Annotated in this window: 94 protein-coding genes, 1 pseudogene and 1 riboswitch (2 of these 96 only partly in view); of the genes and pseudogenes, 38 read left to right on the top strand and 57 right to left on the bottom strand. The window is 46.8% G+C overall.

Annotated elements, in window-relative coordinates; genetic code table 11:
* The 4 genes in view from ACMVP2_RS12955 to ACMVP2_RS12940 are tightly spaced (at most 47 nt apart) and all read right to left on the bottom strand, a layout consistent with a single transcriptional unit that may run on beyond the window.
* Positions 1-2,255, bottom strand: the 5' portion of a protein-coding gene (locus tag ACMVP2_RS12955; protein WP_416867997.1) for a hypothetical protein. 2,845 nt of this gene lie to the left of the window's left edge; only the first 2,255 of its 5,100 coding nucleotides appear in the window; the start codon lies at positions 2,253-2,255; the stop codon falls past the left edge of the window.
* A gap of 47 nt (positions 2,256-2,302) precedes the next feature.
* A complete protein-coding gene (locus ACMVP2_RS12950; RefSeq protein ID WP_416867996.1) occupies positions 2,303-4,360 on the bottom strand; it encodes a PQQ-binding-like beta-propeller repeat protein in 2,058 nt (685 codons plus the stop codon).
* Positions 4,357-6,300 (bottom strand): hypothetical protein, encoded by a 1,944-nt coding sequence (locus ACMVP2_RS12945; RefSeq protein ID WP_416867995.1) that lies wholly within the window; start codon positions 6,298-6,300, stop codon positions 4,357-4,359. Before ACMVP2_RS12945 ends, ACMVP2_RS12950 begins: the two co-directional genes overlap by 4 nt.
* Positions 6,297-7,736 (bottom strand): PorP/SprF family type IX secretion system membrane protein, encoded by a 1,440-nt coding sequence (locus ACMVP2_RS12940; protein ID WP_416867994.1) that lies wholly within the window; start codon positions 7,734-7,736, stop codon positions 6,297-6,299. Before ACMVP2_RS12940 ends, ACMVP2_RS12945 begins: the two co-directional genes overlap by 4 nt.
* A 204-nt stretch (positions 7,737-7,940) precedes the next feature.
* Here ACMVP2_RS12940 and ACMVP2_RS12935 point away from each other — a divergent pair, with 204 nt between their 5' ends.
* From ACMVP2_RS12935 to ACMVP2_RS12920, 4 genes are all read left to right on the top strand, one after another.
* Entirely contained in the window at positions 7,941-9,938 is a 1,998-nt protein-coding gene (locus tag ACMVP2_RS12935; protein WP_416867993.1) for a fibronectin type III domain-containing protein, read from the top strand.
* Positions 9,935-16,726, top strand: coding sequence for a PKD domain-containing protein (locus ACMVP2_RS12930; RefSeq protein ID WP_416867992.1), 6,792 nt, complete (start codon positions 9,935-9,937; stop codon positions 16,724-16,726). The genes ACMVP2_RS12935 and ACMVP2_RS12930 overlap by 4 nt, the downstream gene beginning before the upstream one ends.
* A gap of 128 nt (positions 16,727-16,854) precedes the next feature.
* Complete coding sequence (locus ACMVP2_RS12925) at positions 16,855-21,435, top strand: PKD domain-containing protein (protein WP_416867991.1); 4,581 nt, start codon at positions 16,855-16,857, stop codon at positions 21,433-21,435.
* 119 nt (positions 21,436-21,554) lie between these two features.
* Entirely contained in the window at positions 21,555-22,142 is a 588-nt protein-coding gene (locus ACMVP2_RS12920) for a hypothetical protein (RefSeq protein ID WP_416867990.1), read from the top strand.
* Between the two features lie 198 nt (positions 22,143-22,340).
* Here ACMVP2_RS12920 and ACMVP2_RS12915 read toward each other — a convergent pair whose 3' ends face one another.
* Entirely contained in the window at positions 22,341-23,681 is a 1,341-nt protein-coding gene (locus ACMVP2_RS12915) for an IS4 family transposase (protein ID WP_416864363.1), read from the bottom strand.
* A 135-nt stretch (positions 23,682-23,816) separates the two neighbouring features.
* Here ACMVP2_RS12915 and ACMVP2_RS12910 point away from each other — a divergent pair, with 135 nt between their 5' ends.
* On the top strand, positions 23,817-24,845 hold the full coding sequence (locus ACMVP2_RS12910) for a hypothetical protein (protein ID WP_416867989.1): 1,029 nt from the start codon (positions 23,817-23,819) through the stop codon (positions 24,843-24,845).
* A 307-nt stretch (positions 24,846-25,152) separates the two neighbouring features.
* Here ACMVP2_RS12910 and ACMVP2_RS12905 read toward each other — a convergent pair whose 3' ends face one another.
* Complete coding sequence (locus tag ACMVP2_RS12905; protein WP_416867988.1) at positions 25,153-26,058, bottom strand: putative phage abortive infection protein; 906 nt, start codon at positions 26,056-26,058, stop codon at positions 25,153-25,155.
* A 131-nt stretch (positions 26,059-26,189) separates the two neighbouring features.
* On the opposite strand from ACMVP2_RS12905, the gene ACMVP2_RS12900 reads away from it, so the two are divergent.
* From ACMVP2_RS12900 to ACMVP2_RS12885, 4 genes are all read left to right on the top strand, one after another.
* Positions 26,190-27,857: a hypothetical protein gene (locus tag ACMVP2_RS12900; protein WP_416867987.1), complete on the top strand. Its 1,668-nt coding sequence runs from the start codon at positions 26,190-26,192 to the stop codon at positions 27,855-27,857.
* Positions 27,858-28,046: 189 nt separating this feature from the next.
* Complete coding sequence (rfbA, locus tag ACMVP2_RS12895) at positions 28,047-28,907, top strand: glucose-1-phosphate thymidylyltransferase RfbA (RefSeq protein ID WP_416867986.1); 861 nt, start codon at positions 28,047-28,049, stop codon at positions 28,905-28,907.
* Positions 28,904-29,461, top strand: coding sequence for a dTDP-4-dehydrorhamnose 3,5-epimerase (gene rfbC, locus ACMVP2_RS12890; RefSeq protein ID WP_416867985.1), 558 nt, complete (start codon positions 28,904-28,906; stop codon positions 29,459-29,461). Before rfbA ends, rfbC begins: the two co-directional genes overlap by 4 nt.
* Before the next feature lie 10 nt (positions 29,462-29,471).
* Entirely contained in the window at positions 29,472-30,419 is a 948-nt protein-coding gene (locus ACMVP2_RS12885; RefSeq protein WP_350117770.1) for a UDP-glucuronic acid decarboxylase family protein, read from the top strand.
* Positions 30,420-30,456: 37 nt separating this feature from the next.
* Here ACMVP2_RS12885 and ACMVP2_RS12880 read toward each other — a convergent pair whose 3' ends face one another.
* On the bottom strand, positions 30,457-30,993 hold the full coding sequence (locus tag ACMVP2_RS12880) for a hypothetical protein (RefSeq protein WP_416867984.1): 537 nt from the start codon (positions 30,991-30,993) through the stop codon (positions 30,457-30,459).
* Positions 30,994-31,063: 70 nt separating this feature from the next.
* Entirely contained in the window at positions 31,064-32,005 is a 942-nt protein-coding gene (locus ACMVP2_RS12875; RefSeq protein WP_416867983.1) for an MBL fold metallo-hydrolase, read from the bottom strand.
* Between the two features lie 18 nt (positions 32,006-32,023).
* On the opposite strand from ACMVP2_RS12875, the gene ACMVP2_RS12870 reads away from it, so the two are divergent.
* On the top strand, positions 32,024-32,515 hold the full coding sequence (locus tag ACMVP2_RS12870; protein WP_416867982.1) for a PaaI family thioesterase: 492 nt from the start codon (positions 32,024-32,026) through the stop codon (positions 32,513-32,515).
* On the opposite strand, the gene ACMVP2_RS12865 is transcribed toward ACMVP2_RS12870, so the two are convergent.
* From ACMVP2_RS12865 to ACMVP2_RS12855, 3 genes are all read right to left on the bottom strand, one after another.
* On the bottom strand, positions 32,516-33,985 hold the full coding sequence (locus ACMVP2_RS12865) for a glutamate synthase subunit beta (protein WP_416867981.1): 1,470 nt from the start codon (positions 33,983-33,985) through the stop codon (positions 32,516-32,518).
* Between the two features lie 4 nt (positions 33,986-33,989).
* Entirely contained in the window at positions 33,990-38,504 is a 4,515-nt protein-coding gene (gene gltB / locus ACMVP2_RS12860; RefSeq protein ID WP_416867980.1) for a glutamate synthase large subunit, read from the bottom strand.
* Positions 38,505-38,950: 446 nt separating this feature from the next.
* Positions 38,951-40,171: a hypothetical protein gene (locus ACMVP2_RS12855; protein WP_416867979.1), complete on the bottom strand. Its 1,221-nt coding sequence runs from the start codon at positions 40,169-40,171 to the stop codon at positions 38,951-38,953.
* Between the two features lie 388 nt (positions 40,172-40,559).
* On the opposite strand from ACMVP2_RS12855, the gene ACMVP2_RS12850 reads away from it, so the two are divergent.
* Positions 40,560-40,991 carry a hypothetical protein gene (locus ACMVP2_RS12850; protein WP_416867978.1) on the top strand — a complete coding sequence of 144 codons (432 nt, stop codon included), beginning with the start codon at positions 40,560-40,562 and terminating at the stop codon, positions 40,989-40,991.
* 84 nt (positions 40,992-41,075) lie between these two features.
* Here ACMVP2_RS12850 and hemB read toward each other — a convergent pair whose 3' ends face one another.
* Positions 41,076-42,050 (bottom strand): porphobilinogen synthase, encoded by a 975-nt coding sequence (gene hemB, locus ACMVP2_RS12845; protein WP_416867977.1) that lies wholly within the window; start codon positions 42,048-42,050, stop codon positions 41,076-41,078.
* Between the two features lie 173 nt (positions 42,051-42,223).
* Between hemB and ACMVP2_RS12840 the strand changes: the two genes are divergently transcribed.
* A complete protein-coding gene (locus ACMVP2_RS12840; RefSeq protein ID WP_416867976.1) occupies positions 42,224-42,997 on the top strand; it encodes a murein L,D-transpeptidase catalytic domain family protein in 774 nt (257 codons plus the stop codon).
* On the opposite strand, the gene ACMVP2_RS12835 is transcribed toward ACMVP2_RS12840, so the two are convergent.
* The gene (locus ACMVP2_RS12835) at positions 42,950-44,626 is read right to left on the bottom strand and encodes a L,D-transpeptidase family protein (protein ID WP_416867975.1); all 1,677 of its coding nucleotides are present in this window, start codon (positions 44,624-44,626) and stop codon (positions 42,950-42,952) included. The two genes, ACMVP2_RS12840 and ACMVP2_RS12835, sit on opposite strands and share 48 nt — an antisense overlap.
* 55 nt (positions 44,627-44,681) lie before the next feature.
* Here ACMVP2_RS12835 and lgt point away from each other — a divergent pair, with 55 nt between their 5' ends.
* Positions 44,682-45,485: a prolipoprotein diacylglyceryl transferase gene (gene lgt, locus ACMVP2_RS12830; RefSeq protein WP_339785074.1), complete on the top strand. Its 804-nt coding sequence runs from the start codon at positions 44,682-44,684 to the stop codon at positions 45,483-45,485.
* Here lgt and ACMVP2_RS12825 read toward each other — a convergent pair.
* The 13 genes from ACMVP2_RS12825 to ACMVP2_RS12765 form a co-directional block, all read right to left on the bottom strand.
* Positions 45,469-46,365 (bottom strand): diacylglycerol kinase family protein, encoded by an 897-nt coding sequence (locus ACMVP2_RS12825; RefSeq protein WP_339785076.1) that lies wholly within the window; start codon positions 46,363-46,365, stop codon positions 45,469-45,471. The two genes, lgt and ACMVP2_RS12825, sit on opposite strands and share 17 nt — an antisense overlap.
* 6 nt (positions 46,366-46,371) lie before the next feature.
* Entirely contained in the window at positions 46,372-48,546 is a 2,175-nt protein-coding gene (locus ACMVP2_RS12820) for a S9 family peptidase (RefSeq protein WP_416867974.1), read from the bottom strand.
* A 261-nt stretch (positions 48,547-48,807) separates the two neighbouring features.
* Positions 48,808-49,335 carry an OmpH family outer membrane protein gene (locus tag ACMVP2_RS12815; RefSeq protein WP_339785080.1) on the bottom strand — a complete coding sequence of 176 codons (528 nt, stop codon included), beginning with the start codon at positions 49,333-49,335 and terminating at the stop codon, positions 48,808-48,810.
* A gap of 11 nt (positions 49,336-49,346) precedes the next feature.
* Complete coding sequence (locus tag ACMVP2_RS12810; protein WP_151997789.1) at positions 49,347-49,883, bottom strand: OmpH family outer membrane protein; 537 nt, start codon at positions 49,881-49,883, stop codon at positions 49,347-49,349.
* Positions 49,884-49,895: 12 nt separating this feature from the next.
* Positions 49,896-52,577 carry a BamA/OMP85 family outer membrane protein gene (locus ACMVP2_RS12805; RefSeq protein WP_339785087.1) on the bottom strand — a complete coding sequence of 894 codons (2,682 nt, stop codon included), beginning with the start codon at positions 52,575-52,577 and terminating at the stop codon, positions 49,896-49,898.
* Between the two features lie 2 nt (positions 52,578-52,579).
* A complete protein-coding gene (locus ACMVP2_RS12800) occupies positions 52,580-53,317 on the bottom strand; it encodes an isoprenyl transferase (RefSeq protein ID WP_317489157.1) in 738 nt (245 codons plus the stop codon).
* Between the two features lie 84 nt (positions 53,318-53,401).
* Entirely contained in the window at positions 53,402-54,112 is a 711-nt protein-coding gene (locus tag ACMVP2_RS12795) for a DUF6089 family protein (protein ID WP_339785089.1), read from the bottom strand.
* Positions 54,113-54,122: 10 nt separating this feature from the next.
* The gene (locus ACMVP2_RS12790) at positions 54,123-55,217 is read right to left on the bottom strand and encodes a DUF6089 family protein (RefSeq protein WP_339785091.1); all 1,095 of its coding nucleotides are present in this window, start codon (positions 55,215-55,217) and stop codon (positions 54,123-54,125) included.
* Positions 55,218-55,270: 53 nt separating this feature from the next.
* Positions 55,271-56,146, bottom strand: coding sequence for an NAD kinase (locus ACMVP2_RS12785; protein ID WP_416867973.1), 876 nt, complete (start codon positions 56,144-56,146; stop codon positions 55,271-55,273).
* A 25-nt stretch (positions 56,147-56,171) separates the two neighbouring features.
* Positions 56,172-56,837, bottom strand: coding sequence for a cbs domain containing protein (locus ACMVP2_RS12780; RefSeq protein WP_416867972.1), 666 nt, complete (start codon positions 56,835-56,837; stop codon positions 56,172-56,174).
* Complete coding sequence (locus ACMVP2_RS12775) at positions 56,834-57,595, bottom strand: alpha/beta hydrolase (RefSeq protein WP_317489162.1); 762 nt, start codon at positions 57,593-57,595, stop codon at positions 56,834-56,836. Before ACMVP2_RS12775 ends, ACMVP2_RS12780 begins: the two co-directional genes overlap by 4 nt.
* 75 nt (positions 57,596-57,670) lie before the next feature.
* A complete protein-coding gene (locus ACMVP2_RS12770; RefSeq protein WP_416867971.1) occupies positions 57,671-58,243 on the bottom strand; it encodes a CvpA family protein in 573 nt (190 codons plus the stop codon).
* A 5-nt stretch (positions 58,244-58,248) separates the two neighbouring features.
* Positions 58,249-58,701, bottom strand: coding sequence for a GatB/YqeY domain-containing protein (locus ACMVP2_RS12765; RefSeq protein WP_416867970.1), 453 nt, complete (start codon positions 58,699-58,701; stop codon positions 58,249-58,251).
* 63 nt (positions 58,702-58,764) lie between these two features.
* On the opposite strand from ACMVP2_RS12765, the gene ACMVP2_RS12760 reads away from it, so the two are divergent.
* From ACMVP2_RS12760 to metK, 4 genes are all read left to right on the top strand, one after another.
* Positions 58,765-59,478 carry a pyridoxine 5'-phosphate synthase gene (locus tag ACMVP2_RS12760; protein WP_416867969.1) on the top strand — a complete coding sequence of 238 codons (714 nt, stop codon included), beginning with the start codon at positions 58,765-58,767 and terminating at the stop codon, positions 59,476-59,478.
* 4 nt (positions 59,479-59,482) lie between these two features.
* Positions 59,483-60,247: an alpha/beta fold hydrolase gene (locus ACMVP2_RS12755; protein ID WP_416867968.1), complete on the top strand. Its 765-nt coding sequence runs from the start codon at positions 59,483-59,485 to the stop codon at positions 60,245-60,247.
* An 8-nt stretch (positions 60,248-60,255) separates the two neighbouring features.
* A complete protein-coding gene (locus ACMVP2_RS12750) occupies positions 60,256-60,963 on the top strand; it encodes an SAM-dependent methyltransferase (protein WP_416867967.1) in 708 nt (235 codons plus the stop codon).
* Positions 60,964-61,042: 79 nt separating this feature from the next.
* Positions 61,043-62,293: a methionine adenosyltransferase gene (metK, locus tag ACMVP2_RS12745; RefSeq protein ID WP_416867966.1), complete on the top strand. Its 1,251-nt coding sequence runs from the start codon at positions 61,043-61,045 to the stop codon at positions 62,291-62,293.
* Between the two features lie 57 nt (positions 62,294-62,350).
* Here the strand turns inward: metK and ACMVP2_RS12740 are convergent, their stop codons facing one another.
* The 3 genes from ACMVP2_RS12740 to truA are packed head-to-tail and all read right to left on the bottom strand — an operon-like array spanning position 62,351 to position 65,517.
* Positions 62,351-62,881, bottom strand: coding sequence for a hypothetical protein (locus tag ACMVP2_RS12740; protein WP_416867965.1), 531 nt, complete (start codon positions 62,879-62,881; stop codon positions 62,351-62,353).
* 57 nt (positions 62,882-62,938) lie between these two features.
* On the bottom strand, positions 62,939-64,705 hold the full coding sequence (locus tag ACMVP2_RS12735) for an ABC transporter ATP-binding protein (RefSeq protein WP_339785415.1): 1,767 nt from the start codon (positions 64,703-64,705) through the stop codon (positions 62,939-62,941).
* A 35-nt stretch (positions 64,706-64,740) separates the two neighbouring features.
* The gene (gene truA, locus ACMVP2_RS12730) at positions 64,741-65,517 is read right to left on the bottom strand and encodes a tRNA pseudouridine(38-40) synthase TruA (RefSeq protein WP_416867964.1); all 777 of its coding nucleotides are present in this window, start codon (positions 65,515-65,517) and stop codon (positions 64,741-64,743) included.
* A 71-nt stretch (positions 65,518-65,588) separates the two neighbouring features.
* On the opposite strand from truA, the gene ACMVP2_RS12725 reads away from it, so the two are divergent.
* Positions 65,589-66,083 (top strand): DUF4293 domain-containing protein, encoded by a 495-nt coding sequence (locus ACMVP2_RS12725; protein WP_416867963.1) that lies wholly within the window; start codon positions 65,589-65,591, stop codon positions 66,081-66,083.
* 176 nt (positions 66,084-66,259) lie between these two features.
* Positions 66,260-68,086, top strand: coding sequence for a molecular chaperone HtpG (gene htpG, locus ACMVP2_RS12720; RefSeq protein WP_416867962.1), 1,827 nt, complete (start codon positions 66,260-66,262; stop codon positions 68,084-68,086).
* Positions 68,087-68,159: 73 nt separating this feature from the next.
* Here htpG and ACMVP2_RS12715 read toward each other — a convergent pair whose 3' ends face one another.
* Entirely contained in the window at positions 68,160-69,050 is an 891-nt protein-coding gene (locus tag ACMVP2_RS12715; protein WP_416867961.1) for a 3-keto-disaccharide hydrolase, read from the bottom strand.
* A 188-nt stretch (positions 69,051-69,238) separates the two neighbouring features.
* Here ACMVP2_RS12715 and ACMVP2_RS12710 point away from each other — a divergent pair, with 188 nt between their 5' ends.
* Positions 69,239-71,278, top strand: coding sequence for a M3 family metallopeptidase (locus tag ACMVP2_RS12710; protein ID WP_416867960.1), 2,040 nt, complete (start codon positions 69,239-69,241; stop codon positions 71,276-71,278).
* A 67-nt stretch (positions 71,279-71,345) separates the two neighbouring features.
* Here the strand turns inward: ACMVP2_RS12710 and ACMVP2_RS12705 are convergent, their stop codons facing one another.
* Positions 71,346-71,678: a hypothetical protein gene (locus ACMVP2_RS12705; RefSeq protein ID WP_416867959.1), complete on the bottom strand. Its 333-nt coding sequence runs from the start codon at positions 71,676-71,678 to the stop codon at positions 71,346-71,348.
* 136 nt (positions 71,679-71,814) lie between these two features.
* On the bottom strand, positions 71,815-73,503 hold the full coding sequence (locus ACMVP2_RS12700; protein WP_416867958.1) for a hypothetical protein: 1,689 nt from the start codon (positions 73,501-73,503) through the stop codon (positions 71,815-71,817).
* Positions 73,504-73,688: 185 nt separating this feature from the next.
* Here ACMVP2_RS12700 and ACMVP2_RS12695 point away from each other — a divergent pair, with 185 nt between their 5' ends.
* A complete protein-coding gene (locus ACMVP2_RS12695; protein WP_416867957.1) occupies positions 73,689-74,687 on the top strand; it encodes a DUF4407 domain-containing protein in 999 nt (332 codons plus the stop codon).
* Here ACMVP2_RS12695 and ACMVP2_RS12690 read toward each other — a convergent pair whose 3' ends face one another.
* The 4 genes from ACMVP2_RS12690 to ACMVP2_RS12675 all read right to left on the bottom strand — a co-directional run bounded on the left by ACMVP2_RS12690 (position 74,688) and on the right by ACMVP2_RS12675 (position 77,936).
* Positions 74,688-75,089: a TerB family tellurite resistance protein gene (locus ACMVP2_RS12690; RefSeq protein WP_339785134.1), complete on the bottom strand. Its 402-nt coding sequence runs from the start codon at positions 75,087-75,089 to the stop codon at positions 74,688-74,690. It abuts the gene before it with no gap.
* Between the two features lie 55 nt (positions 75,090-75,144).
* A complete protein-coding gene (gene pruA, locus ACMVP2_RS12685) occupies positions 75,145-76,773 on the bottom strand; it encodes an L-glutamate gamma-semialdehyde dehydrogenase (protein WP_416867956.1) in 1,629 nt (542 codons plus the stop codon).
* Positions 76,774-76,843: 70 nt separating this feature from the next.
* Positions 76,844-77,542 (bottom strand): YjjG family noncanonical pyrimidine nucleotidase, encoded by a 699-nt coding sequence (locus tag ACMVP2_RS12680; RefSeq protein ID WP_416867955.1) that lies wholly within the window; start codon positions 77,540-77,542, stop codon positions 76,844-76,846.
* Between the two features lie 4 nt (positions 77,543-77,546).
* Positions 77,547-77,936 (bottom strand): ArsR/SmtB family transcription factor, encoded by a 390-nt coding sequence (locus ACMVP2_RS12675; protein WP_151997764.1) that lies wholly within the window; start codon positions 77,934-77,936, stop codon positions 77,547-77,549.
* A 174-nt stretch (positions 77,937-78,110) separates the two neighbouring features.
* Here ACMVP2_RS12675 and ACMVP2_RS12670 point away from each other — a divergent pair, with 174 nt between their 5' ends.
* Complete coding sequence (locus tag ACMVP2_RS12670; RefSeq protein WP_151997763.1) at positions 78,111-78,713, top strand: carboxypeptidase-like regulatory domain-containing protein; 603 nt, start codon at positions 78,111-78,113, stop codon at positions 78,711-78,713.
* 9 nt (positions 78,714-78,722) lie between these two features.
* Here the strand turns inward: ACMVP2_RS12670 and ACMVP2_RS12665 are convergent, their stop codons facing one another.
* From ACMVP2_RS12665 to ACMVP2_RS12655, 3 genes are all read right to left on the bottom strand, one after another.
* Complete coding sequence (locus tag ACMVP2_RS12665; RefSeq protein WP_416867954.1) at positions 78,723-78,962, bottom strand: hypothetical protein; 240 nt, start codon at positions 78,960-78,962, stop codon at positions 78,723-78,725.
* A gap of 97 nt (positions 78,963-79,059) precedes the next feature.
* The gene (locus ACMVP2_RS12660; protein WP_416867953.1) at positions 79,060-80,070 is read right to left on the bottom strand and encodes an ABC transporter permease; all 1,011 of its coding nucleotides are present in this window, start codon (positions 80,068-80,070) and stop codon (positions 79,060-79,062) included.
* Complete coding sequence (locus ACMVP2_RS12655; RefSeq protein ID WP_416867952.1) at positions 80,067-81,380, bottom strand: ABC transporter permease; 1,314 nt, start codon at positions 81,378-81,380, stop codon at positions 80,067-80,069. The genes ACMVP2_RS12660 and ACMVP2_RS12655 overlap by 4 nt, the downstream gene beginning before the upstream one ends.
* 385 nt (positions 81,381-81,765) lie before the next feature.
* Here ACMVP2_RS12655 and ACMVP2_RS12650 point away from each other — a divergent pair, with 385 nt between their 5' ends.
* The 7 genes from ACMVP2_RS12650 (at position 81,766) to ACMVP2_RS12620 (ending at position 88,341) form a co-directional block, all read left to right on the top strand.
* Positions 81,766-82,245, top strand: a complete 480-nt coding sequence (locus ACMVP2_RS12650) for a hypothetical protein (protein WP_339785152.1) — start codon at positions 81,766-81,768, stop codon at positions 82,243-82,245.
* 41 nt (positions 82,246-82,286) lie between these two features.
* Positions 82,287-82,982, top strand: coding sequence for a tRNA/rRNA methyltransferase (locus ACMVP2_RS12645; RefSeq protein WP_339785155.1), 696 nt, complete (start codon positions 82,287-82,289; stop codon positions 82,980-82,982).
* A 407-nt stretch (positions 82,983-83,389) separates the two neighbouring features.
* A complete protein-coding gene (locus tag ACMVP2_RS12640) occupies positions 83,390-84,415 on the top strand; it encodes an MraY family glycosyltransferase (RefSeq protein WP_416867951.1) in 1,026 nt (341 codons plus the stop codon).
* 24 nt (positions 84,416-84,439) lie between these two features.
* Positions 84,440-85,825, top strand: coding sequence for an exopolysaccharide biosynthesis polyprenyl glycosylphosphotransferase (locus ACMVP2_RS12635; RefSeq protein WP_416867950.1), 1,386 nt, complete (start codon positions 84,440-84,442; stop codon positions 85,823-85,825).
* A 25-nt stretch (positions 85,826-85,850) separates the two neighbouring features.
* Entirely contained in the window at positions 85,851-86,816 is a 966-nt protein-coding gene (locus tag ACMVP2_RS12630) for a GDP-L-fucose synthase family protein (protein WP_416867949.1), read from the top strand.
* A gap of 80 nt (positions 86,817-86,896) precedes the next feature.
* Positions 86,897-87,919: a phenylalanine--tRNA ligase subunit alpha gene (pheS, locus tag ACMVP2_RS12625; RefSeq protein ID WP_416867948.1), complete on the top strand. Its 1,023-nt coding sequence runs from the start codon at positions 86,897-86,899 to the stop codon at positions 87,917-87,919.
* Positions 87,920-87,951: 32 nt separating this feature from the next.
* Positions 87,952-88,341, top strand: a complete 390-nt coding sequence (locus ACMVP2_RS12620; RefSeq protein ID WP_416867947.1) for a hypothetical protein — start codon at positions 87,952-87,954, stop codon at positions 88,339-88,341.
* Positions 88,342-88,343: 2 nt separating this feature from the next.
* Here ACMVP2_RS12620 and ACMVP2_RS12615 read toward each other — a convergent pair whose 3' ends face one another.
* From ACMVP2_RS12615 to guaB, 8 genes are all read right to left on the bottom strand, one after another.
* The gene (locus tag ACMVP2_RS12615; RefSeq protein WP_339785167.1) at positions 88,344-89,306 is read right to left on the bottom strand and encodes a MoxR family ATPase; all 963 of its coding nucleotides are present in this window, start codon (positions 89,304-89,306) and stop codon (positions 88,344-88,346) included.
* Positions 89,307-89,312: 6 nt separating this feature from the next.
* Complete coding sequence (locus ACMVP2_RS12610; RefSeq protein WP_416867946.1) at positions 89,313-90,665, bottom strand: peptidylprolyl isomerase; 1,353 nt, start codon at positions 90,663-90,665, stop codon at positions 89,313-89,315.
* Entirely contained in the window at positions 90,640-91,515 is an 876-nt protein-coding gene (locus ACMVP2_RS12605; protein WP_416867945.1) for a peptidyl-prolyl cis-trans isomerase, read from the bottom strand. Before ACMVP2_RS12605 ends, ACMVP2_RS12610 begins: the two co-directional genes overlap by 26 nt.
* Entirely contained in the window at positions 91,505-93,673 is a 2,169-nt protein-coding gene (locus tag ACMVP2_RS12600; RefSeq protein ID WP_416867944.1) for a peptidylprolyl isomerase, read from the bottom strand. The genes ACMVP2_RS12605 and ACMVP2_RS12600 overlap by 11 nt, the downstream gene beginning before the upstream one ends.
* Positions 93,674-93,693: 20 nt before the next feature.
* A complete protein-coding gene (locus ACMVP2_RS12595; RefSeq protein WP_317489195.1) occupies positions 93,694-94,113 on the bottom strand; it encodes an ATP-binding protein in 420 nt (139 codons plus the stop codon).
* Complete coding sequence (locus ACMVP2_RS12590; RefSeq protein WP_317489196.1) at positions 94,103-94,447, bottom strand: STAS domain-containing protein; 345 nt, start codon at positions 94,445-94,447, stop codon at positions 94,103-94,105. The genes ACMVP2_RS12595 and ACMVP2_RS12590 overlap by 11 nt, the downstream gene beginning before the upstream one ends.
* Positions 94,444-96,543, bottom strand: a complete 2,100-nt coding sequence (locus tag ACMVP2_RS12585; RefSeq protein WP_416867943.1) for a GAF domain-containing SpoIIE family protein phosphatase — start codon at positions 96,541-96,543, stop codon at positions 94,444-94,446. The genes ACMVP2_RS12590 and ACMVP2_RS12585 overlap by 4 nt, the downstream gene beginning before the upstream one ends.
* A 108-nt stretch (positions 96,544-96,651) precedes the next feature.
* Positions 96,652-98,124 carry an IMP dehydrogenase gene (gene guaB, locus ACMVP2_RS12580; RefSeq protein WP_416867942.1) on the bottom strand — a complete coding sequence of 491 codons (1,473 nt, stop codon included), beginning with the start codon at positions 98,122-98,124 and terminating at the stop codon, positions 96,652-96,654.
* A 108-nt stretch (positions 98,125-98,232) separates the two neighbouring features.
* Here guaB and pnuC point away from each other — a divergent pair, with 108 nt between their 5' ends.
* The 5 genes from pnuC (at position 98,233) to ACMVP2_RS12555 (ending at position 103,796) form a co-directional block, all read left to right on the top strand.
* Positions 98,233-98,850, top strand: coding sequence for a nicotinamide riboside transporter PnuC (gene pnuC / locus ACMVP2_RS12575; protein ID WP_416867941.1), 618 nt, complete (start codon positions 98,233-98,235; stop codon positions 98,848-98,850).
* Positions 98,847-99,362 carry an AAA family ATPase gene (locus ACMVP2_RS12570; RefSeq protein ID WP_416867940.1) on the top strand — a complete coding sequence of 172 codons (516 nt, stop codon included), beginning with the start codon at positions 98,847-98,849 and terminating at the stop codon, positions 99,360-99,362. The genes pnuC and ACMVP2_RS12570 overlap by 4 nt, the downstream gene beginning before the upstream one ends.
* Positions 99,363-99,435: 73 nt before the next feature.
* A riboswitch (TPP riboswitch) is annotated at positions 99,436-99,551 on the top strand.
* A 53-nt stretch (positions 99,552-99,604) separates the two neighbouring features.
* Positions 99,605-101,896, top strand: a complete 2,292-nt coding sequence (locus ACMVP2_RS12565) for a TonB-dependent receptor (protein ID WP_416867939.1) — start codon at positions 99,605-99,607, stop codon at positions 101,894-101,896.
* 178 nt (positions 101,897-102,074) lie between these two features.
* Positions 102,075-103,142: a DUF6687 family protein gene (locus tag ACMVP2_RS12560; RefSeq protein WP_416867938.1), complete on the top strand. Its 1,068-nt coding sequence runs from the start codon at positions 102,075-102,077 to the stop codon at positions 103,140-103,142.
* 30 nt (positions 103,143-103,172) lie between these two features.
* The gene (locus tag ACMVP2_RS12555; protein ID WP_416867937.1) at positions 103,173-103,796 is read left to right on the top strand and encodes a hypothetical protein; all 624 of its coding nucleotides are present in this window, start codon (positions 103,173-103,175) and stop codon (positions 103,794-103,796) included.
* On the opposite strand, the gene prmC is transcribed toward ACMVP2_RS12555, so the two are convergent.
* Positions 103,793-104,659, bottom strand: coding sequence for a peptide chain release factor N(5)-glutamine methyltransferase (gene prmC / locus ACMVP2_RS12550; RefSeq protein ID WP_416867936.1), 867 nt, complete (start codon positions 104,657-104,659; stop codon positions 103,793-103,795). The two genes, ACMVP2_RS12555 and prmC, sit on opposite strands and share 4 nt — an antisense overlap.
* A gap of 47 nt (positions 104,660-104,706) precedes the next feature.
* On the opposite strand from prmC, the gene ribD reads away from it, so the two are divergent.
* Positions 104,707-105,744, top strand: coding sequence for a bifunctional diaminohydroxyphosphoribosylaminopyrimidine deaminase/5-amino-6-(5-phosphoribosylamino)uracil reductase RibD (ribD, locus tag ACMVP2_RS12545; RefSeq protein WP_416867935.1), 1,038 nt, complete (start codon positions 104,707-104,709; stop codon positions 105,742-105,744).
* Positions 105,744-106,226 (top strand): GAF domain-containing protein, encoded by a 483-nt coding sequence (locus tag ACMVP2_RS12540; protein ID WP_416867934.1) that lies wholly within the window; start codon positions 105,744-105,746, stop codon positions 106,224-106,226. Before ribD ends, ACMVP2_RS12540 begins: the two co-directional genes overlap by 1 nt.
* On the opposite strand, the gene ACMVP2_RS12535 is transcribed toward ACMVP2_RS12540, so the two are convergent.
* The 6 genes and pseudogenes from ACMVP2_RS12535 to ACMVP2_RS12510 form a co-directional block, all read right to left on the bottom strand.
* Positions 106,216-106,698 (bottom strand): RDD family protein, encoded by a 483-nt coding sequence (locus ACMVP2_RS12535; protein WP_416867933.1) that lies wholly within the window; start codon positions 106,696-106,698, stop codon positions 106,216-106,218. The two genes, ACMVP2_RS12540 and ACMVP2_RS12535, sit on opposite strands and share 11 nt — an antisense overlap.
* Positions 106,699-106,772: 74 nt before the next feature.
* A pseudogene (locus ACMVP2_RS12530) lies at positions 106,773-107,427 on the bottom strand (phosphatidylserine decarboxylase family protein).
* A 4-nt stretch (positions 107,428-107,431) separates the two neighbouring features.
* A complete protein-coding gene (locus ACMVP2_RS12525; protein WP_317489209.1) occupies positions 107,432-108,706 on the bottom strand; it encodes a Glu/Leu/Phe/Val dehydrogenase in 1,275 nt (424 codons plus the stop codon).
* Positions 108,707-108,849: 143 nt separating this feature from the next.
* Entirely contained in the window at positions 108,850-109,680 is an 831-nt protein-coding gene (locus ACMVP2_RS12520) for a phosphatidate cytidylyltransferase (RefSeq protein ID WP_339785209.1), read from the bottom strand.
* A complete protein-coding gene (locus tag ACMVP2_RS12515) occupies positions 109,661-109,867 on the bottom strand; it encodes a putative signal transducing protein (RefSeq protein ID WP_350072989.1) in 207 nt (68 codons plus the stop codon). The genes ACMVP2_RS12520 and ACMVP2_RS12515 overlap by 20 nt, the downstream gene beginning before the upstream one ends.
* Entirely contained in the window at positions 109,860-110,801 is a 942-nt protein-coding gene (locus tag ACMVP2_RS12510) for a CPBP family intramembrane glutamic endopeptidase (RefSeq protein WP_416867932.1), read from the bottom strand. The genes ACMVP2_RS12515 and ACMVP2_RS12510 overlap by 8 nt, the downstream gene beginning before the upstream one ends.
* 60 nt (positions 110,802-110,861) lie before the next feature.
* Between ACMVP2_RS12510 and dusB the strand changes: the two genes are divergently transcribed.
* Together dusB and ACMVP2_RS12500 are read left to right on the top strand one after the other, a co-directional pair.
* A complete protein-coding gene (gene dusB / locus ACMVP2_RS12505; RefSeq protein ID WP_416868200.1) occupies positions 110,862-111,857 on the top strand; it encodes a tRNA dihydrouridine synthase DusB in 996 nt (331 codons plus the stop codon).
* 26 nt (positions 111,858-111,883) lie between these two features.
* Complete coding sequence (locus tag ACMVP2_RS12500) at positions 111,884-112,756, top strand: DMT family transporter (protein WP_416867931.1); 873 nt, start codon at positions 111,884-111,886, stop codon at positions 112,754-112,756.
* Positions 112,757-112,761: 5 nt separating this feature from the next.
* On the opposite strand, the gene ACMVP2_RS12495 is transcribed toward ACMVP2_RS12500, so the two are convergent.
* The 3 genes from ACMVP2_RS12495 to ACMVP2_RS12485 form a co-directional block, all read right to left on the bottom strand.
* A complete protein-coding gene (locus ACMVP2_RS12495; protein WP_416867930.1) occupies positions 112,762-114,246 on the bottom strand; it encodes an SLC13 family permease in 1,485 nt (494 codons plus the stop codon).
* 81 nt (positions 114,247-114,327) lie between these two features.
* A complete protein-coding gene (locus ACMVP2_RS12490) occupies positions 114,328-115,266 on the bottom strand; it encodes a DUF1684 domain-containing protein (RefSeq protein WP_416867929.1) in 939 nt (312 codons plus the stop codon).
* Between the two features lie 59 nt (positions 115,267-115,325).
* Positions 115,326-115,343 carry the end of a DUF2141 domain-containing protein gene (locus tag ACMVP2_RS12485; protein WP_416867928.1) on the bottom strand. Its footprint extends 393 nt past the window's final position, so only the last 18 of its 411 coding nucleotides appear in the window; its start codon lies beyond the right edge, outside the window; its stop codon occupies positions 115,326-115,328.

Below are 115,343 nucleotides of genomic sequence, written 5' to 3'. Positions count from 1 at the left end.
TTACCCTCCAGCCTGCTGGCCTCATTGGCCTGCTGATTGTTGATATCCAGTGTAAGCCGGGTGAAGTTGGCGGGAAACGTATTGAATTCCCCGGCCACATCGAACTGCAAGTCATGCTTAAGCGTAAAACCTTCCCCTGTAACCCCAACCAGGCTATTCGGGGATGTATTCAAATCAATAACACTTCCGAGTTCGCTGCTGAGTGCAAACTGCCCTGCGCCATCCATTGCCTCAGCAATTTTCAGGGTCGACTGCTCAATATAAACACCCTTCCAGTAGGGCTGGCCAGCGAATTTCCCGGGCGATGAGGCATCATCCAGGTCAATGATACTTTTTCCCGGAAGCAATTCCATGCCAGTACCTGCTATTACTCTCAGTGGAACTGTATTGGTTGAGTCGGATATCTCTATTAACCTAAGGTTGTCCACCTGATTGAAAGCCCAGGTAGCACTACTCCCTGTGACTGATTTGGCGGAAGGAGTAGTAAGCGTTCCGTCAAAGCCAAACCAATACTGATTGTCGAAGATCACCACGGTGCTGGTAGGGGAAAGGTCAAGCTTGAAAAACTGAGGATCCAGTAGCTCGAAAGAATTGCTGTTGGTGAGGTTGGCTACTCCTGAAAGCCGAAAATCGTTAAAGTCGGAAGCGAACTTCTCCGATTTAACTTTTCCAATGCCCGATGAGAGCAAAGGAAACGGCAGATCCCAGGAGAAACTCCCTTCGACAAACAAACCATCCTTTGTTATTTTATAGTTGGTTGCCAGAAAAGTAGCCTCACCATCTGCCTCATTGCCTGGCGTAAGTTCGAATGCAATTGGACTGGTTTCAACTTTGATTTCTCCACCGATCAAGTACGCCGAATAGCCCGACTGACGTAACTGTAGATTTTCAAAGGCTATTGAAGTCCACACTTCCTCTCTTGATAGACGTACTCTCCCCGTCCCTGAAAAGTTGGCGAAGTCCTTATTGGTGATATTGTCCACCTCAATTCTGTGACCTGCTGCGTAAAACCTTTCTACCAATGGCGGCCCGTAAAATATCGAAATATCACTTTTGGCTACTTCCAATCCATTTGTGTAACCTTTTACCTGCCAAACATAACCTGAGTCTATGTCAGGGTATGGCAAAAGCTCTGATTTGGGGTAGTTGGTGAAGTTCTCACTTATCAATTTGTAGTACCATTGTGAGTTCTTCCTGAGAGCATCTTCCGGAGACTCACCTGGAGACAGTGGTTTGATATTAATTTCGTAGTTAACTCCTTGTTGAGGTGCCCTAGATGTAAGTGCATTCCACCTGATTACCGCAGGAATTTGTCTTCTAAAGCTATGTCCATATGGCGGGCTCGTAAGTTCTATCTTCCAGCCGACAGGCCAACCATAGTAAAGCAGCCTGAACTCACTGTAGCCATTGTTTTTATACCGGTCTTTACCATCTGCGTCTTTCGCTTGCACCCTGTATACGTAGGCTTTACCTGCCTCAAGAAGCGGATCAGCGGGGCCATAGGTGTAGTTAGTGTTTTGTAGCAAGTCGCTTTGAAAGACCTGCAACGCTTGCCCGTTTTGCACAGCGCTTAAGGGGTTGGACCCAGGCTCTGTCAGCTCCCACATGGTGAGCTGAAAGTCGGTGCCCATAGAGTTGTTGGCACTTTGGGTATTGAACAGCTGCCAGGTAATGGGAAAGGTAGTTGTAGTTGCCGGATCCAGAAACTCGCCTTCGCCCGGGCTGATTATTCTGGGCGGATCCAGCAATTGTATCCAGACATTGGCACAACTTTCCTGCGACAGCAGCTCTCCTGTGTTATAGTCCAATACCTGTAGACAGATAGAATACATGCCCTCCGGCAGCCTGCCCGAGTTGATGATCTTGCTGGCATTCGGACCGTTTACATTCAGGTTATTGAAGTTGAAATACTCTGCCCAATCCGACCCGCTGAACACATAGGGAACGCCTGGCTGAACGGTGATTGGTGCAGATGGTCTAAACCCATTTTTGGTGCGAAGCCGCACATCCATACTTTCAATAGAAAGCCGAAGTTTAAAAGTCCACGACGCTTCGTTGAAGTCGTTGAAGACAATGTTGGCCGTGAGCCTGTTGCTCCCCTCTGCGGTGTAGTCACTGAGGTAAACCGAATAGGGAGGCGGTAAAATGGGCTGGATATCGGCGGGGTAGCGTTGCACCTGAGCCACAGCACCGTGCATAACAAGCACCAACGAGGCGAATAACAAAAGCCATCGCCTTATCTTCGTCGTACGCATTCTCTGGTCAGGTATGTTTTGCCTTCTATTCACTTCAACTACATCTTTTAAAGGTCGTAACAGGCCACCCTGTCATCAGCGGACTTCAAAAACACCTTTTTGCCGATGGGATCGATGGAGAAATCGGGGGTGCGGTCGTTGGTCACAATTTGCCCTTCCTCTTCCCCTGTCAGGATATTGATTTTGACAAAGCCGATGCTGTGGTCCTTTTTCGTGAGTATCAGCTTGTAGCTATCGGTACCAGCTTGTTCGCCAAACCTGGCCCGGGCCATGGCTCCAAGGCCTCCGGTCACGTCCCTTGTAAAAGTGGCCACGGTCATTTGCTTCTGCGCCTTTCTGGTGAAGTTGTCGTTGCCCTGGAGCGCTCCCTGCATCCCATAGCCAATGGAAGAAGCACCATAGGCAAAGCTTGTAAGTGCGGTGCCGGCACCCAGCACACCCAGTGCCAGTTTGGCGCCAAAGCTTTGCTCGGGAGCGGGGTAAAATTGATGGTAAACCACCCGACCGCTCTTATCGATCAGCATGGCATTTTGATTGCCGGTGAGCAGGTAGCCATTAGGCAATAGTTGTATGCCTGTGGGCAGCTCACCCTTAAAGGCAAAATTCGAGGTGATTTCCGTCCAATCCTGCTCGTCGGGCATCACCCGGACCAGCTTGCCCCTGATATACATCACAAAGCTACCGTCATTGTCCTGCACGACACTAATGGGGACCTCCCCGGCCGAAAGGTATTTATCGCCATTCCACATAAAGGTGCCATCGTCGAGGTTAAGGAAATTGGTTTCCTGTTCGCTGATGAAGAAGAGGGCGTTTCCGTACTGCTTGTAGTAAGTCAGCCGCCCATTGATGACCGGACGTTTTTTCCACATCGGCTCCCCTGCGTCGTTCACAAAATTGATATAAGCCCTGCCCACGGCGTCCATCATGGCATAGCCCAGGCCTTTGTCGGTCACAAACACGCCAGCATTCTTCTCTCCGCCTGTTCCCATTTTTTCCTTCTTCCAAAGGTGGTTGCCCGTAGCGTAGTCTATTTTTCCGGAGCTGAAGGTTTGAAAAAGCAGAAAGTCTTTTTCTCCTAACGCCACCCCGCTGTATTTAGCCTTCGAATAGTCCACCGGATTTTTCCATATTTCCTTCCCACTGCTCAGGTCAAGTGCATCCACAGCGAAGTTGCCTGCTGCCCCACTGGCGAGGCCAATCTGTTTCCCGGTATGTTCTTCAAAAAAAGTAGAAGAAGGAGACCCGCTGACCGCAAACAACACCTGCCCGTTGGGCTGCAGAAACAGATCGATATAGTTCTTTTTGCTGTCCTTCTGCCAAATGATCGCACCGGTGCTACCGTTCAATTTGTACAGCTCTTTCCCAAGGGCATAAATGATATTCCCCTCGTTGTCGATAATCGGCTGCGGCTGGAGATCCTTGCCCTTTGCTTTGTCAAAAGTGGTGTTCCATTTTTTCTCACCACTTACATAGTCAAACATCGTGATACCATCGCTGCCGTCGTTGCTGTAGGCAATCATTGCCCCGCCAGCCTCAGGAATCACTTTGGTACTGATAACCGACCCGAGGGCCTCTTTTGCTGAGTCAAAAATCAGGTTGCCATTCAGGCCATTGATGATCAGGGTTTGCGAGTCGCCGCCCCTGTCGGCAATCAATACCAGCGGCGTGCCTTCAATCACCTGGTAATTGGCCTCGGGCACATTGACGAGGGTGGTGATTTCCCACAGCTTGTCGCCGTTTTCAGGATTTACGCCATACAGTCCATTGTCGCAGGAAGCAATGAGGATGCCATAATCGTTGATCTGCATCCACTTCAATTTGCCTGGCAATGAGATCTCCCAGCTGGGTGTTAGCACCTGAGCCTTTGCTCCCCACACGGTGAGAAGCAGCAGCGATAGAAAGAGGCACCGATATGCCATCCCTAAGGGACTGGTTGTTAGGTGATCTGTATTCCGGGGTACCGATAGGTCGTCCCGCTGGGGCTGACTGCCGCTTCTTGCCGCTTTATCATTCGCAGGTGGCTTCCTGAACTGGCTAAGGATACTTTTTTCGTTTCGGCTGTCCCTGCGGGACCGGTGGCTAATTGGCTGGTTGCAATTTGTCATAATCTAAAGGCATAGTTGAGTGTTCCCCGCCATTCCTGTGTCGCTTTGGCAGCTTCTTCGTAAGTGTTTTTCAATAGGTAAAAGGTGTTGAACGACACCGTATGTCGCTTGCCAGCCGTCCAGTTGACTGACCAACGCACATTGTCGATGTGGCTGTTTTTTGATTTGTTCAGGTAGCTGTTCAGCAGGCTCAGCGACAGGCTGCTTCGCACCTTGTTGTCCATAAAAGACCGGTTCACGCCAAACACCGGCCCAAGGGTGAGGTTGCTGATGCCGGCGGATTCCGACTGATTAATGGTGAACGACGTATTGGTCGACCAGTACTCCCCAATCTTAAAGCTGTAGCCGGCGTTCCCACTTTTGAACAGCGATCCATTGCCCTGGTTGTCGGTGGCGTCCTGCAAATTTCCGCTGACGAAGAGGGTGCCTGTATTGGTTTCCTTTCCGGTTTGGTAGTTCACCGATGCCATGGCCGACCTGGTCACCTGAAAAAACTCCAGCGTGTCGGACAGGATATCGGTTTGCAGCAGCAGCTGTTGGGTGCTGGTACTGTAGTTCGACACATTCAGGTTGATATTGAGCTTTTCTGTAGCTGAAATGGCCGCCGATGAGCTGAAGACATACCTGTTTACCTGGGCGCTGTTCTGGTTGTCGAGGTTGTTGTGCTGAAGGCCCGAGCTGGCGGACAGCGTTAACCTGTTGTTGAACAGGGGCAAAGAAAGTCCGGCCGTGATGTCTTCGAGGTCGTTGTTAAGAAACGACGAGCCGTGCGTGGTGTAGCCGGGATCCACTCTCCGGTAGCTTAAGTTGGCCTGAAAGCCATCGCCCTGATAAGTAAGGCGGGATTTCAAGGCGTTGGTAAAAGCAGAAGAACCGTTGGGTTTGTAAAGCCCTCCCAGGTTGTTGATGAAGGAATAGTCGTTGGTGAACAGCTCAGGGATCCGCCTGTCTCGAGTAAAAAGACTGTAGGCATACTCCCCCTCCAATGAAAAGCGGTCGAAAAATTTGAAGCCACCTTCCAGCCCCACCACCAGGTTCTCTTCAGGAGTCACCACAAAAGAGCTGTCCACCACATCGATGGAGTTAGGGTCGTCGTACGCCCGGAAGAACATCACTGCAGCCCTCTGCTTTTCCAATTCAAAACCCACCTTGGTGCCAAAGCCGATGCGTCTGTAGGTCGGCTCGGCATACACCTGCCCAAACTGTGAGAACTTGGCTACCGGCTTGGCAAAGCGGCCATACATAGCGCTGACCCTTACCGGGTTGTTTTCTGGCTTGTACTCCACGCCTGCGCCAAAGAACAGGTTGCCAGCGAACGTGTAATCAGAAAAGTTGATCGTGCGGTGCCCCAGGTGCACGGTGAGGCCCTTGTAAGTAGGGCTGATCCCAAACCGGTTGAAGGGCTGCGGCTGCGCAAAGGTCTTGTTTTGCTGGCTCAGCGTGGCCGAAAGCGGCACGTTGATGATGCCAAGGAACGTCAGGTTGAGGTTGGCGTTGAGCTGCCAGAAATATGGGTCTCTGCGGCTGGGCATGCCCTCGGCATGATAAAATGTTTGCGTTGCCGAGAGGCTTCCGTTATAAGCAAAGAGCTTTTGCTCGCCCAATGTTTCCAGATCCTGTGCTAAAAGAGTTGGCGGAAACGCCAACGTTAAAAGCAGCACGGCCACCAACGGCCAGCCCAGAAAGCGTATGTTTTGCCCAACCCCATTGCCCACCATCGGATTTTGGGGTGTGTCCTTCGTGTTTTTGGGTGTGTCTTCACCCCCCACGTTCTTGGGTGTGTCTCCACACCCTATATAATCGCTGGTGTCTTCAGCAATATCACGACTCGTGCCCTCCCACACCAGCATGCCTTTCCGTCTCGTGGGTGTGAAGACACACCCAGCAACGATCTGCAAAACATCCTGACAAGGGGCGATATTTGGTCTCCGTTCCGTCACCGCTGCTCCCATTTATAAATCCACGGCACGCCTATTATGAATGGCTTTGCTTTACTGTCCATCAGTTCTTTAATGAGCTCATTCGCATTTTCCAGCTCGTTCATCTCCTGAGAATACACAAAATACCAGGTGCCCGAAGCGCTTTGTGTTACTTTGGTATCAAGCCCGGCTTCACGTTTCAAAATCCGCTGAAAGAGCTTGGCGTCGTCCAGATTGCGCAGGGCTCCTACCACCAGGTAATAGGGCCCTTCCGCCACTGAAGTTGTATCATCGGGGTTGGCCTGCAGCCGAACAATGGCCCTCGACAGCTCTTCCTGGTAACCGTTCACTATTTCCCTCAGCAGCCGCAGCTCCTCGTTCTGCGCTGCCAGCTGGCTTTGTGTTTCATTCAGCTGCCCACTCACCAGCTCGTTTTCCTGCTTCAGGGCATCAATTTTTTCATACTGAATGGCCGTCTGTTTCTCCAGCGACTTGATGCTGCCGCCCTTTTCTCTGGCAATGGGTGAGTCGCTTGATTTGCGCAGCCTCAGCCCCAGCACAAATTCGTGGGTGGAGCTCCCCAAAATGCTCAGGTCGGTGGTGGGAAACTCGTAGGTATAGCCAAACACAAACTGCTCGGCCAGCTGCGTGCCAACGGACAACCCGGCGCCAATCTTTGGCCGGTAGTTCATATTGAGCCACACCAGCTGCTTGTAGTTCACCATCAGGTTCAGGTCGGCCTGGGAGGGTAGCCCCTGCACCGTGCGAATGAGCACCATGGGCTTTATGTCGACATGGGGGCTGGGTGTAAACGTGTAGTCGAGCGTGGTGTAGTAGTGCCGGACAAACGTATAGTCGAGCGACTGAAACAGCGCCTCGTTGTTATGCCGAATGGTGTTTTGAAACAGCTGCTCGCTGGCAAAGCCCACATGGAGTTTCTTCAGGGTGTAGTGCAGCCCCGCATTTCCCTCAAACACCGTGCGCTGGTCCACGGCACTCAGCAGGGTAGGGTCGCTGATGTCGTCGGCCTGAATGCGGTCGAAAAATATCCGGTTTTGAATGGCCAGAAAGGACAGGCCAAAGCGGAGCTGTTGGTTGGGCGTGAGGTCAATTTTGTAGGAGCCCGTTAATGCGCCAGACGTCCGCCCGATGATATTGGTGACGTCGTTGAAAAAGGTAAGGCCAAGCCCTATGTTTTCATTGTTCAGTTTCGTGTCGAGGGTAAATACCTGTGTTTCCGGTGCTCCGTTCACACCCACCCATTGTTTGCGGTACAAAAAGAAAGCACTGGGCACGCCTGAGTAGCCAGCCAAAGCGGGATTGTAGAGGAACTGGTTAAGAAAATACTGGCTGTAAAGGGGTGTTTGCTGGGCAAAAAGTACTGAAGAAAAGGAGTATATGAATAGAAATAGACAGCATATTTTAACATACGATCTTGTGAAAATGGCCAACTGCATAGGAATGGTTAGGTGGTAATACTTCAGATAAATAAATAAGAAATTTTCATATTAAGCAATATATATAGGAATATATGATCCGACACAAAATACCCTTTTATGACTTTAGATTACCTTTAAGGTATCTTGGCTATTGGTGATAGAATGATTTTGATATCTAAAGAATAATATATTTATTAGAAACTAGATAGCCAACCGACAATAATGTACAGGCAAAAAACTATTGCTGTAATTTTTTTTTCTATTATTTTTTTCAAAAGCTATGGGCAGGAGTCCTTTGTTTTTGTAAGAAATCACCCAGCAAACTCAGTTGGAAACTTCAATATTGAGGTAAAATGGTACCACACAAGTACCTTATTTGGCAAACGAATTAGCGTATACCGACGGGAGGCTGGTTTATCTGATTGGCAGCTTGTCTCTGCAGACCCTGTTACAAGGCTCCAAAGTCTGCCAGACTCACTGGTTAATCAAGACGAGGACTTGGAGTTTTTTATTGACGTTATCAATCAAGCCTCAACTGAGGAACTTGAGGACGACTTTTTGAAACTGAACCTCCTGCTTAAGAGCTTCGAGAGCAATGAGTTTGCATGGTTTCTCGGCATTTATTACGAGGACACCGAAGTAGAGCCTGGAATTTCCTACGAGTACAAAATCGCTGTTTTAAACGGATCTCAAGAAACGGTATTAGGCCAGTCGAGACCAATTGAAGCAGGTGCTTACCAAAGAACTGTTGAAGTGCAGGGCCTTGAGGTTGTTCAGGAGGGACGTGTGATTAACTTCAACTGGATCCAAGACGCCAATCTATACTATGCCTACAACATATATGAGATTGACTCAATCGGATCGACCAATAAGTTGAACAACCAACCGCTGATGCTCAGCATGCAGCCCGACAGCTCTGGCACAATGGTTTATCCAAGACCAATGTTCAAAAAGCGGGGGAGCATCGAAGGGGCTAGCTACTCTTACTACATCGAAGGCGTTGACTATTTCGGGGAATTGAGTCGGCCGTCCAGTCGAGTAAACATTACCATCGATGACATCACTCCTCCGCCACCACCGCTAAACGTGTCGGGCAAAGCAGATTCACTGAGGGTAACTCTTAAGTGGGAACAAGAAGGAGCAGAGGATCTCAAGGGCTACACTATTTACCGGAGCGCAAAAAGCGAAGGAGAATTTGTACCAGTCAATAACGGCCTGATTCCAGCCGGAAGAAATTCTTATCATGAAACTCTTCAAGTTCCCGGACCCTACTATTATAAAATTGAAGCACAAGACCACTCAGGCAACAAATCGCTATCTGAGATGGCTTTTGTCGAAGCTCCGGACGTATTTCCTCCTTCCAAGCCAACAGACCTGGTCATCAAGTCGGACACAGGCAGGTTTTATTTGACCTGGAAGCAAAATGAGGAATCTGATCTTGCGGGTTATCTTCTCTACCGAACTGTTGATCAGAATAACCCCGATCATTATGTTTTGCTAAACGCCGAACCGCTTGATACCAACCACTACGAGCAGCGGCTCCCGAAAAACGTAAAGAACAAATTTTTCTACTTTCTGGTGGCCATTGACACTTCTTACAACCGAAGCAAACCATCAGCAGTAGCAACAGTCGTTTTGCCAGACGTTGTCGCACCAGAGCCGCCCACCATCACGCAAATTGGATATTCGGAGGAAGGAATCATCGTTAACTGGATCCGTAACGTGGATGAAGATTTGGCTGGTTATCATCTGTACAGGTCTGACTCTTTAAACTCGGATGGCGTCCAGGTCAATCAGGCAACCATAGCGAAAAACTCCTTTCGATTCGTCGATCGTACAGCCATGGGAAATAAGGAGTATTACTATCGCCTGGAGGCCATAGATTCATCAGGAAACATTTCACCGCTATCTGAGGCAGCCTATGCATTTAGGCGTGAGGAGTTGCTACTAGAAGCCCAATTAACAGTAAAACTCAAAAGCCAGAAAAGGAAAAAAATCAATCGGTTAGAGTGGTCTGAAATTGACCCAAAGCTTATCAGGGGCTACGTGGTATTTCGGGGCGAAAGTGAGCGATCAATTAAACCGATTACGGCGCTTCTTGCTTCTACCAACTTTGTTGACAAGGATCTGAAAAAGGAGGCTTATGTGTACCAGGTGCGGGCTTACTCCATCCCAGGCAAGGTGATTATTTCGGACACAGTTGAATGGGAGGTGCGATGAGAATCTTCCGGTACATATCACCATCGATTAAATGGCTCCGCCTGGCGCTACTGTTGATAGCGCTCCTGTTTTATAACAGCAGTCGAGGCCAGGTTTCTGTTAGCAACCGAAATATACCTATAGACATACATACAGACGCAATATTTTTCATTCCGGGCAGCTATACCGACAACTCGACAGATGGTGATGGCAAGATTATATTGGCCGGGACACTGATCGTAAATGGAGATATTAGCAACAATGGGGTAACAACCTTGATAGCTAAACCGGCCAATCCGGGAATTCAGTATCTAACCGGAACAGGTGACCAGACACTTGCAGTCAACACTGCTGATACAACCTACCTTTCAAATTTTTTCCTCTCGAAGCCCAGTGGGTCATTTATCCTGCCGTTTAAGAAAAATGTTCTTTTCGGGCAAAAGTTAACATTCAGTTCAGGCAAAATAAGTCTGGTAAGCAGTCAGGTCTATCTTAAGTATGGTGGAGCACTTGTAAGCGAATCTCTTGCTTCGAGGTTTACTGGTATCGGCTTCGTTAGTTCTAAGGTTCCCGCAGTAACTACTGATACTGAAAATCTTAATATCGCCGGAATGGGGCTTATAGTAGACATTGGCTCAGATGGAATGGGCGCATCCGTTGTAACAAGGCATCATATACCCGCAGGTATAAAAAGATTTGATGTGGCAAATGATGCCACCATTCTTAAATATTTTGAAATAACGTTTGGAGAAGAAGCAGGCATTTTTGACAATATGACATTCAGCTTTTTCAGTGGTACTGAAGAGATGAACTCACTAGGAAGCTCGGAATTGGCCGTTTATACCTCGAGCGACAACGGATCATCTTGGCTTATGCTTGATGCAGCCGTACCATCCGGTTCAAGCAGCATTACTAATAGCAACGTTAAATTTGAAGCAAATTCGACAAACCTTATCGTTGTTGCAGAAACTTGTGACAACGACCATAAACCTAAAGCAGTCCCAATCTCAAGCAACAGTTCCGCTCTGATTCAGGAAGGAAATACGACAATTAAGGTCTGCTATGGCGGTGAGTTAGATTTAAGTTCGACAGCAGACTACCATCACTGGATCGTCAACGGAGTAGTAATACCATCCTCTTCCATAGACACTTACATTTTTGATCTGACGGATCCGGCAACTGATGGTGCAAAAATCACCCTTTTTGAACGAAACAATAGGGGCTGCGAGCGAGAAATTGAATATACAATTGACGTATTGTCGCTACCACAAGCTCATTTTTCTCATGACCCTGGCAATGGTACCTCATGTTTCGGAGAAACAATGACATTTATCAATTCTTCTGACCCTGTCGAAGCAGGCACTGACTTCGATTTGCTAGCATGGGAATGGACCTTTGATGATAATGGCACTACTAGCAATTTGAAAGAACCTAGCCATCAGTTCTCAAAAGTGGGCATATTTGACGTGCAGTTGAAGGCAACAAATAGATTTGGGTGTAGCAGCACAAATCTTACATCTGACAAAGTAAGAGTGAATACTCTCCCATCACCCAACTTCAATTTTGAGGACTTATCGGCAACAGCAAAAGGAGAGGCATGTCAGTTGGAAGCGATAGGGTTTACAAATTCGAGCAGCTACGAGAATTTCGACGGGGCAACACTGCCGAAGGAAGGGATGTCCTACAATTGGGACTTTGGAGACGGAAACTCGCTGGGCGACATGGATGTAGAACATACTTACTCTGAGTACGGATCAATGGAGGTTGCTTTAACTGCCACCGAGCCTGGACATGGCTGCACAAATTCTATTACAACAACTATTCAGGTTGACCCCAGGCCGGTTCCCAATTTCAAATTTCAGCTAGACGGTGTTGATACTATGCAGGCCTGTGAAGGTGTTGATATAGCAGCTATCGATCAGAGCACTATTGGTGACAATAGCGCACTAGCTTATGACTGGGACTTTGACGACGGAGCAACCTCGACCCAACAAAACCCTACTCACGAATTTATTTATTCCGCTGACCCCAGCAAGTATTCGGTGTCACTCACGGCCACTTCTGTGCCCTATGGCTGTGTATTTTCCAAATCAAACCATATCACCATCCACCCGGCCCCGTCCGGCGACTTTCACATGGAATTCGACGAGCTGGCCATCAATGATATTTGCACAGATGTGGAGGTGGATTTTATCAACAATTCTGACATTGCGGCCGGCACCATTGACACTTACACCTGGAACTTTGGAGACGAAAGTGAATCTACGCTTGCTGCTCCGACCCACTCCTTCGCAAACTCCAGGATACACACCATTTCCCTTACCCGAATCTCGGACAAGCTTTGCACCAACATTGTCGACGGGCATCTCACCGTTCATGCTTTTCCGGTAGTCGATTTTGTTTTCAATGATGTGTGCGATGGCCTGCCTGTAGCGTTTTTTGATGTCTCCGATGTGCAAACGGACGCCATTTCCTCCTACCTGTGGGACTTCGGAGACAACGGCTCGTCAAATCAACAACATCCGGAGCATCAGTATACTACCTACGGAAGCTACACGGTAAAGCTCACCGCTGCAAATACTTCGGCGCCCAATATCGCCGCTAAAAATGCCTACAGCTGTGAGTCATCTGTCGAAAAAACAGTGGAAGTCTTCCAAAGACCCTCGTTCAACTTGGGCTCTTCCGCCCTGAGCTGCTCCGGCAGTTTTACTATCGACCCATCGGCAGACGCCACCGCCTATCTTCCGGCAGGCACATCCTTTACTTGGTACAAACACCCTGACTTTGAGCAGGCAATAGCCTTTGGGGATCAATTAGAGGTAACCGAATCCGGTTCATACAAGGCCGTGTTGACCACGGACGATCCCCAGAACTGCGAGACGTCTTTCTCCATCCCGGTATATATCGTTGAGCCAGGAGACCTTGGTGCCAACCGAAGTGTGTGTGAAAGTACAGTACTGGATGCCACTCCAGCTAATCGCCCTTTTACTGGAGCAATAACTTATCAATGGGCGAAAGATGGCTCTCCTTTGTCAGAAACCAGCGCCAGCCTGCTGGTGGCAGCATCTGGTAACTATTCTGTAACAGTCACCTATTCACCCAACAGCGGTACCATGACGCCGTTTTGTTCCTATTCAGACGACGTGATTATCACCATCGATGATGTCCCGGCGCTCGACCTTGGAGACGATGTGCTTGCTTGCCAGGGAGAAACCACCACACTTGTGTCTAATATTAGCGGCGATTCCTATGTGTGGGTAAACATCCCCTCGGGCGACGAATTGGGCTATAATCCTACCCTTGAAGTAGCTGAAGCGGGGCAATACCGGCTGACGGTGGAAGCTGGCACCTGTTCTGTTTCCGATGTTGTTTCCGTTAGCCTGCTGGCAGCCCCTGAGGCAGGTTTTTTAGCAAGCGCCCTTCGGGTTTGCGAAGGGGAAGAGGTTTCCTTTACTGACATCTCATTTTCAATGACCGCAGGCGATCCCATTGTTGCACGCCAATGGTCCTTCGATAATGGCGAAACGGCCGACACCGCCGATCCTTCCATCACCTACCTTACTGCCGGGACTTACTCCGTGGAGCTTGAAATACAAACCCAAAATGGGTGTACCAACACTTCTTCCAGAGATATCGTTGTGGACGCCCCCCCGGCAGTGTCTTTCGACGCAGAAAATGCGTGTCAGGGAACTTCCGTTAGCTTTACCAATACCTCGACGATGACAGCTACTCCGGTTACATTTCTCTGGGCTTTTGGCGATGGAACTACTTCTACAGAAGAACACCCCACCCATATTTACGAAGACGCTGGTTTATTTGATGTAACCCTCAAGATCACTTCGGGAAAGTGCACGGAAGAATATTCAGAGCAAATAGAGATCTACCCAGCACCAGAACTTGATTTTGCTACTTCTTCTGTTACCTGCGGCAACCAGCTTATTCTTGACGCTGGCAGTACTGGCGCTACCTACCGGTGGTACGATGCAGCCTCCGGAAGTACGCTTGGAGCCGACCAAACCTATATGGTAACGACCAATATGGCCATAGGTGTTGAAGTGACAACCCCGAATGGCTGCCTGCTAACCGATGAAACAACCGTGACCCTCAACAGCCCTGTTCAAATTGATTTAGGCCAAGACAGGGAAGTTTGCGGCCCCGTCACCCTGGACGCAGGGGCTTTCCCCAATGGCACTTACGCCTGGTCGACCGGTGAAACCACGAGAAAAATCAATATCGCCACCACCGGGTTGTATAGTGTTTCTTTTGTGGATCAAAATGGCTGTACCGACTCAGACGAGGTGTTTATTACTGTTTCGCCGTTGCCATATGTCAATCTGGGTTCGGACATCACGGCTTGTACTGGAAGCAAAGTTACCCTCAATGCCAAAAACCCGGGGGCTCAGTTCCTCTGGTCGACTGGTGAGACAAGCCAAAGCATTGCCGTTGCCGAAACCGGTACTTACACCGTCCGGGTAAGTGTGGGCAACTGTTGGGTAGAGGATGATATCCTGGTAACTTTCCTCGAATCACCCGAAGTGGACATTGCTTTTACAGGCCAATGCGAGGGTGATGCCATCAGCTTTGAGCCTGTGTTGTCAAACGACACTGGTGCTTTGAACTACCTCTGGTCATTTGGTGATGGCACCCAATCGGCTAACAATAATCCTAACAAGATATTCAGCGTAGCCAATACCTACAACGTGACCGTGGAGGCCACCAATGCCGATGGGTGTAAAGCAGCCGTCAGCAAGTTAGTGGCTGTTCAGCCTTCTCCCAAGCCCAACTTTGTGTTTAAAAACGTTTGTGAATATGAGGAACTTGCCTTCACAAATACCACTTCTTATGCCGGGGATCCCGACCAGGTTAGCTACACATGGGCCTTTGGTGATGGAAACACATCTGAAGCTTTTCACCCCACCCATAGCTACCAGGCAAAGGGTCGCTATTTTGTAACCTTAGCTGCATCTACGGACGCAGCTTGCGAGAGAACCCAAACAAAAGAAATAGTCGTCAACGAAGGGCCATCGCTTAACCTACCTGCGTCCATAGAAACCTGTGAATCCACTTACCTGCTGGATGCCGGTAACCCTGGCAACACCTATAAATGGCAAAACAACTCTTCCAGCCGCACATACTTAGCTACACAAAGTGGCACTTATACCGTTCGGGTCACCAACACGAATGGCTGTGCAGTGTCGGGCGCTGTAGAGGTTACCCTGCTCGAATCGGAGCTGCCCGACCTGGGCGAAGACCGGGAGGCCTGTGGCGAAGAAGTGCTTGATCCGGGGATCAGTGCCGCCAGCTATTTGTGGTCGACAGGGCAAACGAGTCCCACAATAACTGCAAGCGAGACCGGCACCTACTGGGTGGAAACCATCAGCAACGACCTGTGCATTCACAGAGACACTGTCAACCTGATCGTTTATCCAAAGCCTGTGATATCATTAGGCGACGACATAGTGTTGTGTAAAGGAGAGCCTCTTACACTTGACGCTTCGTCAGACATAGCCAGCACCTACAACTGGAGCAATGGCTCCACCGGCCCACTGCTTGCTGTCACCTCCTCGGGCACTTACGGCGTCACTCTCACCAGCCCGAAAGGCTGTACTTTCTTTGAAGAAATCAAAGTCACTGTCAATGAACTTCCCGCCCTGGCATTTGCTGATGAATATGAAGCATGCGAAAGCCTGCTCCTGGGAGTGACCAATATCAGGAGTGAGTTTCTGTGGTCAACAGGCAGCACCGAAAAGAACATAAAGATTACGGAAAGTGATACCTACTGGCTCAAAATTTCCGACCGCAATGGTTGTGTGAATGCGGATACCGCCCAGGTGATGATCCGGCCCAAGCCCACCGTTGATCTGGGGCCTGATGTTGTGCTTTGCTTTGGCGAAACAGTTGAGCTGGATGCGGGTGTGCAAGCTGGGTACCTCTGGAATGATTTGTCAACCAATCGATTGAAGTCAGCAGGAGCAACTGGTTCCTATACTGTCACTGTAACTAACGAGTTTGGGTGTGAAAACAGTGACAAAATCAACGTCACCGTCAAACCAACACTTGGCCTCAACCTGGCAGCCGAGGCTTTAATTTGCTCCCCGGAAGAATTCTTTCTGGATGCTGGCGTGGCCGATGTGGCTTATGCCTGGACATCGAATACTGGCTATACGTCAACAGACAAAATCATTTACCCGACGGAGCCCGGCACTTATTACCTGCAGGTGACCGCAGCAGACGGCTGCGTTGAAACGGATGTGGTGGAAGTGAAGGAAACGACGCAGAAAATAAAGGCCAGCTTCCTTATCCCCAGTGAAGTAGCTGTGGAGGAGGAGGTGCATTTTGTGCAGCTGACCGAACCCGAGCCGATTTCTTTCAAATGGACGTTTGGTGATGGGTTTTCGTCGGTGAGGGCCAACCCTTCCTACATCTATTACCGGCCCGCAGACTACACGGTGAGCCTGACGGTGTCGAACGGGGTGTGCTTCGACACGGAGGAGAAGCTGCTGAGGGTGCTGGAGTTCAGGCCGTCGGAGCCAGCCACCGACAAGGTGAGACTGCTGGAGCTGTACCGCAGCAACCTCTACCCCAACCCGGCCGAAGATGTGGTGAAAATTGACCTGGAGCTGAGCGACAAAGCGCCGGTGCTGGTGCAGATATTCAACCTGAGCGGGCTCAAAGTGGCGGAGTACGAATTTGTGGGGATAGAGGAGCTGGTGGAGTTCAACATGAGCGGCATGGTGCCAGGCTCCTACATCATGGCCATTCAATCAGGAAAAATTTCGAAAACAATCAGGTTTGTAAAGACATTTTAACCATCAAGAAATGAACTAAATACAGTTTCGGCAACTCCCCTCTGACTTCTCCCCTCTCCCTACCGGAGAGGGGGCAGGGCTTCGCCAATCGGCTGAGGTAAAAAACGCCAACCCCAACCTACGAACTTATGCTCATCGACCTAACTTATAAAAAAGCACTACTTGCAATCATTTCCCTCGCATTTTGCCAGGTAGCCCTGGCCGTGCCCACGGCCACTTTCACCGCTGCGCCTGTGTGCAAAGGGGAGCAAACCGTTTTCGTGAACGGCTCCACCACGCTGTCGGGCACCATCACCTTCTATTCGTGGGATTTCGGCGATGGGCAAAGCTCCACCGTGCCCAGCCCCCGCCATACCTATGCTTCGGCCGGCGATTTTGTGGTGAGGCTGTGGGTGTTCGACAGCAACGGCGACCAGGACGACTTCTCCACCACCGTCACGGTTTACCCCACGGCGTCGGTTAATTTTACGGCCACTGCCGCCGACCGCTGTGTGTCCACCACGCAGTCGTTTACGGACCTCACCTCCATAGGGGGTGGCTCCACCATCACCAATTTCGAGTGGGACTTTGGCGATGGCACCATCGTCAACTCAGTTATTTCCATCAATCCAACCCACGACTATGCGGCTGCGGGCACCTATACGGTCACCGTCACTGCCACCACCAACAATCTTTGTGAAAGCAGCCTTAGCAAACCAATCACCATCTACCCCGACCCGGTAGCGGACTTCACTTTTCCCGGGGATGTATGCCTCGGTGAAAGCATCGTTTTCACCAACAACTCCTCGATTGCTTCAGGCAATGTCACCTACACCTGGGATTTTGACGACGGCTCACCTGCGTCCAGCCAGATCAGCCCCACGCATACTTTTGCTTCTGCCGGGGTTTATGACGTAAGCCTGCTGGTGACCTCAGTGGCTGGCGGCTGCACTGGTTTGATCACCCAACAGATGGAAGTGTTTGCACAACCTGTGGCCAGCTTCACCTTCAACGATCATTGTTTTGAGCAGACCGCCACCTTCGCCAACGCCAGCACCGATGCTGTGAGCTACCTTTGGTCGTTTGGCGACGGCAGCCAGTCGACCGATACGAACCCGACTTATGACTACGCCAGTCCGGGTACTTACGAGGTAACGTTGGAAGCCACATCCGCCAATAACTGTGTGGATGTAATTACCCAACTCATCAACGTGCGGCCCAATCCCGTAGCTAATTTTGAAGTAGACGACACCTGCCTGGGCACCGTCACCGCTTTCACCAACCTTTCCACTATCACCAGTGGGCCGGTGACCTACTCTTGGGATTTTGGTGACAGCAGCCCGCTTTCAACAGACAAAAACCCAACTTACACCTACCCGGCAGCCGGCGTTTATACCGTGGAGCTCACGGTCACTTCCAGTTTTACCTGCGAAGCGGTTTACAGCACCACCGTAGAAATATTTGACACCTCAATAGGAGGCACTCTGGCGGGCGGCACTACCCGCTGTGAAGACGATGATGCTGTGTACTCACTGACATTGTCGGGTGAAACGGGCTCGGTTGTCAGGTGGGAAAGGTCGCTCACGGGCGTGGATCAATGGATCACTATCGACAACACCACCACATCGCTGGACTACAGCGACCTGGCGCAAACCTCGTACTTCCGGGCGCTTGTCAAAAACGGGGTTTGCGAGGGAGCCTACTCCTCTGTGGCTACCATCCAAATCGACGAGCTTAGCGCAGGCGGGATCCTTGGCGGCAGCAGCACTGTTTGCAGTGGCACCAACTCCACCACCCTGGAACTATCAGGCCACACAGGTGGAGTGGTGGAATGGCAGTCGTCCGGCAGCTCGGCCGGGCCATGGACCCCCATCGTTTCGACAGCCACGTCCATGCCCTTCGACAACCTTACTGCGACTACTTATTACAGAGTGATCGTGCAAAACGGCGTGTGCAGCAGCAGCCCTTCCAGCGTGGCTGAGATAGAAGTGTCGCCAGAGACCGTTGCAGGCCTGGTCAACGGATCGGCGGTTGTTTGCTACGGCACCAATTCAGGCCAGCTAACACTTTCCGGCAACACCGGCGGCGTGGTTCGCTGGGAGTCGTCGCCTACAGGCGAGGAGCCCTGGGCACCCATTGTGAATACCTCTGCCACGCTAGACTACGAGAATCTGCTGGCCACGGCTTTCTACCGGGCCATTGTAAAAAGCGGGGTGTGCGAAGAAAAGATCACCAATAAGGTGAAAGTGCAGGTGGATCCAGCCACGGTGCAAGGCGAGCTGAGCGGCCCCTCGCTGGTGTGTGGAGAAGCGAACGAGGGCACGATCCTGTTGAAAGGACAAACCGGAGCCGTGCTCAGGTGGCAGGAGTCGCCGGATGGAACCGCATGGACAGATATCAGCAATACCACCGCCAGCCAGTCTTTCACGGACTTGACCGCAACGACATTCTACAGAGCGGAGGTGCAAAGCGGCACTTGTTCGGCCATTTTCACTCAGCCCTTTGAAGTAGAAGTGAGTGCATTGCCCAATGTCGCTTTCAGTGTGCAGGAGGTCTGCGATGGGCTGGCTTCACAGTTTGTCAATACGTCGACAGTACCCAGCGGAACCGTGGCTTCGCAGGTTTGGGATTTTGGCGATGCCTCCTCTTCAGTATCTACATCGCCAAAGCATAGTTACGATAGCTATGGCACTTACCCTGTCAAGCTCATTGTGACGAGCAAGGCAGGTTGCGTCGACTCCCTGAGCCTGGCGGCAGTTGTGAATGCTGTTCCTGAAGTGAAGTTTACGCAGGACGATGTTTGTTTTGGACAGCCCATGGACTTTTCAAACTTGTCGACCCTCGCTCTTGGCACCATTGCCGACATCGCCTGGAACTTTGGCGACGGCGCCACTTCCGACGAGCAGGATCCTAGTTATACTTTTGAAGAGCCAGGCGCTTTTCAGGCCAGCCTGACTATCACAAGCGATAAAAATTGCGAGGCCAGCTTCAGCAAGCAAGTGGTGGTATTTCCCCAGCCTGTCGCTTCTTTCGAAGTGGGCAATGTTTGCTTTGGTGAGACGTCCACTTTTAAAAACAATAGCTCTGTGTCGTCAGGCACACTTACCTATGTGTGGGATTTCGGTGATGGTACTCAGTCAACATCTATCAATCCGTCACATAAATACGAGGAGCCGGGGCACTATGCCATCAATCTGACCGCCACGAGTAGCTTCGGCTGCTTATCGGAATTCCTGGTCGAAATCGACGTGTATGAGCAGCCCATTGCTGGCTTCTCAGTGGAAGACATATGCCTTGATGCAACGGCTGCCTTCACCAACACCTCCACTGGTTCGGATGTCAGCTATCGTTGGGAGTTTGGGGACGGCATCGTTTCAGAAAAAGTCAGCCCCGCCCACAAGTACGTGAGTGCCGGCATTTACACCGTGACGTTGTCGGTTACGGCAGAAAGCGGATGCTCGGATCAGTTCAGCTCCAAGATTACCGTGTCACCGCTTCCACTCCTCAGCTTTGTGATGGAGGACGTCTGTATCGACAAAGCGGTAGCATTTTCCAATCTCAGCAGTATCATTTCCGGCGACGTGGCCTACACCTGGTCTTTTGGCGATGGTGAAACCTCGAATGAAGTGAGTCCGGTTCATTCCTACCAGGAAGCGGGCGTATTTACGGTAAGGCTCGAAGGCGCTTCTGATATTGGGTGTACAACGGTGCTCGAAAAAACGGTGGAGGTATTCCCTTTACCAAAACCAGATTTCGTTGCTGAGCCTGTGTGCGATGGTTCGCCCACGGCTTTTGACAATAAAACCACGCTGTCCGCCGGCACTTTAGCCAGCTACCTCTGGAATTTCGGTGATCAAACCAACTCCATTGTCGTGAGCCCGAGCAAGCAGTACCTCAACCCTGGTAGCTACCAGGCCTCTTTGCTGGCAGAGTCGGAGGCAGGCTGCAAGGCCATTGTGGTAAAAGAGGTGGTGGTGCATGACTTCCCGGTAGCCAATTTTACGGTTGGCAATGTATGCGATGGCTTTGAGATCGAGCCTGTCAACCGCTCAGAAATTGCCAGTGGTGACCTGACCTTCGAATGGGATTTTGGTGATGGGCACACTTCAGCGTCGGCCAATCCCACCCATCTGTACGAGGAAGCGGGGGCATACACCATTACCCTGGCAGCCAACTCAGGCAACAACTGCAAAGACGTTTTTCAGCGGCAGGTCACCATTTATGCCCTCCCAGAGCCTGATGCCGGGGCCGATACAACTGTAAGCAAAGGCTACTCCGCCCTTCTCGAGGGAAGCGGAGGCGTAAGCTATGTATGGAGCCCTATCGATGGCCTGGCCAATTCCAACGTGCCCATCACCTGGGCGACACCTCTGCAAACCACCAACTACGAGCTGTTGGTCACAGATCAGTTTGGCTGCCAGAACAGAGATACCGTGACGGTGAACGTGAACGACGATTACCGCATAGTGGCCAGCAATGTATTCACGCCCGACGGCAATGGCCAGAACGACACCTGGGTGATCCGAAATGTGGAGACCTTCGGGGACGTAAATGTTCGGGTCTTCGATCGCTTTGGCACTATGGTCTTCCAGGAAACTGCTTACCAAAACGACTGGCAGGGCACCAGAGGCAACGATATTCTGCCCGACGGTACTTACTACTACGTGATCACTTTCTCGACTTCGGAAAGGAAGTACAATGGAGCGCTGACGATTATGAGGAATAGGTAGGGTGGAGCTGGTTCGAGGGATATGAATTAGGGCCGGGGTGTGAGGAAATAGGACTGACAGTTGATACTAAGGGGAGGAATGGGCTTTCGAGGTTTTTAGGTTAGATTGATATCACTCTTATGAAACAGCAAATTGTTTGCTTATTGCTTACGATGACAAGCTTTTATTGTGGAGCCCAGGGAATTACCCTGGCTCCATCTTTTGGGCTTGCTTATCTTCAAAACAAAATTCCACCGATAAGTAATTCGCAGTCTAACCCCAGGCAAATTCAATACGCTACATTATACTCATTGGCCTTGTCGGTCAAAATTTCCAATAGGTTTCAAACTGGGTTAGCGTTCGCTTATGCATCCGCAGCCCTAAATAGAATATATTCAGTTGGCACGGGGAGTACACCTATAAATGTTATTCATTTCCCCATGATGGAAGTATGCGGTAAATACTTTACCGGACGAATTGGTAGTTTTCTTCCATACGTGCGAGGTGGACTAGGTTACGCATTTAATTACCCTGAAAAAATGGGGACATCTCAAATTGAAACATCTGGTAAGTCTTTAACCAACCTTTCAATCGGGACCCAAAGCATGACCAGAGGACAACTTTCATGCTTTCTTGAGGCAGGTTACTGGAATAAAGGTTTTTTGGCGAAAGGGGGGCTGATAATCAATCCTTCAAAACTAAAAAAACATAGTGATCCCGGTTCGTAAGGCATGAACCAGGGCGTTGGAGCGCTGACAATCATAAGTAATAGGTAGGCATGAGAGGCTAGTTCGTGAGACACCATAGCCGTCAACCTAAGAAATAATTGGTGGATATGGCAAGGCCATTCCGCATGGCCGAGTTTTATTTTCCATGTTTTTTGAAAGCCATTTATCGGAATGGCCGACCGTTTTTGTTGATCTAATTTACTGGTTTAAGACTACATTTAAGTATGTTTTGGTAAGAATATCTGATACTTTTTTTTGCCCTTTTTTATACTCTTTTTCATGAAATGCGTTGCTGATTCGATACAAATCCGTCAGCCATTCGATGAGTCGGTGACTGTTTTGCAGCACAGGTAATGTTAACACTTTAGATCGCCCTTGTAGCGTACTGACTAGCTTATGAAAGCTCAAATCCTTTTGGGTTAAATTCTTTAAGTGATTAAGAAAAGTCCAGTTTAACATTACCCACAGCAGCTTGATGAGAATGATGCATTCTAAACGGGTCGCATTCACTGGGTGTATTTTATGTAATCTCATCACACTTTTCCAGGTTTTAAAGACAAGTTCTACCTGCCATCTCAATGTGTAGAGATCATAAATCTGAGAGGCGGTACATTTTTCCCTTTCCACGTTGGTTACAAATAGATTCAAGCCAATGGCCTCTAACACGTCAGTCCCTAATTTTCTATTCGCTGATTTCTTCCTTAAGCGTTTCTGCTTTTGTTCTTTTGTGAGCAAATTAGCCACAAGCCGTACCTTAGTACGAGTTTTTTCGCCAACATATACATCCATGTCCAGATACCTTTCTTTCTTTTCCTTTAATAAGCTGATAATAGAGGCTGTTGGAAGTAATGAGTATTCTCCCTCCTTGAGGATATAGAAATTCCATTGTGACTTTGCCCTGCTGATAAAGTAGATGTCTTTGCTGCTTAGCTCTTTAAATGCCTTAGGAGAAAAATACCCTAAATCTCTTAGCAATAATGTTTTGGGAGGTACCTTCTCAATATTCTTCATCCCCTCAATGCTATCAGAATCTCGTGATGAGCCAATGGAAATCTCGGTTACCTTAGAGCCTAGCAACTGATACTCAAATTGGATTTGAACACTGGCTTCCCTTCCCTCTCCTCCATACCCAGGAAAAGTATCTGCTACCTTTTTGGATACTTTAAATTCTGAACTATCCATGATACGGATATCAGTAAACCAACTGGAGGGAATGCTTTCTTCTGAATTATGGGCCATTTGCTGTGTCAATACCTCTTGGAGAAGTCCTGCAAGCATCTGTTTTGTGTTTTTATTGAAACGCTTATCAAGAGCTTGTTTAGAAACACTCACGCCATGATGATGTGCAAGATCTATACTGTATTCAGATAGAGAAGGGCATTTGCCATTATTGCTAAAAAAAACCACGTCCAGAAATGCCTTTGGCGAAATGACCGACTTACGCTTTTTGAATGACGATGCTTTTGCAATGGCCTCAATACGCTCATCAGAAACAAATTTTGAGAGGTATTTTGAGAAATTCCTGATTTTTCGGCACAAAATCGAGTTCAGTTTCTTTTCCTAGCCCTTTTTCGCTTAGGTTGACGGCTATGGTGAGACACGAACCAGGGCTTCAGGGCAATGGATAGGTGGGGTGTCTTTGACGCAACGAGAAACATTTTAAAGAACTCAGCTATGCGAATAAACCTCTTATCGATAGTGGGTGGCATTGGGCTATTGGCCTGCTGCCACGAAAAAGACAAGTATCCGCAGGGGACCTTCCCTGCCACTGTCACCAATTTCAGTGAGGTTAACTCCGAATATGATGATTACAATTCGGACATGCCGCTGATAAGCGTTGGACTGAAGCTTCATTTCTCCTCCAATAGGAATAGTGCCGGTGAAAACTTTGATGTGGTTGGAGATGCTCTGGGTATTCTTTGGACGACCGACAATGGCACTTTGAGCATTCATGCCACGTCGCTGGACGACGATGACGACTTTACACCAGAGTTGCTCTCTTCCATTAACACCCCCTGCAACGAAATGGGGCCTTACTCCTTTCAGTACAATGCTGGCGGCAAATACAGGTATGTGCTGATGTATGCCAGCGACTGCGACAGCAACTTCGACATTAGCTATGCCCATTACGAAAAGCCTTTCGGGACTGATGGGTCGCCGGTCTTGTATCCTCCGAAGAAAATTGAATTTCTTAATTCCTCATCTGACGATATGTATCCAACATTTTATGGGGAGAATTTCATTTATCATGGTGAGATAGCGCCAGAAACTATCGAAAAATTGCTGTTCTGCTCAAACAGGGATGGGCAGTTCGACATCTATGAAATAGGCCTTGGAGAGGACACCGATTTAGTGGGTTTACTGGGTTCAGACGTTGGGCATCAGCCGGAAAAGCTGGCTATCAGCTCGGCGAGCAACGACAAATGTCCGTTTGTAAGTGGTAAATTGCTGGTGTTTACGTCCGACCGCCCGGGTGGATTTGGCGGGTTTGACCTTTATTCTTGCTTAAGAACTGACAATGGCTGGTCGGAACCTACCAACTTTGGAGCAGACGTAAACTCAGCGTACGACGACTATCGGCCGGTTGTTCTCAATTATCCAGGTTTTTTCAACAATAGCCTGCTGCTTTTCTCTTCCAACCGGCCTGGTGGCAAAGGTGGGTTCGACTTGTACTATATCGGCACAGACGTGGCGGTTTATTAGGGGGGCTTATTAGGTATCGTAATTAGTGAGACGGAAGTCTGTGGCATAAAAGCAGCCAGGCAGCGAATAGGGTAAGATAAATATCAATCTATGAAAAAGATAATAATTTGCGCATTGCTTACGATCATAAGCCTGAGATTTTACGCCCGCAACGCCTCCGTCTGAAGCGCCTACACTTATAGGCATCAAAGGTGATGAGGGCTTTTACCGAAAAAACCAGGAAGCTCAATGGCAAAAGAGCGACTTCTTCGCCTGGGTGATGAAGGCAGAGTGTACGGCTTTTGATAAGAAATAGCCTCTGTTCATTCTATTCGGTTTTGAAAAACAGCTTCTTCCTTTTCTTTGGTTCTTCGTCCTTCCCGGAGTCGTCCGGCCTCGTCTTCGGTGTTGCCTGATAAGCCGTTTCCTTGAGCTCCTCCAAATGCAGCTTGTCGATGGCATGCACAGCCCGGACGTTGAGGCGCTGGAACAGGCCATAGCTTTCTACTACTGTTTTGAATCTCTCATTCTTGTCATACAGCAGCAGGTAGTAAAACTGCATGAGCACTTCCTGCTCGGTGAGGTGAGGCTTGATGATGTTGACATAGAAAACAGGGTCACTGCTTTTTTCATCTACCAGAAATAGCAGGGCCTTGTAGCTTTCCATGTAGTGGGAGAGTGTGTTTCGGTAGCTGTCGTACACCAGGCGGAAGCTGGTTTCGAACGACTGAGAGTCGAGGTTTTGTGAGCTGCCCGTGGTTTTTCTTTTTCGTTTGGTGGCAGTCAGGGCCTTCTTGAAGTCGACATACATTTTGTCGAAGCCGTTGGCGCCGTCCTGGGTTTCGATGCGCTTGGCGGCATTGAGGTGAAATTCGAGGAGCTGGAAAAACGTGTTTTCAAACTGCTGGGTTTGCAGTGTTTTCGACTGCTTGTCCATGATCTTGCGTGACTCCAGCAGCTCTTCCCTCTGGAGTTCAAGCTCCCGGCGCTGATAAATCAAGGCCAGGTAAAAAAAGATGACACCTGCCAGGGACCACATGGTGCCCACGGAGCCTCCAATAAATTCACCCAGCATGCTAAGGGTGGTGATATCCCCTTCCACTGCCAGGTTGAGGTTCTTTACATTGTTGAACACATAGTAAATTATGCCAAAACCCGCCAAAACGGCCAGGGCAGCACTGGCACCCAGAAAAGTGACGAAAAACGAACGCCTGGTAGGATTAGGTTTACTCATATAGCCGGATAGGTTTCAGTTGTCTAAGATAAGGAATAGCAGCGATGGAATGGGTTAATTTTTGGAATGATATGCCGATGGAACGTAAATACCTGGACTCCCGATTCGGATTTTTCATTATCTTCAATCATATGAAAAACCTACAATCCCACCTGCTTCTCTTGATTGCAACTACTCTCCTTTTTTCCTGCTCACAACCGTCAGTAAACAACCCGGTGCTCACCAGCGCCGACAGCCTGGCCTTGAAGCAGGCGGCTATCAACGGCCAACTGGTGAACGAGGGCCTCGAAAGGTGCCGGAAGTTCGTGACCGACTGGCTGGCCCATGCCGACTCCACCACGGGGCTTATCCCCCGCAACCTCTACGAAAGCAAAGACATCTGGAATGCCTGGGATGCCGCTGCCGACAACTATCCTTTTATGGTGCTAACGGCGGCTTTAACGAACGAGGCGCAGTTCAGAGGCCGAATGCTAGACATGCTCCGCACGGAAACACGGCTCACCTCCCGCATCGACCGCCTGCCTGATACTTACTCATTCTCCAAACAAGGCTTTGACAAACCGGAGCCAGATTTGAACAGCATCATGTTTGGCTCGTCTGAATATATCAAAGATGGACTATTGCCACTTACGGAGTGGCTGGGAGCCAGCCCGTGGTCAGAGCGAATGATCGGCATTCTCGACGATATGTGGAAACATGCGCCAGTGAAAACGCCCTATGGCAACATTGTCTCCAACAATGTGGAGGTGAACGGGGAGATGTTCCAGGTATTGGCCAGAGTGTACTGGATGACGGGCGATCAAAAGTATCTGGACTGGGCGATTCGGATGGGTGACTACTACCTGCTTGGCGAGCACCACCCTACAAGAAATTTTGAATCGCTCAGGTTGCGTGACCATGGCTGTGAAATCGTATCTGGCCTCTGTGAGCTGTATGCCACGGTGAATGCTGCCGATCCGGCAAAAAAGAAAGTCTACCAGCCCCACATGCACGAAATGCTCGACAGAATACTGGAAGTGGGGAGAAATGATGACGGACTTTTTTATAATTCCGTCAATCCTCAAACTGGAGAAGTCTTGTCGGCGGGCACGGCGGATAACTTCGGGTATAATCTCAATGGCTTCTACACAGTTTATCAGATCGACTCTACGGCCGCCTACCGGGAGGCCACACTGAAGGCGCTTAATGCACTGAGCGGTAGCTACCGCAATTTTGACTGGGAAACAGGCTCAGCTGATGGCTACGCCGACGCCATTGAAGGGGCGCTGAACCTTTACAACCGTGAGCCTGTAAGCAGCGTACCCGGCTGGGTAGATAGCGAGATGCTGGTGATGTGGTCGATGCAGGACTCCAGCCACAGGGCCAACACCGAAGAATGGCGCTCATCCGGCGTGATTGAAGGTTGGCACGGTGACGGTAATTTTGCCAGAACTACCATTATGTATTGTTTATGGAAAACTCAGGGCATGACAGTGGCTCCCTGGCGAGCCGACATACAACCTGGGGTAGTAAGAATCGGAGAGGACTTGCTGATCAGTGTGGCTGTTGAGGCAGACTGGGAGGGAATCGTTAAGTTCGACGTGGCCAGACACCAGGCCAATATGCACATGCCGTGGGATTGGCCCCGGATCAATCAGTTTCCGGAGTGGTTCACCGCTAACGAAAGTATGCAATACACATGGGCCAACTTAGAAAATCCTGACGAAAAGGTATTTTCCGGCAAGCAGCTAAGCGATGGTGTCAACGTTTCATTGAAAAAGGGAGTCAATCTGTTTAGGTTGCAGCTAACCAGTAATTAACCATTAGCCCTGAAACCATGGAACGAGACCTAAAAGGTATTCCGAAGGATTTTCTCAAAAACAATAAGTCGGAAGGTAAATGATAGCAATGCGCACTATTTTTCATCAAAAGAATATAACAAAACAGCATCTCAGCGATTTTTTTAACAGGTATTGCTAATTTGCATGCCACAATGTCTTCAAGATAAAATGAAAGGTATTATTCTAGCAGGTGGGTCTGGCACTCGTCTTCACCCACTTACCATCGCAGTCAGCAAGCAAATTTTGCCTGTGTACGATAAACCAATGATCTACTATCCATTAAGCACTTTGATGCTTTCCGGGATCAGAGAAATACTTATCATATCCACTCCTCACGATCTTCCTTTATTTAAAAGCCTTCTGGGAGATGGCAAAAACCTGGGGTGTGAATTTTCGTATGCCGTTCAGGAAAAACCAGAGGGTCTGGCTCAGGCCTTTATTATCGGAGAGTCATTTATTGGTAACGATAAGGTGGCGCTTGTGCTGGGGGATAATATTTTTTACGGATCGGGTATGGCCAAGCTGTTACAAAGCAAGAGCGACCCGGACGGTGGTGTCATTTTCGCCTACCACGTAACAGACCCCGAACGTTATGGCGTGGTCGAATTTGATGAGAACCTCACGGCTATGTCGATTGAAGAAAAGCCATTGAAACCTAAGTCAAATTTTGCTGTACCCGGTCTCTATTTCTACGACAATAGCGTGGTGAAAATAGCCAAAGAGCTGAAGCCCAGCCCCAGAGGGGAGCTTGAGATCACTGATGTAAACAAAATATATCTATCGCAGGGGAAATTATCTGTCGGCATTCTCGACAGGGGTACTGCCTGGCTCGACACGGGCACCATCGTTTCATTGATGCAAGCCGGACAGTTTGTTCAGGTAATAGAAGAAAGGCAAGGATTGAAAATTGGCTGTATTGAAGAAGTCGCATACAAAATGAAATTTATTGGGAAAGAGCAGCTAGCAAAACTCGCCAATCATTTGGTGAAGAGCGGTTATGGTGGCTACCTATTAAACCTTATTAAATGATTATCGAAGAAACCCGATTTCCAGGCTTGTTTGTTATTCAGCCCAAGGTATTTGAGGATGAAAGAGGCTACTTTTTCGAAAGCTTCAGTGCAGCCAATTTCGAAAAAGCAACGGGTATTAAGGCCGATTTCGTACAACACAATCAGTCAAAATCATCGAAAGGAGTTCTGCGAGGACTTCACTTCCAAAGAGAACCTTATACACAGGCTAAATTGGTTCGGGTACTCTCGGGAACTATACTAGATGTAGTAGTCGATTTGAGAGAAGGCTCTCCGACTTACCAGCAACACTTTAGTATCGAGATGAGCGCCGAGGACAAAAAACAGCTATTTGTGCCCAGAGGCTTTGCCCATGGCTTTGTTATCCTTTCCGATACCGCTGAGTTTTTCTATTGCGTCGACCGGCCATATGCGCCAAACTTCGACGATGGCATACGATTCGACGATAATTCATTAAACATCGATTGGAAGCTTGATAAATTGTCGCTGATTCTTTCAGAGAAAGACAAAGCCCTCGGATCGCTTGCAGATGCCGCAGGTAAGTTCAAATTTTAATTCAGCTAAAATGGCAAAGAAAAAGAAAGTATTGATTACTGGCGGTGCAGGATTCCTTGGTTCTCACTTGTGCGACAGGTTTCTAAAGGAAGGCTACGATGTAATTGCTATGGACAATCTCATCACCGGCTCTCTCGACAATATAGAGCATCTTTTTAAAAGGGAAGACTTTGTATTTTATCATCACGATGTCTCGAAATTTGTCCATGTTCCGGGCGATTTGGACTATATTCTTCACTTTGCTTCACCAGCAAGCCCGATCGACTACCTTAAAATGCCTATCCAAACCCTTAAGGTAGGCTCACTTGGCACGCACAATTTGCTTGGCCTTGCCAAAGCAAAAAATGCCAGAATCCTGATAGCCTCCACATCGGAGGTTTATGGCGATCCATTGGTGCACCCTCAAACGGAAGACTACTGGGGCAATGTCAACCCCGTGGGGCCGAGAGGGGTTTACGATGAAGCCAAACGTTTTCAGGAGGCCATTACGATGGCTTACCATACGTTTCACGGGCTTGAGACACGCATCATAAGGATATTTAATACCTACGGGCCCAGGATGCGACTAGACGATGGCAGGGTGTTGCCAGCCTTCATTTCACAGGCATTAAGGGGTGAAGACCTCACCTGTTTTGGCGATGGCTCGCAAACCCGGTCTTTCTGCTATGTAGACGATCTGGTTGAGGGTATTTACAGGCTACTGTTAAGCGACTATCCGCACCCCGTGAATATCGGCAACCCTGACGAAATCACTATCAAGCAATTTGGGGAAGAGATTATCAAGCTGACCAATGCTAATCAAAAGCTTATTTTCAAGCCCTTACCAACGGATGATCCGAAGCAACGGAAGCCCGATACAACCAAAGCCAGAGAAATTCTCGGGTGGGAGCCCAAATTCTCCAGGGCTGAAGGGTTGAAACCAACATTAGAATACTTTAAGAACAAGGTGCTGAAATAGGCACTTTGTTCTGCGTTCCAAACTACTTTCGCCAGGATTAGGGGCCAGGCTTTATCCAGTTAGATATCGTATACCTCAAAGCGGCCACGCTGTCAATGGGATTAAACTCCTTTTCTGAGATAAAGAAGAGTTCATGCTCCTTGTTGTTGTTTGCCCTGAGGTATATGCGGTAGTTGTGTTGCTTCTGATTATTGGAAAAGGCGGATACGTCCCCTTCGGAAACCTCGTAGTTCACTTCAATCGCCGTAATCTCTCTGAAAGGGTAAATATTCTTTCCCCCAAAAATTGAACCTTTGAGTTCGAACGTTCCCTTCTTAAAGTCAAATACAAACCTCTTTCTTTGGACGTACTTGATCAGTGGAATTATAAGAACTCCAAAACCCAAAAGGAAGAATATGGAAGAAAAGAGGCCCCCTATCAGCAGGAAAATGCCGAGAAAGATAAGGGCCAGGTTCGCATATTTGGAAAAGCTGGCTTTGCTTCTGAATACCTGGATAGAGTTTAAATCTTCATAGATGTATCCGTGCCTGGCAACAAGCTTTTGAAGATCGAATGGTAAACTAGTATTAGCCATAGAATGATTAAAAAATTGACTTTCACGCACTGAACTTTGATAAAGGTACAGTTTTTCGCCTTATTTTCTTCTAAGCTTGTTCAGCTGACTTTCTTTTAGTCCAATAACGCATTAGTCCGGCCACACTCATCCATGCAGGATTGGCCGCTTCATATTGCTCGATTTGCCTGTCAGTCAGGCCCTGAGCTCTCAAACCATCTGCCACAAAGCCCTGGAACATCGGAGTCATGGACTCTGCGTCTGTTCCCTTTTCCATCTGGTGCTTGATCCAAAACGCCCACTCATCCAGTACTGATTCCAGGTCATCGAGATGTTTGTCAACATCTTTTATCACTCCAAAATGAGTAAGATAGAGCTGCGAAACCCCGGCGGCCTTTATTCGCTCAATGGAGCCTTTCCAGTTTTCAACGTTGATGTCGGGAGGCGGGCAAGGAGGCACCACCGGCCCATTTTCAATTTTTACGCCTGCCACATCGCCGGAAAAGAGGATGTCATTTATTTGCCAGGCAATATGGTGAACAGCATGCCCCGGCGTATGCAACGCTTTGATCGCAACTCCACCTATTTCGATGGTTTGTTCATCGTTTACCGCCACTAGCTGGCTTTCGTCAATGCTGTGCATTTGCCCCCACAGGTAATCCATTTTATCCTGATAGATGCGCCTTGCCGACTCCATCAGCTTCGAAGGATCAGCCAAATGCTTTACTCCGAATGGATGAACATAGACGCTCGCACCCTTTTGGGCAAAATACCAGGCGGCTCCCGCATGGTCAAGATGAATGTGGGTCAGAAAAACATGTTTGACGTCCTCCGGCTCCACTCCATTTTCCTTCAGCCCTTTTTCCAATGATTGAATAGAAGAATGGGGGCCTGTTTCGATCAAGATCGGGCCTTCGCTTGTTTTGATTAAGAACGACGAAATAGTTTTCTCGAGACCAAGAAAGTGAAGGTCCAATATTTTAACATCAAGCATAACAGCACCGGGGTTCAATGAAATTAATAACTTCGCCACTAAATTAACGATTGGAAAATGGAAAATCAGCTACCTGAGTACTTTCAGGACTTTATGCCCGAGAATGTTTGCTTTGGATGTGGTATACACAATCCCAATGGGTTGCAAATAAAGAGTTACTGGGAGGGTGAGGAGGCGGTATGCAAATGGGTCTCGGAAGAAAAGTACCACGGCTGGCCCAACCTGTTGAATGGTGGTATTTTAGCTACCCTTATTGACTGTCACTGTATGGGCTCGGCCATGGCGCATGCCTACAAACTGGAAGGAAGGCCGCTGGATTCTATGCCTGAATACAGATATGCCACCGGCACTTTGAACGTTCGCTACCTGAAGCCAACTCCCAACGACCAAACGATAGAGCTGAGAGCCCGGGTAAGCGAAGTGAAGAATAGAAAAACGGTGTTCTACTGCGAGGTGTTTGTGAACGGGTTAAAAACAGCGGAGGCCGACGTTGTTGCCATACGGGTGTATGACAGCAGTCAGCCTCCTGCCGAAAATGCTTTCAAATAGTTATATAAGCTCTGAAATATGCGAAGCGTCCTTGGCTTCCAGACCGCTGGCGCCCATCAGGTGAATGTCTATGGCTCTCGCTGCCTCACGGCCTTCAGAAATTGCCCAAACAACAAGGGACTGGCCTCTGCGCAAGTCACCCGCCGCAAAAACATTCTCTAAAGATGTTTTGTAATCCGTGGCCGCCACATTTCCCCTTTCGTCAAGGGAAACTTTCAGTTGGTCAACTAATCCTTCCTTCTCCGGGCCCACAAAGCCTACCGCCAGCAAAGCCAGTTCGCAGGGGATTATTCTTTCGGTGTCTTTGATCTCCACAAAACCGGCCCTTTCTCCAGATTTCGCCGCCTTCCATTCGATATTCACACACTTCACACCTGCCAGGTTGCCGTCCTTATCACCCACAAATTCCTTGGTTAGCACAGCCCAGTCTCTCTCACAGCCCTCTTCATGCGACGACGACGTCCGCAATGTCATTGGCCACTCTGGCCAGGGGTTATCGATGGCTCTCGACTTTGGCGGCTGAGGAAGCAACTCAAGCTGAGTAACGGACTTGGCCCTGTGCCTGTTGGATGTTCCCACGCAGTCGGAACCGGTGTCACCGCCGCCAATCACCATCACATTTTTGTCGGTGGCCATGATCCTCTTCTCGTCAATTTTTTCATCCGATACTTCCTTGTTTTGTTGTGTCAGGAATTCCATGGCAAAATGCACCCCTTTCAAGTCTCTTCCGGGAATCGGAATATCTCTCGGAATGGTGGAACCACCCGCCAGCAAGATGCTGTCATACTTTGACTGTAGTTCCTTGGCGGTAATATCAACCCCTACGTTCACTCCACATTTAAACTCAATTCCCTCAGCCTTCATCACCTCCACACGGCGCTCCACAACCCACTTTTCGAGCTTAAAGTCGGGAATGCCATAACGCAAAAGTCCGCCAGGGCAGGCCGCTCTTTCATACACGGTTACAGTATGGCCAGCCTTATTTAGCTGAGCCGCCGCTGCCAGGCCTGCTGGCCCCGAACCAACAATAGCAACCGTTTTGCCGGTTCTTGTCTTTGGTGGGTTAGGCTTAATCAGACCCAATTCGAACGCTTTCTCAGCAATTGACTTCTCAATATGCTCAATAGCCACTGCGGGCTTATTTATCCCCAACACGCACGACCCTTCGCAGGGGGCGGGGCATATCCGTCCGGTGAATTCAGGAAAGTTATTGGTGCTGCCAAGTATCTCGGCGGCCAGCTCCCAATCCTGCTGGTATACTGCATCGTTGAACTCTGGTATGTTATTCCCTAACGGGCATCCGGTATGGCAAAAAGGTACGCCGCAGCTCATACAACGAGCCGCCTGTTCCTCTGTCTTCTCATCAGCGAACTCGTCGTATATTTCTTTATACTCGTTGATGCGCTGTTTGGGGGGCTTTGCGTGTGGCAGCTCCCTATCGTATTCTAAAAAACCTGTTACTTTCCCCATGATCTTAAACTGCTTGACGGATTCTACGCTTATTGGCATTGGCCAAAACTTCCTTGTACTCTTTTGGCATCACTTTGATAAACTTACCAATATGCCTGTCCCACTCTGACAAAATCATTTCAGCCTTTTTGCTTCCCGTGAACTTCACATGATTTGTCACAAGTGTTTTAATTGTGGAAACGTCCTGATGATCTATCGAATCGAATAGCACCATTTCCATGTTGCACAACTGCTCAAATTCTTCTCCCGGAGAATAAACATAAGCAATACCTCCACTCATTCCGGCAGCAAAGTTCTTTCCTGTAGGACCGAGTATTACAACTCTACCCCCAGTCATGTACTCGCAGCCATGATCGCCCACGCCCTCCACAACGGCGTTAGCGCCAGAGTTTCTGACGGCAAACCGCTCGCCAGCCATGCCATTTATATATGCTTCTCCCGTAATAGCGCCGTAAAGGGCCACGTTGCCTATTATGATCTGCTGGTCATGCACAAACTTTGTTCGCCTGTCGGGGAAGACTATCAGCTGGCTACCTGAAAGGCCCTTGCCAAAGTAGTCGTTGGCCTCGCCTTCAAGAACAAATTTCAGCCCTGATGCTCCAAAAGCGCCAAAGCTCTGGCCGGCTGACCCCCTGAAGTTAATTCTGATAGTGCCTTCCGGAAGCCCTTCTTCGTTGTATTTCTTCGAAATTTCATTCGAGATAAGCGCTCCTACTGACCGGTTGATATTCACTATTTTCAACTTACCTGAAGAGAACTGGCCGGTGTCGAGGGAAGGCTGAGCAATTTTTAAAAGCTTCCAATCCAGAGCCTCGTTTAGCTTATGCTTTTGTGCAATTGAGTTGTAAGCGGTTTCTCCCTGAGCGGGCTCAGCATATTTCAATACAGGGCTCAAATCAATAGTAGCGGCCTTCCAGCCAGGCAGCTTGTCTTTCACCTGAAGCATGTCAGCACGACCGACCATCTCGTTGATTGTTCTGAAGCCTAACGAAGCCATTATCTCCCTAAGCTCTTCAGCCATATAGGTAAACAAGGCAATCACTTCTTCAGGGTTACCGGTGAAGAGTGCTCTCAAATCCGGGTTCTGAGTTGCCACGCCAACAGGACAGGTGTTCAGATGACACTTTCTCATCATAATACAGCCCATGGTGATCAAAGCGGCCGTAGAAACGCCCCACTCCTCAGCACCCAGCATTGTAGCTATGGCGATATCTCTTCCTGTCCTCAGCTGCCCGTCGGTTTGTAATACTACTCTTGAGCGCAGCCTGTTTTTTACAAGGGTTTGATGTGCTTCGGCTAAACCAAGTTCCCAGGGCAAGCCTGCATGTCTGATCGAGCTTATTGGAGAAGCTCCGGTGCCGCCGTCATAACCAGATATAAGAATGGCGTCGGAAAATGCCTTTGCCACGCCAGCTGCAACAGTTCCAACCCCTGCCTCTGAAACAAGCTTCACGTTGATTCTTGCTTCCCGATTAGCATTTTTAAGGTCGTGGATAAGCTGCGCTAAATCTTCAATTGAGTAAATATCGTGATGCGGGGGAGGTGAAATAAGACCAACACCCGGTGTAGAGTTTCTTACACGTCCAATCCACTCATCTACTTTGTGACCCGGCAGCTGGCCACCCTCTCCTGGCTTTGCGCCTTGAGCTACTTTGATCTGAAGCTCGTCGGCATTGCTGAGGTAGTAAGACGACACACCAAACCTGCCAGAGGCCACCTGCTTGATAGCCGACCTCATGTAGTCCCCATTTGGCTTTCGCTCGTAGCGGATTGGATCTTCGCCACCTTCTCCACTATTGCTCTTGCCACCAATCCGGTTCATAGCAATGGCCAATGTGGTGTGGGCTTCAAAAGAGATAGAGCCAAATGACATAGCCCCTGTAGCAAACCTTTTGAAGATTTCCTCCTTGGGCTCCACCTCTTCAATAGGAATAGCTTTGCCAGCCTTAAATTCTAGCAAACTTCTAAGCGTGATGGCTTTTTCTTCTTGCTTATTGATCTTCTCAGCATACTTCTTATATAAGTCGTACGACTTGAGTTTGGTCGACTTCTGGAGCAGATGGATTGTGTCGGGATTGAACAAATGAACTTCTCCCCGGCGTTTCCACTGGTAAATTCCTCCTTCAGGAAGTCGCTTGGTTTGATTTGACTCAGTAAATGCCAGTTTATGCTTAGCCAGGGTTTCCCGGGCAATGCCGTCGAAGCCAAGGCCCTCAATTCTGGATATGGTTCCGTAGAAGCATTTGTTTACCACAGCACTGGAAAGCCCAAGTATTTCGAAAATTTGAGCCCCCTGGTAAGACTGAAGGGTGGAGATGCCCATTTTCGACATTACCTTCAAAATTCCATCACCTATGGCTTTGATGAACTTGGCGTTCGCCTCCTGAAAGCTTAAGGGTTTATCAAGCTTTTCACTTTTCACCAACTCAGCAATAGTATCAAGCGCCATGTAAGGGTAAATAGCGCTGGCGCCAAACCCGACAAGTGTTGCAAAATGATGCACTTCCAGGGCGTCGCCACATTCCACAATCAGACTTGCCTTGGTGCGTATTTTGTTCTTTACAAGGTGGTTCTGAACCGCCCCCAGCGCCAATAGCGACGGTATGGCGGCTCTGTTCTTGCTAAGGTTTCTGTCACTCAGCACCAGAATATTGGAACCTTCAGCAATGGCCTTTTCGGCCTCTTTGCAAATTTCGTTGATGCCTTCTTCAAGCCTGCCTGCCTTGCCGTCTGCGTTGAACAAGATATTTATAATCTTGTAGTTATAGTGCTTGTGATCCCACTGAAGGAGCTTTTCAAAGTTTGATTTGTCCAGAACGGGCTGCGAAATGTGTATCTGCCTGCAATGCTCCGGCGTTTCAGCCAAAATATTCTTTGAGGTACCCACCCTGGTAAACAGTGACATCACCAGCCGTTCCCTGATGGGGTCGATTGGTGGGTTACTTACCTGAGCAAACAATTGCTTAAAATAGAATGAAAGGTGCTGAGGTTGGTTAGACAAGACCGCAATGGGCGTGTCGGTGCCCATGGATCCAAGTGGCTCTTTTCCATCTTCCACCATCGGTTTAAGGATGGTTCTCACGTCTTCGTTGGAGTACCCAAACGCCAACTGCCTTGTTTTCAATTGATCGGCCTCAAACGACGGATGTAACTCCTTTGGCTCTGGCAATAGCCTGAGCTTCGTTCTATTGCCTTTGATCCACTCGGAATAGGGCTGCTTATCAAAGATTTTCTGTTTGATCTCTTCATCAAACATTACCTTTTTTTGCACTAAGTCTACCATCACCATTTTGCCCGGTTGCAACCTTCCATTGGAAATAATCTTGGAAGGGTCGACAGGGTAAACACCCACTTCCGACGCCAAAATGATAAGGCCGTCGCTGGTTACCGTGTAGCGGGCTGGTCTTAGTCCATTTCTGTCGAGCGTTGCGCCTATTCTCAAACCATCGGTAAAACAAACTGCCGCAGGGCCATCCCAGGGCTCCATCATCGACGCATGGAACTTATAGAACGCCTTTCTGTCCTCATCCATCAGAGGATTGTTTTGCCAGGCTTCAGGAATAAGCATCATCATTGCATGCTGTATGCTCCTTCCGGAAAGCACCAAAAGCTCCACCATGGCATCCAGATTGGCAGAATCTGAATCGGCTGAATCACAGATGGGCAGCAACGAGCGCATCTCCTCTTTGGTAAACAACGAAGATTCCATCAGCGCTTGCTTCGACTTCATCTTATTCACATTCCCTCGTATGGTGTTGATTTCGCCATTGTGTGCCAGAAAACGAAAGGGCTGCGCCAGCTTCCATTTGGGGAAAGTATTGGTAGAAAACCGGGAATGAATCATCGCAAAGGCGGAAGTCAGCCTTTTGTCCCTTAGGTCTGTGTAGTAAAACCGTAATTGATCCGTGCGCAACTGGCCTTTGTAAACCACTTTAAAAGCAGAGCACGAGGCTATGTAGAAGTCGGGATGTGATTTGGAAATGAAATGAGTGGCCTGGTTTTTGAAAACGTATAATTTCCTTTCCAATACCATTGAGTCTTCCAAAGGCTCTTTCGGCACCAAAAAGTAGTGGTACATGTCAGGCTCTGTTTGGCGGGCCGACAGGCCTATTTTGCTATTGTCGGTGGGTATCTTTCTGCGGAAAACGATATTAAATTCCCTTTCAGCAGCTATCTGTTTCAGTTGACTAATAGTATCTTCTCTTCCCCTTTGGTCTTTCGGAAGAAAGAGCGTAACCACGCCATATTTACCCGGGGCCGGAAGTTTGACCCCCGAAGCCAGCGCCTCTGCTTCAAAAAACTCATAGGGTACCTGAAATTGAATACCAGCCCCATCTCCGGTGTCAGGCTCAGCGCCTGTAGCACCCCTGTGCTCCATGTTTTCAAGCATGGATATGGCACCAGTAATGATCTCATTTGATTTATGGCCATTGTAGTTGGCAAGAAAGCCCATACCACAATTGTCGTGTTCGAGCTCCGGGCAGTACAAGCCCTCACGTTGTTTTTTCAATTCTTCCATACTTAGGATGTCTAAAAACGTACAAGATGCATTTTGCAAAAAGCAAATAGCTGTGCCTTTTTGGAAAAAGGCTAATTATCATCTTGGGGTTAATGCGAAGCCGTTTTTATGAATTTGTCAAAATGAGAGGCGAAGCAACCAATTTTGTTGTGAAATTCACAATTTAATTATCACGGTAATATGAAAATACGGAATTTCTTGAATGATTCGCAACAAACACGAAAAATTATTAAAAATCAGCAAGCTTCACTTTGCAATTAAAAGATGCATTTGGGGCTCTTTTCGTGCTTTTTGAAAAATCGTCAAGAATGTAGCTCTTTTTATGAAAATACTCACAGCGGACAGAATTTTAACCTTAAAAATTCATAATTGTGTAAATTTTCATTTTAGAGGGCAAAAAAAAGACCTAAAACTTTCTCATTTGCATTTTTTTAGAAAACTTTGGGTCATATTTGAAGCAGAAAAGAATTCTTCATGACATTTATGTAAGGATTTGCCATAAATAAATTAGGGTGTTGTTTAAGCGTGAAAAGGGTGATTAATTTAGTCACCTTTTTTTTTGTGTCGTCTCTCATCGATTTCAGAAACGATGATAACTCGGTTCCCCCAGTGCCAATTACCCCTTCTTCAGCTTTTGCCTGCGCAATTATATACTCATGGGCTATTTTGAAATGCTCTGTCCTAAAGTCATGGATTGTCTCTACAGCCTTATCGTAAAAGAACTGTAATGTCGATTCCGAACTACAATAGTCTTTAAGAGGTGATCCCTGTTTTAGCTTTCTCACAATTGTGGCATGTTGCGGGGGCATATAATTAAGCATCTCTTTCATGTATGCCGAAGACTTGGGCTCCGTATGTTCAATCCCCATTCCTGCGTCCAAAAACTGTAAGACAGCGCTTTGAGCAGCACTCCCGCCATGCCAGCTCTCTGTTACTGTTCTCCCTCCAAGGTCATATCTAACATCTTTGAAAGAGCTGAGGAAAGGTCTTATGCCGGAGTAGAAAACTGAAGGATCGCACTTCTCTTTCATTCTCTTCAGCGTAGTAGTCATCATCCTCACTGCGTTCCTGACTACTTTCAACTGCTGTAAAATGTTCTCAGAGTTTCTGGTGGTGGTGTATTCCAATGCGAGCGCAACGGCAGCAATGGCTTCAGCGGCCTGTGACTCAATCTCCACGGTCACCATATAAAACCACTTCTCATCTTCAGTTCTGGTGAATGTTACCAGGGGCTCAATGTTACCTAATGATACCACGCCCATATTTCCCGTTCTTTTCCAATTAGCCAGCACAGCGGATGCATGCGACAATACGGGCGGCCTCCCTAAGCGAGTGGCGATGTATCGCCATGGAACGGAGATGTTTCTGGGGATCAATGGCGAAGCATCGGCAGAGGTATGGACGATGGCACTTCCCAAAAACGAAAGCACCAGCATGGCCCTTTCCATTTCGCCTTTGCTGCTTATTCTGCCTGGATCTTTGAATGGTAATTTGCCTGCCTCTTCGGCTACGCTGCCGTTTTCTATCCACTCGGGCAAATGGAGTGCTGCCTGGTCCCAGGGAGCAAAATAGGACGAAAGGCTTACTTCAGGAAACGGAGTCAACAAAAATCCGTAGTCAGGGTCGACGCCATGTTCAACCAAAAAAAATTTCCAGTCTGTTACCATTAGCTTAATTAAAAATCAATGATGGAAGGTGTAACTTTTCACAAGTTATCGGGTACCAAAGATATAGCCAACAATAGCAAGGGGGAATTGTGAAGGATTGGTGTAACGTCGAATGAAAAGGATTTTAACTTTTTTTAACACTATGCAACCAACAAATACTGATGTGCATCGTATATACAGCAACCAACAGAGAGTGCCCAACCGTAGATAATTCTCCAAAGGCAACCTGCACAAGGCATGTTTTTTATAATGGGGGCGAAATAAAGTGAAGTATTGACGCAACCCCGAAGGAGAATAATCGTCTTTAGTGAAGATTTGTAAGAGGATCTGAATAGCATAATCAATCGGAAACTAATGTGTGACTATTAAACACTTAAATTTTCGTGCTATGAGAAACTCAGTAAAAAGGACACTGGTGGCTGGCGTTATGAGCCTGTCACTAATTGGAATGACAAATTCAGTTTGGGCAGCAGGCCCAAAAGAGAAAAATGAAAGCAGGGCAGTGCTAAAGGCCAGGGAAATGGTTGAGGAGTCGGCCTACCATGATTGGAAAACACTGGCAAAAGCAGCTGAAAGGTGCATTGTGATTGACAAAAACCTGAAGGAAGCCTACGACTGGCTTTCAATGTCACTCGATCTCAATGAGTCGGTGTACAATCTGACAGTGTTGGGTGACTATTACCTGAAAAATGACCTGCCTGTAAAGGCAATGAACACCTACCTGAAAGCGTTAGGTAAGGGTAGAAGCGAAATAGAAGATTTCGACGGACGTGAACTAGAAAGTAAAGTATGGGTGGTGAGAAACATCATCTACCCTTAAAGATAACAAGTAGTAGAATCCTCTTACGGGAAAGCGCCGGGTAAATTATCCGGTGCTTTTTTTATTCTGTTCACCGCTTTAGGCCTACTGCTTTTGAAGCTGAGCAAACTCCCTGGCAAAATAGCTCAGTATGATGCTGGCACCTGCTCTTTTGATACTCAAAAGGGATTCAACCATCGCCTTCTCCCCATCAAGCCACCCATTTTGAGCTGCGGCTTTAATCATGGCGTACTCTCCGCTTACATTATATGCCGCTATAGGCAATGGAAAATTATCTTTCAACAGCCTGATTACGTCGAGGTAAGCCAGTGCAGGCTTCACCATCAATATATCAGCTCCCTCATTATAGTCCAGTTCGGCTTCAATGAGGGCCTCGTTCCGGTTAGCCGTATCCATCTGATAAGTCTTTTTGTCTCCAGATTTTGGAGCCGAGTCAAGCGCATCTCTGAACGGGCCGTAAAAGGCGCTTGCATACTTGGCTGTGTAGGCAAGGATAGACGTATTGGTATGTCCTGCGTCATCCAGCATCTCTCTTATGTAGCCAACTCGGCCATCCATCATGTCGGAGGGGCCGATAATGTCTGCTCCGGTGCCAGCTTGAGCCACGGCCATTTTTCCGAGTATCTCGAGGGTTTCGTCGTTTACAATTTGTCCATCTTTTACCAATCCGTCGTGTCCGTCGCTGCTGTAAGGATCCATAGCAACGTCAGTCATGAGGCAAGCCTCAGGAAATCTCTTTTTAATATCGCTCAGCGCCCTGAGGTAAAGCCCTTCACCATTGACACTTTCGGTGGCGTACTTATCCTTCTTTGAGTCGTCGATGGCTGGAAAAATCGCAAATGTGCGAATACCTAACATCAGGCATTCCTCAATTTCCTTCAAAAGAACATCCAACGAAAACCGGAAAATTCCAGGCATAGACTTTACCTCCACTCTTTTCCTGGCCCCCTCTATGACAAAAAGTGGAAAGATAAAGTCTTTTGTAGAAAGCCTTGTTTCCTCCACCATTTCCCTAATTACCGCCGATTTCCTGTTTCTTCTTGGTCTTCTTGAAAGCATCGTCCATCAATATTTTTACAAATATAACAGGCCAAAAAGGTAAGTCGCCAGAAACAAGAAAGATATTGGTGCGGCTACTCGTCGGCATAGATTATTACACAATAAAAATATTCTTACATCAAACCCCTGTGAACCATTCCGTTATATACATTTGTTTCGTAATGGTGGCCTTTATGACGAGAATTTTCATTGCACTTTTGTTCGTTGCGTCCGGAGTAGCTTTTGCTCAGGAAAAGAGTCTGGAGGATGAGTCAGCCGACTTTTCTCCGGATCGTCAGCTTCTATTGTACTACCAGTCGTTTGCTAAGGAGGAGCCACTACCGGATTTTGGACTTTTCAAACTTGCAGTCACAGGTTATTTCAATCTCAAAGACAGTGATCGTATTGGCCAGGCAGATATTGTCACTATTATTGACTTCCGAAAGCCTTCCAACCAAAAAAGACTTTGGATAGTTGATCTGAAAGCGAGAAGCGTGCTGTATCATACCCTTGTTGCACATGGAAGAAATACAGGAAACCTCTACGCAGAGTCATTTTCTAATGTTCCCAACTCTAACACAAGCAGCCTTGGCTTCTACACCACAGCACAAACTTACATAGGCAAGCACGGGCTTTCGCTCCGTTTAGACGGGCAGGAAAAAGGCTTCAATGACAAAGCGAGAGAAAGAGCGATTGTGCTTCACGGCGCTGACTATGTAAGCAAAGACTTTGTAAAAATGCATGGTCGATTGGGCCGAAGCTTTGGTTGCCCTTCTGTGCCCATGGCTGTTCACAAAGAAGTGATCAACACCATCAAAGACGGCACTTGTCTTTTTATATTCTACCCTGACAAGAACTATCTCTCCAAAAGCAAATTGATTCAACCAACCAATTTGGTTGCCCAGGTTCAAAAATTGACATCAGAGCCTGCTGCCAACACTGCTGCCGCTCTCGGGAGTTCCCGATAGGCCTTTGGCTATCCTAGCATCACGTTCGTATATGTCCACCCCAAAGCGAAGACTGTTACTTTCGCTTACCCACGCTGTGAGATAGAGTATGTGTACGTCAAGTGGTTTCGGCAAGGTGATGGTAGTTTCTACCCTCGTTTGCACGATTTTTCCAATCTCCTCTCTGGTATACTTAGTGCCTGCTAAAAGGTAGGCAGCCATGTTCAATGGGTTTTTCAACCTGATACACCCGGAGCTGAACGCTCTTTCGCTTTTGTTGAACATTTCCCGACTCGGTGTGTCATGTATGTAAACGCTATAGGGATTAGGAAACATAAACTTCACGTCGCCCAATGCATTTGTGGGCCCCGGGGGCTGACGTAGCATATAGGGGAAGTTGGTTGAAGAAACATTTGGCCAGTCTACATCTGCCAGTGCAACCTCAGTTCCATCACTCCTCAGCACTTTCAAGCCCTTTCTTGTGATCACTGACGGATCCTTCCTTGCCTCGGGCAAAATGTCGGCTTTAAGAATGGTGGGCGGCACTGTCCAGGTGGGGTTAAGTACCAGATACGTCATTTTGCTGCTAAAAATCGGAGTCTTTCTGTACGTTTTACCAATGATCACTTCCGAGTCATACGTCCTGGAAGCCTTGTCGAATATCTCAAGTTCAAAGCTTCCAAGGTTGACAAGTATGTAGCGTTCGCCAAGATCTTCGGGCAACCATCTGAGCCGCTCCATGTTGATCTTTATGTCCTGGATTCGTTTCTCGGCAGGCACATTAAGTAATTCCACGGTTTTTACGCCAGCCACACCATCTGCCCCCAATCCATTTCGGCGTTGAAATATCTTTAGGGCCACTTCCAGATCGTCATCGAAAAAAGGCGACATGTTGCCATCTTTAATCTCTACATTCGATCCCATGTAAAGTCGTCTCTTAATGGCCACCACTCGCTCACTGCTATCTCCCCTTTGAAGCTTATCACCCGCAGGCACGTTTGGAAAGCCCCCCTTTGCCACTACTTCAAGGTAGTAGTCGAGAAAAGACTTGAGTACTGTGTACTCTGGCAGCCTGGGGGCTAGCATTTGTGTGTACTCTCTTAGCTTGCCGGACTCCACCGCCTCGGTTAAATAACCTGCAAAGTCGAAGCTATCGGTTTTTCGCTTTGCTTTCCACTCGGGATCGGCAGTCTCCGGGTTCAACTTGCCATAGTAAAGGTGAGAAGCGTACAAAAAGAAAGCATCTGAAAGCAAAAGCTCTAATTTAATAAGCTCAAAACGACCGACTGAGTCATGCCGGATGGAGTGATTAAGAGACTTCAGTATGTTAGCGTAATGGTAATCGTCGGGCGCCAGCCCTTCTTCTTCCGCATCGCCTATGATGCTCAGCATCTCCTTTGCTTTTCGGTATTTGTCCCTGGTTGTTATCCAAAGTGGCTGAAAATCTCTGCTTACATAAAACTCAGGCAAGGTGTTGATACAAAAAACGGGCTCGTCACCAAGCCTCATTTGGCCATATGCCTGGGCTGTTTCCAATCGCAAGCGGATGGCTTCAGCCAACTCATCATTGGTGAAATCGTGAGCGGATATCTTGGGAGCTAAGAAAAGAAAGCTTAGGAAAACGAAAAAGAAAGCGTTACGAACGAGCATTTTGATAGATTTGTAAAACGAGTACCTCTTTAATATACGATAATAAACGCAATAAATGCACCCAGAATTCATTTCATTCGAGCTTTTTGGAAAGCCGGTCACCATCCACTTTTACGGTTTGTTGATCGCTCTTGGAGCAACATTGGGCTATTTTTACGCAGCAAAAACCGCCAAACGGGAACTGGGGATCGAGTCAGATGTCATTCAAGGACTCGCAAGATGGGTAATCATTGCCGCATTTGTAGGGGGGAAATTGTTTTATTATTTCGAATCACCCGCCTACTATTTTGGCGAACCGGCCAATATGTTAAAAAACTTTCGGACGGGTTTCGTTTTCTACGGTTCACTCATTTTTGCCATTCCAACCGTCATTTGGTATTTCAGAAAGCATAAGTTACCGTTTTGGCCAATGATGGATTTAGTAGCCGTTACAGGCTGCATCGTTCATGTTTGCGGCAGAATGGGTTGCTTTTTCGCTGGCTGCTGCTACGGTAAGCCAACTGATATGCCGTGGGGCATTACCTTTTCCGACACCCTTTCACAAGCCAAACCACTTAATACACCCCTGCACCCAACACAGCTTTATGAGATTTTCCTCATCCTCTCGATTCTGGTGGTGCTGCTAATGTTCAAACGGCACAAAAGGTTTGAGGGACAGCTGTTTTTTCTGTATATCATGATGTACGCTGTCGGTCGGTCGGTTACAGAAATATTCAGGGGTGATATCCGAAGAGGGTTCATTATTGAAAATGTACTCTCACATTCTCAGCTCATCTCTCTTATCCTGATTTCTCTGGTAGGTATTTTCTACTACCGGTTCTCCAAAAAACAAAAGCCTATCGTCAAACAGAAGCCCTGACTCTCACTTTTAATGCCTTCTTATTAATGTTGATTTCAAAAGGGGGGTGGCCCAATAGCTCGCCGTCGATATGCATCCATTGCTTTTTGTCGGCCTCTATGCTTACGTGACTGGCTTTAAAGAAGCTTACTTCCTCTAGTTTGCCGTGTCTTCCGGCTCCAAGCTTGCTCAGGCTAAGGAACCTGTTCCAGGGGAGAATTCTTTCAATAAGGCACACGTCCAGCAAACCGTCATCCACTTTAGCATCAGGAGTTAGCACAAATCCGCCGCCAAAAGTGGTTCCATTGGCCACTGTGAGCAGAAGGACTTTTTTGGTGTATTTTTTTCCATCGATACTGAATGACAGCTGCTTCTCCTGATAGGAACTTAAGATTCTGAGCACCCTGTACAGGTAGGCGCCGTAACCCCAAAGAAGCAGCGGCTTTTTCTTTTGCTTCATGTCAGCTACAATCTGACCATCGAACCCAATTCCAACCCCATTGTGAAACAACCGTTCGTTGCAAACGCCCAAATCGATGGTTTTCTCTACCCCGTGAAGAAGGGTATCCAGCTGCTGAAGGAGGTTGCTCCCAACGTCTACCGACTTAATAAAATCGTTGCCGGTGCCGGTGGAAATTACATTGACCACCACCTGCTTATTGTCGCCAATTCCGTTTATAGCATCGTTAAGTGTTCCGTCTCCCCCGATAACCAAAAGGTCGGTAAAGCTTTCGTCTAATCTCTTCTTCACGATTGCCTTTGCATTCTGGCCTTTCTTGGTAAAGAAAGATTCGTAGACCAGATCGTTCGTTCGCAGGAACTTCTCTACCTCTCCAACAATTTTGGCACCTTTGCCATACCCGGCGGCCGGGTTTACCATTAACAGGAGTTTTCTCGGCATAGTCGGCTATAAGTTGTCAATAATGAAATTCGTTATCATGGTGTACAAATGATAGCGGTACTTACCACCAGAAATACCATGTGTTTTGTCGGGGTAATAAAAGGACTCAAACTGCTTTCCCTCCCTAATAAGTGCGTCCTGCAGTGCTACCGAGTTTTGAAAGTGAACATTGTCATCGCCCGTCCCATGGATAAGCAAGAAATTGCCTTTTAGCTTATCGGCATGAGTAATGGGGGAGTTGTCATCATATCCACCGGCGTTGTCCTGTGGGCGCATGAGGTAGCGTTCAGTATAAATGGTGTCGTAAAATCGCCATGTGGTCACAGGTGCCACCGCAATGGCCGCCTTGAAGAGATCGGCTCCTTTGAACAACACCAGTGAGCTCATGTACCCTCCGTAGCTCCAACCCCAAATACCGATGCGGGATACGTCGACAAATGGCAGTTTCCTAAAATAATGGGCCGCTTCTATGTGATCCTCCGTTTCATACTTGCCAAGCTGCTTGTAAGTCAGCTTCTTAAACTGTTCGCCACGCCCCCCTGTTCCCCGGGTATCGACCACCGCCACGATATAGCCCTTTTGAGTCAGCATTTGGTGCCAAAAAAAGTGGCCACCGCCCCAGGCGTTGGTTACGTTTTGAGAGCCAGGCCCGCTGTATTGATATAGCAATACCGGATACTTTTTATTAGGGTCGAAACCAGCGGGCTTCAGAAAATAGCCATTCAAGTCGGTTCCCTGCGAAGTGGTGAAACTGAAAAACTCTTTATCCACAAAGCCGTAGTCGTTAGTAGCTTTCGCCAGTGCAGCATTGTCCTTCAATACTTTTACTAATTTGTTGCCTTTGCTTTGATGCAAAGTAACTTTCTGTGGCTGCGTGGCACTGGTGAAGTAATTAATATAAAAACGGGTATCGGTGCTCATTACCACTCTGTTCCATCCTTTGTCCAGGCTCAACTTCGCCTTGTTTTTCCCTTTTACATCTATTCTGTAAAGGGCTCTTTCCATCGGCGACTCTTCAGTAGAAGTATAGAACAATACTGGGGTTTTGGTGCTTTGGTCAACGCCGGCGAGCGACACTGCTTCCCATGGGCCATTAGTAATCTGCCGAACCAGCTCACCACTCAGGCTATACAGGTAAAAGTGTTTGAAGCCACTTTTTTCGGAGGAAAACAAAAATGTTTTGCCATCCTCCAGGTAGGTGAGGTCGTCACAGAAGGTGAAATCAATATAAGTCTCCGACTTATCGGTGAGTATGATTGTCGACTTCCCGGTGGAGGCGTCAGTGTGCAAAATATCCAATTGGTTTTGAAGGCGGTTCAGTCGCTGAATCGAAAGGGTTTTTCCATCCTTCAGCCACTTGATTCTGGGGATATAAATATCTGTCTCGCTGCCGATGTCGGCCTTAACGTTTCGGTTGGCTCCCACTTCATAAATAAAAACATTAACCACCGAGTTTGATTCACCTGCCTTTGGGTACTTGTATCTATAGTCCTCCGGATACAGCTGACCCTCATGCCACACTTGCATGTTGTACTCCTTCACCAACGACTCGTCAAACTTGTAGTAGGCTATTCGCTGACCGTCGGGTGACCATTCAAAAGCCTTTGTCAGGTACAACTCCTCCTCATACACCCAGTCGGTGCTGCCGTTGATGATGGCGTTGCGTTTTCCATCACTGGTTATCTGCACCTCCTGGCCTGAGGCAATGTCCTTCCAAAACAGATTGTTGTCACGGGTAAAGGCAACTTTGGTTCCGTCGGGTGAAAAGGTGCCGTATGCCTGGCGCCCGTCAGAAAGTTTTGAAACAGCCTTCGTTGCGATGTCATACACATAAAAAACCGCAGTGTAGGATCTCCTGAACACCGACTGCCGATCAGTTAACAATAATATTTTAGCCTCATCGTCACTGAATGTGTAGTCGTCAATTTTTAGAGAAGCGGAAAGTGCACCTCCATCAACAAGCTCCTCGACTGCCAGACCGGTAGTGACATCGTATTTCACCACCTTATTGTCCTCCAGTGCGGAGTAAAACTGCCCGTCCTTCATCCAGTTCACGCTGTTGACCGACTCGACGTTGAAAGTATTTTTCAGGGTAAAATCTTCGATAGAGATCTGGCTTTGCGAAAGAAGAGAAGTATTCAGGCTGAATAAAATTAAGAGCGTTGCGACTAACTTATGCATTTTTTCATGTGTATATAATTTGTTTCTCAGCGGCCACATGGAATAGCTTTTACCAATGGGAATGAATATTTAGATTCTCGATCCACTTATTCATTTCCGGCGGGTATGGTATTCCTTATGGCTATTTCATCTTTGAACTTCGAAAATAACTATTTCCCGAAGTTTTTCTAAACCGGCTATCAATCCCACACGGATGTCTTTAGAAACAAAAACACCTGAGACTTATGTCCCAGGTGCCTTCCTAATATGATGTTGTATTGCTTAGTTTCCTCCGGTTGGAGCAGCCTTTGGCGTGATTCCCATTTTCTGCAACACGATGTTGGAGATTTCGTCACTGTCCTTGGCGAATAGCAACGCTTCTGATCTAAACACGTGCGTGAACCCGTTTTCTTTGGCTACGTCGTCAATTGCCTTCTGAATTTTGTCGTAGGCAGGTTGTAGCAGCTGAAGCTCCTTGTCCTGCATAGACTGCTGGGCATCACGTTGAAATTTTTCGATAGACGCCTGAAGGTTCTGAAGCTCTTCCTGCTTGTCGGCTCTTTCAATGTCGGTCATTGTCTGGTAGCCGCTTTGAAACGCCTGACCTTTGGTTTGGAACTCCTGAATTTTCGCCTGAAGGCGGTTTTGCAGTTGAGTTTCGTACGCCTTAAGGTCGGCCTCTATTTGCTTCGCTTCGGGCATTTGAGTGAGTATATAGTCTACATTGGTGTACCCAACTTTCAGTTCCTGTGCTGTGACTGAAACAGCGAAAAGTACAAATACACCAAACAGCAAGCTTCTAAGTTTCATGACTTTACGTTTTAATTTTTAATTACATCGTTTTCGTTGGCCAGGCCAAGCTCTTCAAGTACATAGTCAGTATAATCATGAATCGGATCTGTGTAGATCATGACCAACTCACCGGATTTATCAAAAACAATGGCGAGGCGATTGTTCTTTGCCATTTTTTCCACTGCCTCCCATATTTTATCCTGAACAGGCTTTATCAACTCTTTCTTCTTTAAGAAGAAAAGGCCTTCAAAGCCAAACACTTTCTTTTGATACTCCTTCACTTCCTGCATTTTCCGGTCAATCTCCGCCCTTCTGTCCTTCTTCATCTCCTCGGTAAGAAGCACCTCTTCTGCATGGAAGGCAATCTGCATCTGCTCCACTTCCTGGAACATTTTCTTTATTTCTTCCTCCCAGGACAACGACAGCTTGTCTATTTCTCCCTGGGCTTCCCTGTAATCCGGCATTTGCTCCAGGATATACCCTGTGTCAACATAGCCGAATTTTTGGGCAAAGGTAGTATTTATCCCTAAACTTAAAATAAATAGCGTAAAGACTGTCCTTTTCATAGTCACATGAGGTTAGCGTATTTGCTGCCCTATGGAGAAGTGGAACTGTCCACCACTTCTTGAAGTTTGGCCCGGTATGGTATCAAAGCCATAACCATAGTCAACACCCAGAAGTCCAAAAGCGGGCATGAATACTCTAACGCCGGCTCCTACTGATTTATATAAGTTATAAGGATTATAATCCTTCAACACGTTCCAGTTGTTGCCCCCTTCTGCGAAGGTAAGCAGGTAAATGGTAGCAGTTGGGCTCAACGACACAGGATACCTTAGCTCGAAGACAAACTTGTTATATATAACACCACCCGTAATATTGTTTACCTGATCGTAGGTTCGCAGAGAGTTATCAGCATACCCCCTCAAACCAATAATGTCGGTGGCGAGGATAAAGTTTTGCCCTGCCAAACCACTACCTCCCAAAGAGAACCTTTCAAAAGGCGTGCCAGGACTGTCTTTGTCGTAAGACCCGATGACACCAAAGTGCACACGGTTCACCAAAACAAGGTTGCCAACCAGCTTGAGGTAGTACCACGAATCGAACATCCACTTGTGGTACTCCACCCACTTGTACTTTTCGTTAGGGGGTAAGTCAGAAATGCCTTCACCCCTGATGGCAGAATAGGGTGGTGTAAATGATGCGGTTAATGAGATGTTAGAGCCAGACCTTGGGTACATCGGCTGATCCACACTGTTTCTGGCAATGGTTGTGTTAAATGTTAAGCTATTCGCTACACCGTCGGTAAAACCAAGAGACTGAGTACTGGTGAATCCGGCGCCATAATTATTCAAATCGTACTTCAAATACGACAAGCTATTGCTCACGGTAAAGTAGTCATCGGGCCATGTGACACGGCGGCCCAAGCTTGCGGTAATACCCTGCACGCCAAGGGTGCCCAGCGGCGGTTCGCTGGTCGTGTAAAGGTATTGCCTCTGAATGGAATAGCTGTACGACAGTCCGAAAGAGTTTGGCTTGCGGCCTCCCAGCCATGGCTCAGAGAACGACACCGAATAGGTCTGGAATCTTTTACCATTGGCCTGGAACCTGACGGACAGCTTTTGACCATCACCCACAGGAAGGGGACTCCATGTTTTCGGATAAGGTATTTTCCTTAGTGAGAAGTTGTTGAAAGTGACGCCAAGGGTACCCACAAAGCCGATGGGTCCACCCCAACCACCAGAAAGCTCTATCTGGTCGCTTGGACGTTCTTCTACCTGCCATTCGATGTCGGCAGTTTCCTTGGCAATGTTAGGAAGGACGTTGGGTGTTACTGTTTCCGGGTTAAAGTAACCCAGCTGTGCAAGCTCCCTTTGCGTACGGATTACGTCGTTACGGCTAAATTTCTGGCCGGGAAGCGTTCTCAGCTCACGAATAATCACGTGGTCGTTGGTCCGGTCATTGCCTGTCACATAAATTTTATCCAGCGTCGCCTGCGAGCCCTCAGAAAGGCGCATTTCTACGTCAATACTGTCACCATTTATCTTAACCTCTACGGGTTTAATGTCGAAAAAGAGATAGCCATTGTCCATGTAAAGAGAGCTAATATCCGCACCCTGCGGGTTGAATGTCAGCTTCTTCTTAACAAGTTCCATGTCATAGACATCACCCCTCTTAATAGCAAGCACCTTGTCGAGCGTTTCATTGTCGTACACATAATTGCCTGACCAGGTAATATCGCCAAAGTAATATTTCTGACCTGGATCTACGGTGATGTAGACATCAAGGCCCTTGCCGCTCTTTACAGTTGAGTCAGCTACTATTTCTGCATCCCGATAACCCTGAGCATTAAAATATGTGATAAGGCTCTTTTTGTCTTCCTCATATTTTGGCTGGAGGAACTTCTTGGTTTTGAAAACATTGATTTTTACGTTGTCGTGCAAATAGCTCCTAAACTCTCTCCACCCGAAGGGCTTAGTCGACGTAACAAATTCTTTTACTTCCTTGGGCTGGAAGACTCTAAGAGAACGACCAATCAAGTCCTCTATAAGCGTGAACCTAAGCCGCTCTCCCGTGTTTTTCATTTTTGACTTCAGCTTGGAGTCCAGAAAAACATCGTTGCCTGTAAATTTGATGTCGTTTACCTTGACCTTGTACTTTTTGTCAACCACAATTTTCAACATCACGCTGTTGGAAAGCAGCGTGTCCTTTTGTTGGACGACTTTCACATCAGCATTCAGGTAGCCTTTTCCCTGAAAATACTTTTTAATGGTCAGCTCGGTATTCTTGATGACTGCGTCAGTTACTACCCTTCCCTTGATAAGTTTGATGTCGTCTTCGATATCGCTTTTCTGGGTTTTGTTAAGGCCCTCGAAAGTGAACTTGGTCAGTCGTGGTCTTTCCTTCAGCTCAATCGTCAAAAAGATTTGGTTGCCTTCGATTTTGCTAACAAATAGCGAGACGTCTCCCAAAATACCCTGGTTCCAAAGCTTTTTGATGGCGCCGGAGGTGGCGTCACCAGGCACCTTAATGGTTGAGCCAACACTCAGGCCCGAAATTGAAATGATGGCGTTTTTGTCCAGGTATTCTGAACCCGTCACTTCTATGCCTCCAATCTCATATTCTTTTGGGTTGGAGTAGTCGAGCTGTAGACCCGAACCAGAGGTAGCTGGGGTGCTCCGAAGTCCCGGGCGGATTTGTGCGTCCACACTTTGGACAATGCACAACAGGGAGGCCGCAAATACAATTACAATTTTCTTCATTCTCAGGAATTCACTTGTTCACTGATTTTTCCAAATCTTCTTTCTCTTCTTTGGTACCCAACTATAGCCTCATAAAGATGCTCTCTTCTGAAGTCGGGCCAAAGCACTTCTGTAATAAAGAGCTCGGTGTAAGCAACTTGCCAAAGCAAAAAATTACTTATGCGCATTTCCCCGCTAGTCCTGATTAACAACTCCGGGTCAGGAATGCCCTTAGTGTCAAGGTAAGCGTCCAACAGCCCCTCCGTAATGTCCTCTGTGCTTCTATGCCCAGCTACTACATCCTGAGCTACTTTTTTGACAGCTTCCGTAATTTCCCACCTGCCACTGTAATTCAAGGCCAGTATCAGCGTCAGTCCATCATTGAACTGAGTTGCCTTCTTAGCGTAGTCCAGATTTTCCTGCGCATCCTTTGGCAAGCTCAGAATGTTGCCTATCGACTTAAGCCTGATATTATTTTTCTGTAATGTTGGCAGCTCCTTTTTAATGGTGGACACCAACAATGACATCAATCCATTTACCTCCTCGATAGGCCTGGCCCAGTTCTCCGTTGAAAACGCATACAAAGTTAAATAATCGACGCCCAGCTCTGCACTTCCTTCTGCGGCATCTCTCACTGCCTGTATGGCATTCTGATGTCCGAATATCCTTGCAGCACCTCTCTTTTTAGCCCATCTACCGTTGCCATCCATAATGATGGCAATGTGGCGGGGAATAGCGTCTGAATTAATCAATTCTTTCATGCCCTAAGGTTCTCTCAGTGTCTAGCAAACCGCAAAGTTGCTAATTTTTAGCTAAATAAATAAGGAGAAATCTAAATAGGAGAGTCAATTATACTCATAACGGTTGGGAACATACCTGAAAGGACAGGGAATTTCGTACAAAATATAGGTAATCGAGAACCCAGCGAAGTAATACCAGTCCTTGCTTTCCGGATTGCCGTACTGGTAGTTTTTCAATGTGATATCACCATCGGACACGCTGTCCAAATAGTCGAAAAAGGTCTTTCTCAATCCAAATTCTAATCCTACAGCATATCTCTTGCCTACGAGCTGCTTAATACCAACCCCAAAGGGGACAACAGGTTGCAGTTTACTGAAGTCTGCTCTGGCCTCATCGTAGCCAAAGGTCCTGAAAATACCAAAGCCAGCAAAAAAGTAGGGCGAGAAATAAACGTTGGTGTGTGGGTGCTTATAGTCCAGAAAATAGTACTCAAACACCGATGAACCCTCAATTAACGTAATATCGAATGAATAGTCTCTATTGGTGCCTAGTATATCAACTGCCCGCTGATCGTCTCCTCTTATCTTGCCTGCCGTCAGCCCAAGCCTTACGCTCACTACGTTGTTAATGTTCATCCTGTAAAATGCGTTGAGCCCGGGAGTCCACCCCTTCAACCGCAGTTTTGGGTTAAGATCCCCGGTATAGCTAAGCATGCCCAACCCTCCACCAAATTCTGTGTATTGAGCAAGGGCCCTGTTGCTAAAAAAAATCACCAGCAGACTGGTGATTAATGATATGTAAACTCTGTTTTTCAACTTCCCAATATTATCTGAATTTAGCACTCCGGCGAACTTTGCCGAACACGTACATTAAACGTATCTGGGTGACAATATATTGGTCGTTATTGTTGGGATTTCCTCTTATGTCGTCTTCGAAGCCCCAGCCAGCTATAGTTGGATATGGTTGACCATCAATTTGCGACACCTTAGTGCTCGTTCCACCATAGGCTTCGGTGACCAAAGTCAGCTGTCGGGGCTGACCAGATGCCGAAGTGGCTTCACGAGACCTGTCGGCCATTGTGCGGGCAAGCTCATTCGTACCAAAAGCTCCCGGATCCACGTATCTGCCGCTCAAGTCATCAATATAATCGAAGAAAAGAAGGCGGTACCCTATTTCGAAGGCAGCGTCGAAAGGACCAGGCAGTCTAAATCTTGATCCTATACCGAACGGGATAGCATAAGAAAGGGTCTTGTAGGGCTTAATGTCATACTGATCGCTGTTTTGACCTTCAGTGCCCAAATCTCTTAGAGAAACCCATTTTCCTGCTTCAGCAAGTGGATTTCCGTCATTGCCAAGTTCCGGGGCAAGTCCTTTGGGGTTATGAAGGAAAGCCGCCCCCCCTGCAAATACGTAGGGAGCGAAAGGTAGCCTTGAACCTGCACCACCTTCGTTTGGAAATATGTCCATCTCCAGAATAACAGATAGCTCTTTCACATCATTTCTGAAGGAAAGGTTTCTGGTGTACCGTGGGAGGCTCTCCATTAATGTAGGATCAGCAGAATCAAAATCATCGGATTTCAATCTTACCCAGTTAAAACTAGACCGAATACCAACCATTTTGTGCGCCCTGTAAGTGTGCGTAATACCAAAACCCGGCCTGGTAAAAGAAATATCAGTGCTCACAGCCCTGGAAAGCGGCGCTATATCGCCAAAGTAGTTTGATGCATTCAAATTCACTCCAAGTGAGTGATAGCTTTTGAACCGGGACACACCGCCACTGATCCGACCACCTCTGTAGGAAGTCATAGCTTTGTTTCTTTGCAACCTGGCTTTGCTTCTTCTTTTGTACTGACCAAACGCATCTTCGCTTGCAAGGAGTGCAGGAACCAAAATGATAAGTACGAGAATAAACTTCTTCATTGAAGAGTCCAATTTTTTTGTAAAAGTAGTAAAAAAGGAAAGCTGGACTAAAATTAATTTCTTAGATCAAAGCCCCAATTTAGCTTATTCCTTAGTGTATCCAAAAACGAGTAGCCATGGAGCTGGATCAATTTGGCTCTGAAATCTTCCTTCCGCACCGACATTTCCACCGAAGAATCAACCGTATGTGACCGTGAATCCAATGAGGCCAGGAAGTTCCTTCCCCTGCTTTCTATAACGAACGAAATGACACTTTCGTCGGGAACAATCAAAGGACGCACGTTCAAGTTATGAGGACTAACCGGGGTTATTACAAAATTGTTTGAATGAGGCAGAATAACAGGTCCTCCGCAACTAAGTGAATAGCCCGTAGAGCCTGTTGGTGTAGAAACCATCAGTCCGTCAGCCCAATAGGAATTAAGGTACTCTCCATTAATATAACACTTTACTGTGATCATTGAAGAGGTATCCTTCTTCGTAATTGTGAATTCGTTCAAAGCAAAACTTGTATCACCAAACACCTCCTTATTCGTTTCCAGTCTTAGAAGTGTTCTGTAGTCGTAGGTAAATCGTTGCTCAAAAAAAGACGTCAATGCACTCTGGATATCCAGTTTTGAGATGTTTGCCAGAAAACCCAATCTGCCGGTGTTTATTCCCAAAATTGGTGTTTCTGCATGCTTCACATAGGTGACAGTTTCAAGCAGTGTCCCGTCGCCACCTAAACTGATGATAGCATCCAATGACTCAACAGGATTTGCTTTGCTGAGGTCCGGGCCATCTGGCAAGTCAAATCCCGCTTTGGTAGCATGCTTTCGAAAGATTTGCGAAACAATTACCTCAACATTTTTATTCTGAAGAAATAAGATAACCTCCTGAATAAATGGAATGGTATCACTGTTGAATTTATGACCATGAAGGGCTATTCTCATATCGGATTAACTAATTGTGCTGGCTCTAAATGCCCAGGTATTTCATTAAAATGCCCATCCTCTCCTGTTCGTCAACAGCCTCCGGAGCATTATTAAATTTAGCCACTATTTGATACCCAAACCTTTCCAAAGTTGCCTGCACCCGGCTTAGGTCTTCGAGGTTGATTTTGATTGTAAGACTTACTTTTGAAGAATTATTTGGGTCGTCGGTTAGGTATGAGCTGAGAATCTTGCCGTTGTCCGATTCTATGAGTCGGCTAATTTCTGCCAGGGAATAATCTATCTGTTTCATTGAAAGCACAAGAATGCCCCCATGACTTTTTATCGAAGATGTCATGGCAAATGCCTGAATAACGTCTTCCAGCGTAATTACACCAAGGTAAGTGCCAACATTGTCCGTTACCGCCACAAGCGACAGTCCGTTGTTGTCGCATGCCTTTATCACGTCATAGTAATGCTGCGATTGATCTACTTTACATTTAACGCCCTGTAAATCATAGTCTGCCACTCTTGGCAGGGCTCCGTTCAATTCAAGGATTGTGTCTTCGTTGATGAATCCCAGAAATTCTCCCTTCTCAACGACAGGAAGTTCCGTGGAATGCAGTTCTTCCATCCACAGAATTGCTTTCTGAATTTCGTCACTCAGCTTGAGTGGGGGAATCATGTAATTGATAAGATCACTCGCTATCATGCAGCTTCATTTAGCAGAAACTCACTTAATATATCGTTAAACTTATCAGGGTGTTCCATCATTGGTGCGTGGCAACACTTGTCGATGAACCTAAGTGTTGAATTGGGTATAAGTCTGTTAAATTCATGTGCTACCTCCGGAGGGGTGATGGTGTCGTTAAGCCCCCAAACCAGAAGCGTAGGTATTTTAATAGATGGCACTTCTTTGGCCATATTGTGGCGCTGAGCCGATTTTGCAATGGCCACTATGCGCATACATTTGGGGATGCTTTTAGTCGTCTCAAAAACCTCCTCGATATAATCCGGCGTGGCTGTTTTTGGATCGTAAAAAGTGTACTCAACCCTTTCCTTAATGTACTCATAGCTTCCCCTCTTCGGAAACGAGCCGCCCATTGAATTTTCAAAAAGCCCGGAGCTACCAGTAAGTATCATTTTCTTCACCTTGCTTTTATTTGCAAGGGTATATATCAGCGCTATATGGCCTCCGAGTGAATTGCCCATCAGGGTAAAATCTTTGAGTCCCATCATTTCGACGAAACCCTCAAGGTATTCGACTAATCCATCGAGGCCAGCTTCTCTAATCGGCATTTCGTAGATGGGAAGCATGGGAATGACGACTCTGTGCGTCTTGGAAAACCGGCGAACTACACTATCCCAGTTACTAAGTGCGCCAAAAAGGCCATGAAGAAGCAAAAGCGTTTCACCCTTGCCCTCGTCGATATACGGATAGTTATTCTGTGTTTTTAGTTCTATGTTCATTCTGATCACTGAATTAACCCAATATAGATAAAATCCGTTCTGAGATAAAGTTTTTTATTGATGTGTTGCTCAAGCCTAAACAATTCTTAGGTGAGACAACGCCACAATGTAGGCTTGCCTTTCTGCAGGCTGTTGTTCCGGGGTCAGCTTTTCGAAAAACTCCTTGACAAACGGCAACACTACAGAAATAGTGTCGATCATCCACGGAGCGAGGCTCACCACAAAGGGGTAAATTTTGGCTCCTTCGACGTATTCATCAGCTAGCTGAAACCCAAAAAAGGTTAGCAGCCAAAGCAGGAAGCTTAAGGCCAAAGCCCATTTCAAAATTCCAGCCAGCGATCCGGCCAGGTCGTCGAAGCTCCCGAGCAAAGTTAAGTCAATCGTTTTTTTAAGGGCCAGGCCAATAAGGTTAACGGCGAGCACGATGACGACAAACACGATAATGAAAGAGATGACAGGAATAAGCCCCGGCACCTTAGTGAAGTATCCGTCGAGGAAGCTCGCCACCAGTGGAGTGAATTGAAACCCGCCAATAATCCCCAAAATGAAGGCAAACAGGCCGACAATTTCCAACAGAAGTCCTTTTTGGAAGCCCCGAAACGCTCCAAGAACAAGGATAATAAGAATGACTATGTCAATAACTCTCAACGGACTTACTTGCTTAATAGCTCTTTAACCAGCGTTGAGATCATTTTACCGTCGGCTTTTCCGGCCAATGCTTTCGTTGCTGCACCCATCACCTTGCCCATGTCCTGAGGGATGGAGGCACCCACTTGAGTTATGATTTTCGCAACCTCCGACTTCACTTCCTCTTCTGAAAGCTGCTTTGGCAAAAATTCATTGATAACATCCAGCTCCGCCTGCTCCTTTTCCGCCAAATCGGGTCGGTTTTGTTCTTCAAAAATGGCCAGTGAGTCTTTTCTCTGCTTAGCAGCCTTAGTCAAAATAGCCATTTCTGCTGCCTGATCAAGCTCTGCTTTGGCACCCTTTTCAGACTCCGCCAACAAAATCAGCGACTTGATAGCTCTCAGCGCCCTCAGCCTTTCTGAGTTTTTGCTTAGCATGGCTTGCTTTATATCTCCGTCGATTTGGGTTTTAAGGCTCATATCTGAATTTTTTAAAATCGTTATTGGTTAATTTGCAGCAAAGTTATACAAATCAGTATAAGAATGACCAGGCTCAGTGTTAACATAAATAAAGTAGCCACGCTCAGAAATGCCAGAGGAGCAAATAATCCGGACGTGGTAAAGGTTGCAAAAGACTGCGAGGTCTTCGGCGCACAGGGAATCACTGTACACCCACGGCCCGATGAAAGGCATATTCGCCATAGCGACGTGCTTGAGCTTTCGAAGATAGTGACCACTGAATTTAATATTGAAGGGTACCCCGACAGAAGGTTTATCGATCTGGTTAAAGCGGTAAAGCCCGCACAGGCCACTTTGGTTCCGGATCCACCGGAAGCAATCACATCAAACACCGGTTGGGATACGCTGAAACACCAGGCTTTCCTTGCTGAAGTCTCAGCAGAACTCCACGCTGCTGGCGTAAGGGTCTCCATTTTCCTCAATCCGGACGTAAAATTAGTGGACGCTGCAGCCAAAAGTGGAGCGGACAGAATAGAGCTTTATACGGAGCCATACGCCACGCATTATCATAGCAACCGGGAAAAAGCTATCGCTTCTTATATCGAAACAGCACAGCTGGCAAAGTCAGCCGGGCTTGGCATTAATGCAGGCCATGACCTTGACTTACACAACCTGGCTTATTTGGTGCGACAAATTCCGGCAATTGACGAAGTGTCCATTGGGCATGCGCTGATCTGCGATGCCTTGTACTATGGGCTGGAAAACACTATCCAAATGTATCTGCGCCAGTTAACTTAAAACTATGAGTGACAAAAAGCTATTCTTTAGAAAACTAGGGCAGGGAAAACCACTTATTATTTTGCACGGGCTTTTTGGAGCCTCGGACAACTGGTTGACCATTGGCAAGTCATTGTCGGAACACTTTGAGGTTTATCTGGTCGATCAGAGAAACCATGGCCAGTCGTTCCATGACCCTGAGCACAATTTTGATGTGATGGCAGAAGACCTGGCCAACTTTATAAAAGACAATAATATTACTCAGCCGATTGTTCTTGGGCATTCTATGGGAGGTAAGGTGGCTATGAACTATGCGTTAAGCCACCCGGGCGAGCTTGAAAAGCTGATTGTTGTAGACATTTCACCTCGTGGTTACAAAGTCCACCATGACCAGATACTGGAGGGGCTGAAGTCTATTGACCTTAGCTCTTTGGATTCAAGAAAAGAGGCAGATGATCAGCTGGCCAAATATGTTCCTAATGTGGGCGAAAGGCAGTTTCTGCTTAAAAGCCTTAGCCGAACCGGTGACGGATTCGAATGGAAAATAAATGTGGCTGCCATTGATAATAATATCGGGCTGATTGTGGGGGAAATAGACGGAGAGCCAAATCCAGTTCCCACCCTTTTCATTGACGGCGAGAACTCTAACTACATTCGGGACATTGACCTTCCGATTATCAAGAAGCTTTTTCCTGACAGCCAGGTTGTCACAATAAAGAATGCCGGACACTGGGTGCATGCCGAGCAGCCTGAAGCCTTTCTTGAGACATTGATGGCCTTTCTATCGTAGCAGAGCACATGAGCGCTGGAAAATTGTACCTCGTACCAAGTCCACTTTCCGCCAACAAGGTCGACCTGATCATCAATGAACAAACAAAGCAGCTTATTTCGTCGCTCAACTGGTTCTTCGCTGAGAATATCAGGACCTCGAGAAGGTTTATCAGCTCCCTGAATTTAGGCCGGCCCATCGAATCGCTGCATTTTGCTGAGCTCAACAAAGACACTGAGGATGCAGAAGTATCAAAGCTTATTGACATTGTCACTTCCGGCGAAAATGCCGGAGTCATTTCCGAAGCTGGCTGCCCCGGCATAGCTGACCCAGGTGCTAAAATAGTCGCCCTTGCTCACAAAAAAGGAGTAGAGGTCATCCCATTGGTTGGGCCCTCGTCTATCTTTTTGGCGTTAATGAGCTCCGGGTTTTCTGGTCAGTCATTTACCTTCCATGGGTATTTACCGATCGATAAGAAAGCAGCGCAGGACAAGATAAAACAAATGGAGAGAGAGGCTGTTCAGCAGGGCACAACTCAAATTTTTATGGAAACGCCCTACAGAAACAACCAGTTAGTGGAGGTAATCATCAATACCTGTCAGAATAATTCGCTTTTATGCATCGCAAGCGATATAACAGGAGAGACAGAGTTTATCCAAACCAAGAAAATTTCTGACTGGAAGGTTAAACACCCAAATTTGCACAAAATACCGACTGTTTTTCTGCTTGGGAAATAATACCTGGGCCTCAGGTTTTTAAATAAGAAAAGCTCCGCTAAATTTGCACGCTTAAAAATCAGACAACAAAGAAAAACAAATGCCATATCTATTCACGTCGGAATCTGTGTCGGAAGGGCACCCTGATAAAGTAGCTGATCAAATTTCAGATGCGCTGGTCGATCATTTTCTCGCTTTCGATCCTAATTCGAAAGTTGCTTGCGAAACACTTGTAACTACTGGTCAGGTAGTGTTAGCGGGTGAAGTAAAGTCAGACACTTATATTGATGTGCAGTCAATTGCCCGTGAGGTGATTAACCGCATTGGTTATACCAAATCAGAGTATCAGTTTGAGGGCAATTCGTGCGGGGTGCTTTCTGCTGTGCATGAGCAATCGCCTGATATTAACAGAGGCGTTGATCGTGGCAAACCAGAGGAGCAAGGTGCCGGCGACCAGGGCATGATGTTTGGCTTTGCCAGCAACGAAACCTCAAGCTATATGCCATTGGCGCTTGACCTTTCTCACAGACTGCTGAGAGAACTGGCGGTAATGAGAAGAGAAAATGGCGCCATCAAGTACCTGAGACCTGACGCCAAGTCGCAGGTGACAATCGAGTACTCTGATGACCATACACCCATCAGGATTGACTCCATTGTTGTTTCGACGCAGCATGACGATTTTGATGAAGAAACGAAGATGCTTGCAAAAATTAAGCAGGACGTCATCAGCGTTTTGATCCCAAGGGTAAAGGCACAGTTACCGGCACATATCCAAAAGTTGTTCAACGATAAGATAAAATACCACGTAAACCCAACTGGCAAGTTTGTTATTGGTGGTCCTCATGGTGACACTGGCCTGACCGGAAGAAAAATCATTGTCGACACATACGGAGGCAAAGGTGCTCACGGTGGTGGTGCATTTTCTGGCAAAGACCCGAGCAAAGTTGACCGCTCGGCAGCTTATGCTACACGCCATATCGCCAAGAACCTTGTAGCCGCAGGTGTGGCTGATCAAATTCTTGTGCAGGTTTCCTACGCTATCGGCGTAGTAGAACCAATGGGTATTTTTGTTGATACCTATGGCTCAGCAAAAGTAAAAATGTCGGATGGCGAAATTGCTCAGAAAGTATCAGCAATTTTTGATATGCGTCCGGGCATCATCGAACAGCGCTTGAAGCTTCGTCAGCCTATGTACCAGGAAGCAGCAGCTTACGGCCACATGGGTAGAAAAAATGAAGTAGTTAAGAAGAAGTTTAACCGACCTGGCGAAACCAAAGAAATGGAAGTGGAGCTTTTCACCTGGGAAAAACTTGACTACGTTGATAAGGTAAAGAAAGAGTTTGGCCTATAAGCCAGGCAATTATTGATATGAATAGGGACCTGTTGGTGAATGCCGACGGGTCTTTTTTTACTTGACAAAAGCCTCTATCGTTACTGAATTGTCGGGCAGGTACAGCTGCATAAAGAAATCCTCCAGCGCTATTCCCCTTTCCTGTGCATAGTCAAAAATCATTGTTTGTATTTTTTCTCTGCTGGGCCGCACCAACCAGTGCATTGAAAGGTTCACGGTAAGGCTCCCAGGGGCTCTCAGCTTTTTCAATTGATAGTTGCCTTCAATTTGGGTTACCCTGCCTGTCAGCAAAACACCAAAAAACTGATTGATTTCATCGCCATCTTCCGGGGGATAGGTAAGCTCTACCAAATCTCCCTTCCAATCTTCGTTAATTATTTTTGAGCGGATGTCTTCAAAAATCATCCTTGCCGAATCAGCCACGTAGCGACCTTTGAAAGGTGTGCCTACTATGTCGTAACTTACCGCACCAGACTCCTGAACTTCGTATTCTTTGGTGCCTCCAAGAAGAAAGTAAATGCTGAATGAAATAATCGCCAGAGAGACAGCCGAAATAGCGTAGTACTTGTACCTTGGGTCAATCGTCATGGATCTGATCTGTTGAGGCATCAAAAGAAATCAAAAAAAGGCCGATTTCAAACAATACTAAACAACCTCCTTGTATTGCATTTTATGCAGCTGAGCATAGTAACCATCCATGCTCAATAGCTCGTCATGGGTGCCTTCCTCTTTTATTTCGCCTTTCTCAAGCACCACGATTTTGTTTGCCCGCTGAATTGTCGAGAGACGGTGAGCAATCACAATGGATGTTCTGCCTTTCATTAGTTTGTCAATGGCTCCCTGAATCAGTTCTTCAGTCTCCGTATCAACTGATGAAGTGGCCTCATCCAGGACGATGATTTTGGGATCATACACCATGGCCCGCACAAAAGAGATGAGCTGCCTTTGCCCAACCGACAGTGTGGCTCCACGTTCCATCACATTGTAGTCGAAGCCGCCTGGCAGCCGCTCTATAAACTCCCTTGCGCCAACAAGTTCGGCTGCCTCAATCACTTTTGACTTTGGAATTTCGGGGTTGCCGAGAGTAATATTGTTAAGGATGGTATCTGAAAACAAAAAGACGTCCTGAAGCACGACACCGATATTGAGTCTGAGCGAGGCCAGGTCATATTCTCTTACGTCCACGCCGTCAATGGTGATGCTGCCCTTATTGATTTCATAGAACCTACTCAGAAGGTTAATCACCGAAGACTTACCGGCTCCTGTAGCACCCACCAAAGCCAGGGTTTCTCCCGGATTCACTTCAAGGTTGATATCCTTCAGCACGTATTCTTCGTCGATGTAGGCAAACGATACATGTTCAAACTTCACTTCACCCTTCAACGTAGTCGGCGCAAAAGTCCCGTTGTTGGCGATGTGCTCTTTGCTGTCGAGCAAATCCAGAATCCTGTTGGAGCTAACGATGCCCATTTGCAATGTGTTGAAGCGGTCAGCAATCATCCTGATGGGGCGGAAAAACATCTGGATATACATGATAAATGAGATCAGCACCCCAAGGGTGATTTGATCGTCGATAACACCTCTGGCACCGTACCAAACTACAAGGCCTATACCCGCCGCCTGAATAACCTCAGCCACCGGAAAATAAATCGAATAATACAGTACCGACCTGATATTCGCCTTTTTATGCTCACGGTTAATCTCCTTGAATTTTTCGTACTCCCTGTCTTCGCTGTTGAATATCTGTACGATGTTCATGCCGGTGATATGCTCCTGTACAAAAGAGTTCAGGTTGGAAACGGCTGTACGCACCTCATTGAAAGCCACCTTTACTTTCTCCTTGAACACATAGGTGCTGATGATCAGTAGTGGCAGGGTTGAAAGACTTACAAGGGTCAGCTTCCAACTGATGGCGAACATCATGGCAAAGATGACAATGATTTGAAGCAAGTCTCCTATAATAGCCGCTAAGCCTTCGCTGAATACGTCAGACAGTGTCTCTACGTCAGACACATTTCTGGTCACGAGGCGGCCGATGGGTGTTTTGTCAAAAAATTTGAGTTTCAGCGTCTGGAGGTGCTTGAAGAGCTTGATCCTGATGTCCCGGATAATGAACTGGCCCAACCAGCCGGACAGGTAAGTATGGCTGTATTGGACAATTGCTGTTGCCACTATTACTCCCACCAAAATGAGCGTCATGTTCACCAGCCCCTGGAAATCGCCAATGGCCACGTACTTATCGATAGTAATCTGAATAAGGTAAGGGCGAAGTGGAGACAAAAACGCTAGCAGAATGGTAAGCACCACCAGAAAGTAAAACTTGCCTATGTAGGGCTTTGCAAAGACAAAAAGCCTCCTGAGTACCTTCAGGTCAATGATATTTCCGCTTACGGTTTCCTTTTCCAAAACTATCGACTAGGGACGTGGTTAGTAATTAACTGCAAATTTCAAGAAAGGATATAAATTTCTTCAGGATAAGTAACGTTTGTCAAAAAAAGACCTTCAGCCGGCACGTTGCGGGCCGCCAATTTCCTGTCTCTGCTCTCCAAAATCTCCTTAAATTCAGCCTGGCTCAGTCTGCCCTGTCCTGCCTCCAGCAGTGTTCCAACCACGGCACGAACCATCCCTCTTAAAAATCTATTGGCACTAACGTAAAACACAAGGCTATCGTTCTCTCTTCTCCAGCAAGCTTCGAAAATATCACAATCAAAGTGCTTCACATCCGTTTTTACCTTGCTAAACGACTGGAAATCCTTCCATGTCAACATCAGAGCAGCCATCTTATTCATGGCATCCACATCCAGCTCCGGCCTGAAAAGGTAGCTATATTTAGTTTTGAAGGGATCCTTTTTTTGATGAATGTGATACTCGTAAGAACGTGACTCAGCATCGAAGCGGGCATGCGCTACCGGCCGCACGGGCTTTACCCAATGAGCGGCTATATCATGTGGCAACAAGGAATTCAATCTGTAAAGAAATTCTTCTGGTTCATGCTTAAGCTCCATGTCAACGTGCGCTACCTGCACCCGGGCATGCACCCCTGCATCGGTTCGCCCGCTGCCCACACATTCCACTTCGGTGCCCAGTAAGGTGCTCAGACATTGGGTAACTACCTGCTGCACAGCCACAGCGTTGTGTTGGGTCTGCCAACCGCTATATTTTGTGCCATCGTAACTCAACTGAATAAAATACCGCATGCCCGGCAAAGGTAATTCATTCAACATAATTCACATGTTCAGCCGATTAAGGTTTTCTCTAAAGTCTTTTATGCGTTTATTTGCCAAAAATTCTTCCAATGCTTCAGCGAATCCAATCTATATTTCTGGCCCTTGCTGCCATCGTCATGGTCATCATTGTCTTTCTCCCGCTATGGCAAAAAATTGACGTCGAAAAAAGTGAAATAGTGACCATTACCGCTCTTGAAATCACCCATATCAGATATGCGGGCGATGGCGTAGCGATAGACGAGGTTGTGGCTGAGAAAAATATCATGTACGTAGCAGTACTTTGCCTGATCGCTGCAGGAGTCGCCATTTTTTCTATTTTTCAATATGGCAACAGGCTCCGCCAAATTCAATTCGGCGCCCTGAACTCCCTCATCATTGGTGGCACAATGTTTCTCGTTCTCTACTTTTGCTGGAACGCAGAAAAGACAATCGTTCCTGCCGAAAAAGGTGCCTACCTGGCGGCCTTTTATCTTTTTCCCGTAGCCCTCATCCTTAACTCAATGGCCAATCGCTTTATCCGGCGTGACGAAAGGCTGGTGCGTGACTCCGATAGGCTCAGGTAAAATCAAAGTGTTTTTAGTGCAGCAGTAATCGACAAATTAGTCGGTAAAGGGGGCTAATTCCGTTGGCCTGACATTTCTTACTGCCATCCTGACAGCCTTGTGGGTAAAATTGGGCTATGGAACGGCTTTTGCCAACCCTTCACTTATTGACCAATCATTTGCAAACAAATACAAACATGGTAACAGAAGAAAAAGGCACCCTTTCGATCCACACCGAGAATATTTTCCCCATCATCAAGAAATTTCTCTATTCGGATCACGAGATCTTTTTGAGGGAGTTGGTATCGAATGCCGTGGATGCCACACAAAAGCTGAACCGCCTGGCAGCCCTGGGAGAGTACAAAGGAAAAATTGGTGACACAAAAATTAAAGTGTCTATCGATGAGAAAGCAAAAACAATCACAATCAGTGACAAAGGCATCGGTTTAACAACTGATGAAATAAAGAAATACATCAACCAAATTGCCTTTTCGGGCGCAGCCGAATTTGTTGAGAAATACAAAGACAAAGGAGAAGAAAAGCAAATCATCGGTCATTTTGGCCTTGGTTTCTACTCTTCTTACATGGTCGCCAAAAAGGTAGAAATTTTCACGAAATCGTATCAGACAGGCGCCGAAGCTGCCCGCTGGGAGTGCGATGGATCAACTGATTTTGAAATTACCCCGACCAAGAAAAAGGACAGGGGTACCGACATAGTGCTTCACATTGCTGAAGATTCTGAAGAGTTTTTGCAAAAGCACAGACTTCAGGGTATCCTCGATAAATACTGCAAGTTCCTGCCTATCGAAATTGAGTTTGACGGCAAGGTGGTTAACAACCCAAGCCCCATCTGGACGAAGCAGCCAAGCGAGTTGAAGGATGAGGACTACCTGAACTTTTACAAAGAGCTTTATCCATTTGCTGAGGATCCGCTTTTCTGGATTCACCTGAATGTCGACTATCCTTTTAACCTTACCGGTGTTCTTTATTTCCCTAAGCTGAAAAATGAGCTGGATGTTCAGAGAAACAAGATTCAGCTGTATAGCCGGCAGGTGTTTATCACCGACGAAGTGAAGGACGTAGTGCCGGAGTTTTTGATGCTGCTTCACGGCGTGATCGACTCCCCCGACATTCCTTTGAACGTTTCAAGGAGCTATCTTCAGTCGGACGGAAACGTGAAGAAAATCAATACCTACATCACCAAGAAGGTGGCAGACAAGCTTGGCGACCTCTTCAAGAAAGACAGAGCAGGGTATGAGAAAAAGTGGAACGACATCGGCCTGTTCGTGAAATACGGAATGATCAGTGAAGAGAAGTTTTATGAGAAAGCGCTTGACTACACGCTTGTGCAGGATATCGATGATAAGTTTTACACGCTCAAGGAATATGAGGAGCATGTAAAGCCAAACCAGGCTGACAAAGATGGCAACACTATCTTCCTTTACACAACCAAGCAAGCACAGCAGCACAGCTACATCGAAAACGCCCGCAAGCGTGAGTATGGCGTGTTGAAAATGGATGGGCAGCTCGACAACCACTTCATCAACCACATGGAAATGAAGATGGAAAAGGTGAACTGGAAGCGTGTGGACGCTGATGTGCTGGACAAGCTGATCGACAAAGACGAGAAGAAGGAGTCGGTGCTTTCGGAAGCAGAGCAGACCACAGTGAAAGAGCTTTTTGACAAGGCCATTAACAACAAAGCATTCACAGTAAATGTGGAGGCCATGTCGACTGACGACATGCCGGTGGTGATCACGTTGCCGGAGTTTATGCGCAGAATGAAAGACATGTCGGCGATGGGTGGCGGAATGGCCATGATGGGCAATATGCCTGATGCTTATTCAGTGGCTGTAAACGGTAATCATGCCCTGGTAGGCAAGATCCTTAAAGCGAAAACTGAGGAGGAGAAAGCGGACCTTGCCAAGCAGGCATTTGATTTAGCCAAGTTGTCTCAAAATCTGTTAACAGGCCCTGAGCTTACCGCCTTTATCAAGAGAAGCCTTGACATAGTATCGGCCTAAGCGCCAATCCAGCTATAAAGTTAAATCCCCGGAGCGATTCGGGGATTTTTTATTTTTCAGAGTCCAGCGGAAGCTACTTTTTGTATGTGCAGGCGTCTGGCTTCGATTTGATGAAATAGCTTTTGTAATTGGTGGCCTTCGGATCCATGCAACCTTCCAGGTTAAGCAACTCAATGTTCTTGAAATCAATGGGTTGTCCCTCACTCTGCAGGGCAATATACCCTTCTGTCAATGGCTTGCCTGGCTCCCACAAGGCAGGGTCGTAACCCGTAACAACCCCTCCGCCCATCTGAGGCTTGGAATAACGAAGCACCTCTTCACCGTTTACTTTATGAATGACCAAAGAGTCACCCATTACTATTAACTCCGTGTGTACCCATTGGTCACCCTCATAGGTGGCCGAGGTAGAATTGATACAATGATTGGGATCGACCTTTCCGTTGTAAACCACATCAGTGCCCGGCGAGCACATGTTGCACGTGGGGCGTGGCTTACCATCGCCCAAGCCGGCGAGGAACTGCATTTCCACTGAAATCGGCCAGTTTTGCTCTTTCGGCATTGAGCGTGGATCCTGTGAATGGAACATCACCCCGCTGTTTTTTATTGTGTACTCGGGGGCACCCCGCTGCAATTCGCCAACAAACCGGTAGTCCATCACAAGGCGATAGTAGGAGTATGGTTGCTTGTAGTATAAATGCCCAAACTGCTCGTTGAAGTCGCCGTATTGATCGTAGCGAACTTTGATGATGCCATCCTCCACCCTGAATGTGTTGCCAAAGTTGACGTCCACATCGTGGTGGTGAATTTTAACAATCCAGTCATTGATATCCTTTCCGTTGAAAAGCGTCTTCCATTCCTCCTTGCTCTTTTTTGACTGGCCCGTTACAGCTGTTGCCAGCATCAGGACTAGTAGAATCGCTACGGCTATTGATTTAATTAACTGCGAAATGGGGTGGCTTTTCATAGGTGTTTTTCTTGTAATTATAAGTAGTTCCAAAGAATTACTCCCCGGATACAATCGATCTTTTGATAATTAGACGAGTTACCGGCGTTTGTTCCTAAATTCGCCAATAAATTGAACGGCAAGTGGCAAACCAAAAGGCACCACTTCTTTGTTCTTGCTAAAATTCTGAAGACTAAAAATAACTGTAAATGTCAAACCCTCTTTTAGAAAATTTCAATACCCCATTTGATACCATTCCTTTCAGTAAAATAAAAAATGAGCACTTTCTACCTGCATTTATAGAAGGTATCAGGCTTGCCAAGGAGGAGATCTCTCTTTTAACAGAATCCACTGAGCCCACCACATTCGAAAATACCGTTGTGGCCCTGGAAGCCTCGGGCAACAAAGTCGATCTGATATCAAATATCTTCTTCAACCTGAATTCCGCTGAAACAAGCGACGAGATGCAGGCGTTGGCCAAAGACATTTCACCCTTACTTTCCGAGTTTAGCAATGACGTGATGCTCAATGAGGAGCTATTCAGAAAAGTAAAGCTGGTTTACGAAAGTGTGGACAAAACCAAACTTGATGAGGAATCGCTGACGCTTCAGGAGAAGACTTACAAAGGTTTCGTTAGAAATGGTGCCAACCTGCCAGCAGATAAAAAGGAGAAACTACGTGCGATAGACAAGGAGATTTCTGTGCTGGGCCAGCAATATGGAGAGAACGTGCTCAAAGAAACCAATGCCTTTTCCATGGATGTAACGGATGAAAAGGAACTTGAAGGGCTTCCTGATTTCGTAAAGGAAGCCGCCGCCGAAACTGCCAAAGAAAAGGGCAAGGAAGGTGCCTGGACATTCACACTTCAATACCCCAGTTATATTCCATTCATGACCTATTCGGCCAACCGGGAGCTCCGCAAGAAAATGTTTATGGCCTATGGGTCCCGTAGCTTTAAAGGCAATGAGTTCGACAACCAGGAGGTGGTAAAAAAACTGGTTCAACTGCGTTTCGAAAGGGCTCAGTTGCTCGGCTACCCCACCCACGCACATTTTGTGCTTGAAGAGCGCATGGCTGAAACACCTGAGAAGGTCAATGAGTTTCTCGCCGATATACTGGCGATTTCTCAACCCGCCACGCTGAAGGATGTGGAAGAGCTTACTGCGTACGCCAAAAAGCTAGACGGTCTCGATACAATTGAAAGGTGGGACTTTGCTTATTACAGTGAAAAGCTGAAAAAAGAAAAATATGAGGTTGATGACGAGTTACTCAAGCCTTATTTCCAGCTGGAGAAAGTGATTGACGGAGTGTTCAAAGTAGCCGAAAAGCTTTTTGGGATTCACTTTGTTGAAAACAAGGAGATCGACAGATACCACCCCGAAGTGCTGGTGTATGAAGTGAGGAATGGCAATAACGAGCTGGTAGCGATTTTCTATGCCGACTTCTATCCCAGGGAAGGCAAAAGAGGTGGTGCCTGGATGACCGTTTTCCGGCAGCAAAAGAAAGTGAATGGTGAAGACAAGCGGCCACATATCAGCATCGTTTGTAGCTTTACTAAGCCAACCAAGTCCACGCCGTCATTGTTGACGTTTAATGAGGTGCAGACGCTGTTCCACGAGTTCGGTCACGCCCTCCATGGCATGCTGGCCAAAGGAAACTACGGCAGCCTGAGCGGCACCAATGTTTATTGGGATTTTGTGGAGCTTCCCTCACAAATTTTGGAAAACTGGACACTTGAGAAGGATTGTCTTGACCTGTTTGCCCGGCATTACAAAACCGGCGAAGCCATACCTGCCGATCTAGTACAAAGACTGAAAGAGAGTGCCAATTTTCAGGCAGGATATGCTACTACCCGTCAGGTAGCGTTCGGCATGCTCGACATGGCCTACCACGGTGTAGACCCCTCAGGCATAAAAAATATTGGCGAGTTTGAAAAAGCACTATTCGAAAAAATGGAGGTGCTTCCTCAGGTGAAAGAAACCAACATGAGCTGCCAGTTTTCTCACATATTTAACGGAGGCTACTCTTCAGGGTACTATAGCTACAAATGGGCCGAAGTGCTGGACGCTGACGCATTCGAGTTTTTCAAAGAGAAGGGGATTTTCAACAGCGAAGTGGCTGGAAAATTCAAAGACAACATTCTTTCCAAAGGAGGCAGTGAACACCCAATGATACTCTACAAGAAATTCAGAGGGCGTGAACCTGATCCAAAGGCCCTGTTGAGACGGGCCGGGCTTCTGAAAAAATAGGGCTGAAAGGCAACAAAAAAGGCGACTGGTGTGAGCCAATCGCCTTTTTATTTTCACTAACAGTTAATTAGAAAATAAGAATGATCAGTAGCACTATGATAATTACAGCGCCTACTGACAATGTCAGCTTATTGTTCAAGAAGTCCAGTTCCTTCTTGATCTCCCTCAGTTCTTTCTTCACTTCCTGGCGATCTTCTTTAGAAAGCTCATTTTTTTTAATGTCTTTGATCTCATTTACCCGCTGGGTAAGCTGAGTTGCTCTCTCTTGGGCCTGCTCTTCTGTAAGGCTATTAAGTTGTTCTTTTGTCATCGGCTCTGTTCCGGCAGCCAAAGCACTGGTGCCGAAAACCAACGTAAATGCCGCCAGGGCAAGAATAGATGTAAATAGTTTCCTTTTCATAGATTGATAATTTTCGAATTCAATTCAAAATAGGCCTTTTCGAAATACCAAACAAGATGGAAAGTGCTGAGAGAGAAAAAGAAAAGCCGATCTTAATTGACCGGCCTTTCCTGGATGCGATGTTTAGCCAACTATTTTATTTTAATGCCCAGATCTTGTCGTAGCCTCTTTCTATTTCGGCTTCTCTCAGGCGTGCCATTGCGTCCCTTAAGGCGTTCATCATGTCGTCTTTTCTCACAATGCTGTTCAGGGCGTTGATATCATTAAACTCAGACTCGGAGAATGGTTTGCCATCGGAGGCTGCTACCCAGCCGGAGCCATATTGGACATCCTTGTTGGTGTAGGTTTCCTCTCTTCCCTGAATGAAAAAGTTGAGCCGTGGGATCAGGATAATTTTGTCGTTGTTGTCGCCTGCAATCTGTAAGTCCATCTGCACATTGATCAGGCCATCAACATCTGCGTCCTTCATCAGGTTAATGATTGGCCTGTCAGAAGTCATGTTGGTGGATACTGATCCGAAAATGTCGGCGATCTTCGTTGGCTGCATATTGACTGTGTTTTTGTAGGTCTTCACAATCAGCTCATCTGTATTCTTTTCTTTTACCGGATAAAACTCTTTGTAGTAAGAAGATGCAGTCAGCTTTTCAGTAGGCACCATTTCGATATCGAATTCTTCCTTGAACATGGTGACAATGTCAGCATACATGTTGCTAAGCAGTTGATCCCAAAAAGCATCGGGCAGTTTTGGAAACTGATAGGTGGTGGTTGTGGTAGTGGTGATCTTGGTGTTGTAACCATAAGAAACTGATTCATCCACTTCCTGCTTGAACAAAACACCCCGTACGGAAAGGGACGAAACGGCGAACTTTGATCCTTGCGAAAATGGCGCCCCTGTGGCAGCGTTGGGTTTACTTGCTGCAAAATTCAATACACCGGCAGGGTTGTCTATTTTACCTTTCACGCTAGTCGACCCATAAACACTCTCCTGTTGTTTGCCTGACACATTCACTTTCATTGAGCCATAAGCCCTGCTCTGAAGCTCCGCAGCAGCAGTCGACTGCTTGTCGGTGGGTGCTTGCACATAGCGTTCCACTATCAGATAATTCTCGCCCTGGTTGTAGTTGCCCACACCGTTTACACTACCCGAAATAGTAGGGTTGCTGAAAGCTTCCCTGGGGATAACTATTTTATCGGTTGACCTGAATGAAGCGAAGTAGTTGAATCCTCGGGCACCGGCCACGTCAGTTACCAGCGCCACATTTAAAAGGCTGCCCTCATGGCCGGAGCCATTTTCCAGCACCAGCTCGATGTCTTTGGACAGATCGATCTGAGCGTTTGTCGTCGAGCCATTTACAGAAATTATTTTCACTGACGGCACAGGTTTGATAGTGAAAGAAGCTTTGTCTCCTGTTATAGTTTCCACATTCACCGTTTTTGGGGTAAGATCGTCAGGTTCAAGCTCGATCATGTAATACCCCAAACCCGTTGAAGTCAGCTCCTTGCCCTCACTGGTTACTGAGCCATCTATATTGAGCATTCCAAGGCCTTCTGCTTTTGAGAAAAATATTGCCACGGCAACATCGCCTTCCTTAAAATCTTCGGGATATACCTCCTGGCCGGAAATCCGGGCTTCCATGGTGTGCATTCCGTTGATGTGGTGCACCAGCACAGCCGCCTCCCCCAGGTTAGAGGTTTTCGAGGTCATTAGCTTGGCTGTCAGTTTACCTATTTTTTCTCCCAACTTTAAGCCTCTTTTTTCCTGAGCTTTAGAAACCTCAGTGGCCAGTAAAAAGACAAACGGTATGAGTAATCCTATCTTTTTCATAGTCGATTAATTTGGTGCTAAGTACCAGATAATCGCATTTCGAGAAAATCGCTCATACGGGGTATTTAGTACTACCCACCAGCACGGATGCTAAAACAGGTCGATCTTGCTACTGTGTATAAAAAGGAACCTTTTAATGCAACTTATTAGCATTGCTGTCGTTACTCCTTTCAATAAAGTGTTCGATGAAAAAAATTACCTCATTCTTCTGGTTCTGTTCAGGAGCTTCTCCGTCGCTCCTGAAAAGGTGCCCAACAGAATCTGCCCGGTTTGTGAGCATTGGCGGTGCCGTGTTCTTCACAGGTCTTTTGGCGGCTGTAAGTGGAGGTTTTGCTCTATATTCTGTTTTTAGCAATTACTGGGTCGCAGTGCTATTTGGTTTGCTCTGGGGACTCATGATATTCAACCTTGATCGCTTTCTGGTTTCGAGCTTAAAGAAAAGTGAAAACAAATGGGAGGAGTGGCTAATGGCTTCACCAAGAATCGTGCTGGCGGTGTTGATAGCCATAGTGGTAGCAAAGCCTCTGGAGCTGCGGATATTTCAGCCTGAAATAGAAGCCGAGCTTGTCCTTATCAAAGAAGAACAAAAAGCTGCTGAAGGAGAAATGATTGCATCACGCTACTCACCCCTGATAGCAGGATACAAGGCCGAACTCAGCCAGCTGGAAACTCAAATTGCCAGCAAGGAGATAAAACGAGATGAACTCGTGAGGATGGCTCAGGAAGAAGCGGACGGAACGGGCGGTTCAGGTCGTCGTAATCTGGGGCCTATTTATGCTGTGAAGAAAGCAAATGCTGAAAGAGCCGAAACTGAACTGAAAGAGCTCAAAGCAAATCACTCTGCTCTGATTTCAGCCCTACGGGAAAAGCAAGATTCAGCAGCGCTGCTGCAAGCCAATGAACTGGCCAAAATTGACGTCTCGCATATTGGTGGATTGGCATTACAGATGGAAGCGCTGGCACGGCTTGCTGGCAAGCACTCCTCCATAGCATTTGCCAACATTTTCATTATGCTTCTGTTCGTAATGATAGAAGCCTCACCCGTTTTGGTGAAGCTAATTAGCCCCAGAGGGCCATACGATGATTTGTTAGAAGCACACGAACATGCCTTCGTGAATTACAGAAAATCAAAAGTTCACCGGCTGGACACCAAGCTCGAAAAAGAGCTGGCCTGGAAGGGGTAACTACTCGGCGTGGTAGTCCTGAAGCTTCTTTCTCATCATCCGCAGTTCTTCCGGCGCCTTCATATTGACGTGCACGTGAGGATACAACTCCATGAATGCTGCTAGCTGAAAGCCCAGAGAGTTGGCTATTTTTTGACAGAACAGCAGCTCAGAGTCCTGGATAACGCTATCTGCCTTCATGAGCAGGATGACGTTGTAGAGATAATCGAAACGATCATCATAGGGCATCTTGTCAAGGCCTTCGACTGGATCAGGCTGCTTGATCAATTGCTCCAACTCCTCCTGAGAAATATCTCCCGACCTCGCTACCCTTTCTATTACCTGCCTTTCTCTTTCATGAAATTCACCATCGCTGTTGGCAAGGGTAATAAGGAGCGACAACTGCGTTCTGATGTTTTTCATAGAGCTAATTTATCTCTATATGCCAATAAAAAAAGCCCATTGAAGGGCTTTTTCGTTATTTACTTAAAAATGGGTACCTGAAATCCGTTGGCGGAGCAAATGTTTCCTTGATGGTTCTTGGCTGCACCCACCGAATAAGATTGAGAATGGAGCCGGCCTTATCGTTGGTGCCTGAGGCCCTGGCACCCCCAAACGGCTGCTGGCCCACAACTGCGCCTGTAGGTTTGTCGTTGATATAGAAATTGCCAGCTGCATGCATCAGTTTGCTCATGGCCAGTTCTATAGCATAGCGGTCTTTGGAGAAAATGGCACCTGTCAAAGCATAGGGTGACGTGCTATCCACCAGTTCCAGAGCCTCTTCGTAGCGCTCGGCCTGATACACATAAACTGTTAGCACCGGACCGAAGAGTTCTTCGCACATGGTTACGTACATGGGGTCTTTGGCAAGCAGCACGGTAGGCTCTATGAACCAGCCCTTACTTTTATCGTAATTGCCACCTGCAACCACTTCCACCATAGGGCTTTTCTTGGCCTCGTCTATATATTTGGTGATTTTGTTGAATGAGCGTTCGTCAATCACAGCATTAACAAAGTTGCCAAAATCTTCAACGTCACCCATTTTTACATTCTTCAAATCCTCAAGAATATACTTTTGCACCTCGGGCCAGAGGTTGTCAGGAATGTACGCCCTTGAGGCAGCTGAGCATTTCTGCCCCTGAAACTCAAATGCACCACGAATAATAGCGGTGGCTAGCTCCCTTGCATTGGCCGATTTGTGGGCAATGATAAAGTCCTTACCGCCAGTCTCGCCTACGATGCGGGGATAAGTCCTGTATGTGGTAATGTTTTGGCCTATCGTTTTCCAAAGCTGTTGGAAAACTCCTGTGCTACCGGTAAAATGGAGCCCCGCAAAATCCTTGTGGTTAAAAATCACGTCTCCGGCAACAGGCCCATCCACGTAAATAAGGTTGATAACACCATCGGGCAAGCCCGCTTCTTTGAATACTTCCATGATCACTTGCGCCGAATACACCTGGGTATATGCCGGCTTCCATATCACTGTATTACCCATCAAAGCAGGTGATGCTGGCAGGTTGCCTGCTATTGAGGTGAAGTTGAACGGCGTAATGGCAAAAACAAAACCCTCAAGTGGCCGGTAGTCCATACGGTTCCACATGCCTGGTGCCGAGTCGGGCTGCTGGTGAAACAGCTCCACCATGAAGGCCGCATTGAATTTTAAGAAGTCGATGAATTCACAGGCAGCATCAATTTCAGCCTGAAAGGCATTTTTTGACTGCCCGAGCATGGTGGCGGCATTTATTTTAGCCCTGTAGGGGCCAGCCAGCAGGTCGGCGGCTTTTAGAAAAATACTTGCCCTGTGCTCCCAGCTCATCTCTGCCCATGCCTTTTTGGCGCCAAGTGCAGCATTAACAGCCTGCTCCACATGGCTGGCATCTCCTTCGTTAAAGTAGCCAAGCGTATGCTTATGATCGTGAGGCGGCGACATCCGAACCTTCTTTCCAGTTCGCACTTCTTCACTGCCGATGTACATAGGAATATCTGCCTCTTTTGACTTTAGCTCCTTCAGTTCCTTTTGCAGTGCGGCCCGCTCGGGTGTGCCGGGTGCGTAGCTGAGAACAGGTTCGTTGGTTGGTTTGGGGGTCTTAAAAATCGCTAATGACATGTTGTTTATTTGGTTTTGTCGACTGCAATAAATTGAGGGGCGAATTTACTCACCGTAAGCCTAAAAACCTTTAGAAATGGTGATGCAATTCGCTAAGAGAATGTATTTCGAGTGTAACTGGTTCCGTATGCGGATGTTTTTCGGGGTTGAAATAAAAGTGATCTATGCCATGCCCTCTGGCTCCCCCAATATCTGTGACAAGGTTGTCGCCTACCATGGCCGACGTGGACGGAGTGGCACCGGTGAGCTGCATGGCGTATTCGAAGATTTGCGGCGAGGGTTTGCGGGCTCCTGCTCTTTGAGAGGTGATTACTTCAGAGAAGAATTTCTCCAGGCCTGAGCTTTTGATCTTCACCGACTGGATATCGTCAAAACCATTGGTAATGATGTGAATCGGGTATTTTTCAACCAGGTAAGTAAGCAACTCTATGGCGCCGGGCATCACTGCCGTTTTGGTGGGGCACAGTTTCACATAGTCCTCACCAAACTGAAAAGCGAGGTCCATATCTGCGAAACCCAGCTCCCTGAACACTGTTCTGAACCGCTCCTCCCTGAGGTGTTCCTTGTCAATTTTTTTCAGGTCGTACAGATACCAGAACTGTGTATTTACCCTGAAAAACTTGTCGACAAGTTGCTCGGCCGAGAACTTACCGAAATTTTTGAGAGCGTACACGGAATAAAGCTCCACAAGGGACTCTCTGGCATTTTGATCGTAATCCCACAGGGTGTGATCGAGGTCGAAAAAAAGGTGTTGGTATTTTTTGCCCATACATTTATCTAAGCCCGGTTAACTGGCGTTTTTCCATTTTGTTTTTTACCAGTTCTCTGTTCGAATAAAGTATCCGAAAGGTTTCAAGGTCTTTTTGGAGGCTGGCGTCCTTCTGCAAAAATTGAAATATTTGGCTAACAATGTCCGACACCTCCTCCTTGATAGAATAGAAAACGTACTGGTCTATTTTTCTAACGTTCACCAATCCGGCATTTCTCAGGTAGGTCAAATGCCTAGAGGTTTTGGTTTGGGTAAAATCCAGAGACAATTCAATATCGGTAATGCAAAGTTCCTTTTGATTAAAGAGGAGAAAAAGAATGCGCACTCTGGCCTCCTCCGAGAAGGATTTGAATATTTGGTTTCCGTATTGCAGACTAAAGTTTTTGAGTCTCATGGGAACAATATTGAAAGTATATGGCTTATCCGTGTAACACAAAACCTGTGCAATTGATCTAATAATTTGTAGCTTAGGGCCCAATTGCAACTATTAACCCTTAATTAGTATCCTCTTAATTCATAAGTAAAGAAAGGCTTGTCAAAGTTCATCTCTAAATATTTTCTGCCTTTTATGTGCTTCCTATTTATGCTGGTGGCACATCAGGAAAGCTGGGCCCAGGGCGGAAGCAGGGTCATCCAGTTTTCCGGGGTAATATTGGGTGAGGACAGCGTTTCTGGCGTGCCTGGCGTGCACGTATACGTGCCAAAGGCTGGAAGAGGCACTACATCCAATGTTTACGGTTATTTCTCGATGCCTGCCCTGGTTGGCGACAGTGTGGTGATCAGTGCCATAGGCTTTGAAAAGCAGCACTTCATCGTTCCCGGCAACAAAGGTGAGAACTTTACAGCGATCATTGAGCTCGTTACCGACACCACTTATTTGCCACCCATAGAAATTTTACCTTACCCTACCGAAGAGCTCTTCAAGCAGGCTGTGCTTGCCCTCAAGCTGCCCGATGCCGAAGACTATCGTAAGATGGAGGAGGTGCTCAGGGCGGATATTTTGATGCGGATGATGCAAGGGGCACCTATGGACGCTTCGGAAAATTACAGGTATTATTCCAATCAACAGTTTCTGGCAATGACGGATAAGTTTCAGCCAAGAAGTAATCCGCTGTTAAATCCTTTCGCCTGGGCTCAGTTCATCAAATCTTTGAAAAAGGACAGGAAGTAATCAGGTTTTTTACCAGGTTTTGCTCACCTCACTCCAGTAAAGCTGCACCCAACTTTCCATCCCTTCTGCTAATTGTATTCTGTCTTCTAAAAACACTACCACTCCCAGCGAAGACAACCTTATCAGGTCGTATTTAAGGGCTATAGAAAGTGTGTTCATACTCTCAGCGTTTCTTGAGATATACTTGTTTGTAATTAAAGCATTGAATGCTTCGTGGGTGGCATTTTGGAACAATAGGTCAGTTTGCATGGGCATTGCTATTTGTTTGACGTTACAAAAATGCGATGATGCCCATCGGCAAAGTATGATTTCTGTCAGGTATTAAGCTGATGTATTGTGGGGATTGTTAAGGCTTTGAATGGTACATCCTATCCAAATCATTGCCCAAAGCATGCAGGCTAATAACAGTGAGATAAATACAAATGCCGGGGAAAACAGCCAACCACCAGGCCTGCAGGTTTTCGAGGTAGCCATGGATAATGCTTCCCCAACTGACGGTTTCGGGAGAAACACCTACACCAATAAATGAAAGAGTGGCCTCGGCGATCAGCAAACCCGATATGGTAAAACATACCTGTGTGGCTACCGACCCGATGGCGTTTGGCAGGGCATGCCGAAAAAAGACTTTCTGCTCTGACAGACCAATTATTCTAGCCGATTCAATATATGTCATCTCTCTAACCTTCAGCATTTCAGCACGTACCATCCTCGCCATCACGTCCCAGCTGGTAACAGCAAACAGCACAATTAGAGTGAACATATTGATGGGGATGATCATAGCAAAGGCCACAATCAAATACAAGCGGGGAATAACCGATATCACCTCAATAAACCGCTGAGTGGTGGTGTCAAGGGGAAAAGTAATACGACTCCGCAAAAGGTCAAATCTTCTAAGCAGCAACCAGCATATGGCAACAAATGCTATTAGGGCCAGAAGGATGGAGATTCCCGCAAACACATGACCAGTTGAAGAAACGGTCGGCCAAAGCACTGCGATAGAATACACGAAAACGACGAGCAGGAACAGTGCTGCCAGGTGGGTTCTCAAAGTAAACCGCAGACGATCATTTCCGAAAAAGGCAGCAACACTTCCAAAGCCAACACCTATACTTCCACCGATCAACGCCGCACCGATGCTGACCAGGATTGACCTTTGAGAGCCCGCCAAAATAGACAGCCATACATCTCTGCCGAGTGTGTCCGTCCCCAGCCAATGGCCCGCTCCCGGGGGCAGGCTTCTCATGTCAAGCCTGAGCTCAGGCTTCAATCCATCAAAGAACCACGTCAGCACAACAACCACCAGGATCGCTCCCAGCATCGCCAATGGCCACCATCTGAATGTCGGTTTGTTGCTCATTGGTTGGAAAGCCTTATTCTGGGATCAAACCAATAGTACAAGACATCGGTAATTAAGTAGGATAGCATCCTGACCATAGTCAACAGCAGAATAATTCCGGTGACAACGGGATAATCCTGCGCACCAACCGACTGTGTGAGCAGCATGCCAACGCCCTGAATAGAAAACAGCACCTCTACCACCAATGCGCCACTTACCACTGCCAGCAAATACTCCCCGAATAGCGTAATGGCAGGCAATAAACTATACCTGAGTCTATATCTCTTTTTGATGACATGCTCGCTAAGACCTCTTGCCCTGGCCATAAACACAAATGGCAGGTCGGCAGACTTTTGAAAAGCATTGTCGATGTGCTTGGTGATATAAGGCAATGTGCTTATCCAAAGAATGGCCACCGGGAGCACGTAAGGCCAAAAACTCCTGGACAAAAAGGAAAGGCCGTTGAGCGAACTGGCCGAAATATGTGAAGGAAACCAGGAGAATACCGATCCGCTGGCAAAAAGAATCATCGCCAAAAGAGCCCAACCAAAAAGCGGAACCAGGTCAAAGAAATAGATAACCTGGTCGGCCAATGCTTTTGCCCTGGCCCCTAGTTGCGATAAGCCAATCACCAGCCAGTAGGCAGAAAGAAAAATCAGAATAATAGCAGGCACCGTGAACACAATGGTGTTGGAAAGCGCTCGGCCGATGACATCAAGCACCCTTTCCCGATTTTTCCAGCTCACCCCCAAGTCGCCACGTAAAAGCTGAGAAAACCACAAGTGAAACTGATTGCCTGAATCGTTCCAGTAAACTGCTGGCAGGTAGGCTCTCCACTGCTGAGACGAAGCTTCCAATTCGTTTACTAGCGAAAGTATTTCAGATGACGCAGCACTATCATTGCCCGAAACTGAACTTCGCACTCTTTCCCATGTCAATTCATCGTCTTCGACAACCCATGCGGCAAAGCTTTGGGCTTGCAGCGCAGATACAAGCTGCAACGCCTTGTCTGACTGGCCTGTTAACAAACAGATCTTTTTTACCCATTCCTTTTGCACATCAGGCATGCCCGGGGGCAGGGCTGCTGGTAACGCAGCGGACTGTAACGACAGGTAAAACACCGGAAGATCAAGACCAAGCTCTTTCCTTATCCTTATTTTCTCCTGTAGGATTCGTTGTGCGTTATAGCTGCCTCCTTCCAATGCCAGGAGATCAATCCGCTCCTCCCACACCGACTGCGACGGCAAAAGCCTGAAAACAAAAAGCCCAATCAGTCCAAGGAGTAGTGCGGGGAATGCAGAAAGTAACCGTACAGCCAGGTATCGAAGCATAAGTTTCAAAAATAACAAACTGACAATAAGAACCGCTAACCGGGTGAAGCTTTAGGGAAGGGAGATGGTTTTTGAGTCAAAGTGCTGCCAACAAATAGCACTAAACACATAGTAATTTAGAAAAATACCTAAAAACAGGTATCAATCAGGGATGCGCTATGCTTAACATTGTAATGTGTAATTGAAATGGGCTCAACATCAACCTTGACTCGTAGATTTTACACATAAGCTCACAGGTTAGAAGTGAAAAAGGACTGCTCTCAATGAGCAGTCTTTTTTTTGTACACCCTAATCCATCTCACTCATATCGGCAACCATATTTGTAATAGCCCACAATTACTATTAATTTTCAGGGGATTCTAACGAGCATCAACGACGTCGACTTATGAAAGCTATTGTAAAAACAGGGCTGTTATTTTTCATTGTAGCACTTATTGCAGGCTGTGGTGGCAGGTATCCCAAGCACAACTGGGGTAGTAAGTATGAGTACTTGGAAAAATACGAATCTGACGAAGGCCATCATATCACGTATACACACGATTTGATTCTAAGAAAACCCCGCAGACCAGATGAAGAGCATCATTACTCTGTGATCTTAAAAGGCCAGCAGGAAGATGAGGACAGCGACACAAACTATTGGGTAGAACAGTATCTCGGGCGTGCGGTAGAAACCGACAGCACTTTAAACATCATCTTTTCATCGATGCAAACGGACGTCGATCATGGACACGACAGGTTCAACTTCACCTCCGGCGACACGCTCATCCGCATTCACCGTGACGGAGACGTATACCACACAGAGTGGGTGAAGTATACGCCAGTGGCAAGCCACAACCACGAGGATGATTGGGTAAGAATGAACTAAATATTGACCGCCATTAGTGATTTGAGGAATTTGGCGCATTTATGACCATCCACTTTGTCCTCAGCCATCCGGCTGTTTCTGAAAATATCGGGTTCGCTTGCAGGGCGATCAATACCATGGGGTTTGGCAGTCTCAGGCTGGTCAACCCAACTGACTATCTTTCCCGGCAAGCCAAAAAAACAGCTTATGGCTCACATGATATCCTGGAAAATGCTGTAGTCTATTCGTCGCTTGCAGATGCACTGAGCGATATTGACTTTAGTATAGCCACCACAGCCAAGAAAAGGCTTGGGAGACATGACTATCATTCGCCCGGGAAAGTCAGCAACCTTCTGCAAGAAAAAGGCACAACGATCAACAACGTTGCAATTGTCTTTGGCAGCGAGCGAGATGGGCTGGCAAAAGAGGAAATCAATCTTTGCGACATCATTAGCACTATTCCGCTGGCAGCCCCTCATCCCTCCCTCAATTTGGCTCAAAGTGTCCTCATTTATGCCTGGGAGCTTTCGAAAATCTCCGTTAGTGGCAAAGTGAACCCACCAAAAGAGGCCGTGGAGGAAGGTGTTCAAAGAGCCCTGAAAGAAAAAGCCCTGAAAGTCCTTAAGGATCTTGACGTGCCCCGCCAGCCCAGTCTTTATAACCGACTAAAAGACCGACTGATGACTGCTGATGCCGAGGATACGAAGCTGATGCTGGCGCTGGCTCGATTTATTGAGCATAGACTCAAATCCCGATAAGGATCGACCTATGTTGTAGTTGCTTTGAGCAGAATGGCAACGGCATAGTAGAGCCTACTGGCGGCGTTTGCCCACCTTCATAGACCATGACGTATGAGCTAAAGTTTCTGGAAAAGGATAAGACGATCTATTTCCTGCCTGATTTTGTTAGTTAATTCACTAACAACCGGTACTAAGTTTGAAAAATTCACATTTTGATGGTGAATATTTAGGACGCATAAATTGGCATGTCAATTGATAAGAACTATCTTTGACATCCGAATTTCGATATGGAAAAGATACTTTTTGCACTTACGTCTTTTTTGATTTGTTTCATACTTACTCCGGCGGTTATCTATTTTTTCGTAAGGAACAGGATTACCGATACGCCAGGAGGAAGGAAAATACACAAAGCAAGTACTCCTTCTATGGGTGGAATACCGATCATGATTGGTGTCCTTTTTGCTGTTTTGCTTTGGTTTACCCTTGGGGAGCTAAACCAAAGCCGTAGTATTCTATTTGCTGTTATTATCATGTTTATTGTAGGCCTTCGGGACGACTTGGTTAACCTTTCGGCTTTTCACAAGTTAGTAGGTCAGATGGCTGCAGCACTGCTTGTTGTCGTCTATGGCGGGGTTCAACTCACTTCGCTGTACGGACTTTTTGGCGTATATGAGTTGCCAGTATATGTAGGAATCCCAGTCTCTTTGTTTACAGTTATAGTTTTAACCAACGCCTTTAACCTTATCGATGGTGTTGATGGGTTGGCGGGTATGTGTAGCCTTTTGGCATTGACCTTCTTTGGAACATGGTTTGAACTAAACGATCAGCACTTGTATGCAGCCATCGCTGCTACGTTCGCTGGTGGGGTAGTTGGCTTCTTGATGTTTAACTGGTCGCCTGCGAAGATTTTTATGGGAGATACAGGAGCTTTGGCGATTGGCTTGCTACTGGCATCGTTCGCCGTTTTATTTATCGAAAGCAATTACTCACTTAATGCAAGCTCTCCAATAAAGTTTAGTGGTTCGGTGGCCACAGGAGTGGCGGTAATGATTTTGCCTATTTTTGACACTGCCCGTATTTTTGTGAAAAGGGTGAGAAAAGGAAAGTCTCCGCTTTCGCCTGATAAGAGTCACGTGCACCATTTCATAATGCGGATGGGGTTTGAACATCGTCATATCACACTTATATTAACTTCTATTAACTTGATGTTCGTAGCGATTGCTATCGTTGGAAAGAGCTATTCAGACTCAATAATGCTTCCAATTGTAATTGGCACGGCTATTTTTCTCGGCCTTTCGTTGGACTATCTTGTTTTACGATCTGTGAAAAATAAAGTCAGAAAAAGTCCTAAATTACTAGTCAATAAAAAATTCCCTGGAGCCAAAGTACCTACTAATCACCCTATTGTAGAAAAAACCCTTATTGAGACCGAAAACATTTTGCAGAATTAATTTTACTCTGTAACGCATTTTAAAATGCCTAAAAGGTTTTACAAACTATTTCCAGCACTTTTCATATTTGGAGAGCTCGTTATAATATCTATTCCGTTCCTGCTTTCCTATTACATTATTAATAACAGCCTTGACCTAGCGCCAGTATACCGTTGGGCTTTTGGGTTTTACCTGGGCATATGGCTTTCAGTTTCTGTTGTTGCTGAAGACTTTAAAATTGGCCGATCAACCAACTATTATGTGACGCTGAAGCGGGCTTTTTTTACACTCTTCATTTCTCTCTCGCTGATATCGTTCTTCTGGGTTTTATTTGAAGCGTACGAGCTGAGCCGTGAATTTCTAGTGCTTATTTTCGTTCAGCTGTTTGTTGCGGTCGGCTTCTATAGAGTACTAGTTCATATTGCGCTTAATAAATATCGGAAGTTTGGGGGTAACGTTAGAAGTGCCATTATTATTGGCTTCGACCAGCAGGGAGTGCGACTATATAATTTGTTTAAGAGGAAACCTGAGTATGGAATAAGGTGTGTCGGATTTTATGATGATACATATTCAGGACTCTCCCAACGGGATGGTATTCCCATTCTTGGTGGGATTGACGACTTTATCAGAAATGGTATTGATGACACGGAGTTTATTTATGTGAGTGAAAGCGTTAACAGATTTGCTCTCAGCCAAATTGTTAACGTTGCCGACGCACAACTGAAAAAGGTTAAGTTAATTCCACAGTTCAACACCGAACTTTTTAAGACTTACTCTCTTACCAGGTTTGATGATATCTCAATAGTTGATATTAACGACCTGCCCCTGGATGGCATCTTGAATCGTGTGGTAAAAAGGACTTTTGACATTGTCTTTTCGCTGTTTGTTGTTGTTTTTGTGCTAAGCTGGCTCTATCCGATACTCGGCCTGCTAATTAAACTAGAGTCCTCGGGCCCGGTCTTTTTTAGGCAACTTCGTCATGGGAAGGGAAATTCACCATTTGTATGCTACAAGTTCAGGACGATGGTGATCAACAATGTGGCGGACACCAAATGGGCTTCGAGAAACGACCCAAGAATTACAAGAGTTGGCACTTTCCTCAGAAGAACAAGCCTCGACGAGCTCCCACAGTTTTTGAATGTTCTAATAGGTAATATGTCGATAGTTGGGCCCAGACCCCACCCAATTCCGCTGAATGAGTCTTATCAAAACAGGGTGCATAAATTCACTCAACGCCATGCTTCCAAACCTGGTATCACAGGCTTAGCACAGGCTATGGGCTATAGGGGTGAAATACAAAAGTTCCATCAAATGAGCTCACGGGTGAAACTGGACAGATTCTATCTTCAGAATTGGTCTTTTATTCTTGACCTGAAAATCATAGTTTTGACTGTTTATTCAATCGTATTCAATAGGGAAAATGCCTATTAGAATTGTCTTTAAAATGTTCTAGCAAGTGCATAAAGAATCAAAAGTGTTTATTGCCGGCCATAGGGGAATGGTCGGCTCTGCTATTTTAAGGGGTTTACAGAAGCGGGGTTTCTCAAATTTTGTTTTGAAGACTTCGGCGGAATGTGATTTGCGCCGCCAAGCTGATGTGGAGAGCCTGTTCGAGGTGGAGAGACCAGATTATGTCTTTCTGGCCGCTGCCAAGGTCGGAGGAATTAATGCCAACAACACCTATCGGGCAGAATTTCTACACGACAATCTGATGATCCAGAATAATGTCATTCACTCGGCCTGGAAATATCAATCGACCAAATTGATGTTCCTTGGCTCTTCTTGCATTTACCCTAAACTTGCCCCACAGCCACTTAAGGAAGACTATTTGCTTACAGGGCTATTGGAAGAGACGAATGAACCCTATGCGATAGCTAAGATAGCTGGTATCAAAATGTGTGAGGCCTACAGAGACCAATACGGTTGTAACTTTGTATCAGTTATGCCCACCAACCTCTATGGCCCTAATGATAATTATGATTTGAAAAACTCCCACGTGTTGCCGGCGCTGATCAGGAAATTTCATGACGCAAAGGTGAGCGGCGCAAGTGAGGTGGAAGTTTGGGGCACTGGTACTCCCAAAAGGGAATTTCTTCATGTCGACGACATGGCTGAAGCGTGTATCTACCTGATGGAAAAATTCGATGCCAAGCCACATTCAAAGGATCCGTCATTTTTGAATATCGGTTGGGGAGAGGATATTAGCATAAAAGACCTGGGGCTGTTAATAAAAGATATTGTTGGCTTTCAGGGAACCTTGAAGTTCGACACATCAAAGCCCGATGGCACACCAAGAAAGCTCATGGACACATCCCGTCTCTCGGCGATGGGTTTCAAGCCAACTATTACTTTGGAACAAGGAATAGGAAGTGTTTACCGTGAGTTTGTGAAAACATATAGCTCGAGCGAAATACGGCTTTAAGTTTGGCTTAATCCGAATCCGATGGAAACAAGCTTTTTGATTACGGAGCGGGTTCCTTACTTTTGTTAAAATTTTCTTTCATGATCGAACGAATTGAAGAGTTAAAGGAAGAGGTGCAGAAATTTGTTGCTGAGAAGGAGGCTGATCTTGAATCGTTCAGGATGAAGTTTGTCAGCAGAAAGAGCGTTCTTACAGATTTGTTTGATGCTTTCAAGGATGTTCCGCCAGCCCAAAAGAAAGATTACGGAGTCGCTCTGAACCAACTAAAAGTGCTGGTACAGGATCGTTTCAAGGAGATGGTATCCGGCCTGGAAGAGAGTAAAGGGGCCACCACAGAAACAAAGGATTTAACACTTCCTGCCGCAACAGACCAAATAGGAGGCATTCACCCTTTGACCGCCCTCAGAGCAAGAATAATAGAGATTTTTGAAAGAATAGGGTTTTCGGTGGCCGACGGGCCTGAAATTGAGACTGACTGGTATAACTTCACTGCGCTTAACTTTCCCGAAAATCATCCTGCAAGGGAAATGCAGGATACATTTTTCATTGAGAAGAATCCCGACGTATTGCTGAGAACGCATACCTCTTCCGTACAAGTAAGGTTAATGGAGAGCGGCAAGCCACCTTTCAGGGCTATTATGCCGGGAAGGGTTTTTAGGAATGAGGCCATTACCGCACGGGCTCATTGCATTTTTCACCAGGTAGAGGGCCTGTATATAGATGAAGGAGTGAGCTTTGCGGACCTGAAGGACACCCTGTATCATTTCGCCAAGGAGATGTTCCATAAGGATGTCAAAATAAGGTTTCGACCCTCCTACTTCCCTTTCACGGAGCCTAGCGCAGAGATTGACATCTCCTGTCTTATTTGCAACGGAGAAGGTTGTAACATATGCAAGTATACAGGGTGGGTGGAGATAGCCGGCTCTGGAATGGTTGACCCAAATGTACTTGAGAACTGTGGTATTGACTCGGAGAAGTACACAGGCTTTGCTTTTGGAATGGGGATAGAGAGAATGGCCTTGTTGAAGTATCAGGTGAGAGACCTTCGCCTCTTTACCGAAAACGATGTTCGCTTCTTGAAACAATTTTCCTCCATTCTTTGAGCAGGCTGGCTAGTGTCTTTGGGGTTTTAGCAATGGCGTTGATTTTTGCTCAATGCAGTGAATCGAACACTGGCCCTAATATCCCTCCAAAAATTGTCAACATCGAAATAAACCTATCCAACCTTCAGTATCAGTCACTTCGGCAGGTTGGAGGCTTTGTGTACTTATCGGGCGGAAACAAAGGTCTGATTGTTTACCGGCAATCTCAATCAGAGTATAGGGTGTGGGATCGAATCTGTACCTACGGGCCGGACAAAGAATGTGAAATAGTGACGATGAATAGCTCTGGCTTTTACTTGGAAGACCTTTGCTGCAAATCGACCTTCGATCTTGACGGGTACCCTACCGCCGGCCCTGCAAAATATCCTTTGGTTGAATACAGGGCAGTGTCGGATGGCACATTCCTCTACATTTCTAACTAGCTCTAAAGGAGTCGGGTGATGATCTGCTCTTCGGTTATTCCCTCCGATTCTGCTTTGAAGTTACGCACTATCCTGTGTCTGAGGATAGGCTCCGCTACCGATTGAACATCTTCGATGTCCGGAGAATACTTGCCGTTCATAAGTGCATTGCATTTTGCGCCAAGCACAAGAAACTGAGATGCCCTTGGCCCTGCACCCCACTCCAGGTACTGCTTGGCAAGTTCATCTCCTCCGTCGTTCGGTCTGGTTTTATGAACAAGCTTAACGGCGTACTCAATCACGTTGTCTGCCACAGGAACTCTTCTCACCAACTGCTGATAGAACTTGATCTCATCCGCAGTCATCACCTGATCCACAGATTGCTCCCGCTCTGAAGTAGTATTCTTCACAATCTCAATTTCGGAGGCCAGGGTAGGATAGTCCAGGTTAATATTGAACATAAACCGGTCCAACTGAGCTTCTGGCAAAGGGTAGGTGCCTTCTTGTTCGATAGGGTTTTGCGTAGCCAAAACGAAGAAAGGCTTTTCAAGAGGGTGGTTCTTTCCACCTATTGTCACTGAGTACTCCTGCATCGCCTCTAGCAAAGCAGACTGCGTTTTTGGAGGGGTTCTGTTTATTTCGTCGGCAAGAATGATATTGGCGAAAATGGGTCCCAGGATGAACTTGAAATTTCGTTCCTTGTCGAGGGTTTCTGCCCCTAAAATATCAGAAGGCATCAAGTCAGGCGTAAACTGTATCCTGTTAAACTTCAAATGTAGCGCTGACGCCATTGTGTGAATGAGCAGGGTCTTGGCCAGCCCCGGCACACCTACCAAAAGGGAATGCCCCTGACAGAAAATAGACGAAATTAATAGCTTAACTACCTTGTCCTGACCAACTATTACTTTCGAAACTTCTTTTGTTAACTGTAGATATGACTGGTGAAAAGCATCAGCGGCCTCTTTGTCGTTTTTAAACTGAACCATTGTTTATCAGTAATTCTCTTTTAAAAGATTGCAGAAGTCGAATTCCGGATCAACGTCAATGTACACATCTCCCTGTGCTTTACGAAACCACTCAGATAGAATCTTATTTTTTTTGGCGCTAAGTGTTGCTTGATAAATCTTCTGGAAATCTTGTTCCAGATTTGCCTGGTGAGGTGGAACCTTGTCTTTATAGTAGATTAGTCTCAAAGCTTGTGTCCCGTCATCTAGCCTGTAGTCAATGGGTGCAGTGATGTTACCAACCTTCATCGTATCCAAAGTAAAGAAAAGCACGGGGTCTATTTCCTCAACGGAAACTCTCGGTGCTCCTGTGCCATCGAGCAAAAAGCCGCCATCGGAAGCTGTCGCCTTGTCATCGCTATATTCTTTAGCTGCCTTTTCAAACGTTATCGTTTTTGCTTCAATTTGCGTTTTCAGGCTGTCCAGGTAATCCCGGGAGGCCTTGATGTCAGCAGGGGATGGCACGGGAATCATCAAGATGTGTCGACTGTTGTAGGTGTTTCCTCTTCTTTCTACCAGTTGTATAATATGAAAGCCAAAGTCGGTTTCGACAGGCATCGAAATTTCTCCGGGCTGCATGCTGAGCGCAGTTGCTTCAAACTCAGGCGCTAAATCTCCTCGCCTGAAAAACCCGAGCTCGCCATTGTTTCTCCTCACGCTCGGGTCCATCGAATACTGCTGGGCAAGTGTAGCCATACTTTCGCCGGCCAGAATTTTATTTCTGATGGCAATTAATTGTGTGCGAATTTTTTCTTTTTCGACTTCACCAGGCTCTGGAATTTTTACGATTTGGCCAATAGTTACTTCGGTTGAAAAGAATGGCAGAGAGTCGGCAGGAATGGTTTTGAAGAACTTCTTCACTTCTGCAGGTGTCACTGTTAAATCTTTGGTGATGGTTCCCTGCATTTTTTCCACAACCATCTGTTCCTTTACGCTCTCACGAAGCTCGTCCTTGAACTGATCTATGGTTTTTCCGTAGAATTCCTCCAGCCGCTCCTCAGAGCCGACCTGATTGATGAAGAACTGTAGTCGGCGGTCCAGGTTACTTTCCACATCACCATCTTCCACCATCACGGAGTCGATTTCAGCTTTGGCAACAAGCATTTTATTGATAACCAACGTTTCCAGAGCATCACATCTGGTGATGCCTGTAATGTCATTCCTCGATAGCATTTCCAGGTAGGATTTTTCCATGTCCGACCTAAGGATGATATAGTTATCGACTTTAGCGATGATCTCATCCAACACCATTGTTTGTTGTCCCAATACTTTCAGGGACGCCACCATGATCAAAGCCAGTGAGAGTGCGAATATTCTAGTTCCTGTAAATTTCAAATTCATCGTTTTGTTGCGCCTCGTTTATGATCTCTTCTTCCAGTTTCTTAGCGAGCTCAATTTTACGCTTATTAAGAATAATATTAACTATGTCTTCCCTGATAAACTCCAACGGAGAAACCTGATCAGAGATTTTGTATTCAAGTAGTTTTATGAAGTAAATAAATTTGTCGTCCGACGATTCTACGAAAGAATTATCCCGCAAAAACTGAACTTTGTTGGGTATGGTGGCTAGCGGAGTGCTTTTCACCACCTCGTCAAAGTTGAGCCAGGCGTTGTCCTCAAGGGAGGAAGATATGGCAAACCTGAAGCAATAAGACTTGATTTCTTCCATGTCGGAGTCGGGGTAACTTCTTAACAGACCCCTGATTCGTGAAATTCGTGGGGCCTCCTTGGGAATTTTGACAAACAGGCACTTGATAATGTTCTGCTTTAGAAGAAAGTTCTCAAACTTATCGTCGTAATAGGTTTGTATTTCTTGCTCGGAAACCTCTTTGTTAAGACGCCTACCGATCTCATATTTTTCAAACTCATGTACCATGAGGGCATACTTATAGTCAAGCACCTTGCGTTCGATTTCTGCTTCGTTGAACTCTATTTTCGAAGACGCCTTGGCAATCATGAGTTGCTTTTTTATCCAACTATCAACGTACTTCTCAACCAGCTTGACACTGTCTTCGGGGGACAAATTTTCAGGCGCAATGCCAGTGAGGTCAGCTTTATAGAGGTACGTGTCGAACACTCGTGCTACGGGAATTTCCTGAACATTGGCTTCTTCTCCTGATTTTAGCTTTATAAACTCGCAGCTATGCAGCAGAGAAACGACGAGTACGAGAGGAATGTATTTACTTTTCATTAAGTTGTTTTACTACATTTTTCCAAGCCCTGGCGTTCACTTTTACGCTATACTTGGCCTTCAGCTCATTTAGCCACGTGGTTTCCAGAAATTCCTGATAGTCTGAAACCACTTTGCCTTTTACCTCTCCGAGCTCTTTTCGGGCAGGTTGCTGTATATTTTTTATATACAGAATTTTGGAGAAGGCACCGTCGTTGACGAAATGAATCCCCGCCTTCCAGTATTCTTTGGGAACGAGGTTATTATATTTTTCAAGCAGAGTACTTGAAACCTTCAAAGATAGCGTATCCAGGCCATTGAAATATTTTTCTAACACACTTTTTGATTGGGTAAGTAATTCAATTTGAGATGAGTTGATCTCATCTTTGATAAAACGAACCCTTGAGACCTCGTCCGGAAATGCTGTTTTTATTTCTTGAATGGATTTTTCATTTGCATAAATAGATAGTCCCAGGGAGTCAATCGAATTGAATACCTCTGCAAGGCCCGCCTTGGCTGCTCCCCATTCTGATGAGGTGCCAACTGTGTATTTTCCTAAAAGGAACAAGGTGTCGATGGAAGAGCTCATCAGGCTTTTCAGCACTTTATTTTCGCCTTCAATGCTCAACACGTCTGCCCGTTCATTCCATGTATAATCATCCCGGCGCTCTGAGAAAAAGCTATTCAAACCCACAGTATCCGTGTTCGCCATCTGCCACACCTTTTCGTTCATTACCTCAAACAGCAGAGTGCCATCAAAATACTCATTGTACAAAAACCTGTAAGCGGAGTTAGTCGCATAGAGTTGCTGTAGCTCGATGCCTTCCAGTTTCTCCAGCAAGAAGCTGTTCCAAAGCTCGTCAGCATACTTTTCAGCTGTTAGGTTGCTGCTTTTATTTTGGTTTATCTCCACATACCGGAAGAAATCTTCGGTTGTTAGCTGGGTATCGGCAGCACTAACCAGCACTTTTTTCAATTCTGAGCCTTTGGAGTCGTAAGACCAATTGCCTTCAATGACCCTGCCGTCGATCAATGAAAAGGCAGCCCTTTTTGGTTCAAGAAAAATCTTCACATTTAGTCGGCTGATCAAACTATCAATAGTTTGATCATTTCTACTGGAGGAGCGGTCATCGCCCGAAATGCGTGATTCAATCATTGTCCTTACCTCTTCCAAAGGCGGCACGGGCTTCTTCTCTACCAGTTTGATGATGTGCCACCCATTTTGCGCCTTAAGAGGATGGGAGATGTCGCCGGGCTTATCCAAACCACTCGCTGCAGTATAAAATGAGGCTGGCAGTTGCCTGAATGTTAACCAGGGCAGCTCCCCGCCTTTGTTTTTATTAGAGCCTTCATCACTATATTGCGCCACCAGGCTGTTCCAGTCTTCGCCTTTGTCAAGTTTTGCCTTTACCTCTGCAGCTCTGGTGTACGCCAATGTTGAATCGGCATTCATTTTGAAAAAGATATGTGCCAGCTTAATAGAGCCCAGGGCTTTTCGCCTTGCATGGACATAAACAATGTGATACCCAAACGACGTTTTGAAGGGGTCAGATACTTTACCGGCGGCAGTTTTGAAGGCTGCATTTTCGAATGGGTACACCATTTGGAAGGCACCGAAATAGCCCAGATAGCCATTGTTTTGTGCGGCCGACGGATCCTGCGAATACTGTTTGGCTAAAGTGGCAAATGATTCACCGTTGCCTACCCTTTTTTTGATGTCAAGAAGAAGGTTGTAGGCTTTGAGGGTATCTTCAGGTGAGGCATTCGCTGGAATTTCTATAAGGATATGGGAAGCCTCCACCTCCTCCAGGGTGCGGCTGTAAGCTTCTCTGACCAGCTCATCGTTAATAAGGTTTTCGGTCAGGTAAGGTTTTGCCAATTGTTTTTTGTAACCAGCCATTTCCTCCACGAAAGCTGGCTTTTTATCATAACCAAGTGCTTTTGCCTCTTTTACCTTAAGCCGAAAGTTCACATAGAGTTTGAAGTAGTCGTCAAGCTCTTGCTCTGTAAAAGAGCCAGAAGTTGCCTGCCGGTTTTTGTTGAAGGCATAGAGGAATTCTTCCGTAGAAAAAGCTTCATCCCCAATCGTAAAAAGGGGATCTTCTTTTTGGGAGAAGGCGGGGTTTGATAGGCCAAACGAAAAAATGAAAAGGACGAAGAGGGCTCCCTGGGGCTTCATTATTCAGCTAGAAGTATTTGTTATTGCTTTTTAAAATCCTTGGTGAGCCGGCAAACATTATAGCCATTGGACTGATAGAATTCGATTTTATCCATGATTCTGTTTACAAGCATAAGCCCAATGCCTCCCTTTTTCTTGGTTCTGATAATATCTGACAAAGAAGGTTCTTTGTACTGAGCCATGTTGAACGCTTCACCGTGGTCTTTTATTTCGAAAACTGTTGTTTTGTCTGCTTTGAATTCAACCGAGATTTCAATGGATTCGTTGGCATCGCACCCATGCGAGTGAATGATAAGGTTAGCGCACACCTCATCCACAGCAAGCACAACCTTGTGACTTTCCACATCGGAAAGGCCATGCTGCCTCAGCAAATCGTCAATAAATTGACGGATCTCCTGAAGTTTATCAGTACTGCACGATGCCTTATAATTATATAACATTTAATAAACCCTTAGCGGACTTTTCATCATCAACAATTTTTAAAAGCTGATCGAGACCTAAAATTTGAAAAACATGGAAAACCTTATCCTGTAAGCCGAAAATAACCATGTTAATCTCCTTTATTTCCAGCTCTTGTATGTAAGACATAAACACTCCCAGCCCTGCAGAAGAAATATAATTAAGCCCAGAGCAGTCGATCATTATTTTTTTATACCCATCAGATACTGCGTTCTGAATGGTGGTGTCGAGTTGAATAGATGAGCTCGCATCTACTTCGCCTCCAACACTAATGCACACATATTCTTTGTCTTCTGCTGTAGAGATTTCAATCATTTTTTAGTTTTTACGGATTCAACACTTTTAACGTTTTCATGCCCAGTGAACTTTACGATGAGCATGGTATAATCATCGTCCAACGACCGTTTTCCACAGAAATCGTATAAATCATCAATGATCCCGTCCTTTATTTTGTCGGGTGATAGGCTAGCATGCTTAAGTAGAGAGGTGCGGAGGCGATCGTACCCGAATTCCTCCTGGTTCTGGTTAGTGGCTTCCGTAATACCGTCGGTGTATAAGACGAACACATCCTCCGGCTTGTAGTAGAACTCATTAACCTGAACATAGTCTTCGAAGGAAGAGTTTCGCAATATTCCCAGCCCTAACCCCTTGTTTTTGAAGAAGCTGGTCTCCCTTGTACGGCCATCGAGGTATAAGGTTGGGCAGTGGCCTGCTCTGGTGAACCTTACTACTTTACTTTTTGTGTCGATAATGAAGTAGGAAGCCGTAATGAATGAGGTTTTCTCAAGGCACCGGCTTAAGGCGCTATTGGCCTGCACCATAAATTCTTTTGGCTCCAGATCCAGCTGCGCAAGGCTGTGGAAAATTCCCTTCATCTGGCTCATATGGAAGGCCGCTGAGGTGCCTTTGCCAGAAACGTCGGCGATGATAAGGGCTACTTTATTGTCGTTGATGCGGAAAGTGTCGTAGTAATCGCCCCCCACTTCGTCGGCAGCCATAGAAAATGCCGTGATGTTGTAGTCGTGGTTTTTGTCAAGCGTTTGTGGCAAAAGACTTTTTTGAACCCGTGAGGCAATTTTCAGCTCTTCCTTGTACCGTTCGTTTTCCAGCGCTTCCGTAAGTAGGCGGAAATTCTCAATCGAAATGCTCGCCTGGTTCACGTAAGTGTTGATGATGTCGATCATTTCCTTGTTGAAGGAGTCGTCGACCTCTTTCAGCAAGGCAAGTGTGCCGATTTGTTCATTTTTGACAATAATGGGGTACACCAGAATCGACTTGAACGGCACTTTTTTAAGCGTAGCCGTCAGTTTTTGGCTGGTCGGGTTTCTTTCCAGCTCAGAGTTTAAAATTCGCTTAAGAGTACTGTTTTGAGCAGCTTCCTTTATTTTGTCGATCAAGTCGGGGTTCAAATTCCTCACAAGCAGCTCCTGCTTACCGGCTTTTGTGTCCGTGATCTCCAGCCAGGCAGCGTCTGCAAACACGGCACTTACAGCGCTATCAAGTAGTATTTCGAAGACTTGCTCCTCTTTTTGTCCGGTTGGGATGGTTTGGCTTAGCCGCTGGAAATTGATGACCTCTTCCAGCTTGCTCTCAAAAACGGACGAAGTGGGAAGGTTAAACAGGATAACAAGGACAGAAAAAACGGAGTAAATGAAGATGAAGGCGAAGACTGCCAGCACGAACACATTGTTGAGGAGGTCGGTGATCAGCACGGACTCATTGGAATAACCAACCAGGCTCATGAAGAAGTACCACAGATAAATGATGACCAGCAGTAGAAACAAGATGCTTTTCCACTTTTGCTTAAAATTGAGATAGGCGACCCATTTTAAGTTGACAGACAAGATCAGCCCAATGCCAACGAGCAAGAGAATTACTGTGTTAAAAGGGACGTCGAACAACTTGTAGCCGGAAAACTCAAAGCCAAGGCTCAGAAAAAGGAAATATTCGAAGAACTGCCAGGTGCGCAGAAGCTTCTTGGATTTTTGATAGAGGATTAGCCTTTTCCAAACGATGAAGGTGGAAATCAAAAACGATAGGATGAGCCCCAGGTTGACCAGGTAAAAGAAGTTGATCAACAAAATGTTTTTGGTGAGCATGGAGCCTCCAAAAACGTAGAAAAAGAACTTGATCGACAGTGAAACGATGGTAGTAAGAAGGCCCGTTACAAATACACGCCACAACAAATCGATAAAATTGATGCTCTCTGCTTTACCAATGCTGTAGCGATAATAAACCCCAACAGACAAGATAAAAAGGATGAGAAAAGCGTGGGGTAAGAACTGCGGTATGCCCAGAGAGGCGTTGTTCTTCTGATCGAAAAGGATCGACAGGTTGGTCAATAGCAGCAGCGTCCAGAATATAATTCCGAAGGCTATGCTAAGTCTGACGATGCTTTTGTTCGACAACATCCAATAGTGTTACACCTGTTTGACAGGGCAATTTAAATAAATCACTAATTACTGTAAAAATATAAAAGCTGCCCAAAGACAGCTTTTATTATACCATGTTGATAACTGTTATCTCGACGAATAATTGGGAGCCTCTCTGGTAACGGCGATGTCGTGCGGGTGACTTTCACGAACGCCAGCGGCTGTAATTTTAACAAATTGGGCTTTCTGAAGATCTTCGATGCCAGCAGCTCCGCAATAACCCATCCCGGCTTTCAGTCCGCCCACGAGTTGGTACAGCACTTCCGATACCAAGCCTTTGAATGGAACCCGGCCTACAATACCTTCCGGCACCAGCTTTTTCACGTCGTCCTCAGCGTCCTGGAAGTAGCGATCCTTGGACCCACTTTCCATGGCTTCTACTGAGCCCATGCCTCTGTATGTCTTGAATTTTCTTCCTTCGTAAATAATGATCTCCCCGGGAGCTTCTTCTGTTCCAGCCAGTAGCGATCCAATCATGATGCTGCTGGCACCGCCTGCAATGGCTTTCACCAGGTCGCCGGAGAAGCGGACACCACCATCGGCTATAACCGGCACGCCGCTGCCTTTGATGGCCTCTGCGGACTCTACTACTGCTGACAGCTGAGGTACGCCCACGCCAGCTATGATTCTGGTGGTGCAGATACTACCAGGGCCAACGCCTACTTTTACAGCGTCGGCACCTGCATCAACAAGCGCTTTGGCCGCTTCGCCAGTAGCAATGTTTCCAACAATCATGTCGAGGTCGGGATAGGCCTTCTTCACCCTTTTGGCGGTGTCAATAACGCCTTTGGAATGACCGTGTGCGGTGTCAATACTGATCACGTCTACGCCAGCCTTTATCAGCAAATCGACCCGTTCCAAAATGTCCTCGGTAACGCCTACCGCAGCGCCCACTCTAAGCCTGCCAAACTCATCCTTACATGCATAGGGGCGATCCTTTTTCTTTAAAATGTCTTTATAAGTAATTAAGCCACTCAGCCTGCCTGATTTGTCAACGATGGGAAGTTTCTCAATTTTAAACTCCTGCAAAATGTCCTCCGCTTGCGCCAGGTCGATGCCTACATCTGCCGTAATCAGCTTACCGGTGGTCATCACGTCCTTCACAGGTACATTCATTTTTTTCTGGAAACGCAAATCCCGGTTGGTAATGATGCCTACCAGCTTTCTGTCGCCATCAATGACAGGGATGCCACCAATCTTGAATTCACGCATAATGGTGACGGCATCGCCTACGGTCGAGTTGACATCAAGTGTGATGGGATCGAGGATCATGCCACTTTGAGAGCGCTTCACTTTGCGCACCTGCTCTGCCTGGGCTTCTATCGACATGTTTTTGTGAATGAAACCAAGACCACCTTCCAGAGCCATAGCAATGGCAAGAGAATATTCGGTGACCGTGTCCATAGCCGCAGACACCAGAGGCACATTAAGTCTGATATTTCTGGTAAGTTGCGTCGAAGTATCAGTCTGGCGTGGAAGTACTTCAGAATACGCTGGGAGCAATAGTACGTCGTCGTAAGTGAGCGCTTCGTACTTGAACTTGGAGTTGTTGAGGGCCATTTGCAAATAATAATTTACGTGATATTATTTGCGGGGCAAAATTAAAGATATTAAAGATTATTCGGAACGGTTAGTTCGAAATTAATTTTAACGAAAGAATATTTGGGCATGGAGTGGTTTCTGGAAGGATTGAAAAGTGGTGTGCAACAAATGACCTGGCTGGAAGCAATAGCCGTATTCTTTGGGCTTTTGAGCGTCTGGTATTCCATGCGGAGAGACATTTTGGTTTTCCCTACCGGAATAGTAAGCACTATCATTTTTGTCTATATCTGCTTTCCGGCCAAGCTTTATGCCGACATGGCCATCAATGTTTATTACACTGCTATGAGCGTGTATGGATGGATTCTCTGGAGTAAAAAGATTCCTGGCGAAGAGGCTCTTCCTGTAAGCTATAATAGCCGAACAGAAAATGTAATTACGGCCTTTTTCCTGATTGGGTCATTTGCTTTCTGGTATTACATTCTTACCCAACATACCGATAGTGACGTGCCCTTGTGGGACTCTTTGACCACGGCCATTTTCATTGTGGGCATGTGGCTCATGGCAAAAAAGAAGGTGGAAAACTGGGTGGCATGGATTGTCGGTGACCTGATTTCCGTACCGCTTTACTTCTACAAAGGGCTATTACTGGCTAGCTTTCAGTTTTTCATTTTTACAATAATTGCCGTGATAGGACTTGTTGCATGGATAAATGATGTGAAGCAGCAAAAGAAGGAGGTCGTATGACCAAAAGGATTGGTATTATAGGCCCCGAATCAACTGGCAAGTCAACTTTGAGCCAGCAGCTGGCAGCCCATTTTGATACACACTGGGTGCCCGAGTTTGCCAGGCAATACCTTATCGACATTAATCGACCTTACGAGGAAGGTGATTTGTTGACCATTGCAAAAGGTCAAAAAAAGAAAGAGGAACAGTTACTTCGAGGAGCTAACAATTTTTTGTTTTGCGACACCACACTTATCGTCGTAAAGGTGTGGAGTGAACACGGCTATGGCCGATGCGATCCCTGGATTGCAAAGCAGGTTGATCAAATGAAATATGATTATTTTTTCCTTACCGATATCGACATGCCCTGGGTGGAGGATCCACTGAGGGAACATCCACACATGCGGGATTATTTTTTTGGCATTTATAAAGGCTATCTCGAAAAGGGAGGCTTTCCCTACACGTTAGTCAGTGGTAATGAGGAAGAAAGGCTCCAATTGGCGATTGCGAAAGTCACCTCATTGACTGTTTGAAGTAGACTTCATTTCACAGCTGTCGGCTTCATCGATTTGATTCCTATCTAAATTCTTCCTTACCTTAGCAGCGTAATTTTACCAGGGGTGCCCTATCTGCCAGTAGGCGGAATAAGTTCGGGCTGAGATTATACCCTTTGAACCTGATCCGGGTAATGCCGGCGCAAGGGAAAGGAGGTGAAACGTTAAGGTGGCAGAAACCCCTTGATGCCACTGATGTTTAACCGCAAAATTTAAAGTACATGTTTAACAAAAAAATGTTAGGCGTCAGCTTATGGCTGGCACTGACGGGTGTGTTCGCAGGAGCGAATGCCGATGCCCAGTCGCTTTCAGGCAAAGTGACTGACGCAGAAACGAATGAGGCCCTGCCGGGGGCTAATGTGGTCATTGTGGGAAGTGGAAAAGGAGTTTCCACCAACAATTTGGGTAACTACTACCTGACAGGACTGCCTACAGGGCAGGTGACTATCAAAGTGTCATTTGTAGGGTATGAAACGGTTGAGAAAGCAATTTCACTTGGTGCAGATGAAGTCATGAACTTTAGTCTTTCCAAAGACCTGCTGCTCGATGAGGGCATCATTGTGTCCTCAACACGGGCCAATGAGAAAACGCCGATGACATTTTCCACTATTTCCAACAAGGAAATAAAGGCACAAAACCTTGGCCAGGACATGCCGATGTTGGTCAACTGGTCGCCATCGGTGGTGACAACTTCCGATGCAGGTGCTGGAGTTGGTTACACCGGCATCCGGATCAGAGGAAGCGATGCTACCCGGATCAATGTGACCATTAACGGTGTTCCGCTCAATGATTCAGAGTCGCATGGCACTTTCTGGGTCAATACGCCTGACCTTGCCTCGTCTACCAACAATATTCAGATCCAGCGGGGTGTGGGTGCTTCGACCAATGGAGCGGGTGCGTTTGGTGCCACTATTAATCTCCAAACCTCTATGCCATCTACCCAAGGCTTTGGTGAAATCAACAACTCTTTTGGCTCTTACGGAACAAGAAAACACAACATTGTGTACAACACCGGTCTCATCAAGGACCATTGGTCGTTTGAAGGCAGGCTGTCAAAAATTGCTTCTGACGGTTATATCGACAGGGCGTCGTCAGATTTACAATCTTATTTCCTTTCCGGAGGCTATTACGGCAAGAAAACCATTGTGAAGGCGCTTGTATTTGGAGGCAAAGAAGTTACCTACCAGTCGTGGTGGGGTACACCTGAAGCGAGACTTAACAAAGACGAGGAGGGTATGCAGGAGGTGATCGCCAACAACGGGTATTCGCAGGCTCAGGCGGACAATTTGCTCAACTCAGGCCGCACTTTCAACTACTATCAGTACGACAACGAGGTTGATAACTACCAGCAAGACCACTACCAGCTTCACCTGACGCATCAGCTAAGCCAAGAGTGGTCGGTTAACGGTGCATTGCATTACACTTATGGACGTGGCTACTATGAGCAGTACCGGGAGGGCGACGACTTTTCTGACTATGGGCTCGTCCCGATCGTAACAGAAAACACCACCATTGAGACCACAGATTTGATTCGCCGCCGCTGGCTCGACAATGATTTCTACGGCTTTACCTATAGCATCAACTACAGTGGCGAAAAATGGCAGACGACGCTGGGTGGCGGCCTCAATGTATATGATGGGGATCACTTTGGCGAGATCATTTGGGCCAGGTATGCGAGCAATTCCGAAATCAGAGACAGGTATTATGAAAGCAATGGGCTGAAGAAAGACTTCAATAGCTACCTGAAAGCCAACTATCAACTTACCGACAGGCTTAATGCCTACGGTGATCTGCAAATCCGTACGATTGGTTACACTACTGAAGGGGTTGACAGCGACCAGGCCGCTATTGATGTGGACGAGAATTTTTTCTTTTTTAACCCAAAGGCAGGTGTTACTTATGCGCTTGAAGGGACTTCCCAGCTTTACGCCTCCTACAGTGTGGCGCACAGAGAGCCCATTCGAAGCGACTTCATTGATGCTCCGGCTGGAAAAGTGCCAGCACCTGAAATGCTGGGCAACTGGGAAGCTGGTTACAAAACGGCCGGTAAGCGCTACTCGGCTGGTGCCAACCTTTATCTGATGGACTACAAAGATCAGTTGGTATTGACTGGCGAGGTTAACGACGTCGGCTCGTCAGTCCGTACTAATGTAGCCGACAGCTACCGGGCTGGGCTCGAACTACAGGGCTCCGTACAGCTAACCAACCAGCTAACCTGGAACGCCAACCTGACTTTGAGCAGAAACAAAATCAAAGAGTTCACTGAAGTGCTTTACGACTACGGCACCAACTTTGACGAATACAACGAGATCAGAAATGTCTACAAAAACACTGACATCTCTTTCTCTCCCAATGTCGTTGCGGGGTCTCAGCTTTTCTATCGCCCGATTCCCGCCTTTGAAGCAGGGCTGCTTACCAAGTATGTTGGCCGTCAATACATGGACAACACGCAGATGGAATCCCGCTCTATCGATCCCTACTTTGTGAATGACCTTCGTTTCACTTACGAGTGAAGCCGGCATGGGTAGAAAGAATAGGCCTCAGCTTGTTGGTGAACAACGTATTCAGCACGCTGTACTCCTCTAATGGATATACCTTCGGATACTTCGGGGGCGCTTATGAGGTGCGAGAAAACTACTATTATCCTCAGGCAACGAGGAACTTTCTGGCAGCTTTATCTGTGAGGTTTTAATGGAATTCATTCCGTTTGCTGAAGCCAAAAAACTTGATCACCATCAGGTGATTGGAGTAGACTGCTTCCTTCCTGGCAGGCTCAATTTGAGCCACTGGAGGGGAGCAGGCCCTCCTGCTGAACTGACCGAGGACACCAGTGCTGCCATTGCCATCAACGCTTTGGTGAAGGGCGTTGTGCCAGAGGCGGCCAGGTTTGTCACCAATAACCACTTCGACGTAGACGGGTTTATTGGCATTTGGTCGCTGCTGAATCCGGAACTGGCGCTAAAGCACCAGCATTTGCTGAAGGCAATGGCTTTGCTGGGCGATTTCAGGGAGCTCCCGGAAGACGCAGCGCTCGCTGACCAGGCGCTGAAACTTGTGGCGTGGCTGAATAGTGTAGAAAAGAAAAAGTTTTATGCCCCTTTCGGAAAAGCCTATCTGGAAGAAGAGGCCTGCGTAGAAAAGTACGCCTACTTTTTATCAGCTTTTGAAAAGGTTTTAAATGACCATGAGGTGTTTCGCAAAGATTGGGAAGAGGAATATCAGCTGGCCAACCAACACCTATCGCTGTTGGCCAGCCGGGGCAGTGTGGAGTTCTATGAAGACATACGGCTTCTTGTGGTTCATGCTCCAGAGCCTCTTCATTATTATGCTCTTTTCGGGCAGTCGGCGCAGGCAGATATGGTACTCACCATTTACCCGGAAAACCAGTACGAGTTAGAGTATAAATACACCACATGGGTAGACGCCTATGGCCGAAACCCTCACCCGAGAATTAACTTTCAGCTGCTTATAGATAAGCTAAATGGGCTGGAAATTTCCGGCGAAAAGTGGACAGGTGCCGACGTAACAGACACTGGGCCTATTCTTCGCCTAGGCCCTTCTATTAAAGACAAGGAAATACGTTTTGATCACCCTTTTAACAGGCAGTTCTATTCATCATCCATTGCTCCGGAGTTGCTGGAAAACACTATCATTTCTTTTTACCGCCAGGCTTACCGGTCAACAGAGCCAAAGGAAATATGGACCTGGGCGGAGATTCGCCAAGTGAACGACAACTTTATGAAAACGTGGAGGAAATAATCATCTTCGTGTTTTTGTAAATCACTGCTAATGTCTTCACACCATATCGTACGAGATGAGCAGGAACCAGCTTTGCTGGCGCTGAATGCCGCATGGCTTCGCAACGAAACGCTGGCAAGCTTGCTGGAGTGGAGCCCGACGATTGTGGTGCCCGCCGGAGAGGTGGAGGTGTTAACCACCCTGGGAATCAAGCCCGATGTAGTGGTGGCGACCCATGAAGAAAAAATTCAACACGCCGCCGTCTGGGAAGCTTTCGCCCCCTTGACCATTTTGGAAAGAATAAGTGAACAGAATGATGTCATTGCTGCCCTTCATTACCTTCTGGCAAACAAATACAAGGCGGTCAATATTTTTGCCTCTCCTTTCGATTTATCCCTTTCGGAGTTAGCACTCTTTTTCGCCAATATGGACATTGTTTTCTATTGTGAAACGAGCCGTTGGCTGTGGATCCGACAAGGGAAATACAGCAAATGGCAGCCAGCAGGCACCCAGCTCAGCGTAAAGTCGCTGGATGAGCCACAGAAGTTTATGTGGAGCGGGTTTACTGCAAAGCCATCCAAGCAACTTTTGGACAAGGCGACTCTTTCCGTTGAGAAGGATAGCTTGGTTTATATTCAATCCGGGCAGGCTTTTCTTCTTGAGGAACAGCTTTAGCCCACCTGTCCTCTGACCATCCTGTCCTTGCCATTGATGTCCTGCCGCAGTTCAATTTGGAAGTAACCCAATGACCCGAGCAATCCTTTCATTTCGGTTCCAAAAGCTTCGTTGATCTCGAAGTAGAGCCAGCCTTTCTTTTTCAATTCTGTTCTGGCCAGCATTGCGATTTTTTTGTAAAAAATAAGCGGATCATTGTCGCCGACAAACAGGGCCAGGCTGGGATCAAATGCCAGCACGTTTTTGCTCATCAAAGCCTTTTCTGAATCCCTCACGTAAGGGGGATTGCTAACGATGATATCAAAAGCCCCTTTATCGATCGTTGCCTCCAGAATATTGACTTGTTTAAAATGTACCTCAGCTCCCAGCTTGCTCGCATTCTTTCTGGCAACCGCCAATGCTGGTTCGGAAACATCCCAGCCCTCACACTGAAAGGTCGGCATTTCCAGCTTAATGCTGATGGGTATGCAGCCACTGCCTGTACCTATGTCCAGGAGGCTGATCTTGGTTGGCTTCTTTTGAGAATTGATAATCCAGTGAACCAACTCTTCTGTTTCGGGGCGGGGCACTAGCACATCTTTGTTCACAAAGAATTTTCTGCCATAGAACCAGCCATAGCCTACCACATGCTGCACCGGCTCTTCATTTTTGAGCCTTTTAACTGCTTCTTCAAGCGTAGCCTTATCATCGTTGGATAGCTCCAGTTGTTTTTTTGCCAGCCTGTCGCCGGCAGTTATTCCCAGCACTCCCTCCAGCAGGTAGTCGGTGATGCTTTGTGCTTCATTGGCGCCATAAATCAGGATCAATTGATTGGCCACTTCGGTGAATAGTTTGTCGGCAGAAGTAATAGCGGGGATAGGCAAGGCAATAATTTTTTTGTCTCACAATTTATGTCAAATTTATGAGGCAAATGGCAATTGATTTGGAACAACACCAGGTATTCATGCGGCGGGCCATTGAACTGGCGCAGTTAGGTTTGGGCAGCGTGAGCCCTAATCCACTGGTTGGCTGTGTGATAGTGAAAGACGGCGTGGTCATTGGGGAAGGCTGGCACCGCAAATATGGAGAGGGACATGCCGAAGTAAACGCTGTGAATGCTGTAAAACATGCTGAGCGACTTAAAGGCGCTACTGTGTATGTAACGCTTGAGCCGTGCTCCCACTTTGGCAAAACACAACCATGCGCCGATCTTTTGATAGAAAAAAAAGTGGCAGAGGTGATAGTGGCTGTTGAAGACCCCAATCCGCAAGTCGCTGGGCAGGGCATCGTCAGACTGAAACAGGCTGGCATCGAAGTGCAGGTGGGATTGCTGGCTGAGGAGGCCGAATGGATGAACAGACGGTTTTTAACGGCCATGAGGGATCACAGGCCCTACATCATACTGAAATGGGCGCAAACCATGGATGGTTTTGTGGCACGGGAAAACCACGACTCGAAGTGGATCAGCAACGCTTATTCGAGAATGCTGGTGCACAAGTGGCGGACAGAAGAGGATGCTATTTTGGTCGGCAGCAATACCGTAGTTTACGATGATCCACAGTTGACTGCCAGGGACTGGCCAGGCAAAAACCCTGTGCGGGTAGTGCTGGATCCGGGTGACGAGTTGGATGGTAACTACCATGTGCTTGACGGCTCCGTTTCGACGATCATCTATACAACCGTACGAGAGTCGCTGGAGGCTAACCTTGAGCTTGTAAAGGTCGACGCACACCACTACTTGTCGGAGGTGCTGGCTGATTTGCATAGGAAAAATATCCGATCGGTGATTATAGAGGGTGGAGCCAAAACGCTGGAATCGTTTATAGAAATGAACCTTTGGGACGAGGCCAGGGTTTTTTATGCGCCCACGACATTTACCACGGGCATAAGGGCTCCGGTTTGCGGAGGCACTATTTTAAGTAAGGAAGATATTTTGGGTGATACATTGATTATTTACACAAGAGACTAATGGCTGAAACTCTTTTTATTCCGCAGGAAGCGACTAAGCAAGATAAATACGAATCGCTTGTGCCTCAGGTTGAAGCGTTAATTGCTGGCGAGCCAGATCTCACGGCCAACCTGGCCAATATTGCGGCGGCTCTGAAATACGGAATGGGCTTTTTTTGGGTAGGTTTTTATATGGTCAAAGATGACCAGCTTGTGCTTGGGCCGTTTCAGGGGCCAATCGCTTGTACGAGAATCAACCTGGGGAAAGGCGTTTGTGGCTCTTCATGGAAGGAGGCCAGAACCTTTATTGTGCCGGATGTTGATCAGTTTCCCGGTCACATAGCTTGCAGCGGCGATTCAAAATCAGAAATAGTGCTACCCATCATACGAGAGGGAAAAGTGCTTGGCGTTCTTGATGTGGACAGCGACAGACTCAATGAGTTTGACGAGGTAGACCAGCGCTACCTCGAACAAATCATTGATATGCTTCAAATTACTTCTTAACTACCAGTGTGCTGGCAATCATGTCGTGAAGACCTTGCTTCTTTTCTGTGAAGCCCGCCATGATATAACCAATGCCGAGGATCATCGAAGAAACAATCTTACCCAGGTTCCGGAGCAGGGTTTTTCCAAAATCGAGTTTGTTGCCTTCCATGTCGGTTACTTTTAGGCCAAGAGCTATTTTGCCCACGGTTGCCTGGTACTTACTTGATTCCATAAAAGAGAAATAGAGCACCTGAATGGTGAGAGTAATTAAGAAGGTAACGCTGGCAATGCTAGCGAGAGCGGCAAAAAGCCCTATCGCTTCTTCTGTGCTCATGGAATCGTCAAACAAGCCGGGTGTGGTGGCGAAGCCAAAACCCAGAGCGGCAAAAATTGGCAACAGAACAAAAGATTGGACTGTATAGACTATGATATAGTCAATAATGTAGGCCACAAAACGTAGCCAAAATCCAGCATAATTAGTAGATGACATAGTGTGTAAGGGTTGGTTTTTATGAAAAGATATAAATTTCTTTTCACTAAACCACCTATGTGAAAGTGAATGCTTTAGGCCAGCCTGGCAATCACCGTTTTGCCGCCTGTAGTTTTGTCGTTGATGTTGACCTCAATTTTGGCGTCAAGCGGTAAAAACACATCGACTCTGGAACCGAATTTAATGAACCCGAACTCCTCGCCCTGGGTCAGTTGGTCGCCCTCTTTCACATACCATTTGATGCGGCGGGCAACTGCCGGCTATCTGGCGGAAGAGCACTTTCACACCCTTGTCGTTTTCCATGACCACAGTCGTTCTTTCATTTTCGGTACTCGACTTGGGGTGCCAGGCAACAAGGTATTTCCCTGGGTGGTATTTAAAAAAGCTCACTTTTCCTTTGATGGGAGCCCTGTTGACATGCACGTTAAGAGGCGACATAAAAATAGAAATCTGTATGCGCTCGTCTTTCAGGCATTCGTCTTCGGTGGTTTTTTCGATCACCACCACTTTTCCTTCGGCAGGTGCATAAACAGCTTTAGGGTCTTCGGGGGTCACGCATGTTGGAAGCCTGAAAAACTGAAGAACAAGAAGGTAGATCACAATGCTGGCAGCAAGCACCAGGGTATGAATAAGCGACATTGCCACATAGTTGAAAACTACGTAGTTCAAGCCGATGAAAATAATCGCCATCACCAGCAATAATGTTCTACCTTCTTTGTGTATTGTCATCTTTCTAAAATCTACCTCTGAATTTATAAGTTTTAGCTACTTTATCGATGGCTACAATATAAGCGGCAATCCTTAAAGAAACATTATACTCCTGAGAGGTTTTGAACACGTTGTTGAACGCATCCTTCATGATCCGGTCAGACCGGCGGCTCACCCTGTCGGCAGTCCACTTATAGCCAAGGCGGTTTTGCACCCACTCGAAGTAGGATACAGTTACCCCGCCAGCGTTGGCCAGGATGTCAGGCACAGCCATGATGCCCTTGTCGTTCAGCAAAGCATCGGCTTTGGCTGAAGTTGGCCCATTGGCGCCTTCCACAATCAGCTTCGCCTTTATCTGGTCTGCGTTGTGCACGGTAATCACATCTTCTTTTGCTGCCGGCACCAAAACGTCGAGGTTAAGGGTGAGCAGATCATCGCCCGCAATTTTTTCGGCACCTTTAAAGCCCTCAAGTGAGCCGTTATTGGCATTCCGATACTCTATGGCTTTGTTAATGTCAATTCCGCTGTCGTTGTAGTAGGCTCCGGAAATATCGCTCACAGCAACGACCGAGGCACCTCTTTCTTCCAAAAGCGTAGCGGCCCATGAGCCTACGTTACCAAATCCCTGAACGGCCACTTTCGCATGGTAAGGATTAATTTTCAATTTCTCCATTGCCGCCAGCGCAGTAATCATTACCCCACGACCGGTAGCCTCGGTGCGGCCCAAAGAACCACCCAAAACCAGGGGCTTGCCCGTAACAACGGCATTCACAGTCATGCCCTGAGCACGGGAGTATTCGTCCATCAACCAGGCCATTTCACGAGGGCCGGTACCCATGTCGGGGGCTGGAATGTCTCTGTCAGGCCCGAAGATTTCAACAAGCGCACCCGTATAGGCCCTGGTCAACCGTTCGATCTCCCCTGGAGACATATTGCGTGGATTGCAGATGATACCGCCTTTGGCACCACCATAGGGAATGTCCACCACAGCGCATTTCCACGTCATCCAGGCGGCCAATGCTTTTACTTCATCCAGGTGAACGTCCATGTCGTAGCGGATGCCACCTTTAGAAGGGCCAAGAATGTTGGAGTGAATTACCCGATAGCCTTCAAACACTTGTACGCTGCCATCATCCATGGTAATAGGAAGGTTCACTATTACCTGCTTAACGGGCGACTTCAGCACGTTGTACACCTCATCATCCAGTCCAAGACATTTTGCTGCAATGTCAAACCTGGACATCATCGATTCGAAAGGATTTTCTTTATCCTTTATCGGTGCCGGTTCTATGTAAGCCATAAAAATATAATAGGGTTAATGTGTTGTATTCGGTGGCAAAGCTACTAAAAGCAATAGAAAGTTTGCTCAAAAAAGCTGAAATGTACATTTTTTAGCAAAGGTGTCAACTATCTGTAGAATGATGGCTTTGCACGCTGGTAAAATCAAAGAAGCCTTAAAAAAACGATAATAAAAGGCACGGATAGCAACAATCCATCAAATCGATCCAAAAACCCTCCATGACCTGGAATGCTTTTGCCCGAATCTTTGATTTCCATGCTTCTTTTGAAAAGAGATTCCACCAGGTCGCCATAAGTGCCGGCCACTATGATAATGACTGAAATGGAGAGCCATTCCCAGAGAGGCAACACGGTAAAGTACATGGAAAGGCCGTAGGCCATTGCAAGGGAGGTCAGGGCCCCTCCCACACTTCCTTCCCAGGACTTCTTTGGGGACACTCTTTCGAAAAGCTTGGTTTTGCCAAAGTTGACACCTGCAAAGTAGGCACCGGTGTCGCTTGCCCAAAGTATCAGTAGCAGTCCAACTATTATCTCCCAATGATATTCCCCTCTTGAGAAGGCGATAAGGTTTAGGAGTGCAAAAGGCACGGCTACATAAATGATCCCCAGAAAGGTAAAACCAATATTGGTAAATGGGTTCTTTTCGTTTTTCTTATAGAGCTTAATAAAAAAGATGGTGGCTAGCAAAGGAAAAACGAGAAAGGCGTACTTACCGTCAATCTCTCCTGTTTCCACAAAGAAGGTGAGGCAAAATATAATTGTTCCAATAAAGCAACCCAGAAAGCGCAACGGCAAAATACCATGAAGCCGCACCAGGTTGTAAAACTCCATTTGGGTAAGAAGAGTCAGGATGAAAAAAATGGCAAAATACGTGTAGGGACTGTAAATAATCAGGAAGAGCAAGATAGGGGCTCCTATGACTGCTGCGATAATTCTTTGGGTTAGGTTGTTGAACCTATTCAAAATGGATGTCATCGTTGATCATTTTCACAGCGCTGAGGACATTCTCAGATGAAACATACACCTCATAGTTGCCCAACTGATAGAGAGAATCCTTTTTACTAACTACCACAGCGGAAATATCATTTTCCTCTAATACTGCCTTCACAATCTCTGCTTTGTGCTGTTGGTTAGTCGTATATACCTTTTGCCAGTTATCCATCAGCGTTTTCCAGGTTCCTGTGAAACTTAATAAAGAGGTAAGTGAGGGCAGCACCAATAATAAAGAAAAACCCTACTGTTTCCAAAGGCACCGTCTCTGTATCGTCGATGTTGAACCCGACCAGGTCATTTTTGTACAGGTAAAGCATCACCAGGCTAAACCCGTTGTTAAAGAAGTGCGCCACCATGGCCAGCACCAGACTACCCGACCAGTAGAAAATGTAGCCAAAAAGTGCGCCCAGGAGCATCCGGGGAACGAAGCCATAGAACTGAAAATGAAATGCACTGAAGAAAATAGCTGCTACCCAAATGGCGATATGCGGATTGCGTGTGAGCTGCTGAAGTCGGGTTTGGATAAGACCTCTGAAAAGCAGCTCTTCACCAATGCCGGGTATAATGGCCACGACAAGTAATGCAACCAGTAGTTCGCCAAAACCTGAAAAGTCGGTCAGGTAGTCGGTAATGACTTTAAGTTGCTCCTCTTTCGCCTGCGCCCATTGCCCAAAGCCGCTCATAAACTCCGGAAACTTCAGGTTGAGGTTCCATTCTATGAAAAGACTGTTGACAACCATGAAGCAGAAAGTGATCAGGGTGACATAAATCAATGGTTGCCAATTGCGGGTGTCAACGGAAAAATAAGTGCTTACTTTTGTGCCTTGATAGAGTTTGATGTAGAACAGGGGCACGAGAATAAACGCTCCGAGCGATCCCACAGCCTGGGTGGTGTACAGCGCCACTTTGGATCGTGGGTCGCCCATATCCGTCAGGAGCCTCATTGTTTCTTCAAACCCCGTATTAAAAAGCAGCATCAGCGGCAGCACGGAAATTATCTGAAACACGATCATTCCACCAAAACAAAATAAAACCAGCTGAAAGAGGCCAAGCCCCGGCCCCTTCAAATCTCTGATTTCAAGGAAACTATTGTATTTTTGCATCTTGTTAGATTAGCTGATGTAACACAACTGGTCACATTCGGCCCTAAAGGTAGACATACGGTGGTAAAAATAGGTAACATAGAACTGGGAGAATTCCCGCTTTTGCTGGCACCCATGGAGGATGTAAGTGATCCTCCGTTCCGTGCAGTGTGCAAAGACAACGGCGCCGACCTGATGTATACCGAGTTTATCAGCAGCGAAGGCCTCATCCGTGACGCCATAAAAAGCCGCAAGAAGCTCGATATTTTTCCTTACGAAAAACCTATTGGTATTCAGATTTTTGGTGGCGACGAGGAGGCCATGGCTATGTCGGCGAGAATAGTGGATGCTACCCAGCCCGATATTTTGGATATCAACTACGGTTGCCCGGTGAAGAAAGTGGTCTGCAAAGGTGCGGGTGCCGGGGTGCTGCGGGATATCCCGCTGATGGTCAGGCTGACCCAGGCAGTGGTAAAATCTACAAGCTTGCCAGTGACAGTAAAAACCAGGCTTGGCTGGGATGACAGTAGTATCAACATAGAAGAGGTAGCAGAACGGCTTCAGGATGTGGGGATCAAAGCCCTGAGCATACATGGTCGAACCAGAGCGCAGCTTTACAAGGGTGAAGCCGACTGGACACTGATCAGAAAAGTGAAGGAAAACCCCAGGATACAGATACCGATCTTTGGCAATGGCGACATTGACACTCCGGAAAAGGCGCTTGAATACAAGAACAGGTATGGAGTGGACGGCATCATGATAGGAAGGGCAGCAATTGGCTATCCATGGATTTTTAATGAGATCAAACATTTCATGAAAACCAGAGAAAAGCTGACAGCGCCGAGCATGAAGCAAAGAATAGAGGTGGCCAGAAAGCACCTTAAGTTCTCTGTGGAATGGAAAGGTGAGAAGACCGGCATTCTGGAAATGCGCAGGCACTACACCAGTTATTTTAGAAACATCCCCAACATAAAGCCCTACAGGCAAAAGCTGGTAGAGTTCGACGCCTATGAACAGGTTGATGAACTGCTTTGTGAAATGGAGCAGGAATTCATGAACGCTTTCGTGGAGGCATAGATAATATGAGCAAGCCAGCCAGCCAGATGAGTGACAAAGCACTCGCATGGCTTTTATTGTTTACACTTTCCTTCATTTGGGGTAGCAGTTTTATTCTGATAAAAAGAGGACTCGAAGTCTATTCTCCATTGGAACTTGGTGCCCTTCGGATAGTGACAGCGGGCTTGTTCCTTCTGCCGGTGGCAGTAAGCCGGATTGGTAAACTTTCGAAGCGGAACTGGCAGATCCTTCTTCTTGCTGGTTTTGTAGGAAGTTTCGGGCCTGCTTTTTTGTTTGCCCTTGCTCAAACGCATCTCGATAGCGGGCTGGCAGGGTCGCTCAACGCACTCACGCCGCTTTTCACCATTTTGATAGGAAGCTGGTTTTTCAGTTCCACTTTCACCAGAAGGAACGCTATTGGCATTGCTATTGGCTTTGTGGGTACTGTACTTTTGATTTTTGCCGGGAGCGATGGCGGTATCTCAGGCTTCAATTTTTATGCGCTTTTTGTGGTGCTTGCTACTATCTTGTACGCTACCAACCTGAACATCATCAAGGCGTATCTCGCAGACCTGAAACCGTTGACAATTACCAGTGTTTCGCTGCTTATGGTGCTGCCCCTTGCCCTGGTTATTCTGGCAAGCGCCACTGACTTCAGCACAAAAATCATTTATACAAAAGGAGCCTGGGAGGCCCTTGGCTATATAAGCATTCTGGGTGTTGTCGGGACAGCTATTGCATTGATTATATTCAATAAAACTGTGCAAATTTCAACACCCTTGTTCACCAGTTCAGTCACTTATATCATACCCCTCATTGCGGTGATATGGGGTCTTCTGGACGGAGAAAAACTACTTGTCACCCACTATATAAGCATGGCGCTTATTCTTGCGGGTGTTTTTATTGCCAACAGAAAGTAGTTCACCTAAAACGGGTTAACTGATAAGTCGATACCGAGCACCAGCTCCATCAGAAAATAGACCGAAAGCGTTATCAGCACCGTGCTGGCGAGGTTCAGTGCAAAGCCTTTTCGAATCATATCTTTCATTTCCACATGGCCAAAACTAAATACGATGGCATTTGGCGGAGTGGCAATAGGTAGCATAAAAGCGCAGGAGGCAGCGAGCGTAGCGGCGATCATTGGTCCAAACGGGTGCACACCAATCGACTGAGAAAGTGCCGCCAAAATCGGCAGCATGATAGAAGCCGTGGCTACATTGGAAGTGACCTCGGTTAAGAAATTGAGCATGAGGGCGACTATAAAAATAAGAAGCAGGAGGTTAACGCCTTCGAGCAACGACATTTGCTGGCCAATCCATTCAGCCAAGCCAGACTCCTGAAAGCCAGCTGCCAATGCCAGCCCACCACCGAACAGCACAATTATCCCCCAGGGGAGCTTCACCGCCGACTCCCAGTCCATGACCATTTTGCTGGCTTCGCTTTTAGCAGGGACCAGAAACAAAGCCAATGCACCGCTCATGGCAATGATGGTGTCGTCAAGACCAGGAAGGACTTTTTTGAGAAGGAATGAACTGGTTATCCAGGAAAAGGCTGTTAGGGTAAAGACAGCAAAGACGGCTTTTTCTTCCCAGCTCATTTTGCCCAGTTCTTTCAGGTCGTCTTCGATTTGCTTCCTGCCCCCCGCCAGTGGTTTTTTGGGCAGCGGGTAAGCCACCCTCACCATATACCACCAGAGGATTGTTAACAGAACTACAACAAGAGGCATCGCAAAAGCCATCCAAAGAGCAAAAGATATTTCGATATCGAAAAGCTGCTGAGCAATGGCAGAGAAAACGACATTGGTAGGCGTACCTATCAATGTTCCCATGCCTCCGATGGAAGCCGCATAGGCAATGCTGAGCATCAGCGCCTTGCCTAAATTCGCCTTTAGCTTCACTTTGTCAGGCATGTCACTCTTGTCGATAATGCCTCCAAGCTGACTGATCAACGCAATGCCAATAGTCACCATCATGAGCGAAGTGGCAGTGTTCGAAATCCACATGGAAAGGAACGCCGTAGCGATGATGAAGCCGAGCACGATACCCCGGCTGTTGGTGCCTACCCATGAAATAATGGTGAGGGCGATTCTTTTGTGCAGGTTCCACTTCTCCATGGCAATGGCGATAATAAAGCCTCCCATGTAGAGGAATAAAATTTTATTGCCATAAGCGGCTGTCACTGTGTCAATTTTGGCGCCGCCGGTTAATGGAAGTATCACAATGGGTAATAATGAAGTAGCAGCCATAGGAATGGCTTCTGTTGTCCACCAGGTGGCTACCCAAAGGGTACAGGCTAAGACGGAGCGGCCCGATTCGCTCATCCCTTCGGGCTGCACTATAAACTGGAAGATAATGAAAAGGACTGGCCCCAGCACGAGTCCAATTTTAGAAGCCAGCGATTTGCTTTCCATTCAGTGGATATATTTAGGTAGGTGCCTGAAATTAGAAAATAGCACAGAAAAGCCCAATCCTTTGATCAAAAGTGTGGACAATCAATAGTTGCGGGCAAATTTTTCCCCGGCCAATATTGCCACCTTCAACTTGTTTTGAGGGGGAGGAAGCGGACAAGTTGCAAAAGGTGTATACACGCAGGGTGGATTGTATCCCTTGTTGAAGTCCATCACCACTTCCCCGCTGCTGTTGGGCTTTGTAGTATACATATAGCGGCCACCTCCGTACGTTTCTTCTCCGGTTGTTTCATCAGCATAAGTCACAAAAAACTCATCACCTTCTTCTGTCACATCGATCGCATATTCCTCGCCATCTTTTTCAAACACAAGCCTGCCCGGGCTTGGCTGGTCATAAGTGATGCCAAGGATGTTTTGGATTTTCAGCACTTTAGGGGGATCGTACGGCTCAAATTCAGCGGTGACCACCCAATTCACATCCACAGGGTAGGAATCGATCGATTGAAGAGAGTCTAATTTTGGGTTTTCAAAGTCTCGCAGGCGCACTGCCAGCTCATCACCTCTTTTGATAACAAACCAGGTAAGCGCCTCGTGGCTCATTTGCAGACTCATATGCATCGAATCGTCATAAACCAGCTGCAGGGCGGGGGCTTCCCAAATTGAGTCTTTTCCTGTTTCCTTCATCATTACCACAGGCTCAGAGGGAGCCTCATACAGTACAGATTTGGTATTTGTCACTCGCAGCTTACCAAGAAAAGCGGGGGCTTTTTCAGGAAATACAATCTTATTGGACGAATCCGACCCGAAGGTAGACAAGCCCCTGTTAAGGATGTAAAGGCCTGCAAGGTTGACATAGCCGTTGGGGGCCTTCAGTTTTTCGATTCGTTCCTGTTGCCATTTTTGATGGGCTACTTTGTAAGCTGCTACTTCTTCCTCCGACATTTTATGGTCGCAAGAGGTCAAAAGAAAATACGTGATAAGCGATAAAAAGGAAAGACGGACAATTATCGTTGAGACTTTCATGGCTGGATTGGTCGGTAGACTATGCTTTTCCTTTTTACGAGATAGTAATATCTGACGAATTATCGAAGCGAGATGCT

Source organism: Imperialibacter sp. (genome assembly GCF_048007035.1).
Taxonomy (GTDB): domain Bacteria; phylum Bacteroidota; class Bacteroidia; order Cytophagales; family Cyclobacteriaceae; genus Imperialibacter.
The sequence above is the reverse complement of the archived record's forward strand: the minus strand, read 5'-3'. Positions and strand labels throughout refer to the sequence as shown.

What these genes read in the sequence shown, in the direction of transcription:
- ACMVP2_RS12950 (WP_416867996.1), bottom strand. Translation starts at nt 4,360, where the DNA reads ATGACAAATTGCAACCAGCCAATTAGCCACCGGTCCCGCAGGGACAGC.
- ACMVP2_RS12940 (WP_416867994.1), bottom strand. Translation starts at nt 7,736, where the DNA reads ATGCAGTTGGCCATTTTCACAAGATCGTATGTTAAAATATGCTGTCTA.
- ACMVP2_RS12935 (WP_416867993.1), top strand. Translation starts at nt 7,941, where the DNA reads ATGTACAGGCAAAAAACTATTGCTGTAATTTTTTTTTCTATTATTTTT.
- ACMVP2_RS12930 (WP_416867992.1), top strand. Translation starts at nt 9,935, where the DNA reads ATGAGAATCTTCCGGTACATATCACCATCGATTAAATGGCTCCGCCTG.
- ACMVP2_RS12925 (WP_416867991.1), top strand. Translation starts at nt 16,855, where the DNA reads ATGCTCATCGACCTAACTTATAAAAAAGCACTACTTGCAATCATTTCC.
- ACMVP2_RS12920 (WP_416867990.1), top strand. Translation starts at nt 21,555, where the DNA reads ATGAAACAGCAAATTGTTTGCTTATTGCTTACGATGACAAGCTTTTAT.
- ACMVP2_RS12910 (WP_416867989.1), top strand. Translation starts at nt 23,817, where the DNA reads ATGCGAATAAACCTCTTATCGATAGTGGGTGGCATTGGGCTATTGGCC.
- ACMVP2_RS12905 (WP_416867988.1), bottom strand. Translation starts at nt 26,058, where the DNA reads ATGAGTAAACCTAATCCTACCAGGCGTTCGTTTTTCGTCACTTTTCTG.
- ACMVP2_RS12900 (WP_416867987.1), top strand. Translation starts at nt 26,190, where the DNA reads ATGAAAAACCTACAATCCCACCTGCTTCTCTTGATTGCAACTACTCTC.
- rfbA (WP_416867986.1), top strand. Translation starts at nt 28,047, where the DNA reads ATGAAAGGTATTATTCTAGCAGGTGGGTCTGGCACTCGTCTTCACCCA.
- rfbC (WP_416867985.1), top strand. Translation starts at nt 28,904, where the DNA reads ATGATTATCGAAGAAACCCGATTTCCAGGCTTGTTTGTTATTCAGCCC.
- ACMVP2_RS12885 (WP_350117770.1), top strand. Translation starts at nt 29,472, where the DNA reads ATGGCAAAGAAAAAGAAAGTATTGATTACTGGCGGTGCAGGATTCCTT.
- ACMVP2_RS12880 (WP_416867984.1), bottom strand. Translation starts at nt 30,993, where the DNA reads ATGGCTAATACTAGTTTACCATTCGATCTTCAAAAGCTTGTTGCCAGG.
- ACMVP2_RS12870 (WP_416867982.1), top strand. Translation starts at nt 32,024, where the DNA reads ATGGAAAATCAGCTACCTGAGTACTTTCAGGACTTTATGCCCGAGAAT.
- ACMVP2_RS12865 (WP_416867981.1), bottom strand. Translation starts at nt 33,985, where the DNA reads ATGGGGAAAGTAACAGGTTTTTTAGAATACGATAGGGAGCTGCCACAC.
- gltB (WP_416867980.1), bottom strand. Translation starts at nt 38,504, where the DNA reads ATGGAAGAATTGAAAAAACAACGTGAGGGCTTGTACTGCCCGGAGCTC.
- ACMVP2_RS12855 (WP_416867979.1), bottom strand. Translation starts at nt 40,171, where the DNA reads ATGGTAACAGACTGGAAATTTTTTTTGGTTGAACATGGCGTCGACCCT.
- ACMVP2_RS12850 (WP_416867978.1), top strand. Translation starts at nt 40,560, where the DNA reads ATGAGAAACTCAGTAAAAAGGACACTGGTGGCTGGCGTTATGAGCCTG.
- hemB (WP_416867977.1), bottom strand. Translation starts at nt 42,050, where the DNA reads ATGCTTTCAAGAAGACCAAGAAGAAACAGGAAATCGGCGGTAATTAGG.
- ACMVP2_RS12840 (WP_416867976.1), top strand. Translation starts at nt 42,224, where the DNA reads ATGACGAGAATTTTCATTGCACTTTTGTTCGTTGCGTCCGGAGTAGCT.
- ACMVP2_RS12835 (WP_416867975.1), bottom strand. Translation starts at nt 44,626, where the DNA reads ATGCTCGTTCGTAACGCTTTCTTTTTCGTTTTCCTAAGCTTTCTTTTC.
- lgt (WP_339785074.1), top strand. Translation starts at nt 44,682, where the DNA reads ATGCACCCAGAATTCATTTCATTCGAGCTTTTTGGAAAGCCGGTCACC.
- ACMVP2_RS12825 (WP_339785076.1), bottom strand. Translation starts at nt 46,365, where the DNA reads ATGCCGAGAAAACTCCTGTTAATGGTAAACCCGGCCGCCGGGTATGGC.
- ACMVP2_RS12820 (WP_416867974.1), bottom strand. Translation starts at nt 48,546, where the DNA reads ATGCATAAGTTAGTCGCAACGCTCTTAATTTTATTCAGCCTGAATACT.
- ACMVP2_RS12815 (WP_339785080.1), bottom strand. Translation starts at nt 49,335, where the DNA reads ATGAAACTTAGAAGCTTGCTGTTTGGTGTATTTGTACTTTTCGCTGTT.
- ACMVP2_RS12810 (WP_151997789.1), bottom strand. Translation starts at nt 49,883, where the DNA reads ATGAAAAGGACAGTCTTTACGCTATTTATTTTAAGTTTAGGGATAAAT.
- ACMVP2_RS12805 (WP_339785087.1), bottom strand. Translation starts at nt 52,577, where the DNA reads ATGAAGAAAATTGTAATTGTATTTGCGGCCTCCCTGTTGTGCATTGTC.
- ACMVP2_RS12800 (WP_317489157.1), bottom strand. Translation starts at nt 53,317, where the DNA reads ATGAAAGAATTGATTAATTCAGACGCTATTCCCCGCCACATTGCCATC.
- ACMVP2_RS12790 (WP_339785091.1), bottom strand. Translation starts at nt 55,217, where the DNA reads ATGAAGAAGTTTATTCTCGTACTTATCATTTTGGTTCCTGCACTCCTT.
- ACMVP2_RS12785 (WP_416867973.1), bottom strand. Translation starts at nt 56,146, where the DNA reads ATGAGAATAGCCCTTCATGGTCATAAATTCAACAGTGATACCATTCCA.
- ACMVP2_RS12780 (WP_416867972.1), bottom strand. Translation starts at nt 56,837, where the DNA reads ATGATAGCGAGTGATCTTATCAATTACATGATTCCCCCACTCAAGCTG.
- ACMVP2_RS12775 (WP_317489162.1), bottom strand. Translation starts at nt 57,595, where the DNA reads ATGAACATAGAACTAAAAACACAGAATAACTATCCGTATATCGACGAG.
- ACMVP2_RS12765 (WP_416867970.1), bottom strand. Translation starts at nt 58,701, where the DNA reads ATGAGCCTTAAAACCCAAATCGACGGAGATATAAAGCAAGCCATGCTA.
- ACMVP2_RS12760 (WP_416867969.1), top strand. Translation starts at nt 58,765, where the DNA reads ATGACCAGGCTCAGTGTTAACATAAATAAAGTAGCCACGCTCAGAAAT.
- ACMVP2_RS12755 (WP_416867968.1), top strand. Translation starts at nt 59,483, where the DNA reads ATGAGTGACAAAAAGCTATTCTTTAGAAAACTAGGGCAGGGAAAACCA.
- ACMVP2_RS12750 (WP_416867967.1), top strand. Translation starts at nt 60,256, where the DNA reads ATGAGCGCTGGAAAATTGTACCTCGTACCAAGTCCACTTTCCGCCAAC.
- metK (WP_416867966.1), top strand. Translation starts at nt 61,043, where the DNA reads ATGCCATATCTATTCACGTCGGAATCTGTGTCGGAAGGGCACCCTGAT.
- ACMVP2_RS12740 (WP_416867965.1), bottom strand. Translation starts at nt 62,881, where the DNA reads ATGACGATTGACCCAAGGTACAAGTACTACGCTATTTCGGCTGTCTCT.
- truA (WP_416867964.1), bottom strand. Translation starts at nt 65,517, where the DNA reads ATGTTGAATGAATTACCTTTGCCGGGCATGCGGTATTTTATTCAGTTG.
- ACMVP2_RS12725 (WP_416867963.1), top strand. Translation starts at nt 65,589, where the DNA reads ATGCTTCAGCGAATCCAATCTATATTTCTGGCCCTTGCTGCCATCGTC.
- htpG (WP_416867962.1), top strand. Translation starts at nt 66,260, where the DNA reads ATGGTAACAGAAGAAAAAGGCACCCTTTCGATCCACACCGAGAATATT.
- ACMVP2_RS12715 (WP_416867961.1), bottom strand. Translation starts at nt 69,050, where the DNA reads ATGAAAAGCCACCCCATTTCGCAGTTAATTAAATCAATAGCCGTAGCG.
- ACMVP2_RS12710 (WP_416867960.1), top strand. Translation starts at nt 69,239, where the DNA reads ATGTCAAACCCTCTTTTAGAAAATTTCAATACCCCATTTGATACCATT.
- ACMVP2_RS12705 (WP_416867959.1), bottom strand. Translation starts at nt 71,678, where the DNA reads ATGAAAAGGAAACTATTTACATCTATTCTTGCCCTGGCGGCATTTACG.
- ACMVP2_RS12700 (WP_416867958.1), bottom strand. Translation starts at nt 73,503, where the DNA reads ATGAAAAAGATAGGATTACTCATACCGTTTGTCTTTTTACTGGCCACT.
- ACMVP2_RS12695 (WP_416867957.1), top strand. Translation starts at nt 73,689, where the DNA reads ATGAAAAAAATTACCTCATTCTTCTGGTTCTGTTCAGGAGCTTCTCCG.
- ACMVP2_RS12690 (WP_339785134.1), bottom strand. Translation starts at nt 75,089, where the DNA reads ATGAAAAACATCAGAACGCAGTTGTCGCTCCTTATTACCCTTGCCAAC.
- pruA (WP_416867956.1), bottom strand. Translation starts at nt 76,773, where the DNA reads ATGTCATTAGCGATTTTTAAGACCCCCAAACCAACCAACGAACCTGTT.
- ACMVP2_RS12680 (WP_416867955.1), bottom strand. Translation starts at nt 77,542, where the DNA reads ATGGGCAAAAAATACCAACACCTTTTTTTCGACCTCGATCACACCCTG.
- ACMVP2_RS12675 (WP_151997764.1), bottom strand. Translation starts at nt 77,936, where the DNA reads ATGAGACTCAAAAACTTTAGTCTGCAATACGGAAACCAAATATTCAAA.
- ACMVP2_RS12670 (WP_151997763.1), top strand. Translation starts at nt 78,111, where the DNA reads ATGTGCTTCCTATTTATGCTGGTGGCACATCAGGAAAGCTGGGCCCAG.
- ACMVP2_RS12665 (WP_416867954.1), bottom strand. Translation starts at nt 78,962, where the DNA reads ATGCAAACTGACCTATTGTTCCAAAATGCCACCCACGAAGCATTCAAT.
- ACMVP2_RS12660 (WP_416867953.1), bottom strand. Translation starts at nt 80,070, where the DNA reads ATGAGCAACAAACCGACATTCAGATGGTGGCCATTGGCGATGCTGGGA.
- ACMVP2_RS12655 (WP_416867952.1), bottom strand. Translation starts at nt 81,380, where the DNA reads ATGCTTCGATACCTGGCTGTACGGTTACTTTCTGCATTCCCCGCACTA.
- ACMVP2_RS12650 (WP_339785152.1), top strand. Translation starts at nt 81,766, where the DNA reads ATGAAAGCTATTGTAAAAACAGGGCTGTTATTTTTCATTGTAGCACTT.
- ACMVP2_RS12645 (WP_339785155.1), top strand. Translation starts at nt 82,287, where the DNA reads ATGACCATCCACTTTGTCCTCAGCCATCCGGCTGTTTCTGAAAATATC.
- ACMVP2_RS12640 (WP_416867951.1), top strand. Translation starts at nt 83,390, where the DNA reads ATGGGTGGAATACCGATCATGATTGGTGTCCTTTTTGCTGTTTTGCTT.
- ACMVP2_RS12635 (WP_416867950.1), top strand. Translation starts at nt 84,440, where the DNA reads ATGCCTAAAAGGTTTTACAAACTATTTCCAGCACTTTTCATATTTGGA.
- pheS (WP_416867948.1), top strand. Translation starts at nt 86,897, where the DNA reads ATGATCGAACGAATTGAAGAGTTAAAGGAAGAGGTGCAGAAATTTGTT.
- ACMVP2_RS12620 (WP_416867947.1), top strand. Translation starts at nt 87,952, where the DNA reads ATGGCGTTGATTTTTGCTCAATGCAGTGAATCGAACACTGGCCCTAAT.
- ACMVP2_RS12615 (WP_339785167.1), bottom strand. Translation starts at nt 89,306, where the DNA reads ATGGTTCAGTTTAAAAACGACAAAGAGGCCGCTGATGCTTTTCACCAG.
- ACMVP2_RS12610 (WP_416867946.1), bottom strand. Translation starts at nt 90,665, where the DNA reads ATGAATTTGAAATTTACAGGAACTAGAATATTCGCACTCTCACTGGCT.
- ACMVP2_RS12605 (WP_416867945.1), bottom strand. Translation starts at nt 91,515, where the DNA reads ATGAAAAGTAAATACATTCCTCTCGTACTCGTCGTTTCTCTGCTGCAT.
- ACMVP2_RS12600 (WP_416867944.1), bottom strand. Translation starts at nt 93,673, where the DNA reads ATGAAGCCCCAGGGAGCCCTCTTCGTCCTTTTCATTTTTTCGTTTGGC.
- ACMVP2_RS12595 (WP_317489195.1), bottom strand. Translation starts at nt 94,113, where the DNA reads ATGTTATATAATTATAAGGCATCGTGCAGTACTGATAAACTTCAGGAG.
- ACMVP2_RS12590 (WP_317489196.1), bottom strand. Translation starts at nt 94,447, where the DNA reads ATGATTGAAATCTCTACAGCAGAAGACAAAGAATATGTGTGCATTAGT.
- ACMVP2_RS12585 (WP_416867943.1), bottom strand. Translation starts at nt 96,543, where the DNA reads ATGTTGTCGAACAAAAGCATCGTCAGACTTAGCATAGCCTTCGGAATT.
- guaB (WP_416867942.1), bottom strand. Translation starts at nt 98,124, where the DNA reads ATGGCCCTCAACAACTCCAAGTTCAAGTACGAAGCGCTCACTTACGAC.
- pnuC (WP_416867941.1), top strand. Translation starts at nt 98,233, where the DNA reads ATGGAGTGGTTTCTGGAAGGATTGAAAAGTGGTGTGCAACAAATGACC.
- ACMVP2_RS12570 (WP_416867940.1), top strand. Translation starts at nt 98,847, where the DNA reads ATGACCAAAAGGATTGGTATTATAGGCCCCGAATCAACTGGCAAGTCA.
- ACMVP2_RS12565 (WP_416867939.1), top strand. Translation starts at nt 99,605, where the DNA reads ATGTTTAACAAAAAAATGTTAGGCGTCAGCTTATGGCTGGCACTGACG.
- ACMVP2_RS12560 (WP_416867938.1), top strand. Translation starts at nt 102,075, where the DNA reads ATGGAATTCATTCCGTTTGCTGAAGCCAAAAAACTTGATCACCATCAG.
- ACMVP2_RS12555 (WP_416867937.1), top strand. Translation starts at nt 103,173, where the DNA reads ATGTCTTCACACCATATCGTACGAGATGAGCAGGAACCAGCTTTGCTG.
- ribD (WP_416867935.1), top strand. Translation starts at nt 104,707, where the DNA reads ATGGCAATTGATTTGGAACAACACCAGGTATTCATGCGGCGGGCCATT.
- ACMVP2_RS12540 (WP_416867934.1), top strand. Translation starts at nt 105,744, where the DNA reads ATGGCTGAAACTCTTTTTATTCCGCAGGAAGCGACTAAGCAAGATAAA.
- ACMVP2_RS12535 (WP_416867933.1), bottom strand. Translation starts at nt 106,698, where the DNA reads ATGTCATCTACTAATTATGCTGGATTTTGGCTACGTTTTGTGGCCTAC.
- ACMVP2_RS12525 (WP_317489209.1), bottom strand. Translation starts at nt 108,706, where the DNA reads ATGGCTTACATAGAACCGGCACCGATAAAGGATAAAGAAAATCCTTTC.
- ACMVP2_RS12520 (WP_339785209.1), bottom strand. Translation starts at nt 109,680, where the DNA reads ATGACATCCATTTTGAATAGGTTCAACAACCTAACCCAAAGAATTATC.
- ACMVP2_RS12515 (WP_350072989.1), bottom strand. Translation starts at nt 109,867, where the DNA reads ATGGATAACTGGCAAAAGGTATATACGACTAACCAACAGCACAAAGCA.
- ACMVP2_RS12510 (WP_416867932.1), bottom strand. Translation starts at nt 110,801, where the DNA reads ATGCAAAAATACAATAGTTTCCTTGAAATCAGAGATTTGAAGGGGCCG.
- ACMVP2_RS12500 (WP_416867931.1), top strand. Translation starts at nt 111,884, where the DNA reads ATGAGTGACAAAGCACTCGCATGGCTTTTATTGTTTACACTTTCCTTC.
- ACMVP2_RS12495 (WP_416867930.1), bottom strand. Translation starts at nt 114,246, where the DNA reads ATGGAAAGCAAATCGCTGGCTTCTAAAATTGGACTCGTGCTGGGGCCA.
- ACMVP2_RS12490 (WP_416867929.1), bottom strand. Translation starts at nt 115,266, where the DNA reads ATGAAAGTCTCAACGATAATTGTCCGTCTTTCCTTTTTATCGCTTATC.